The 115,034-nt window shown below is 63.5% G+C and carries 97 protein-coding genes and 1 other annotated feature (1 of these 98 only partly in view); of the genes, 52 read left to right on the plus strand and 45 right to left on the minus strand.

All coding sequences use genetic code 11. The features are described 5' to 3' along the window. Positions 1 to 159: 159 nt before the first annotated feature. Genes ACEUCR_RS00460 through ACEUCR_RS00470 form a run of 3 tightly spaced genes read right to left on the minus strand, consistent with a single transcriptional unit; the run spans position 160 to position 3,072 of the window. Positions 160 to 795, minus strand: coding sequence for a sugar transferase (locus ACEUCR_RS00460; RefSeq protein ID WP_408787448.1), 636 nt, complete (start codon positions 793 to 795; stop codon positions 160 to 162). Continuing rightward, the gene (locus tag ACEUCR_RS00465; protein ID WP_408787449.1) at positions 792 to 1,985 is read right to left on the minus strand and encodes a glycosyltransferase family 2 protein; all 1,194 of its coding nucleotides are present in this window, start codon (positions 1,983 to 1,985) and stop codon (positions 792 to 794) included. Before ACEUCR_RS00465 ends, ACEUCR_RS00460 begins: the two co-directional genes overlap by 4 nt. 31 nt (positions 1,986 to 2,016) lie before the next feature. After that, positions 2,017 to 3,072 carry a glycosyltransferase gene (locus ACEUCR_RS00470; protein ID WP_408787450.1) on the minus strand — a complete coding sequence of 352 codons (1,056 nt, stop codon included), beginning with the start codon at positions 3,070 to 3,072 and terminating at the stop codon, positions 2,017 to 2,019. Positions 3,073 to 3,313: 241 nt separating this feature from the next. Between ACEUCR_RS00470 and ACEUCR_RS00475 the strand changes: the two genes are divergently transcribed. The 3 genes from ACEUCR_RS00475 (at position 3,314) to ACEUCR_RS00485 (ending at position 6,647) form a co-directional block, all read left to right on the plus strand. Continuing rightward, positions 3,314 to 4,729 carry a GumC family protein gene (locus ACEUCR_RS00475; RefSeq protein WP_408787451.1) on the plus strand — a complete coding sequence of 472 codons (1,416 nt, stop codon included), beginning with the start codon at positions 3,314 to 3,316 and terminating at the stop codon, positions 4,727 to 4,729. A gap of 364 nt (positions 4,730 to 5,093) precedes the next feature. Further along, entirely contained in the window at positions 5,094 to 6,035 is a 942-nt protein-coding gene (locus ACEUCR_RS00480; protein ID WP_408787452.1) for a hypothetical protein, read from the plus strand. A 324-nt stretch (positions 6,036 to 6,359) separates the two neighbouring features. Then, positions 6,360 to 6,647 (plus strand): DUF6966 domain-containing protein, encoded by a 288-nt coding sequence (locus ACEUCR_RS00485; RefSeq protein ID WP_335868785.1) that lies wholly within the window; start codon positions 6,360 to 6,362, stop codon positions 6,645 to 6,647. A gap of 144 nt (positions 6,648 to 6,791) precedes the next feature. On the opposite strand, the gene ACEUCR_RS00490 is transcribed toward ACEUCR_RS00485, so the two are convergent. Continuing rightward, entirely contained in the window at positions 6,792 to 7,610 is an 819-nt protein-coding gene (locus ACEUCR_RS00490; RefSeq protein WP_408787453.1) for a DUF1194 domain-containing protein, read from the minus strand. A 147-nt stretch (positions 7,611 to 7,757) separates the two neighbouring features. Here ACEUCR_RS00490 and ACEUCR_RS00495 point away from each other — a divergent pair, with 147 nt between their 5' ends. Beyond that, on the plus strand, positions 7,758 to 8,540 hold the full coding sequence (locus tag ACEUCR_RS00495; RefSeq protein WP_408787454.1) for a hypothetical protein: 783 nt from the start codon (positions 7,758 to 7,760) through the stop codon (positions 8,538 to 8,540). A gap of 87 nt (positions 8,541 to 8,627) precedes the next feature. Beyond that, positions 8,628 to 8,933 carry a hypothetical protein gene (locus ACEUCR_RS00500; RefSeq protein ID WP_408787455.1) on the plus strand — a complete coding sequence of 102 codons (306 nt, stop codon included), beginning with the start codon at positions 8,628 to 8,630 and terminating at the stop codon, positions 8,931 to 8,933. A gap of 150 nt (positions 8,934 to 9,083) precedes the next feature. On the opposite strand, the gene ACEUCR_RS00505 is transcribed toward ACEUCR_RS00500, so the two are convergent. The 4 genes from ACEUCR_RS00505 to ACEUCR_RS00520 are packed head-to-tail and all read right to left on the minus strand — an operon-like array spanning position 9,084 to position 14,024. Next, positions 9,084 to 9,530 (minus strand): hypothetical protein, encoded by a 447-nt coding sequence (locus tag ACEUCR_RS00505; protein ID WP_408787456.1) that lies wholly within the window; start codon positions 9,528 to 9,530, stop codon positions 9,084 to 9,086. A gap of 11 nt (positions 9,531 to 9,541) precedes the next feature. Next, complete coding sequence (locus ACEUCR_RS00510) at positions 9,542 to 12,076, minus strand: hypothetical protein (RefSeq protein WP_408787458.1); 2,535 nt, start codon at positions 12,074 to 12,076, stop codon at positions 9,542 to 9,544. Further along, positions 12,073 to 13,272: a glycosyltransferase gene (locus ACEUCR_RS00515; RefSeq protein ID WP_408787460.1), complete on the minus strand. Its 1,200-nt coding sequence runs from the start codon at positions 13,270 to 13,272 to the stop codon at positions 12,073 to 12,075. Before ACEUCR_RS00515 ends, ACEUCR_RS00510 begins: the two co-directional genes overlap by 4 nt. Then, positions 13,269 to 14,024 carry an acyltransferase gene (locus tag ACEUCR_RS00520; protein ID WP_408787462.1) on the minus strand — a complete coding sequence of 252 codons (756 nt, stop codon included), beginning with the start codon at positions 14,022 to 14,024 and terminating at the stop codon, positions 13,269 to 13,271. Before ACEUCR_RS00520 ends, ACEUCR_RS00515 begins: the two co-directional genes overlap by 4 nt. 299 nt (positions 14,025 to 14,323) lie before the next feature. On the opposite strand from ACEUCR_RS00520, the gene ACEUCR_RS00525 reads away from it, so the two are divergent. From ACEUCR_RS00525 to ACEUCR_RS00595, 15 genes are all read left to right on the plus strand, one after another. Then, positions 14,324 to 15,643: a lipopolysaccharide biosynthesis protein gene (locus ACEUCR_RS00525; protein WP_408787464.1), complete on the plus strand. Its 1,320-nt coding sequence runs from the start codon at positions 14,324 to 14,326 to the stop codon at positions 15,641 to 15,643. Continuing rightward, on the plus strand, positions 15,631 to 17,037 hold the full coding sequence (locus ACEUCR_RS00530; protein WP_408787466.1) for an O-antigen ligase family protein: 1,407 nt from the start codon (positions 15,631 to 15,633) through the stop codon (positions 17,035 to 17,037). The genes ACEUCR_RS00525 and ACEUCR_RS00530 overlap by 13 nt, the downstream gene beginning before the upstream one ends. Then, complete coding sequence (locus tag ACEUCR_RS00535) at positions 17,034 to 18,305, plus strand: glycosyltransferase family 4 protein (protein ID WP_408787468.1); 1,272 nt, start codon at positions 17,034 to 17,036, stop codon at positions 18,303 to 18,305. Before ACEUCR_RS00530 ends, ACEUCR_RS00535 begins: the two co-directional genes overlap by 4 nt. 12 nt (positions 18,306 to 18,317) lie before the next feature. Beyond that, entirely contained in the window at positions 18,318 to 19,454 is a 1,137-nt protein-coding gene (locus tag ACEUCR_RS00540; RefSeq protein WP_408787470.1) for a glycosyltransferase family 4 protein, read from the plus strand. Positions 19,455 to 20,138: 684 nt separating this feature from the next. After that, entirely contained in the window at positions 20,139 to 20,633 is a 495-nt protein-coding gene (locus ACEUCR_RS00545; RefSeq protein WP_408787472.1) for a molybdopterin-binding oxidoreductase, read from the plus strand. Position 20,634: 1 nt separating this feature from the next. Next, positions 20,635 to 22,533 carry a putative bifunctional diguanylate cyclase/phosphodiesterase gene (locus tag ACEUCR_RS00550; protein WP_408787474.1) on the plus strand — a complete coding sequence of 633 codons (1,899 nt, stop codon included), beginning with the start codon at positions 20,635 to 20,637 and terminating at the stop codon, positions 22,531 to 22,533. Between the two features lie 57 nt (positions 22,534 to 22,590). After that, entirely contained in the window at positions 22,591 to 23,193 is a 603-nt protein-coding gene (recR, locus tag ACEUCR_RS00555) for a recombination mediator RecR (RefSeq protein ID WP_041996972.1), read from the plus strand. A gap of 241 nt (positions 23,194 to 23,434) precedes the next feature. Beyond that, positions 23,435 to 25,348, plus strand: coding sequence for a molecular chaperone HtpG (htpG, locus tag ACEUCR_RS00560; protein ID WP_392440876.1), 1,914 nt, complete (start codon positions 23,435 to 23,437; stop codon positions 25,346 to 25,348). 224 nt (positions 25,349 to 25,572) lie between these two features. Further along, positions 25,573 to 26,217 (plus strand): adenylate kinase, encoded by a 645-nt coding sequence (gene adk, locus ACEUCR_RS00565; RefSeq protein ID WP_041996978.1) that lies wholly within the window; start codon positions 25,573 to 25,575, stop codon positions 26,215 to 26,217. 73 nt (positions 26,218 to 26,290) lie between these two features. Beyond that, positions 26,291 to 27,265: a ferrochelatase gene (gene hemH, locus ACEUCR_RS00570; protein WP_111872621.1), complete on the plus strand. Its 975-nt coding sequence runs from the start codon at positions 26,291 to 26,293 to the stop codon at positions 27,263 to 27,265. A gap of 53 nt (positions 27,266 to 27,318) precedes the next feature. Continuing rightward, on the plus strand, positions 27,319 to 27,714 hold the full coding sequence (locus ACEUCR_RS00575; RefSeq protein WP_392440879.1) for an MAPEG family protein: 396 nt from the start codon (positions 27,319 to 27,321) through the stop codon (positions 27,712 to 27,714). A gap of 197 nt (positions 27,715 to 27,911) precedes the next feature. Continuing rightward, positions 27,912 to 29,216: an inosine/guanosine kinase gene (locus ACEUCR_RS00580; protein ID WP_408787476.1), complete on the plus strand. Its 1,305-nt coding sequence runs from the start codon at positions 27,912 to 27,914 to the stop codon at positions 29,214 to 29,216. A 153-nt stretch (positions 29,217 to 29,369) separates the two neighbouring features. Then, a complete protein-coding gene (locus ACEUCR_RS00585) occupies positions 29,370 to 31,001 on the plus strand; it encodes a methyl-accepting chemotaxis protein (RefSeq protein ID WP_408787478.1) in 1,632 nt (543 codons plus the stop codon). A gap of 155 nt (positions 31,002 to 31,156) precedes the next feature. Next, positions 31,157 to 31,519, plus strand: coding sequence for a DUF2750 domain-containing protein (locus ACEUCR_RS00590; RefSeq protein WP_041996990.1), 363 nt, complete (start codon positions 31,157 to 31,159; stop codon positions 31,517 to 31,519). A gap of 117 nt (positions 31,520 to 31,636) precedes the next feature. After that, positions 31,637 to 32,131 (plus strand): hypothetical protein, encoded by a 495-nt coding sequence (locus ACEUCR_RS00595; RefSeq protein WP_408787480.1) that lies wholly within the window; start codon positions 31,637 to 31,639, stop codon positions 32,129 to 32,131. On the opposite strand, the gene ACEUCR_RS00600 is transcribed toward ACEUCR_RS00595, so the two are convergent. Continuing rightward, positions 32,125 to 33,705 (minus strand): EAL domain-containing protein, encoded by a 1,581-nt coding sequence (locus ACEUCR_RS00600; RefSeq protein ID WP_408787482.1) that lies wholly within the window; start codon positions 33,703 to 33,705, stop codon positions 32,125 to 32,127. The genes ACEUCR_RS00595 and ACEUCR_RS00600 overlap by 7 nt on opposite strands. A 186-nt stretch (positions 33,706 to 33,891) precedes the next feature. Between ACEUCR_RS00600 and glgC the strand changes: the two genes are divergently transcribed. Further along, positions 33,892 to 35,175, plus strand: coding sequence for a glucose-1-phosphate adenylyltransferase (gene glgC / locus ACEUCR_RS00605; RefSeq protein ID WP_041996999.1), 1,284 nt, complete (start codon positions 33,892 to 33,894; stop codon positions 35,173 to 35,175). An 84-nt stretch (positions 35,176 to 35,259) separates the two neighbouring features. Here glgC and ACEUCR_RS00610 read toward each other — a convergent pair whose 3' ends face one another. Further along, positions 35,260 to 37,257 carry a hypothetical protein gene (locus ACEUCR_RS00610; RefSeq protein ID WP_408787484.1) on the minus strand — a complete coding sequence of 666 codons (1,998 nt, stop codon included), beginning with the start codon at positions 37,255 to 37,257 and terminating at the stop codon, positions 35,260 to 35,262. Positions 37,258 to 37,387: 130 nt separating this feature from the next. After that, on the minus strand, positions 37,388 to 37,972 hold the full coding sequence (locus ACEUCR_RS00615) for a lipoprotein (RefSeq protein ID WP_244463714.1): 585 nt from the start codon (positions 37,970 to 37,972) through the stop codon (positions 37,388 to 37,390). 182 nt (positions 37,973 to 38,154) lie between these two features. On the opposite strand from ACEUCR_RS00615, the gene lpxM reads away from it, so the two are divergent. The 3 genes from lpxM to ACEUCR_RS00630 all read left to right on the plus strand — a co-directional run bounded on the left by lpxM (position 38,155) and on the right by ACEUCR_RS00630 (position 41,320). Next, on the plus strand, positions 38,155 to 39,144 hold the full coding sequence (lpxM, locus tag ACEUCR_RS00620) for a lauroyl-Kdo(2)-lipid IV(A) myristoyltransferase (RefSeq protein ID WP_041997216.1): 990 nt from the start codon (positions 38,155 to 38,157) through the stop codon (positions 39,142 to 39,144). Positions 39,145 to 39,312: 168 nt separating this feature from the next. Next, a complete protein-coding gene (locus tag ACEUCR_RS00625; protein WP_041997004.1) occupies positions 39,313 to 40,299 on the plus strand; it encodes an LpxL/LpxP family acyltransferase in 987 nt (328 codons plus the stop codon). Between the two features lie 160 nt (positions 40,300 to 40,459). Then, entirely contained in the window at positions 40,460 to 41,320 is an 861-nt protein-coding gene (locus tag ACEUCR_RS00630) for a PA4780 family RIO1-like protein kinase (protein ID WP_041997007.1), read from the plus strand. Between the two features lie 87 nt (positions 41,321 to 41,407). On the opposite strand, the gene ACEUCR_RS00635 is transcribed toward ACEUCR_RS00630, so the two are convergent. Next, positions 41,408 to 42,286 (minus strand): pirin family protein, encoded by an 879-nt coding sequence (locus tag ACEUCR_RS00635; RefSeq protein WP_041997010.1) that lies wholly within the window; start codon positions 42,284 to 42,286, stop codon positions 41,408 to 41,410. 31 nt (positions 42,287 to 42,317) lie between these two features. Continuing rightward, complete coding sequence (locus ACEUCR_RS00640; protein WP_408787486.1) at positions 42,318 to 42,899, minus strand: hypothetical protein; 582 nt, start codon at positions 42,897 to 42,899, stop codon at positions 42,318 to 42,320. 147 nt (positions 42,900 to 43,046) lie between these two features. On the opposite strand from ACEUCR_RS00640, the gene ACEUCR_RS00645 reads away from it, so the two are divergent. The 3 genes from ACEUCR_RS00645 to alkB all read left to right on the plus strand — a co-directional run bounded on the left by ACEUCR_RS00645 (position 43,047) and on the right by alkB (position 46,806). Continuing rightward, entirely contained in the window at positions 43,047 to 45,437 is a 2,391-nt protein-coding gene (locus ACEUCR_RS00645; protein ID WP_408787488.1) for a DNA polymerase II, read from the plus strand. 119 nt (positions 45,438 to 45,556) lie between these two features. Continuing rightward, on the plus strand, positions 45,557 to 46,108 hold the full coding sequence (locus tag ACEUCR_RS00650; protein ID WP_392440903.1) for a DUF3617 domain-containing protein: 552 nt from the start codon (positions 45,557 to 45,559) through the stop codon (positions 46,106 to 46,108). Between the two features lie 23 nt (positions 46,109 to 46,131). After that, positions 46,132 to 46,806 carry a DNA oxidative demethylase AlkB gene (gene alkB, locus ACEUCR_RS00655; RefSeq protein WP_392440906.1) on the plus strand — a complete coding sequence of 225 codons (675 nt, stop codon included), beginning with the start codon at positions 46,132 to 46,134 and terminating at the stop codon, positions 46,804 to 46,806. A gap of 72 nt (positions 46,807 to 46,878) precedes the next feature. On the opposite strand, the gene pfkA is transcribed toward alkB, so the two are convergent. The 3 genes from pfkA to elyC form a co-directional block, all read right to left on the minus strand. After that, complete coding sequence (pfkA, locus tag ACEUCR_RS00660) at positions 46,879 to 47,850, minus strand: 6-phosphofructokinase (RefSeq protein WP_041997020.1); 972 nt, start codon at positions 47,848 to 47,850, stop codon at positions 46,879 to 46,881. Positions 47,851 to 47,972: 122 nt separating this feature from the next. Beyond that, positions 47,973 to 48,728 carry a triose-phosphate isomerase gene (gene tpiA / locus ACEUCR_RS00665; RefSeq protein WP_041997024.1) on the minus strand — a complete coding sequence of 252 codons (756 nt, stop codon included), beginning with the start codon at positions 48,726 to 48,728 and terminating at the stop codon, positions 47,973 to 47,975. A gap of 135 nt (positions 48,729 to 48,863) precedes the next feature. Beyond that, positions 48,864 to 49,649 carry an envelope biogenesis factor ElyC gene (gene elyC, locus ACEUCR_RS00670; protein ID WP_408787490.1) on the minus strand — a complete coding sequence of 262 codons (786 nt, stop codon included), beginning with the start codon at positions 49,647 to 49,649 and terminating at the stop codon, positions 48,864 to 48,866. Between the two features lie 128 nt (positions 49,650 to 49,777). Between elyC and cmoM the strand changes: the two genes are divergently transcribed. The 10 genes from cmoM (at position 49,778) to ACEUCR_RS00720 (ending at position 60,476) form a co-directional block, all read left to right on the plus strand. Then, the gene (cmoM, locus tag ACEUCR_RS00675; protein ID WP_039040723.1) at positions 49,778 to 50,554 is read left to right on the plus strand and encodes a tRNA uridine 5-oxyacetic acid(34) methyltransferase CmoM; all 777 of its coding nucleotides are present in this window, start codon (positions 49,778 to 49,780) and stop codon (positions 50,552 to 50,554) included. 114 nt (positions 50,555 to 50,668) lie between these two features. Next, positions 50,669 to 51,988: a chromosome partition protein MukF gene (gene mukF / locus ACEUCR_RS00680; protein WP_408787492.1), complete on the plus strand. Its 1,320-nt coding sequence runs from the start codon at positions 50,669 to 50,671 to the stop codon at positions 51,986 to 51,988. After that, entirely contained in the window at positions 51,969 to 52,706 is a 738-nt protein-coding gene (gene mukE, locus ACEUCR_RS00685) for a chromosome partition protein MukE (RefSeq protein ID WP_029314572.1), read from the plus strand. Before mukF ends, mukE begins: the two co-directional genes overlap by 20 nt. Positions 52,707 to 52,751: 45 nt before the next feature. Then, positions 52,752 to 57,179 (plus strand): chromosome partition protein MukB, encoded by a 4,428-nt coding sequence (gene mukB / locus ACEUCR_RS00690; RefSeq protein WP_408787494.1) that lies wholly within the window; start codon positions 52,752 to 52,754, stop codon positions 57,177 to 57,179. Between the two features lie 143 nt (positions 57,180 to 57,322). Beyond that, the gene (locus ACEUCR_RS00695) at positions 57,323 to 57,709 is read left to right on the plus strand and encodes a septal ring lytic transglycosylase RlpA family protein (RefSeq protein WP_408787496.1); all 387 of its coding nucleotides are present in this window, start codon (positions 57,323 to 57,325) and stop codon (positions 57,707 to 57,709) included. A gap of 123 nt (positions 57,710 to 57,832) precedes the next feature. Further along, positions 57,833 to 58,306, plus strand: coding sequence for a cupin domain-containing protein (locus ACEUCR_RS00700; protein ID WP_408759220.1), 474 nt, complete (start codon positions 57,833 to 57,835; stop codon positions 58,304 to 58,306). A gap of 35 nt (positions 58,307 to 58,341) precedes the next feature. After that, on the plus strand, positions 58,342 to 58,824 hold the full coding sequence (locus tag ACEUCR_RS00705) for a GNAT family N-acetyltransferase (protein WP_408787498.1): 483 nt from the start codon (positions 58,342 to 58,344) through the stop codon (positions 58,822 to 58,824). A 111-nt stretch (positions 58,825 to 58,935) separates the two neighbouring features. Continuing rightward, positions 58,936 to 59,301 (plus strand): SH3 domain-containing protein, encoded by a 366-nt coding sequence (locus ACEUCR_RS00710; protein ID WP_111872639.1) that lies wholly within the window; start codon positions 58,936 to 58,938, stop codon positions 59,299 to 59,301. Between the two features lie 199 nt (positions 59,302 to 59,500). Further along, positions 59,501 to 59,830 (plus strand): putative quinol monooxygenase, encoded by a 330-nt coding sequence (locus tag ACEUCR_RS00715; protein WP_408787500.1) that lies wholly within the window; start codon positions 59,501 to 59,503, stop codon positions 59,828 to 59,830. 145 nt (positions 59,831 to 59,975) lie between these two features. Further along, positions 59,976 to 60,476, plus strand: coding sequence for a SixA phosphatase family protein (locus tag ACEUCR_RS00720; RefSeq protein ID WP_408787502.1), 501 nt, complete (start codon positions 59,976 to 59,978; stop codon positions 60,474 to 60,476). 107 nt (positions 60,477 to 60,583) lie between these two features. Here the strand turns inward: ACEUCR_RS00720 and ACEUCR_RS00725 are convergent, their stop codons facing one another. Together ACEUCR_RS00725 and ACEUCR_RS00730 are read right to left on the minus strand one after the other, a co-directional pair. Further along, the gene (locus tag ACEUCR_RS00725; protein ID WP_408787504.1) at positions 60,584 to 61,174 is read right to left on the minus strand and encodes a hypothetical protein; all 591 of its coding nucleotides are present in this window, start codon (positions 61,172 to 61,174) and stop codon (positions 60,584 to 60,586) included. Between the two features lie 109 nt (positions 61,175 to 61,283). Further along, entirely contained in the window at positions 61,284 to 61,487 is a 204-nt protein-coding gene (locus ACEUCR_RS00730) for a hypothetical protein (RefSeq protein WP_111872642.1), read from the minus strand. Between the two features lie 183 nt (positions 61,488 to 61,670). Here ACEUCR_RS00730 and ACEUCR_RS00735 point away from each other — a divergent pair, with 183 nt between their 5' ends. After that, positions 61,671 to 62,537, plus strand: coding sequence for a PhzF family phenazine biosynthesis protein (locus tag ACEUCR_RS00735; protein ID WP_408787505.1), 867 nt, complete (start codon positions 61,671 to 61,673; stop codon positions 62,535 to 62,537). A gap of 121 nt (positions 62,538 to 62,658) precedes the next feature. Here the strand turns inward: ACEUCR_RS00735 and ACEUCR_RS00740 are convergent, their stop codons facing one another. From ACEUCR_RS00740 to ACEUCR_RS00750, 3 genes are all read right to left on the minus strand, one after another. Beyond that, entirely contained in the window at positions 62,659 to 63,294 is a 636-nt protein-coding gene (locus ACEUCR_RS00740; RefSeq protein WP_408787507.1) for a LysE family translocator, read from the minus strand. Positions 63,295 to 63,678: 384 nt separating this feature from the next. Continuing rightward, on the minus strand, positions 63,679 to 63,861 hold the full coding sequence (locus tag ACEUCR_RS00745; RefSeq protein WP_041997058.1) for a hypothetical protein: 183 nt from the start codon (positions 63,859 to 63,861) through the stop codon (positions 63,679 to 63,681). Between the two features lie 255 nt (positions 63,862 to 64,116). Next, positions 64,117 to 64,695 (minus strand): PhnA domain-containing protein, encoded by a 579-nt coding sequence (locus tag ACEUCR_RS00750; RefSeq protein ID WP_041997060.1) that lies wholly within the window; start codon positions 64,693 to 64,695, stop codon positions 64,117 to 64,119. A 754-nt stretch (positions 64,696 to 65,449) separates the two neighbouring features. On the opposite strand from ACEUCR_RS00750, the gene ACEUCR_RS00755 reads away from it, so the two are divergent. Continuing rightward, positions 65,450 to 68,668 (plus strand): ExeM/NucH family extracellular endonuclease, encoded by a 3,219-nt coding sequence (locus ACEUCR_RS00755; RefSeq protein WP_408787509.1) that lies wholly within the window; start codon positions 65,450 to 65,452, stop codon positions 68,666 to 68,668. 81 nt (positions 68,669 to 68,749) lie between these two features. On the opposite strand, the gene ACEUCR_RS00760 is transcribed toward ACEUCR_RS00755, so the two are convergent. The 7 genes from ACEUCR_RS00760 to ACEUCR_RS00790 all read right to left on the minus strand — a co-directional run bounded on the left by ACEUCR_RS00760 (position 68,750) and on the right by ACEUCR_RS00790 (position 80,598). Then, positions 68,750 to 70,450: a methyl-accepting chemotaxis protein gene (locus ACEUCR_RS00760; RefSeq protein ID WP_408787511.1), complete on the minus strand. Its 1,701-nt coding sequence runs from the start codon at positions 70,448 to 70,450 to the stop codon at positions 68,750 to 68,752. Between the two features lie 85 nt (positions 70,451 to 70,535). After that, positions 70,536 to 71,534 (minus strand): lipid A deacylase LpxR family protein, encoded by a 999-nt coding sequence (locus tag ACEUCR_RS00765; protein ID WP_408787513.1) that lies wholly within the window; start codon positions 71,532 to 71,534, stop codon positions 70,536 to 70,538. Continuing rightward, positions 71,534 to 74,638, minus strand: a complete 3,105-nt coding sequence (locus ACEUCR_RS00770) for an efflux RND transporter permease subunit (RefSeq protein ID WP_408787515.1) — start codon at positions 74,636 to 74,638, stop codon at positions 71,534 to 71,536. Before ACEUCR_RS00770 ends, ACEUCR_RS00765 begins: the two co-directional genes overlap by 1 nt. Continuing rightward, positions 74,635 to 75,744: an efflux RND transporter periplasmic adaptor subunit gene (locus ACEUCR_RS00775; RefSeq protein ID WP_408746704.1), complete on the minus strand. Its 1,110-nt coding sequence runs from the start codon at positions 75,742 to 75,744 to the stop codon at positions 74,635 to 74,637. The genes ACEUCR_RS00770 and ACEUCR_RS00775 overlap by 4 nt, the downstream gene beginning before the upstream one ends. 405 nt (positions 75,745 to 76,149) lie before the next feature. Next, a complete protein-coding gene (locus tag ACEUCR_RS00780) occupies positions 76,150 to 76,722 on the minus strand; it encodes a nitroreductase family protein (RefSeq protein WP_408787517.1) in 573 nt (190 codons plus the stop codon). Between the two features lie 145 nt (positions 76,723 to 76,867). Beyond that, the gene (locus ACEUCR_RS00785) at positions 76,868 to 79,795 is read right to left on the minus strand and encodes an AAA family ATPase (RefSeq protein ID WP_408787519.1); all 2,928 of its coding nucleotides are present in this window, start codon (positions 79,793 to 79,795) and stop codon (positions 76,868 to 76,870) included. 263 nt (positions 79,796 to 80,058) lie between these two features. Then, a complete protein-coding gene (locus ACEUCR_RS00790; RefSeq protein WP_408787521.1) occupies positions 80,059 to 80,598 on the minus strand; it encodes a glycine zipper 2TM domain-containing protein in 540 nt (179 codons plus the stop codon). Between the two features lie 324 nt (positions 80,599 to 80,922). On the opposite strand from ACEUCR_RS00790, the gene ACEUCR_RS00795 reads away from it, so the two are divergent. Continuing rightward, positions 80,923 to 82,545 carry an acyl-CoA synthetase gene (locus ACEUCR_RS00795; protein WP_408787523.1) on the plus strand — a complete coding sequence of 541 codons (1,623 nt, stop codon included), beginning with the start codon at positions 80,923 to 80,925 and terminating at the stop codon, positions 82,543 to 82,545. Between the two features lie 131 nt (positions 82,546 to 82,676). Here ACEUCR_RS00795 and ACEUCR_RS00800 read toward each other — a convergent pair whose 3' ends face one another. Beyond that, positions 82,677 to 82,976 (minus strand): hypothetical protein, encoded by a 300-nt coding sequence (locus ACEUCR_RS00800; RefSeq protein WP_111872655.1) that lies wholly within the window; start codon positions 82,974 to 82,976, stop codon positions 82,677 to 82,679. Positions 82,977 to 83,134: 158 nt separating this feature from the next. Continuing rightward, positions 83,135 to 83,410, minus strand: coding sequence for a hypothetical protein (locus tag ACEUCR_RS00805; protein WP_392440945.1), 276 nt, complete (start codon positions 83,408 to 83,410; stop codon positions 83,135 to 83,137). A 185-nt stretch (positions 83,411 to 83,595) separates the two neighbouring features. On the opposite strand from ACEUCR_RS00805, the gene ACEUCR_RS00810 reads away from it, so the two are divergent. Together ACEUCR_RS00810 and ACEUCR_RS00815 are read left to right on the plus strand one after the other, a co-directional pair. Beyond that, positions 83,596 to 84,270, plus strand: coding sequence for a helix-turn-helix transcriptional regulator (locus ACEUCR_RS00810; protein WP_408788995.1), 675 nt, complete (start codon positions 83,596 to 83,598; stop codon positions 84,268 to 84,270). 66 nt (positions 84,271 to 84,336) lie between these two features. Then, complete coding sequence (locus tag ACEUCR_RS00815; protein ID WP_111872658.1) at positions 84,337 to 84,657, plus strand: hypothetical protein; 321 nt, start codon at positions 84,337 to 84,339, stop codon at positions 84,655 to 84,657. Between the two features lie 73 nt (positions 84,658 to 84,730). Here the strand turns inward: ACEUCR_RS00815 and hisIE are convergent, their stop codons facing one another. The 11 genes from hisIE to hisG all read right to left on the minus strand — a co-directional run bounded on the left by hisIE (position 84,731) and on the right by hisG (position 99,550). Then, on the minus strand, positions 84,731 to 85,366 hold the full coding sequence (gene hisIE / locus ACEUCR_RS00820) for a bifunctional phosphoribosyl-AMP cyclohydrolase/phosphoribosyl-ATP diphosphatase HisIE (RefSeq protein ID WP_408787525.1): 636 nt from the start codon (positions 85,364 to 85,366) through the stop codon (positions 84,731 to 84,733). Further along, entirely contained in the window at positions 85,359 to 86,132 is a 774-nt protein-coding gene (gene hisF / locus ACEUCR_RS00825; RefSeq protein WP_408787527.1) for an imidazole glycerol phosphate synthase subunit HisF, read from the minus strand. Before hisF ends, hisIE begins: the two co-directional genes overlap by 8 nt. 176 nt (positions 86,133 to 86,308) lie before the next feature. Next, complete coding sequence (locus tag ACEUCR_RS00830) at positions 86,309 to 90,265, minus strand: PAS domain S-box protein (protein ID WP_408787529.1); 3,957 nt, start codon at positions 90,263 to 90,265, stop codon at positions 86,309 to 86,311. Further along, complete coding sequence (locus ACEUCR_RS00835) at positions 90,265 to 92,433, minus strand: PAS domain-containing protein (protein ID WP_408787530.1); 2,169 nt, start codon at positions 92,431 to 92,433, stop codon at positions 90,265 to 90,267. Before ACEUCR_RS00835 ends, ACEUCR_RS00830 begins: the two co-directional genes overlap by 1 nt. Continuing rightward, positions 92,426 to 93,535, minus strand: a complete 1,110-nt coding sequence (locus tag ACEUCR_RS00840) for a response regulator (protein WP_408787532.1) — start codon at positions 93,533 to 93,535, stop codon at positions 92,426 to 92,428. Before ACEUCR_RS00840 ends, ACEUCR_RS00835 begins: the two co-directional genes overlap by 8 nt. Before the next feature lie 140 nt (positions 93,536 to 93,675). Beyond that, on the minus strand, positions 93,676 to 94,422 hold the full coding sequence (gene hisA / locus ACEUCR_RS00845; protein WP_408787534.1) for a 1-(5-phosphoribosyl)-5-[(5-phosphoribosylamino)methylideneamino]imidazole-4-carboxamide isomerase: 747 nt from the start codon (positions 94,420 to 94,422) through the stop codon (positions 93,676 to 93,678). Positions 94,423 to 94,427: 5 nt separating this feature from the next. Further along, positions 94,428 to 95,042, minus strand: coding sequence for an imidazole glycerol phosphate synthase subunit HisH (hisH, locus tag ACEUCR_RS00850; RefSeq protein WP_041997106.1), 615 nt, complete (start codon positions 95,040 to 95,042; stop codon positions 94,428 to 94,430). 85 nt (positions 95,043 to 95,127) lie between these two features. Continuing rightward, positions 95,128 to 96,237: a bifunctional histidinol-phosphatase/imidazoleglycerol-phosphate dehydratase HisB gene (hisB, locus tag ACEUCR_RS00855; protein WP_041997109.1), complete on the minus strand. Its 1,110-nt coding sequence runs from the start codon at positions 96,235 to 96,237 to the stop codon at positions 95,128 to 95,130. An 11-nt stretch (positions 96,238 to 96,248) separates the two neighbouring features. Continuing rightward, complete coding sequence (gene hisC / locus ACEUCR_RS00860; protein ID WP_408787536.1) at positions 96,249 to 97,319, minus strand: histidinol-phosphate transaminase; 1,071 nt, start codon at positions 97,317 to 97,319, stop codon at positions 96,249 to 96,251. Then, the gene (hisD, locus tag ACEUCR_RS00865) at positions 97,316 to 98,641 is read right to left on the minus strand and encodes a histidinol dehydrogenase (RefSeq protein ID WP_408787538.1); all 1,326 of its coding nucleotides are present in this window, start codon (positions 98,639 to 98,641) and stop codon (positions 97,316 to 97,318) included. Before hisD ends, hisC begins: the two co-directional genes overlap by 4 nt. A gap of 12 nt (positions 98,642 to 98,653) precedes the next feature. After that, positions 98,654 to 99,550, minus strand: coding sequence for an ATP phosphoribosyltransferase (hisG, locus tag ACEUCR_RS00870; RefSeq protein ID WP_041997120.1), 897 nt, complete (start codon positions 99,548 to 99,550; stop codon positions 98,654 to 98,656). Between the two features lie 25 nt (positions 99,551 to 99,575). Beyond that, positions 99,576 to 99,704, minus strand: a sequence feature (His leader region). Positions 99,705 to 99,892: 188 nt separating this feature from the next. On the opposite strand from hisG, the gene ACEUCR_RS00875 reads away from it, so the two are divergent. The 7 genes from ACEUCR_RS00875 to rnd all read left to right on the plus strand — a co-directional run bounded on the left by ACEUCR_RS00875 (position 99,893) and on the right by rnd (position 107,447). Continuing rightward, positions 99,893 to 100,138 carry a hypothetical protein gene (locus ACEUCR_RS00875; RefSeq protein ID WP_111872669.1) on the plus strand — a complete coding sequence of 82 codons (246 nt, stop codon included), beginning with the start codon at positions 99,893 to 99,895 and terminating at the stop codon, positions 100,136 to 100,138. Positions 100,139 to 100,205: 67 nt separating this feature from the next. Beyond that, positions 100,206 to 102,158, plus strand: a complete 1,953-nt coding sequence (locus ACEUCR_RS00880; protein ID WP_408787540.1) for an ATP-dependent DNA helicase — start codon at positions 100,206 to 100,208, stop codon at positions 102,156 to 102,158. A gap of 23 nt (positions 102,159 to 102,181) precedes the next feature. Further along, positions 102,182 to 102,883, plus strand: coding sequence for a tRNA (adenosine(37)-N6)-threonylcarbamoyltransferase complex dimerization subunit type 1 TsaB (gene tsaB, locus ACEUCR_RS00885; RefSeq protein ID WP_408787542.1), 702 nt, complete (start codon positions 102,182 to 102,184; stop codon positions 102,881 to 102,883). A 29-nt stretch (positions 102,884 to 102,912) separates the two neighbouring features. Continuing rightward, the gene (locus ACEUCR_RS00890; RefSeq protein ID WP_392440969.1) at positions 102,913 to 103,443 is read left to right on the plus strand and encodes a Slp family lipoprotein; all 531 of its coding nucleotides are present in this window, start codon (positions 102,913 to 102,915) and stop codon (positions 103,441 to 103,443) included. Between the two features lie 15 nt (positions 103,444 to 103,458). Continuing rightward, positions 103,459 to 104,310 carry an alpha/beta fold hydrolase gene (locus tag ACEUCR_RS00895; protein ID WP_408788997.1) on the plus strand — a complete coding sequence of 284 codons (852 nt, stop codon included), beginning with the start codon at positions 103,459 to 103,461 and terminating at the stop codon, positions 104,308 to 104,310. A gap of 178 nt (positions 104,311 to 104,488) precedes the next feature. Continuing rightward, positions 104,489 to 106,249: a long-chain-fatty-acid--CoA ligase FadD gene (gene fadD, locus ACEUCR_RS00900; protein WP_244911242.1), complete on the plus strand. Its 1,761-nt coding sequence runs from the start codon at positions 104,489 to 104,491 to the stop codon at positions 106,247 to 106,249. A gap of 85 nt (positions 106,250 to 106,334) precedes the next feature. Further along, positions 106,335 to 107,447 (plus strand): ribonuclease D, encoded by a 1,113-nt coding sequence (rnd, locus tag ACEUCR_RS00905; protein ID WP_162625744.1) that lies wholly within the window; start codon positions 106,335 to 106,337, stop codon positions 107,445 to 107,447. Positions 107,448 to 107,586: 139 nt separating this feature from the next. On the opposite strand, the gene ACEUCR_RS00910 is transcribed toward rnd, so the two are convergent. The 4 genes from ACEUCR_RS00910 to dusC all read right to left on the minus strand — a co-directional run bounded on the left by ACEUCR_RS00910 (position 107,587) and on the right by dusC (position 110,921). Continuing rightward, positions 107,587 to 107,955 carry an RNA polymerase-binding protein DksA gene (locus ACEUCR_RS00910; protein ID WP_041997137.1) on the minus strand — a complete coding sequence of 123 codons (369 nt, stop codon included), beginning with the start codon at positions 107,953 to 107,955 and terminating at the stop codon, positions 107,587 to 107,589. A gap of 81 nt (positions 107,956 to 108,036) precedes the next feature. Beyond that, the gene (locus tag ACEUCR_RS00915) at positions 108,037 to 109,002 is read right to left on the minus strand and encodes a DMT family transporter (RefSeq protein WP_408787545.1); all 966 of its coding nucleotides are present in this window, start codon (positions 109,000 to 109,002) and stop codon (positions 108,037 to 108,039) included. A 74-nt stretch (positions 109,003 to 109,076) separates the two neighbouring features. Beyond that, entirely contained in the window at positions 109,077 to 109,904 is an 828-nt protein-coding gene (locus tag ACEUCR_RS00920; protein ID WP_408787547.1) for an AraC family transcriptional regulator, read from the minus strand. 72 nt (positions 109,905 to 109,976) lie between these two features. Beyond that, a complete protein-coding gene (dusC, locus tag ACEUCR_RS00925; protein WP_041997145.1) occupies positions 109,977 to 110,921 on the minus strand; it encodes a tRNA dihydrouridine(16) synthase DusC in 945 nt (314 codons plus the stop codon). A gap of 177 nt (positions 110,922 to 111,098) precedes the next feature. Between dusC and ACEUCR_RS00930 the strand changes: the two genes are divergently transcribed. The 3 genes from ACEUCR_RS00930 to dnaX form a co-directional block, all read left to right on the plus strand. Next, entirely contained in the window at positions 111,099 to 111,476 is a 378-nt protein-coding gene (locus ACEUCR_RS00930; protein ID WP_041997148.1) for a YbaN family protein, read from the plus strand. 126 nt (positions 111,477 to 111,602) lie between these two features. Then, positions 111,603 to 112,148, plus strand: a complete 546-nt coding sequence (gene apt, locus ACEUCR_RS00935; protein WP_041997151.1) for an adenine phosphoribosyltransferase — start codon at positions 111,603 to 111,605, stop codon at positions 112,146 to 112,148. Between the two features lie 287 nt (positions 112,149 to 112,435). Then, positions 112,436 to 115,034, plus strand: partial view of a DNA polymerase III subunit gamma/tau gene (gene dnaX / locus ACEUCR_RS00940; protein WP_408787549.1) — the 5' portion only. It continues 71 nt past the right edge of the window; 2,599 of the gene's 2,670 nt are visible here — the first part of the coding sequence; it begins with the start codon at positions 112,436 to 112,438; its stop codon lies beyond the right edge, outside the window.

The raw sequence follows: 115,034 nt of genomic DNA on the forward strand, positions 1-115,034 counted from the left end.
TGGTCAAGCGGACATCACGGCCTGCGGATGGAGTGTCCCCACGATGGTGAGCACGCCGTCGCTTTCTCTGTGATCAACGCGGTTGCGCCGTAAAAAAGGCCATTGCAGTGGCAATGGCCTGATGGGGGCTGAGATGTGGCTGAGGCTGGCGCAGCGTGATTAGCGCCCCTTCTTGCCAACCATGATGGCGATCGTCTTGCCGATGATATGCACATCCTGCACCAGCCAGCGCCAGGGGTGGAGCAGGGCGACCGAGTAGGCCAGATCGAACGCCAGCTTGCTGCGCACATCATCGAGTGACTCGTCGTAACCCTGATTGACCTGCGCCAGACCCGTAATGCCGGGGGCCACTTCATAGGTGCGTTCGATAAAGAAGGGCACCGCATCTTCCAGCCGGTTGGCGATCCCGGGTCGCTCCGGACGGGGGCCGATCAGCGACATCTCGCCCTTGAGCACATTGATAAACTGCGGCAGCTCATCGAGCCTTGTTTTGCGCAGGAAGTCGCCGCTGCGGGTGATCCGGCTGTCTCCCTTGCCACACCAGACGGGCCCGGTGGCCGCCTCTGCATCGGCGCGCATGGTGCGAAACTTGATCATGAAAAACAGCTCGGTGTGGCTGGCGTGGCTGCGCCCGATCCGGAGCTGACGAAAGAACACAGGCCCCGGGCTATCGAGGCGGATGGCCAGCATGATCAGCGGCCACAGCGGCAGCGTCAGCAGCAGGCCAAGGGTGGCACCGAGCAGATCCATGCAACGTTTGACCACCAGGGTCAATTTTGGAATGGGGTGTCTCATGCTGCTTTCTCCTGTGACAGGAAGCGTATGGGGGCGCGCAGGCAGTAGCGCAGGGTGCCCATGCCGTTGTACCAGTGTCCGAGTACCAGATAGTGGATCTTGCGAAACAGGTTGGGCCAGGGGTGCAAAGGGGTCAGCTGGATCAAGATGACCAGCAGATACCCCAGCAGTTGCAGCACCAGCAGTACCTGAAACAGCAGGGATTGGGTGGCCAGCGGGATGGCACAGAGCCACAGCAGCATCAGGCAGAGCGGCATCAACACCCGCAGCCCCTTGCCACTGGCAAAGTTGAAGGCAACCCAGCCGAATTTGGGGTGCAGCAGGGGCAGCAACCGCAGCAGCTGCTGGGTGTTGCCAGCGCCGATCCGCTTGCGCCTTGTCGCCTCCAGCGCGGCATCCGAAATCTCCAGCTCCAGTGCGGCGCAGCGATTGTCATACACCGCCTTGTACCCTTTGGCGATGGCCTGCATCGGCAGGATAAAGTCGTCGTTGATGGTATCGGCGGCCAGCGGAGTGAGGCACTCCCGGCGCATCATGTAAAACGCCCCGTGAGCCCCCAGCATGCCGCCAAGGGCCGACTCGCAGAGCTTGATCTGGCTTTGATATTGCCAATAACTCTCTTCGCCCTGGGAGCCAGGTTGCCAGAACCGGTAAGCCTCACCCACCACGCCCACCTTGGGATCGGCAAAATGAGCGACCGCCAGCAGCAAGCTGTCGATGGGCAACAAGGCAGAAACATCGGTGAGGGCCACCAGATCGCTGTGCACCCGGGTCATGGCCTCGTTGAGCACGGCGACCTTGCCGCGATTGTGGGGGTGATCAAACAGCCTGATCTGCAACTGCTGCAGGGCGGGATCACCGAGCTGGCTCAGTGCAATGGGGTAGCTGTTGTCGCTGCAGCCGTCGAAGTGCACGTGCACCCACAGCTTGTCTGCGGGGTAATCGAGGCTGGCCAGGTTCTGAAGCTTGGCCGCGATGGTCGCCGCCTCGTTATAGACAGGCATCAGCAGGGTGATGGTCGGCAGCGCCTCATCACCTGCTTCTGCTTTGAATCCCCGATCCATGGGGCTGGGCGAGTTGCCCACCTTGCGCGCCTGCCGGCCACCGAATTTGAGCAGCAGGGGATAGCCGACATGGTGGTAGACCACCAGTACAGCGCACAGCCAGAACACGATCATGATCCACTCCATGGGATGCTCCTCTGGTCATCGGGTCGTTATATCAACGGCTGTAAAGCTGCTGATAGGCCTGAGCCATCCGGCTCAAGCTGCTTTGCTGGCACACAAACTCTCGGGTGACGGCACGCAGGCTATGGCAGTGCAGCAACCCTTGTGCCAGAAGCTGGGCAAGGCGGCCGGGATCCCGCTCCGACAGGATATGGCCGCTGGCCTGACAGACGATCTCTCTGGCCGCCCCCACATCGCTCATCACCACCGGCACACCGCAGGCCTGTGCTTCCAGCACGCAGAGCGGCATCCCCTCCGCCAGCGAGGGGAGGCAGAAGAGATCCAGCCCCTGATAGAAGCGCGGCATGTTTTCGACCAGCCCCAGAAAATGGACCCGATGGGCGATCCCCAGTTGCTGACACTGTTGTTGCAACGCATTTTGCAAACTGCCGACCCCTGCCAACGCAAGATGCACCTCCTCCGGCAGGGCGCGGACTGCCTCCAGCAGCAAGGTATGCCCCTTGACCGACTCAAGGCGGGCGGCGCAGCCAATCAACTTGACCCCTTGCGGCAGCCCCATCTCCTGACGGGCGAGGGCGGCGGCGCCCGGGGCAAAGCGCAGCTCATCGATGCCGTTGGGGATCACGGTTGGCGACAGCTGGCCCAGCTTGGCCAGCAGCTGGTTGGCTACCGGCGTGGCATCGGCTACCAGAATGGGTTTGAAGGCGCGCAGCCCCCACAGGGCCAGCGTGCGCTGATGGGGATCATCGAGATACCAGGCATCGTGCTCTGTGTGTACCAGGGTGGGCACCCGGGCCAGCCGACTGGCGAGGCCGCCATAGAGCATGGGCCCCAGATGGTGGGTATGTACCGCAGCGGGCTTGAGTTGGCGCAGCAGCCGGGTGAGCCGCCAGAGGGTCGTCAGCGACCAGCCCGCGGGCTTTTCAAGGCAGTGAATGTGGCCAGCGAAGGGATGCAGGGCGGGCCATGCCCTTAGCACATCCGCTTTGCGCCCTTCGAGTGAGATGATATGCACCGGCTGATCGGCGGGGCTCGCCTGAGTGAGGTTGAGCACCATGGTCTCCAGCCCGCCGGGCTGCAGGTGCTGCACGACTTGAACAACTGGTTGAACGACGGGCTGGGCGCTGGCGTTCCTGCGGGGATGGGGTCTGTGCGACGGGGTTGATGACAACATGGTTCGCGCTCCGGCAAGGGAAGGGGTGACACCCTGGATAACGGGAGAATGCGAATCTTGTACCACTCTTGCGATCGGCCCACAGAGACATTCAGCTCCTCTGGTGGCACTGCCTTTGCATCGTACAAGGGGAGGGCCTTTCTCAGGGAGTGATGCCATGCCTGTCCAGTTCTATTACAACCTCTACATCATTCTCTTCGCCGCCTGGCGCCGTCGCTATCTGCTGGTGATCCCGCTGCTGGTGATGCCGCTGGTGGGCATCACAGTCGGCCTGCTCACTCCCAAGGAGTATGAGAGCCGCACCACCTTTATGGTGCCGCAAGATGCCAACCAGACCCCGACCCTCAAGGATCTGATCACTCAGGAGAGCCTGAAAGATCGCTTTGCGGTGCTCGAAGCCCTGCTGCGCAGCCGCTATGTGCTGGATGGAGTGGCGAGGGATCGTGGTCTGGTCAATGACGAGACTCCTCCGGCGAAGCGCGATGCCATCATGGACTGGCTCTCAGGTGCCGTCTCCCTGCGGCTGATCGGCGATGAGGTGATCGAGATAAAGGTCAAGGCGGATTCGGCGGCCAACAGCGCCGGTTTGCTCGAAGCCATTTCGCGGCGCTTCTTCTTCAACCTGCTCAGCAAGGGGCGCCAGTCGGCGGAATCGTCCGAACGTTTCCTGCAAACCCAGCTCGATAGCCGCCGCAGCGAACTGCAAGGGGCCGAGCAGTTGCTCGCCGATTTTAAACGGGCGCATGCCAGTGCCTTGCCCCAGCAGCAGAGTACCAACGTCGCCCGTCTCTATGGCTTGAAGGAGCGTTATGCCGAGAGCCTGATCGCCTTGCAGCAGGCCAAGGCTCGGCTCGATCAGCTATCACAGGGTCAGGAGAGCCAGCTGGCCCGCCAACTGGATGAGAAGCTGCAACTGATGCGCACCGAGCTGGTGTTGCTGCGGGCCCGCTACAGCGACGAGCACAGCAAGGTGCAGAGTCTGCGCTATCAGATTGACCAGTTGCAGCAGGAGTTTGAGCAGCTCAAATCCCAGCCGGATATGGCCCGCGGGCCCGAGTGGCAGTTGGCCCAGACGCAGCTGACGGAGGCGGAGCAAAACGCCGCCGGCCTGAAGAGCCAGCTGGATGGGCTGGACAAGGTGGTCGACTCTCAGGGCGATACCGAGCGCCAGCTCGCCGAGCTGGAGCGGGATCTGGCGGTCAAACGCACCCTCTATCAGGACTTGCTGCTGCGTTATGAGAAGGCCAAGGTGACCGGCGATCTGGGTAACTTTGAGCAGGGGGAGCGGATCAAGGTGATCGACAAACCCTTTGCCCCCAGCAAGCCGAGCAACTACCCGCTCTGGCTGTTTCTGCTGGCGGGCATTGTTGGCGGACTGGGGCTCGGCTGCGGTCTGGCGCTGGTGGCCGAACTGGCGGATGCCAGCTTGCGCCGCTCCGATCAGCTGGCCGCCCTGGTCAAGGCACCGGTGCTAAGCCGCATTCCCTACTGCGAGCCGGTGCCGGACTATCCATCCCACAGTGATCAGGCGCTGGATGGGCAGGTGCTGCCCCTGTCACCGGAACCGGGGTGATTGCCGTAAAAACGGGCTGCTAGCCGGAATCTGGATATTTATGAAAAGGCCTTTTGATAAGGCCTTTTTTATATTGTGCAGATGAGGGAGTTAAAATCGTAGTAAGCCAATAAAAGAGGAAATAGGCTTCATTTTCTGTTTGCGTTTCTTGACGGTAGTTTTACTCAGTGGTACAAGTGGAGCCAACAATAAGTTATTGATAATAAACTTATAAATCAGAAGCTGGTTGGTAGTTGCGCTATTTTAAAGTGATTTTATTGCTTGTAATGATGAGTGGTAGGGCTGAGTGAGATGGAAGGCGCTACTAACACATTACTAGTACTGTCCATCTAATTATTGTTATGCAATATTAAGAGTAGAGCTCATGCAAGATAGAATGGAAGAATCTAGAAGACGCGAAGAAGTAAAAAATGAAAATGAGTATTTAAACGCTCGTGAACGTGAGCTCTCAAAATATAGAGAAATAATACAACAACAAGAACGCGAGCTTGATGCTTATCGGTCAAAATTAAAAGAAGAACAAATTGCAAATGAAAGAGAGCTTAGGCGAGAGATAGAGGAAAGAGAACAGTTTTTTGTTGATCGCGAGAAAAAACTACTGGAGCGCCAGAAGGAATTTGAAAAATATTTCCACTTACGAGAATCTGAAGCAATAGAACTCAGAAATAAACTAGAAAATGAATTTGCTCAACGTGAATCCGAATTGAAACGTGCCGAAATAGAGCTTAAACAGGAAAAAGAACGCTTAACGGAAGAAAGTAGGAAGAAGCTTGAGCAAACATCTAGAGACTATGTTTCAGATGCACTCGAAGCATTGAGTAATAAAGAAACTAAGTTTCATACCATATCAAAAATATGGAGCGGCATTGGAGCTGGCGCTTTATTAGTTGGCTTTGCTTTATTTGTTTTAATTACTTTTAGAACGAATCTTGCTGATCTAAAAGATATGTCTTGGCCGTTCCTTGTATTTACCTTTTTTAAAGGTCTTGTTGCGGTTGGTCTGTTGCTGGCTGTTGCTAAATATTCCTATATGTTCAGCAGTTCATATATGCAGGAGTCTCTCAAAAATGCCGATAGACGTCATGCAATCAACTTTGGTAAATTTTATCTTGAATCTTATGGTTCTACGGCGGATTGGTCTGAGGTTAAAGAGGCATTTGAGCATTGGAATATCACTGGAACAAACGCCTTTAGTAAGCATGAAGCCAACACGCTGGATGCTAGTGTTTTGGAAAAAGCATTGGAAATATTTGAGAGGGCTGGAAAGTCTACCGTGGACATACTAAGTAAGACAAAAAATGCATAACAAAGCGTTGTATCGGACAAGCCGTGAACGCGGCGTATAAGTTTCTTAATCTCGTAGGTTCGATTAGCCGGCAGGCGTAATCGGACGCTCGCGGTGACACTCCACATCAATATGGCAATAACGTAACGACCGTTGCCAGTTCGAGAGTGAGTTTGGGGCCGGAGAAGTGGCAAGATGGAAGGGTTTTGGCGAGTTAAATAAACATATTACAGAAAGGCCGCGAACGTCCGATTACGCTTCGCTAATCGAACCTACTGCCCAGCGATGGGTTAATTCAAGCATTAGGTGTTTATGCATCCTGATATAGTAAAACTGTTGAAATGCATGAATGAAGCTATCGAGTTGCTTCAATCTGTAAAAGAAAAACATTGGAGCGCATGGCTTGCTAATGATGCTGCACTCATAGAGAAACGGGATTTTCTAGGTATTGAGCATTTACTTTCAGCCTTCGGTGGTATGGGAAGCATAAATGATCTCGTTATTCATCCTATTAACGGACATGAGGTGCAAGACTTTGCCGTAGATAAAGCGAACAGAATGTTACAAGAAATACTTGGTGAAATCTGGTCGCTTGCTAAGGAGCTGTACAATGATGAGATACAGGCAAAATAATACCTAATTCCAATTCAGCATGGCCGGTATATTCGCTTGTATTCGGCATTGCTGCCTGATGGTTAAATCGAGCATTCAGGTCATCGCCGCCACAAAAAAATCAGGGAGCCATAGCTCCCTAATCGCAACACACGGGGTGATTAACTAGCCGATAGCTGGCGATTGTTGCCAGTTGGCTTGCTGCGGACGGCTTTGAGTTCGGCGTTGATAGCGCCAGGCCAGCAGTAGCGGCATACCGAGCAGCAGCTGGGCGGCCAGTGCCCCTTCCGGAATAATGCCCCCTTCAATTTCGGCCGCCAGTTTGAGCTCCAGCGCACTGCCGAAGTCGGCGAAGGTGGTGGCGTTGATGACGAACGCATCCTCGCCGCCGGCGATGTTGTTGAGATACCAATCCTGCAGCACCCCATCGGCATAGTCCTGACCTATGGTGATGCCGTTGATGGTATCGATGCCGGAGGCGAGCAGTTGATCCCGTACGGTGGCGGTATCCAGCCCTGCGTTCTGGATCCCGTCACCCGACACATCCATCACCTGGCGGGCGGCGGTGAAGTCGTTGGTATCAAACTGCAAGCCACCAAAGGCCATGGCCGAACCGGGGGCCGTCATCCCCGCATAGGGGCGTACCAGGGCATCCAGGGTGGCGGCGAAGTTGTTGATGGAGGTCATGTCATAGAGGTGAAACCAGTCGGTCATGACCGATTGCTGGGTTGCTCCGCTCCACATCACCATCTGTACGGCGATGGACCCCAGCTTGCCGTCGCTGGTATCGAGGATGGCACTTTGTACATCCTGGCTGTAAAAGACGTCCACATAGCCCTGTAACTGCAAATTGAATTCCGATGAACTGACGCTGCCCGATACATCCATCAGCAGTTGCAGTTCGGTATCGACTTCGGTCAAGGCGTATGCGGGGGAGGTTACCAACAACATCCCCAGTAGCCCTGCCAACGGTTTGAGTTTCATTGCTCACTCCTTCTCCCTGGCTGTAGTGCCAGCAGGAGGAATGAATAAAGCGTGCCAGCTTTGCGACATGGTTTGTGCTAGTCGAGGCAGGAGAGGCATGGAACTTGCGACAGCGGTCAAAAGCGCTGATAACCGACAGGAGTTGCGATGGAGATCCGTCCTTGGCAGTGGGCACCCAACTGGCTGTTGCTTGGCTTGGCCAATCAATGGGGGATGATGTGGCTCAATATGGGTCACTTCAACCTGCTGGTGGTGTTGTTGATTGCTATCTGGTGGCAAATTGCATTGCGGGTTGCGCCAAGCTGGCGCCCGCATCCGCTGGCGCTCGCCCTGTTTATCCTGCTGATCCTGATCCCCAGCGCCAGTTGCAAGGCGCTGGCCACTCTGCTGCTGCTGGCCTCGCTGTGGCGGCGCCGTCATAGTGGCGATCACCAGAGTAGCGACGAGCGGGCGGTGCTGCAGATTGTGCTCGCCTTTACCGTGGCGGTGTTGTGGGGGCAGCAGGTATTTGCATTGCTCTCCGGCCCTGTGCTGGCGCTCGATGCCTGGGGGGTGGGCCAGTGGTTGCAACTGCTGGGCTGGGAGACTCGCCTTGATGGCAATCGCATCGAGCGGTTGGGTGGGCATGCCCTCATCGTGCTAAAGGGGTGCTCCTCGTTTTCTCAACTCTATCTGGTGGTGCTTTCCTGGCTGGTCTCCTGCTGCTGGCTGGCGCCGGAGCGCTCCCTCTACCGGCAGTGGCCCATGTTGCTGCTGGTCTGTCTGCTCTATATCGGGGCCAATCAGCTACGGCTGGTGCTGATGAGTCTGGATCTGCACTGGTACGGCTGGCTGCACACCGGCTCGCTGGCCCAGCTCTACCAGTGGGCAATCATGTTGCTGGTGATGACCATCCTGTTTATCCGGGGGCGCCGTGATGCAACTCTCTAGGAGATATCTGCTGCTGGTGGCGTTATCAGAGCCGGGTGGTCAATATGATGCTGCTGATGATGACCATCCTGTTTCTAAGGGGGCGCCGTGATGCATCTATCTAGGGGATATCTGCTGCTGTTGCTGGTGGCGCTGCTCAGTGCAGCCGCTATGGGCTGGCGTTATCAGAACCGGGCGGTCAATGAAGGGGCCAAGCCCATGCTGATGGAGCTGGCCCAATTGGGATGGCGCTTGCGACTGGCCACGCCGGTATTGGGTGGCACCTATGTCAGCTATCAGCTGGCCCATCCCCGCTGTGACGGAACGCTGCAGGCCATGCTGGTAGCGCCGGATAGTGAGGCGATGTCAGTGACGCTGGCGGGTGCGAGGATGAGTCAGGATGTGATGTTTTAGGCGAGCTGCATCAGAGCCCGCCGCTGCTTTCTTACCGTCTCACCCAGGGTTGGCGCAAATTGTGGGGGCTGGCCCCTTACCCCCTCTATCGGGTGGCCTTGCCGACCACCTGCCTCGGCCTTATTGCGCCGCCGTTGGCGTGACCGACCCCTATTCACCGTTTGGCAGAATGCGGATCAGCAAGGTATTGGGGGCCAGCATGGGGTCATAGCGGGGCTCCAGCTCAATGGCGCGAGACCCCAGCAAGCGGGTGAGGGCCGTCAGCCGTACGCTCGCCATCCGCGCACTCTCCAGCATGTCTGTTTGCAGCCCGGGGCCGCTTATCAGCGCAATCCGGGCCGGATCCTTGCGTCCCAAAAACTGATGCAGCTGCTGCTCCTGATCGGCCGCAAGTTGCGTCTCCTCTTGCTGGTACTGCAGTTGCAGCTGGGGCTGTTCCGCCAGCTGCTGATCCCGCAACTGGTTGAGGATCGGCAGGGTATCATTGACCGGCTCCTGACGGGCGCAAGCGGTGAGGATCAGCAGCGGCAGCATAAAGGGCAACAGGCGGCGCAGGGCGCTGTCTTTGGCTGTGGAGCGGGGAGTCTGGTTGGCCATATGCAGTCACTTCAGGAGGAGGAGTTGGCACCAGTTTGCAATGTTTTCAATCGCTTGGCCAGTTGTTCAATCTCGCGGCGCCACTGGATCCAGGCGGCAGAGGGCAGTTGCTCTGCCACCTGCCAGCGGGTCGGCAGCTGCTCTCGCAGGCGCTCCAGCAGCAGGGCGGCATCCACCTGATAGCGGGCCTCCTGCTCCAGCCAGGCGAGCCAGCGCAGATCCTCGATGGCTTGCTGCAGCAGCAGCAGATCGTGGGAGAGGCGGTGCGCCTCGCAAGCTTGCGGGCCTAGCAGCATAAAGTCGCTCTCCCGTCCGTCGGTAGGGTCGTAGGGCAGGGCGGTGGGCATGCGGCCATGCCACTGCAAATAGCCCTCAGCGCCGCTTTGCCACAGATAAAAACCGGCGGCTCTCGGGGTGCCCAGATTGTAAAACCAGGGGCTGACCTTGTGCTGGCGCACCCGCGCCACATCGGCCTTGTCGGCGCCAAAGCCTGCGTTGATCAGGGCAATCTCCACCTCTGCCAACAGGCCAACCTGACCCGGATGGTTGAAGTGGCCCGCGCGGATCACCGCCGGATCCCGCCGTTTCATCTCCCGCGCCAGGGTGGTGATGGCGGGCAGGGTGGCGAGATCCGGCTCATCAAACAGGCTCCATGCCAGCGGGGGCAAGCCGCTGGCAGTCAACGCCTGTTGCCGCGCCTGCCATTGATCCAGCTGGCTGGCAGGGTCGCCCCCCCAGCGTTTGAGCGGGGTATAGGCCAGCAGGGGGGGCACAAAGCCGAGCCCCACCGCCTCTCCCATGCTCTCTCGCATCCCCGCCTCATCTTGTGGCAGGGCGGGCGAGAGGCCGCTGATCCCGAGCTTGGCAAGCCGCAGCAGATCGCAGCGACTGGCCTCGGCGATCTGCTGCTTTAGCGCCTCGGGGTTGGGGCTCAACCAATTCAGATAGGGGGGCGCTTCGACATAGATGCCGACCGGCTTGCTGGCCGCGGGCAGGGTCAGCGGCAGCACCTCGATAGTCAGTGGCAACTGCACCAGTTGCTGCTGGCTCAGCAGCTGAATATTGCCCAGATAGCGACCGGCAGGCGCATCGCGTGGGACTGTGATCTGCAGCACCAGACGCCGAGGTTCGTCTGCCAGCAGGGTGAGCCCGGCGATCCCCTCGACCAGCTCCTGATCCGAGGGGGCCAGCAGGGTGCCGCTCGCCTGCGGGCGAACCAGATGCCACTTGCCGTAATAGGGGGTCAGCGCCAGCGGCGATCCTGCCTGCTCGGGGGGCTGGATCACCAGCAAGGGGGCCGGATCGTCGGTGGCGGCGTGGATGGCAAACTCCAGCAGTAGCTGGCTGCCACGGGCAGCCAGCACGGGTTGGGAGGTCTGCTGCTGCGCATCGGCCGTAGATGCAGGGGCGATCTGCAGGGTGGGGGCGGCATCCGCAATCGGTGTGAGGCTGAGCTGCTGCGAAGCTGGGGCTGGGGAATAGGGGGCCAGAGTCCACTTTTCCAAAAACAGCTGGCGCTGCTTGGTCAGTACGATTGCGGTAGCGTCGGCCAATACGGCGAGATCTTTTCCACTATTCGGGAGAGCCTGTTTGCTGGTGGGGGCCGGATAGGGGGCAAGCAGCAGCCCTGCCAGGTATTTGGCATCCGGTGAGTGACCTACCAGTGTGATAGTGAGCGGGCCGCCGGGGTGGTTCAGGGTGACATGAACGGGGCCGCCCTGTCGTGCCCCGAACAGCTGCCAGGGATCCGGATTTGGCAGTGCCTCGCGAGATTGTCCCGCCAGATAGCGCTGCGTTAACCACTCCTGCGGTTGCCACTGCTCGGCCCAGATGGGCTCGCCATTGACCAGCACGCTGCGCTCGAAGGGGTGGGGCAGATACTCCCATTCACCGGGGTCATCCAGCCAGAGGGTGAGCTGGTAGCGCCCCTTGGCTAGGTCCAGCCGCACCCCGTCCAGATTGCGCAGCCCATCGCGCACAAGGGCATCGCCGGAGGGGCGCAAGATGGGGGTGGGGTGGCCAATCAGCCGGGGATCCCCCGGGCTCATGGGCTCAAAGCCGGTAAAGCGGGGCGCGGCGGCCGCCCCCAGATCCAGCGCAATGGTGCCCTCAGGCAGAGTCAGACCGGGCTCCCAGTACCAACGGTGAATGGTCATTGAGGGGGCGTTATCGGCCATAAAAAGATAGAGCTTGGTGAGCTTGTCCAGCGCCAGCGCTCTGGGTTGGCTGGTGCGCCACTCACTCAAGGCAAAGCGCTGGGTGAAGGGGCCGGGGGCGACAATCCGCTCCAGATTGACCCGGCTGCGGTAGTTGACCGAGGCCTTATCGTCGATACGCAGGATCAGGGTTTGCGGGCGGGCGCTGGGGTTATGGCCCTCGATCACCAGTTCATCATCGCTGCCTATTGGCCAGTTGTGGGTGCTCAGATCGAGCCGCTGGGGTGTCTGCTTGCCTGCAAGGGGCAGCGGGAGTGGCCCCTCCAGCCGGGTGGCGGCCATTGCTGCATGGCAGCAGAGCAGGATAACCAACCAGAGCCCTCTGCTCATCCGGGCAGCCCCTTCAACCAGTTGCTCAGCTCGGCAGCTCTGTGATCCCAGCTCTGAAGGGCCACCTGCTGCTGGCGAGTGTGGCGCCCTTCGTTGCGGGTGAGCTCCTCCCAGCCACACTCTTGAAACCAACCCGGATTGAGTTGATCAAAGGCGGCCCGATTGATGGCTTCGGCCAGGCTCTCCCCACTGCGGGGGAGCTGGATCTGATCCCGATAGCCATCGAGCGCCGGAAAATCGGTGCTGACGATGGGTCGTCCTGCGGCCAGATACTCGCGCAATTTCAATGGATTGCAGGCGCGGATCTGGGCGTTGTCGACAAAGGGCAGCAGACTCACCTGCCAGTGCTGGGCATAGGCCGCCAGGGTGTGGTGGGGACGGGGCCCCAGCAGATGGATATTGGGGATCCCCTTGAGGGGGGAGATATCGGTCTGGACCGGGCCAATCAGCACCAGATCCCAGTGGGGCAGGGCGGCCGCCGTCTCTGCCAGCAGGGGGATATCAATCCAGTCGCTCAGGCTGCCGTAAAATCCGGCGATAGGGCGGCCGGAGGGGAGATCCGCCGGCCGCTCTCTGGGGGACATAAACAGCTCGAGATCCACGCCGTGGCTGAGAAGCCGGGTTTTATGGGGGGGAAAGCGGCTGGCCAGCGCGGGGCTGGCGGCCAGAATGAGATCGGCTTTTTCCACCAGTCGGGCTTCACAGTGAGCGATGGCCTGATGATCCACCCCTGCCAGCGCCGAGAAGTCATCGCCGCAGTAGTAGATGACCGCCCGTTCTTCGAGCTTGCCAATCAGATCGACGGCGCTGGGCAGGGAGATCCAGAGCAAGGGGCGATCCAGCTCGGGCAGCTGACGCCGGATCTGCGCCGCCAGCCAGTGGCCATTGATCTTGCCTGCCAGCCGACTGCCCGGCAGCGGCAAGGCGAGCGGCGGCAGTACCCGGGGGCTGCTGGCTTCGGATGGCGCAACCGACAGGCCGCCAGAATGGCGCGCGCCGCGCAGCACCGCCCCCAGTTTGCGGACGATGCGGGTGAGATCATGAAGGGTAAAGCGGGGGCAGCGCATGCCGATGGAGTTGACCCAGAGCACTTGATAATCGGGCAACAGACGCTTGATCAGGTGCTGGGTGCTGGAGGGGTGCTGGCCCCAATCCTCTCCCAATACCACCAGTTGCGGCAGTGAGTGTGGTTTCATGCAAAGGTCTCCGAAGCGTGTGCGGGGTCGCTGTGATCCTGTGGTTGCAAGGGGCGCAGTACGGTGGCAGGTACACCCGCTGCCAGCACGCCGGCGGGCAGATCCCGGGTGACGACACTGCCTGCGGCGACAATGGTGCCCGCGCCTATGGTGACGCCGGCCATCACCATCACCCCGGTGCCAAGCCAGACATCCTGCTCCAGCACAATGGCCCCCACCTGCTCATCGAGATCCGGCAGGCCCCGGGCGCGATCGCGGGCATTGACGGGATGCCCCGGGTAGCCCGCCAGAAAGGCGCGCCCTGCAATCCTGACGTTATCCCCCAGCACTATCTTGCTGCCCACCGCCAGGGTGCTCTGCCAACCAATGCCGACATTACGGCCGATCACCAGCCGTGGCGCTTGGCTCGATGCCCGGCCGCTAATGGTCATGGCGGCGCTGAGCCGGCAGTCGGCGCCAATCTCGATGGTGACCGGGCCGCTGATATAGGGGATGCCGCCATAGAGGTAGAGGCGCGGGGCGGGCGCCGTCAGGCGAGATTGAAACAAGGGGGTCCACCAGAGGGTGCGGGTCAGGGTCGCCAGAGCGTTGCTGCCCAGCAGATAGAGTCGATAAAGCAGCCGATGCAGGGGAGGGATCACGGGGAATGACCAGTGGCGGGCACTTTTGGCCAGTTGCCATACCCAGCGGGCCAGTGGCGTCTCCCCCTGTTTGGCCCAGCTTTTCATCCGGTGAAGGTTGATGGTGTTCATGGCGACCTCTCCCTCTGGTGCAGTCCGTTGCTCGCTAAGCAGAAAGCAGGGATCGGGCCAACAGGACGACCCCAGCGGGATCAGGCCAAATGGGGCTAAGAGGAGGGCCAGATTGCGCCGGTCGGTGCAATTTGCAGCCAGCGTTGTGCAAAACGCAAATGCCAGTCTCATTCTGGGCTTGTTCAGGCCGGTTAAGCCGCACAGAGGGGCTATCGCTTCAGGGCGGGAGTGAGTGGCGTGGGCTTTGCATTAGTGGTAGCTGACCCGAAGCGGGATGCTTCGGGAGGCTGGGAGGCCCTATGAAACTTGGTGTGAACCAGATTGCCATGCTCTATTACGCCGTCGGCTTGCTCCTGATGAAGGGGATCTCCCTGCTGATGCTGCCGGTGTTGACCCATCAGCTGCTGCCTCGCGAATACGGCCAGCTGGAGGTTCTACTGACCCTCATCAATCTGGGGTCCCTGATCCTTGGCTTCGGGCTGGTGGATGCACTCTACCGCTTTGCCGGATTGGCGAAAGATGAGCAGGAGCGCCAGCAGGTGGTGGCCCGCATGTTTGGTCTGGTCTGGTTGATTGCCCTGGCCAGTCTGGTGCTGCTCTGGCTGCTGGCGCCTGTGGTGCAAGCCTGGCTACCGGTGGAAACTCGCCTTGCGGATGTGCGTTGGGTGCTCTGCGCCCTGCCGTTTGAAGGGGTGATCGGCGTGCCGCTGGCATGGCTGCGGATGCGCAATCAGGCGCGGCTATTTTTCGTGGCGACCGCAGGCAAGGCGGTGATCCAGTCGGTGCTGACCGGCTGGTGGCTCTGGCTCGGCTGGGGCGTGAGCGGGGTGCTGGCCTCCGGCACCCTGACCTGCATCGTTCTGGCGCTGCTGCTGAGCCTCTGGCAGTGGCGAGATAGCGGGATCCGCTTTGACTGGCAGCACTATCGGCCGCTGCTGCGCTATGGATTGCCCCTGGTGGTGAGTGGGCTAGCGGGCTTTGCCCTGAGTGGACTGGATCGCTGGTTGCTGGCCGATGTGGTGGGGGAGGCGCTGCTCGCTTACTACGCTGTTGCGGGCAAGTTGGCGCTGGCTGTGGGGTTGCTGCTGCAACCCTTTGCCCTCTGGTGGTATCCCCGCCGTTTCATGCTGTTGCGCGAGCCGGATGGACTGCGACTCAATGCCCACTACAGCGTCATGGGGTCGGTGCTGGGGTTTGTTACCGCGGGGATTGTCGGACTCACCGCCCCCTTGCTCATTCGCTGGCTGACCCCGGAGAGCTATCACGGGGCTATCGCCTATATTCCGCTGCTGGTGCTGGGCATGGCGGTGCGCAATGTTTCGGACTTACTCAATGTCGGCTGCTTTAGCGGCGAGAAGAGCAATGCCCAGATGGTGATCAATCTGGGCTGCAGCGTTCTTGGGGTCGCAGGCTTTCTGCTTGCCATCCCGCCCTTCGGGGTTGCCGGGGTGATCTGGACTCTGCTTTTGGTCTATCTGGTACGGGCGCTGGCCTTTTATCTGGTGAGCCAGCGGTTGCTGCCGCTGCCGTATCGCCTCTCGACTCTGTGGGCCAGTGCGCTCGGATCACTGGCGATGGTCTGGCTGGGTCAATGGTGGGCAGGATCATGGCTCGTCTAACCCCGGCCCTCTGGGCAAGCGTCATTTGTCTGGTGCTGGCCCTGCTCTGGTGGCGGCTGCCCCATCCCTTGCTGCTGCCGGTGCTCGGCCTTGCCATTCCCGCCATCTGGTTTGCCCTGCGCTGGCCCTTCTTGATGGTGCTGGGGTTTGTCACCTTCTCCTTCTTTCGGTTGCATGAGGTGTTCCCCCAGCTCTATCCCCTCAAGATCCCGCTGCTCTTCTCGCTGGCCGCCATCGGCGCGCTGGTCTGGCACATTTTGCTGACTGGCCGGATCAAGCCTTACTGGAGCCAGCCCCTGAGCTGGCTGACGGCCTTCTTTGTAATGGTCTCTATCGGTGTGCTGTTTGCCAGCAACCGGGGCGAGGCGATCGCCACCTGGACCGGCAGCTACAGCAAGATCTATCTGATGACCTTGGCCACCGCCTGGCTGGTGCGCACCCCGGGGGATTTTGCGCTGGCGGTGCGGACCTTTGTGGTGGCGGGCTGTCTGGTGGCGCTGGTGGCCCTCTACAACAAGGCGAGCGGGATCGGGCTGGTGGAGGGGACCCGGGTGACTATAGGGCGCGAGCTGGGCTCTGTGCTGGGGGATCCCAACGATCTGGCGCTGGTGCTGCTCTTTCCTGCCGGTTTTTCGCTGAGCTTGCTGCTCAATCAGGGCAATGGGGTGGGGGGGCGTTTACTGGGGGGGCTCGGCTTTGCGTTGACTGCCGCCGCCATTATCGCCACCCAGAGCCGCGGTGGCTTGCTTGGCGTCTGTGCGGTCAGCGGCCTGTTTGCCTGGCAGCGGGTGAAGTCCAAAGCCTTGCTGATGATGGTGGGCGGGTTGGCGCTCAGTGTGCTGTTTGTTGTGGCCGGGATCAGCGATCGGGCATCTGGCGGCGCCGCCGAGAGCGGGGTCGATGCCTCGGCCATGGGGCGGATCTACGCCTGGCAAGCGGCCTGGGGCATGGCGCTGGGTCATCCGCTGGTGGGGGTGGGCTTGTCCAATTTCTATTACAACTACTTCTTCTACAGCCCTCATTGGGATGGACTGAATCATGCGGTGCACTCCACCTGGTTCGGGGTGTTGGCTGAAACCGGCTTTGTCGGGTTGGCGTTGTTTATCGGCATGGTGACGGTGGCCCTGCGCAGTTGCTGGCGTTGCCAGCTCGCTGGCATGCCTCCTGCAGTGATCACGGCGATGCAGGGGGTGATGGCCAGCATGGTGGGGTTTGTGATTTCGGGATCCTTCCTGACCCAGGGCTTTACCTGGCCCATCTATCTGGAGTTGGCGCTGGCCGTCGCCGCCATCAAGTACGTGCAGCAGGCGGCCACAGAGGTGAAGGCCACCGCTGAGGATCATCAGGAGGCAACCCGGTTGCCGGCAGTGCCACCAAAGGGAGCAAGAGGATGAACGCAACCCCTGTTTTGCTGGTTCACTACGGAGAGGACTGGATCCGCGGCAGCGAACGCTGCCTGCTGGATCTGCTGACCCACCTCGATCGCAGCCGGTTTACGCCGTTGCTTTGGTGCAATAGCCCGGCTCTGGCGGCAGAGGCGGCCACCCTCGGGGTAGAAACCATGGTTGAGCCGTTCAGCCTGCTGCTGGGATGGCAGGCGCCCCGTTTTGATCTTGCTGCCCATCGGCGCCTCTCCCGGCGAGCCAGAGAGCTCATCATCGAGCGGCAGATTGGGCTGGTGCATGCCAACAGCGCGGCCCCTTGTCAGTGGCTGGCGGGTGTCTGTCGGGCGTTGCAGGTACCGCTGGTGTGCCACCTCCATGCCCGTTACCAGCCCAGAGACAGATTCAGCCTGCGGGTCCATCAGGCAAGCGTGCTGATCGGGGTGAGCGAGCCGGTGTTGACCGGTTGGCGCCAGGATGGTTGCGCGGCCGAGCGGTTGATCCGGGTACCCAACGGGGTGGATGCCGCTCGTCTGAATGCGGGGGCTCACTGGCCGGTCGTCGGCATGCTGGGCTTGCCCCCGGGGGATATGATCATCGCAACCGTGGGCTCATTGATCAAACGCAAGGGGATTGATCTGCTGATCCGTTCGCTGGCTGCCCTGATGGCATCGGGGGAGGAGGTCCAGTTGCTGATCATTGGCAGCGGCCCGGAGCGGGAAGCATTGGTGGCGTTGGCTGTCGAGCTCGGGGTGGCCGAGCGTGTCCACTTTTTGGGCGAGCGGCCGGACAGCGCGGCTATCTTGCGGGGCGGGGTGGATCTGCTGGTCTCCGGAGCCCGTGAGGAGGTGTTTGGTCTGACGTTGGCGGAGGCGGGCATGTTGGGGATGCCGGTCAGTGCCTATCGGGTGGGCGGCATCCCCGAAGTGGTGGAAGAGGGGGTGACCGGCTTGCTGGCAACCCCTGGGGATTGGGCCGAGATGGCTGATCACTGGCGGCAATTGGGCAATCCGCAACGCCGATGTGAAATGGGGCGGGCCGCTCAGCTGCGTGCCGCGCAACTGTTCACGGTGGTGCGTTATGTCGACGGAATCACGGTGGTGTGGGACGTCGCGCTGGCTGGTCGTTGGCACGCCACGGCCCCCGCACCCTTCCGACCATTCATTCATTGGGCGGGGCAACGACTCCTTGCCAGAGGTCGCAATATGCTGGCGAGTGGGATGGCAAGAGTGGCGCAAAAAGTGCAACTGGGGTTTGGCCGCAGCAAGGTGCCAGAGTAAGGGAGCCGCAAGATGAGCATGCAAACTGAGCCGGTGTTTGGAAAGATCATCGTCGTGGATCCCATCCCGTTTCGCGGGGGCTCCAAGGTTGCGACCGAAGTGCTGCTCGATGAGTTGGCCAAGCGGATGCCCGAGCTCACATGCCATGTGTTGACTCAGGATCCCGACTCCTGGCCCCGTTGCCAGCATCATCCTCTTTGGCTGCCCCAAATATTGAAGGGGCGGGAGTCCGGCATCGGCTATCTGCTCAAACAGGGGTGGCAGACCCTGCTGATCCTATGGCTGGTGTTGCGTCTGGGGCAGGTGAAGTGCCTGGTGGCGGCGTCCGGGCCGGGGGTGGATCTCTGCTGTTACTGGGCGGCCCGCTGGTTACGGTGCCGGGTGGTTCAGCTGATCCATGGCCCTGTGGGGTGCTCGGGGCTCTCTGCCAGAGCCCTGCAACGGGCGAGTTTTGTCTTTTATCTCGAATCGACCCGCAGCTCCCTGGCGGCGTTGCTGGCCCGGCTTGGCGAGACCGAGTTCCCGTCACACTGGCAGCCATTTACCAACGGTTTGAGCGAGATTGATTGGCCCAAAGCGACCCTAGGGGGGCCCCGCATTTTGTGGGCGGCCTCGTTGCTGCGCTGGAAAGGGCTGGAGACCATGCTTGCCGCCCATCAACTGATCCCTGACGCTCGCCCCGAGCTGATGGTGTGCTATCTGCAGCCCAAGGGCACGCTGCAACCCTGCAGCCAGCCTCAGCCACAGCTGCCAGATACACACTGGTATGCCAATCCCGCCAATCTTGACGAGATCCGGTCTCAATGCGGCATTCTTGTCTCCACCAGCCATCAGGAGCCGTTCGGTCTCTCCATTCTGGAGGCCATGGCAGCAGGATTATGCGTGGTGATCCCGGCCGATGGGGCCTGGTGGGACCGACACCTCACCGATGACGTGAATTGCCGCAAATATCAGCCAAACGATCCCGCCGATCTGGCGCGGTTGCTGGCAAGCCTCAATGCCATGCCCGACATGGTCAAGCGACTTGGCTATCATGCCCGCCTGCATGCCATGGCCCATTACAACGCGGCGGATACCTACCAAAGCACACTGGATCAGTGGGAAGGTATGTTGCGATGGGATGCGTTGAGCCTTGCCGTGCATGGTTAGCGCGCAGTGGTTCCCCGTGGGGAGCATGGGGCGTATGAGGGACTTATGGGCAGACTGGTTGCGGGAGGCTGGGTGACTCCGCCACTCTGATGCAGTTACGGCCGGATGACTTTGCTGTGTAGTACGCGGAATCAGCACGTTTGAATGTTATTTCAACGTATTGAAATGTAAATGTAAATTGAACTTCTTCAGTTTATGTTCACGAACTTCTGCATGTTGTGTTTCACATATGAAACAGCTGGACTGGTCTTACTTGTTTTTTGCGGCCAAAGCGGATGAAGTCCTGACCCTTCAGTTACTCACACGAGCAGCGTTGCTATCTGTAGCAATGCCTTAAAATTTTACCATGTCCCAATTGTGTACCACCCTCATCGAGATTGGAGATATTACTCCATAAAAATCATTGACTTAAGAAATATTTATTGCAAAACGTGGAAATAGAAGGTGGCTTGTGTCATGGCTCTCTGTCGACGCAGGGGAAAACGGGGCCGCGAGGGCCTGGGCCGCCAATGCTGGCACAGATGGGGAACCCACTGCAACGTTGCTGGCGTCTGACGGGCGTGTCTGTCGCTTTATTGGTCGGCCAGGCCCTTGGTTCGAGCCCATGGTTGCCATTCGACTATGGTCTACTATGAGACTGCATATCAAGTTGATAGCGTCTAATCAGGCTCGAGGGGAAACCATATGACCAATGGCATCATGACATGGGCGGCCTGTGGCCTGTTGCTGATGGCGAGTCAGGCCCAGGCCCGTGAGCAGGCGGACGAGGTGCTCCTTACCGTCAGCGGCGCCGGGTGCTGTGGCGGGGCCGGGGTGGCCCATTACACGGCTGCCGCTCTGGCGGCCCTGCCCCAGAGCGAACTGGTGACTACAACCCCCTGGACGCAAGGCAAGCACAGCTATCGTGGTGTGCTGTTCAAGACCCTGATCGACAGCCTGGGGCTGCGGTCCGGTCAGTTCAAGGTGAGCGCCATCAATGATTACTGGACACTGCTGCCTGACGCCGATCTGGATGCCTATCCCGTGCTGCTGGCGACCGAGCAGGATGGCAAGGCCCTGACTCTGCGCAACAAGGGGCCCGTCTGGGTAGTCTATCCGTTGTCGGATCATCCCGAGCTGGATCGGGAGCAATACCACAGTCAGATGGTGTGGCAGGTGAATCGCATCGAGGCGCAATGAGATGGTGCGCGGCAAGTTTGTCTCCCTGACCTGTATTCTGGTGACCTTCGTGGGGGTCACCTTCTGGTCGGCCTGGAGCAATGATCGCGCCTTCACCGAACTGGTTCGCTACACCCAGCTCTCGGCCTGGTCCCTGGCCCAGCTCGAACTCGAGCTGCAAGGGTTTCAGGAGGGCTTGACCCTCTATCGGAGCGGCCATCTCGACGGGCGTGAGTTGAACAAGCGTTACGATCTGGCCTGGAACCGGCTCGATATCTTCCTCAACGGAGAGGAAGCGAGTGCCATCCGTGCCCGCTTCGGGGCGGCGGACAAGGTAGGCCACATTTTTTCCCTCATCAAGCAACATGAGCCGGACGTCGTCTCACCGCAGCGGGACTCTCCCGCCCTGGGTCAGCTGGCGGCGGGACTGGGCGAGGCCATGCCGGCCATTCGCAGTCTCATGGTCGAGAATTTCACCGGCCAGAGCGCCATTCGTCAGCGGGCCTCGCTGCTGCAATCCAGACAAGACAATCTCTGGCTGCTCAGCGCCCTGCTGCTGGTGGGTCTGGTGATGCTCTACATGCTCTCCCGGGAGACCCGACGCCATCAGTTTCTCGCCTGGAACGATCCCCTGACCCTGCTGCCCAATCGCGCCGCCTTCATCCGGCAACTGGAGCAGGAGGCGCGCCGCCACGGCAATCAGGGGCGTCCGCTCACCCTTTGCCTTATCGAGCTGAATCATTTCAAGGAGGTCAATGACAGCCTGGGTTATGCCAGCGGCGATGCCCTGCTGGTGAAGGTAGCCCGGGCCATGGCCTCTTTCATTGCCGGGCGTGCCTACCTGGCGCGCATCGGCGGCGATGAGTTTGCCCTCTACTGCTTCGAACCGCTGGCGCCAGAGTGGCCGGACAGCCTGCTGGCGCACCTGCAGCAACTGGTGTTCGAGGCGGATCCGGCCCACAGGGTCAAGGTGAGCATGGGGCTGAGCCAGAGTCGGGTCAGTCAGCATCAGGTCGAGGAGATCATGCTGTTTGCCGACATCGCCCTTGACAACGCCCGCCAGCAGGGGGGGCGCAGCCAGTTGTTCAATCAGGCCATGCTGAGCCGCTACGAGCGCAGTCGCCAGCTCGCCGCCGAGCTGCGTGATCAGCTCAACGGGGCGGGGGCGGATCAGCTCAGCCTCCATTATCAGCCCATCATCAAGCGGGAGCGCCATGTGCTGGGGGCGGAGGCGCTGCTGCGCTGGCAGCATCCCGAGTATGGGTTCATCAATCCTGCGGACATAGTGAGCCTGGCCGATGACAATGGCCTGGGTGAGCGGCTGGGGGAGTGGATCTTTGATCGGGTCAACCGGGATCTGATGCCCATGGCCCCCGAGCGGCTGACGCAACTGGAGGTGTCCATCAACCTCTCTGGCTCCATGTTCAACGAGGCGCTGCCCTCCCGGGTGGCGCGCATGCTGCTGGCGAGCCCCCTGTGCGCGGATCAGCTGATCCTGGAGTTGACCGAGACCATTGCCCTGGATGATCTCAAGCTGAGCCAGCATATCCTGAGCGCCTTGCAGCAGTTGAACGTGCGCATCGCCCTCGATGACTTCGGCACGGGATGGAGTTCGTTCTCCTATCTCAAGGAGCTCCATTTCAACAAGATCAAGATAGACAAATCCTTCATCCAGCAGATAGACAGCCATCCTCGCCAGCAGCTGTTTGTCAGCAGCATCACGGATCTGGCGCACAAGCTGGGGGTTCCCGTGGTGGCCGAGGGGGTGGAGACGGCGGCCGAGCTGGCCGAGGTGTACGAACTTGGTGCGGACGAGATCCAGGGTTACTTCTATGCCAGGCCCATGGCGGCGGCCGATTTTCGTGCCTTCTGCCAGCGTTATCTGGCCCATCAACCCCAGGCCATGGCACAGATGGGCTGACGCTCGCCCCCGCCTCGGGTATAGTCCTGCGCCAGGATATGCCTTGAGGAGTGCGAGATGAAATTCAGTCCCCTGCTGGACGACATGATGAAGGCCCTGCAGGTGTTGCCGGGTGTCGGTCCCAAGTCGGCCCAGCGCATGGCGTTTACCCTGCTCGAGCGCGAGCGCAGCGGCGGTCTCAAGCTGGCCCAGCTGCTCTCCCGCGCCCTGACCGAGATAGGGCACTGCAGCCAGTGCCGCACTTTTACCGAGCAGGAACGCTGCGAGATCTGCCAGAGCCCGAAGCGGGCGGAGAGCGGCATGCTGTGCGTGGTGGAGAGCCCGGCTGACGTGGCCGCCATCGAGCACACGGGCCAGTTCTCCGGCCGCTACTTCGTGCTGATGGGTCACCTATCGCCCCTTGACGGCATAGGTCCCGAGGAGCTGGGGCTGGAGATCCTGGCGCGGCGCCTGCAAGAGGAGCAGATCCAGGAGCTGATCCTGGCCACCAACCCCACCATAGAAGGGGATGCCACCGCCTGGTACATCGCCGACATGGCGCGTAGTGCCGGGGTCAAGGTGAGCCGCATCGCCCATGGGGTGCCGGTGGGGGGCGAGCTGGAGCTGGTGGACGGTACCACCCTCTCTCACTCGCTGATGGGACGTCAGCCCCTGAATTGAGTCAGCGTCAGCCCCTGAATTGAGTCCGCGCCAGCCCCTGAATTGGGCCCGTGTCAGACTTGTTGTTTCCCAAACCCGCTGCGGCGGGTTTTTGTTTGACGGCGGCGGGGCGCTCAGGGCCATCCTGGCGTAAAAATCGCCATTCGCATCGACACAGGCATTTGCCCCCTTGAAATGGGGAAGCCCGGCCCCATCTTGTATCAGGAATATGTTCAACCCGAATCGCCTGAGGATAGTGTCGATGACCCAAAGCGTTCATGCCGAAACCCACGGGTTTCAGACTGAAGTCAAACAACTGCTGAGCCTGATGGCCCACAGCCTCTACTCCAACAAAGAAGTGTTCCTGCGCGAGCTTATCTCCAACGCCTCCGATGCGGCGGACAAGCTGCGCTTCAAGGCGCTTTCCGATGCCTCTTTGTTCGAAAACGACGGCCAGTTGCGCGTTCGCCTGGTGGTTGATAAAGAGAATCGGACCCTGACCATCTCGGATAACGGGATCGGTATGACCCGGGATCAGGTGATCGAGCACCTGGGTACCATAGCGAAATCCGGCACCGCCGAGTTCTTCAAGAACCTCTCCGGTGATCAGGGCCGTGACTCCCAGCTGATCGGCCAGTTCGGGGTGGGCTTCTACTCCGCCTTCATCGTCGCCGACAAGGTGACCGTGGTCTCCCGCGCCGCCGGTACCGAGCCGGACCAGGGCGTGCAGTGGGAATCACAAGGGGAAGGCTCCTTCACCGTGACCGACGTGACCAAAGCCGGTCGCGGCACCGACGTCATCCTGCACCTGCGCGCCGAAGAGGAGGAGTTCCTCGATGACTGGCGCCTGCGCTCCGTGGTCAGCAAATATTCCGACCACATCAGCGTGCCGGTGGAGATGTTCAAGGAGGGCACCCCGGATCGGGAAGAAGATGGTGAAACCATCGTCGGCACCCCGGGCGAGTGGGAGCAGGTCAACCGCGCCACCGCGCTCTGGACCCGCAACCCGAAGGACATCAAGGACGAGGAGTATCAGGAGTTCTACAAGCACGTCGCCCATGACTTCGAAGATCCGCTCTTGTGGGGCCACAACCGGGTGGAAGGGGCGCAGGAGTACACCAGCCTGCTCTACGTGCCGGCCCGTGCCCCGTTCGACCTCTACAACCGCGAGCAGAAGCACGGCCTCAAGCTCTACGTGCAGCGCGTCTTCATCATGGATGACGCCGAGCAGTTCATGCCGACCTACCTGCGCTTCGTCAAAGGGGTGCTGGACTCCAACGATCTGCCGCTCAACGTCAGCCGTGAAATCCTGCAAGACAACAAGGTGACCGTCTCCCTGCGCAAGGCCTGCTCCAAGCGCGTGCTCTCCATGCTGGCCAAGCTGGCCAAGGATGATGGCGAGAAGTACGCCAAGTTCTGGAGCGAGTTCGGCAACGTGCTCAAAGAGGGCCCGGCCGAGGATTACGCCAACCGCGAGGAGATCGCCAAGCTCCTGCGCTTTGCCAGCACTGCCGGCGAGGGCGAAGCCCAGACTGTGTCGCTGGAGGATTACGTTGGCCGCATGAAGGAAGGCCAGCAGAAGATCTACTACATCACCGCCGACTCCTACGCCGCCGCCAAGAACAGCCCGCATCTGGAGATCTTCCGCAAGAAGGGGGTCGAAGTGCTGCTGATGTGGGAGCGGGTCGACGAGTGGCTGATGAGCCACCTCACCGAGTTCGACGGCAAGCAGCTGGTCTCCGTCACCCGTGGCGAGCTGGATCTCGGCGATCTGGAAGACGACGCCTCCAAGCAGGCCCAGGAGGAGGCTGAAAAAGCCAACGCCGGTCTGGTGGAGCGGGTCAAGCAGAGCCTCGGGGAAGCGGTGAAAGAGGTGCGCGTCACCCACCGTCTGACCGATTCACCGTCCTGCATCGTCACCGACGATCACGGCATGAGCACCCAGATGATCAAGCTGATGCGCGCCGCCGGCCAGCCGGTGCCGGAGCAGAAGTACATTCTGGAGCTCAACCCCGACCACGCCCTGGTGAAGAAACTCGACACCATCGAAGACGAGGCGCTGTTCGGCGAGTGGGTCACCCTCTTGCACGAACAGGCCCAGCTGGCAGAGCAGGGCGGCCTCAATGATCCGGCGAGCTTCGTCTCCCGTATCAACCGTCTGTTACTCCAGGCATGATTTGTTGGCCCACTGCATGCAGTGGGCTTTTTTTTCGCCAAGGCAGGAGGGGCGCTGCATTTTCACGCAGTTTCGGTTTCCATCTGTCACTCAGCATTGCCGGAATGACGCCGGGAAACTGGTGGTAAAAGCGGCACTCGTTTGCGGTTTGCTTGTTAAAAAGCGTGAAACCGTGTAGTTTTTTGCCTTCTCAAGAATTGAATAACCAATCAATAGGAGCGTGTATGCGCATTGTTCTGTTGGGGGCTCCGGGCGCCGGTAAAGGCACCCAGGCTCAGTTCATCATGGAAAAACACGGTATTCCCCAGATCTCCACCGGCGACATGCTGCGGGCGGCGATCAAGGCGGGCACCGAGCTGGGCCTCAAGGCCAAGGCCGTGATGGACGCAGGTCAGCTGGTCTCTGACGACATCATCATCGGTCTGGTCAAGGAGCGTATCGCCCAGGCCGATTGCGCCAACGGCTTCCTGCTGGACGGCTTCCCCCGCACCATTCCCCAGGCGCAGGCCATGAAGGATGCCGGTGTGGTGGTGGACTTCGTACTGGAATTCGACGTGCCGGACGAGGAGATCGTCAAGCGCATGAGCGGCCGCCGCGTTCACGCCGGCTCCGGCCGTACCTACCACGTGGTGTTCAACCCGCCGAAAGTGGAAGGCAAGGATGACGTGACCGGCGAAGAGCTGGTGATCCGTGCCGACGACGAAGAGACCACGGTGCGCAAGCGTCTGGATGTGTACCACCAGCAGACCGCGCCCCTCATCGGTTTCTATGGCAAGGAAGCGGAAGCGGGCAACACCCGTTACGTCAAGATCGACGGCACCCAGCCGGTCGACCAGGTGAGCCAGCAGCTGGCTGCCATTCTGGGCTGATCCCGACTTCGGGAACATAGCGCTATGAGCAGGGCCCATTGTGGGCCCTCTTTTCATGTGACAGGAAGTAAACGTGACCACCAAAACCGGGATCCTGCTTGTCAATCTTGGCACCCCTGCCGCGCCCACTCCCGCCGCCGTCAGGGCCTTCCTCGGAGAGTTTCTGCGCGATCCTCGCGTCGTCGAGTTGCCGCGCCTGTTGTGGCTGCCGCTGCTCAAAGGCGTCATCCTGCCGTTTCGTGCCCCCAGGGTGGCCAAGCTGTATCGTCAGATCTGGACCGAGCAGGGCTCGCCGCTGCTGGCCATCAGCCGCGGGCAGCGCATGGCGCTGGAGCAGGAGCTCAAGCGCGAAGGCGTCGATGTGCCGGTGGAGCTGGCCATGACCTACGGCTCGCCCTCCCTCGAAGAGGGGTGGCAGGCACTCAAGGCGCAAGGGGTCAATCGGGTGATATTGCTGCCGCTCTATCCCCAGTATGCCGCCAGCACCACGGCCGCCGTGTTTGACGGCTGGGCCCGGGCGATGCGCGCGGAGCGCCACCTGCCGGTGATGCGGCTCATTCGTGACTACCATGCCCATCCCGAATACATTCAGGCGCTGGCCATGAGCGTGCGTCGTCACTGGGAACAACATGGCCAAGGGGAGCTGCTGCTGATGTCGTTTCACGGCATTCCCCAGCGCTGCGAGGACGAGGGGGACCCTTACGGTCATCAGTGTCGACGCACCGCCAGCCTGCTGGCGGAGGCGCTCGGCCTCTCCGCATCCCAGTGGCGTGCCAGCTTCCAGTCCCGTTTTGGCAAGCAGGAGTGGCTCAAACCCTACACAGATGCCACCATCGCCGAGCTGGCCGAGCAGGGCGTCAAGCGACTCGATGTCATCTGCCCCGCCTTTTCGGCGGACTGCCTCGAGACCCTGGAGGAGATCCAGGTCGAGAACCGGGAGGTGTTCATGGCCGCCGGTGGCGAGCAGTTTGAATATGTTCCGGCCCTCAACTGCGACCAGGCCCATATCCGCATGATGGTCTCGCTCATCTGCCGCGAGCTGGCCTGACGGCGAGGGCGGCTATCGACCCGCCCCTGTGCATGACACGACATGGAGATCCTATGATATTGCCCGTCACCCTGACATACGCCGGCCTGCTCGGTCTGCTGTTTCTGCTGCTCTCCATCTGGGTCGTCAAGCGCCGTGCCCAGTTCAAGGTGGCAATAGGAGAGGGGGATGCGCCCCCGCTGCGGGCCGCCATCCGGGCCCATGGCAACTTTGCCGAGTATGTGCCCCTGACCCTGCTGCTGCTCGCCCTGTGCGAGCTGGCGGGCACGGCGCCGCTCTGGTTGCACCTGGCTGGGGGCATGCTCTTGCTGGGACGCATGCTTCACGCCATCGGCATCCAGATCCCCAAGGCCCCCAACATGCCCAGGCTGTTTGGTACCCTGCTGTTCTGGCTCTCCCTGACCTTGCTCAGCGTGCTGGCTCTGGTGACCGGGCTCTCGGCGCCCTGAGTGGCTCGCCGCCGGCTGCGGCCGATTGTTAACAACCACCCGCGAAAACGGGTGGTTTTTTTACCCCGCCAAGACAAACGTTTTCGGGCTGCAGCCCTTGTCTATACTGACTTCATATTTTAAAGGCGCGCCTTTTCGGCGCTCGGGATTGTGTTAAAATCCCGCCCCTCTTTCATCCCTGAGTCAAGGCTAGAGCCATGAAATTTCCCGGTCAGCGCAAGTCCAAACACTATTTTCCGGTCGACAGGCGCGATCCCCTCATCACCCAGAATCCGCAACTGACCGAGCTGGGCCAGGCCTATGTGGTGGGTATTGATCAGACCCTGGTGGACATAGAGGCTCATGTGGATGAGGCGTTTCTGAACCGGTACGGCCTGAGCAAGGGCCACTCTGTGGTGATCAGCGACGACGTGGCCGAGCGGGTCTATGAAGAGCTCAAGGCCAACAACATGGTGGTCAGCGAGTTTGCCGGCGGCACCGTCGGTAACACCATGCACAACTACTCGGTGCTGGCGGACTCCCACTCCATCCTGCTGGGGGTCATGAGCCAGGAAATCCGCATCGGCAGCTATGCCTACCGCTATCTGTGCAACACCTCGTCCCGGGTCAACCTCGACTACCTGCAACCGGTCAATGGCCCGGTCGGGCGTTGTTTCACCTTCATCAGCGAGTGTGGCGAGCGCAGCTTCGGCATCAACGCTGGCAAGATGGATCACCTGGACGTGGCCCACATCCCGGAAGAGGTGATCAAGGGCGCCTCCGCCCTGGTGATCACCGCCTATCTGGTGCGCGGCGCCGACGGCACCCCCATGAAAGAGGCCGCCATGGCGGCGGTGCGCTATGCCCGCGAGGCCAATGTCCCCGTGGTGCTGACCCTGGGTACCCGTTTCGTCATCGACGAGAACCCCCAGTGGTGGCGCGATTTCATCAGCGAGAACGTGACTGTGCTGGCCATGAACGAGGACGAAGGAGAGGCGCTGACCGGGTTTGCCGATCCCCTGATGGCCGCCGACAAGGCGCTGGACTGGGCCGACATGGTGCTCTGCACCGCCGGCCCCATCGGTCTGTACATGGCGAGCTACACGGACGAGGAGAGCAAGCGCGAGACCACCCATACCCTGCTGCCCGGCCAGATCCCCGAGTTCAACATGTACGAGTTCAGCCGCCCCATGGCGCGGGCCAGCTGCCGCACGCCGATGCGGATCTACTCCCATATCTCCCCCTACATGGGCGGCCCGGAGAAGATCAAGAACACCAATGGTGCCGGGGATGGCGCCCTCTCGGCCCTGCTGCACGACATGGTGGCCAACGCCTACCACAGGATGAATGTGCCCAACTCCGCCAAGCACACCTCGGATTTCCTGACCTACTCCTCCCTGGCCCAGGTGTGCAAATACGCCAACCGGGTCAGTTACGAGGTGCTGGCCCAGAGCAGCCCGCGTCTGTCTCGCGGCCTGCCGGAGAAAGAGGACAGCCTGGAAGAGGTGTACTGGGAACGTTGATCCCCACCGAGCAAAACTTGAGGCGCCTGCGGGCGCCTTTTTGCATTCTCTGGGCTGGATCATGTTTTTGGTGCTCCATTCGGGTCATCAATGGACAGGGGAGAGGGCCTCGTCATACCTTGAACGGCATGATAGGAAGCCAAGGATGACGGGATGTTGAGACGATGGACCATAGGCCAGCGCCTGCTGCTGGTGACCCTGAGCGTGTTGTTGATACTGGCGCTGCTGCTGGCGAGCAGCCTGCACCTCTATCGGACAGGCTTGATGGCGGAGAAGAGTCGCCAAACCAAGTTCCAGGTGGAAACAGCTTATTCACTGGTGGCCAGCCTCGAGGCCCAGGTGCGTGCCGGCCAGCTGGAGGCGCCAGAGGCCAAGGCCCAGGCCCTGGCCGCGGTCAAGGCCCTGCGCTACGGCGACAACGACTACTTCTGGATCAACGACAGCCATCCCACCATGGTGATGCACCCCATGAAGCCCGAGCTGGACGGCAAGGATCTCTCCGGGGTGGGGGACAAGCAGGGGCTCAAGCTGTTCGTTGCCTTCGTCGAGATGATCAAGGGACAGCCGGGGGGCGGCGAGGTGGCCTATTACTGGCCCAAACCCGGGGTGGATGATCCCGTGCGCAAGGTCTCCTACGTCAAGCATTTCGCTCCCTGGGACTGGATCATCGGCACGGGTGTCTATGTGGATGACGTGGAGGCCCAGTATCAGGGGGTGCTCAAGACCCAGCTCGGTATCGGTCTGGTGCTGGCCCTGCTGCTCGTTGCCCTGGTCACCCTGATAGTGCGCAGCATAGTGGCGCCCCTCGGCCAATCGGTGGCCGCCCTTGGCAACATAGCGCGGGGGGAGGGGGACCTGAGATTCCGCCTGCCCGCCGAGGGCCGTGACGAGCTGGCCCAGCTCTCGACCAATTTCAACGATTTTGCCAACCAGATGGCTCAACTGGTGGGACGCACCCAGCAGATAGCCAGCCAGAACCGTCAGGCCGCCGGCCAGCTGGGTCAGGTGGTGGAGCGCACCTGCGAGATTGTGACCCATCAGGAGCAGGACACCATGCGGGTGGCCAGCGCCATGGAGCAGATGACGGTGAGCAGCCGGGAGGTGGGGGAGCATGCGGCGCAGGCCGCCCTGGCCGCCGACGAGGCCAAGCGCCTGGTCGATGATGGCTGCCAGGTGGTGGATCAGACCATCCATACCATCGCCCAGCTGGCCGATGAGATGCAGGGCACGGTGCGGGCCGTGACGCACCTGACCCAGGAGACCCAGCAGATTGGCTCGGTGCTGGAGGTGATCCGCGGCATCGCCGAGCAGACCAACCTGCTGGCCCTCAATGCCGCCATCGAGGCGGCCCGAGCCGGGGAGCAGGGGCGGGGCTTTGCCGTGGTGGCCGACGAGGTGAGAACGCTGGCCAATCGCACCCACAGCTCCACCGACGAGATCCGGCAGATGATACAGCGCCTGCAGGAGGGGGCGAGTGCGGTGACGGGGGGGATCAACCAGTTGCAACAGCTGTCGCGCACCACGGCCGACAAGGCAGGGGATGCGGGCAGCGCCATCGAGGCCATCAACCAGGTGGTGGATACCATCACCCAGATGAATGCCCAGATAGCCAATGCGGCCCATGAGCAGAGCAAGGCGGCCGACGAGATCAATCACAGACTGGTCTCCATCTCCCAGCAGGCGGGAGAGGCTCAGGGCCAGAACCGGCAGACGGAGCAGGCGGCCCAGAGTCTGGCTCACTCGAGCGATGAGCTGAGTACCCTGGTGGCCCAATACCGTACCTGACAGGCGGGAAGGCGCTCGACTTTTCACCCCGTTGGCCGGGAAGGGCGCCTATCTCCCCTTTATTGGGGATTTGACTTGAGTCCGCTGCGCTTTTGCGACACCATTTGCCCCAACCTGGCCGGCAGTGGCCCCGGCAGTCCGAAAGAGAGAACACCATGAGCAAGCTAACTGACAACCTTGACGCCAATTTCCAACTGTTTATCGAAGAGGTCCGTGAGTCGGGTCAGCTGTGGGGCCTGCGTTATGGCGAGGATTGGGTGGTGTGCCGCTCCGCCGAATTCGAAGACGCGGACGTGATGCCACTCTGGTCCAGCGAGGGGGATGCCCGCCTGCACTGCGTGGACGAGTGGGCGGACTATGAGCCCGAGCTCATCGATCTGGAAGAGTTCCTCGACATCTGGATAGGGGATCTGGACGAAGACGACGTGCTGGTCGGCCCGAACTGGAACGGCGATCTGGAGGGGCAGGAGCTCGAGCCCATCGAACTGGCCAAGGCCCTGGTCGAACTGGACGCCTGATCCCAGTCCCGCTTTTCCTGACAAACCTGCGCCCTGGCGCAGGTTTTTTCATGGGCGTTTGTCTTTGCAGCGCCGCCGGCTATGGTCCATCATGAACCTTTTGCCGAGGGAGGAGCCATGTTCGTATTCGAGGTGACGGGAGAGTCGGGAGCAAGGGCCGAGATCCGGGTGCAGGCGCTGGACTGGAGCCAGAGCGGCGTCGTCAGTTTCTCCTGCAACGACGATCCCCTGGCGGTGCTGCTGCTGACCGAGTGTCGCTGCGATGCGGTGGGCTTCTTCAACCTGCTGGCCGGCTGCAAGCCTCTCTATGTCGAGCAGTGGCTGACCTATTTGCAGGAGAGTGGCCGCATCGCCCGGGTGGCGTGTCGTCAGCGCAGCCCCGCCGAGGCGGACTACCTCGCCGATGCCGGGTTGGAGAGCGAGGAGCTCAACGCCCTGCTCGGCCAGATCTACCGGGTGGCGGGCTTCAACCGCCTGCAGATCAACCGCTACCTCAAGCACCGTCACAATCAGACCCTGCTGGCGACCCGGTATGATCAGAAGGAGCTGGAGCGCTATCGCCAGCTCAACGATGTCATCCTCACCCTGCTGCGCTTCAAACGGTCTCAGTGAACCGGCATGGTCGGGGTCGCGCTCGGGTGGGCGATGAGGTGGCCCTGGAGCCCATCCACGTACAGGCTCTCTAGCAGCGCCTTCTGACTCGACTGCTCGACCCCCTCTGCGATCACCTGGCTGCCCATGCGGTGCGCCATCTCCACTATCATCCGCACGAACTGCTGATTGGTGCCATCTTGCTCCAGATCGAGCAAGAGCGCGGGATCCAGCTTGAGATAATCCGGCTTTATCTCCTGAAACAGGGAGAAGGAGCGGATCCCCTGGCCGAAGTTGCAGATGGCCGAGCGACTGCCGCAGCGGCGCAGCAGCTCGAACAGGCGCCGGGCCCCGGCCCGCTGCCGGGACAGACTCTCCTCGTCGAGCTCGAAGACCAGGTGGGCGGCCGTGTCGGGGTCGGTGACCAGCTGATATTCCAGCCAGATGAGAAACGCGCTGTTGTGGAGCAGGTGAGGGGACAGGGCTATGCCCCATCGGCTCTGCTCTGCCCCCAGGGTCTTGTGCTCGCGGATCAGGTGGCGGATCACCAACTGGGTCAGGCGCATCAGCAGATCCAGGCGCTGGGCCATGGCGAACAGGCTGTCTGCGGCCAGCATGGATTCATCCTCGCCATAGAAGCCGGGGTACACGCTGTAGTAGGCGAGCAGATTGCCATGGAGGCGCGCGATGGGCTGATAGGAGAGGGTGATGCGCTCCTGCTCGAGTATCCGCTCTATGACCTGGCGCCACTGCTGTTCCCCCACCCCATGCTCGTGTTCATCCTCCAGCTGGATGGACCAACCGTTGAGTTCGCCGGTCTGGGCCCTGGCCAGGGCCAGATCGGCCCGGGAGAGGATGGCCTCGATGGGCTGCTGGCTGCAGACGGTGGTGATCCCGCTGCAGGCCACGCTCGCCAGGGGTTGGCTCTGTTGATGGAGATCGAAGGTGAGCTTGAGATCCCGGCCTATCAGAGGCAGGGGCAGGTTGTGAATGTCATGGATAAGTACGGCGAAGTCGCTTCCCGAGATGCGATAGAGGTGGTGGGCGGGCCAGCGCAGGGCCGCGCGCTGGATCAGGGTGGTCACCTCCTTGAGATAGTGATCGCCGGAGAGAAAGCCCCGTTGCCGATTGACGCTCTCCAGGGCAGTGGCCCGGATCAGCACCAGGATGGCGGTGCGGGTGCCGCTCTCTTCTTGCAGCAGATGGGTGATATCGCGGCGAAAGCATTGGCGATTGGCGAGCTGGGTCAGGGGATCTTGCTGGCTGCTGCGGGTGAGCTCGTCCAGCCTGTGATGGAGCTGAGCCAGCTCCTGATGCTGGCGCTCAAGCAGCTGTTGCAAGGCCTGCTGTTCCGGCGAGGGGGCAAGCTGGGCCACCGAGCCCTGCTCGAGCGCCTCGATGAGGGCGGCGCGTCGGGTTTCCTCTGCCTTGTGCCAGCGATAGCGGCCATAAACCAGGGCAAGCATGGTACATATGAGTACGCTGATGGTGCCGGGCCAGGGTAGACTGGCGGGGAGCAGGCTCCACTGGGCCAGCAGTACCAGCCCCGTCATCAGGGAAAAGGGGATCGCTGTCTTGGTGGGTTTTGTCTGCATCCTGATATTCCGGGCCCGCGCGCGTGAGTGTCAAAACATGCAGTCAGTATGGATGCTGGTACCAGGTTTGGTCATAAGGCTTGCCATATGGGAAAGGGATCCTGTAAATGTGAGTGAAAACACTTTCATGGACTCGGAAAAAAGGGAGTATGGAATGGAAACGCAGACAGAGACGTCGAGGTACATATGTCGTTAGAGCCCATGAATACTGCCAAGGCACGGCAGCTGTTGAACCAGAGTATGGCTTTGGTATTGGCTGGGGGGCGTGGAAGCCGTCTCAAGCAGTTGACCGATAATCGCGCCAAGCCGGCGGTGCACTTCGGTGGCCGGTTTCGGATCATCGATTTCGTCTTGTCCAACTGCATCAACTCGGGGATAAAACGGGTCGGGGTGGTCACCCAGTACAAGTCCCACAGCCTGCTGCGCCACCTGCAATCCGGTTGGTCATTCCTGCGCTACCAGATGAACGAGTTCATCGACCTGTTGCCCGCCCAGCAGCGGGTGGACGAGGTGCACTGGTATCGCGGCACCGCCGATGCCATCTATCAGAACGTCGACATCATTCGTGACTACGGCCCCAAATACATAGTGGTGCTGGCGGGAGATCACATCTACAAGATGGATTATGCCGCCATGCTGCTCGACCATGTGCGCCTGGAGGCCAAGGTGACCGTGGCCTGTATCGAGGTGCCCCGCTGCGAGGCGTCCGCCTTCGGCGTCATGGACATAGACGAGCAGCGCAAGATCCGCGATTTCGTGGAAAAACCCGCCAACCCCCCTGCGATGCCGGGGTGCGAGGATACCTCCCTCGCCTCCATGGGGATCTACATCTTCGATGCGGAGTACCTCTATCAGCTGCTGGAGGAGGACATCCACAACCAGAGCTCCAAACACGATTTCGGCATGGACGTGATCCCGCGCATCGTCGAGGAGGGCATGGCCTACGCCCATCCGTTCAGCATGTCCTGCGTCGGTGCCCGTGAGGGTCAGCAGCCTTACTGGCGCGATGTGGGGACCCTGGATTCGTTCTGGGAGGCCAACATGGATCTCGCCTCCGTGGTGCCGGATCTCGACATCTATGACGAGAACTGGCCCATCTGGACCAGCCAGATCATGACGCCGCCCGCCAAGTTCGTGCAAGACAGGAACGGCCAGCATGGCATGACCATCAACTCGGTGTTTGCCGGCGGCTCCATCGTCAGCGGCTCCTTCGTGCTCAACTCTGTGCTGTTCACCAATGTGCGGGTGCACTCCTTCTGCACCCTGGATCAGTCGGTGATCTTCCCCGGGGTGGAAGTGGGCAGTGGCTGCCGTCTGCGCCGGGTGGTGGTGGACAAGGGCTGCAAACTGCCCGATGGCATGGTGATAGGGGAGAACGCGGATGAGGATGCCCGTCGCTTCTACCGTTCCGAGAACGGCATAGTGCTGGTGACCAAGCCCATGTTGCAGGCGCTGCAGGCGAAGGAGTAAGGGGTCAGAACCTGTGACCGAGAAGGGGAAATAGCAAAGGGAGCGCATGGCGCTCCCTTTGTCATGGCGGCGTGAGCCGGGGGATTATTCGCTGATCAGCGCCTTGGCGGCCATCACCATGGCGGTGCCATGCTGGCCACCGGCGGCGGTCACCTGCGGCACGCCATCTTCATCTGTGTCGCTGCCGGCGCCCTCGATGATGCTCTCGCCGGAGTCGCCTACCCACTCGGCCATCTGCATGCCGCCGTTGACGGTGCTACGGAACCAGCTGACGTACTGGCCGGTCAACTTGGCCAGCTCCAGCTCGGGTGCCTTCTCGGCGCCCTCGTTACGCAGGTTCAGCATGGCGGCCCGCAGACCACCCGAGATGGCAGCCTGGGTCCAGGGGGTGTATTCACCCTGCTTGCCCGCCAGCCAGGTGCCGGCCTTGGCATTGAAGTAGGCCTTGTCGGTATTGATGAACAGCTCGCGGGCGGCGGTGCGGTACTTGGCATCCTGGGTCGCCAGGAAGGCGGCGCTCAGACCCCGCACGGCGGCGAACTGGGCATCCACGGATTGACCCGCATCAGGCTGGCCGCCGAGGATCAGGCCGTCATGGACCAGGCCGTTCTTGCCCATCAGCTGGGTTAGGATGAAGTCGGCCTGCTTGCGGATCAGCGCCAGCGCTTCCTTGCCCTGGGGGGTATCCAGGTTCAGCTCGCCATTGTCACCGGCGGCGTAACCCACCGGCAGGGCATCCTGGGCACGCTGGAAGATCTGCAGGGCGACCAGGGCGTAGGCGGCGTCGAAGGTGGTGACGTGCTGGCTCTGTTTGCCTGCTTGCCAGCTGTCCACCAGGGTACCGGCCTTGGACTCGAAGTGCAGGGCGGCCAGGTTCTTGAAGGTGAGGTTGGAGAGATTCAGGGCCAGGGAGAAGGCATCGTTGCCCGCCACCGCCTTGCCCAGATCGTTGGCCTTGTTGGCGGCCGGTGCGGCGGCGAACGGGGCGCCGTCAAACACGGCGTGGAAGGCCGGGTTCTGGTTGCTGTTGGCGCTGCGCTGATCGCTGTAGGCGTAGAATTCGGACAGGGGCCACAGCATCATCCAGGCATCGCGCAGCTGGGCGGAACCATCCACCACCTCCAGCTTGCCGATGGCGCCAGCGTCGTTCTTGCTGGTCTCGGTCACCTTCACCTGATGGGGGAAGTAGACAACCCCCTTGGCGGGATCGTACTGGGGGCTTATCTTGGCGCCCAGCTGCTTGCCGTCATAGCCGAGCTGGCCCTGCAGGATGGCCAGCTTGTCGATGGACTGTTCGGTCAGCATCATGCCGTTGAAGCCATCGGCGGCGGAGACCCCCAGCTTGTGCTTGCCATCCTGATCCATGGTGGCGGACGCGGCTTCCACTTCTTCATCGGTCTCGGCCACGTGCATGCCGCCGAGGAAGTCCTGGGACCACATCACTTCCTTGAGCAGTATGCCGCCGACAGCCGCGGGCACCAGCAGGTTGTCGCTGCCGCTCCAGCGCAGGGTGGCGTAGTCGCGGAAGTAGGCAGGCACCTGGGTCTTGACGCTCTTCTCGTTGCCTTTGGCGGTCTTGATGGTGATCTGGTCACCGTTGACCGGGCTGGCGTTGACGGCTTGGGCGAACTGCGGCTTGGCAGAAGCGTAGGGCAGGGAGAGGGGATACATGCCTTGCGGCACTTCATCGGCCGGGAACCCGACGGCCTCGGCCATGGCCAGCACCCGCTTGCCAAGGTCGGCCAGGGTGCCGCCACGGGCCAGGTTCTGGGGCCCGTTCACCAGGTGGGGACCCATGCCGGACTGGTAGTTGAGGGCGTACATGGCCTCTTCGGAATACTCATAGGATTCGATGCCGGCGGCGAAGTCGAACGGGGTCGGCTCATCGGCGCGGTTGGGATCCAGCACATCCAGATCCAGCCCCAGGGCTTCGGCCAGCGGCTCGCCCGAGAGTTCGAACTCTGTGTAGGCCAGCATGCTGGCGGCGGTATTGAAGCTCGCGTCTTCGACCTTGACGGCGGCGTGGGCGGCAGAGCCCAGCAGTGCCAGGGTGATCCCCTGTACCAGTGCGGTTTTTTTCATGTGTCCCTTCTTCTTATGGTGGCTTGTTGCGGTGACGCTTCTCATGAATCTAAATGAGAATGGTGTGCATTATGCGTCAAGCCATGCACCATGAGAAGAAAAAAGCCGCTCGGGGGAGCGGCCTAATTAATCACAGCAACTTGAAGGGGATGACCAGGCGTCCCGGCTCGACCCTGAGGGCTTCCACCTTCTCCTTGATGCGGGCCTCGTTCTGGCGATTGCCATCGAGCCGATAGATGGGGGTCTGATTGAGGAAGAGGCCGAGGGATTGATTGAAGGTGGGCAGCAGGGGGGAGAGGGCCGTCCCTATGTCGGCGGGCTCTGTCTTGACCGAGAGCAGCTCGAGGTCGCGCAAATAGATGGCTCCCTGCTCTGCCACATAGTCGGGGCGGGCGCTCAGGGAGAAGCGCACCTTCATTTGCTGGCTGCCGAGGGGGCTTGCCACCTGCAGATCGCCGGCGGCATCGAGCTCAATCCGGTCGCTGCGGCTGCGGCCGATGCGACTTTGCATCTCGTCCAGGCGGATCCTGCTCGACATGATGCCGGGGATGCCTATCTGCTTTTCGAAGGCCACCTGCTGTTTCAGGTAATCGTTGATCTCCTGCTCGCTGACGTTGTACTGGGTCAGGGAGCAGGCCGCGAGCAGCAGGGTCAGGGGAAGCAGCAACAGGGTGCGTAACGGGCGACGGGGCATGGCGTGTCCAGAGGTGATCATGGGATGGCGCCATCTTACGGGGAAACCCGGGCCGCGCCAACCCGGGTCGAATGGCGAGAAGTGTGCCCAAATGCGGCTAATGGGTGAGATTTGTCGCAACTTCGAGGGGATATTGATGAATTAACTGGTATAACCTGTCAGTCCCTCTACAATGAGCTTCCTTTCACTGTTTGATCCAATTCATGCCCGTGTCCGACCCTGTTTTCGATAGCGCCTTTCAATCCCGTCTGCTGCGTCCCCGCTACTGGCCGAGCTGGCTGGCCCTCGGCCTGCTCTGTGTGCTCGCCTTCGTGCCGCCCCGTCTGCGCGACAAGCTGGCCGACTGGCTGGCACCCCTGGTGCTGCGTTTTTCCAAGAAGCAGATCTATATCGCCAATACCAACCTGGACATCTGCTTTCCCGAGCGCAGCGAAGCCGAGCGCCAGGCCATCTTGCTCAAGTCGATACGCATCGGCCTCAAAAGCCTGCTCGGTTTTGGCGAGTTCACGGTGCGCAGCCCGGCTTACCTGATGAAGCGCATCCAGGTGAGCGGCTGGCATCATATCGAGGCGGAGCAGGCGGCGGGACGCCCCGTCATCCTGGTGGTGCCCCACAGCTGGCCGGTGGACGCCGCCGGTTACTTCTTCGCCCAGCGGGGCATCGCCATGTGCACCATGATGAAGAGCGCCCGCAACCCGGTGTTTGACTGGCATATCAACCGTGAGCGGGCCAGGAGCGGCTGCCAGGTGTATGAGCGCAAGGCGGGCATCAAGCCGGTGATCAAGGCGGTCAAGGGGGGGCGCAGCTTCTTCTACCTGCCGGATCAGGACCATGGCCGCGAGGCCAGCATCTTCGTGCCCTTCTTCGGACGGGCCAAGGCGACCCTGCCGGCCCTGCCGCGGCTGGTGAAGCTGACCGGGGCCAGGGCCGTGCCCCTGCTCGCCTGCTATGACGAGGCGCAGCACTGTTATCGCCTCGAGATAGAGGCTCCCTTCGCCGACTATCCGAGCGACGATCTGGTGGCCGATACCGGGCGCATGAACCAGATGGTGGAGCAGCAGCTCAGGCAGCATCCGGGCCAGTACATGTGGTTTCTCAAGATTTTCGAAACCCTGGAGCACCCGGTGGACAAGCATGGTCTCTACGAGGCGGGGATCAAACGAATCCGTCGCGGCCTGTCGCCCCATCCCTGATGCTTGCCCGTCATGAAAAGCAGCCCCAATAGGGGCTGTTTTTCATGGCAAGTGGTGACCCTTTGCCAGCCGGGGCAGCTCAGGTTCAGTTTCGACCCGGTTGCGGGCTAGAAAAATGTAGCGGGATAACTACAATAACCTCCTTGTTTAGACGACAAGAGCCGCAACATGGCCCCTCACGATCCTGTGTTCGACACCTCATTTCGCCCCGCACTGCTGCATCCCAGGCTATGGGGCAGCTGGCTGGCCCTGGCCCTGCTCAGCCTGCTCGCCTTTGTGCCGGCCCGGCTGCGGGACGCCATGGCCAACGGCCTGGCGCCGCTCATCCTCTCCTTTTCCAAGAAACAGGCCTATATCGCCAACACCAATCTCGACATCTGCTTTCCCGACCTGGACGAGGCGGGACGCCAGGCGCTGCTGCTCAAGTCGATCCGGGTCGGTCTCAAGACCTTCATGGCCTTCGGCGAGCTGACCTGGCGCAGCGATGCCTATCTGGCCGGGCGGATCCGGGTCGACGGCTGGGAACACATAGAGGCGGAGCGGGCCCAGGGGCGCCCCGTGATCCTGGTGGTACCGCACACCTGGGCGGTGGATGTGATAGGGCGCCTGTTCGCCCTGCGGGGCCTGCCCATGTGCACCATGATGAAGAGCCCGAAAGACGCGCTGTTTGACTGGTATATCAACCGTGAGCGGGCCAAGGGGGGGCGGGTCTACGAGCGCAGCGTCGGCATCAAGCCCGCCATCAAGGCGATCCGCGCTGGCGACAGCTTCTTCTATCTGCCGGATCAGGACCATGGTCGCGAGGCCAGCATCTTCGTGCCCTTCTTCGGTCATCCCAAGGCGACCCTGCCGGCACTGCCCAAGCTGGTGAAGCTGACCGGCGCCAAGGCGGTACCCATCTTCGGCAGCTATGACGAGGACGAGGGCTGTTACCGCCTCGAGATAGCCCCCCCCTTCGACCCTTACCCCACCGACAATCTGGAGCAGGATGTGGTGCGAATGAACACCATGGTCGAGCAGCAGCTCGGCCGCCGTCCGGAGCAATACATGTGGTTTCTCAAGATCTTCGAGACCCAGGCCGAGTCGGACAGCCGTCAGGGGCTCTATGAAGAGGGGATCCGCCGCATCCGCCGGGGACTGCCCCCCGAGTCCTGATCCCAGGTCGTGACGAAGGAGCCTGATTGCGCCCGGTTTCTCGCCGCGTCGCGCCCGGGTTGGCGACGGCGTGAGCAGCCGGGGGGCCGGACTCCCCAAAACGGACAGGAATGCGCGGCACCACTGGCGCCGCGCGCGCAAATAGGGTAAAAGTTCGGCCATGAAAATACCAAATCGAATCCAGCCCCTGGTGGACGACGGCCTCGTCGACGAGGTCATCAGCCGGCTGATGAGCGGCAAAGAGGCCGACGTCTATGTGGTGCGCTGTGGCGAGGAGATCCGCTGCGCCAAAGTCTACAAGGAGGCGGCCAAACGCAGCTTCAAGCAGGCCGTGGTCTATCAGGAGGGGCGCAAGGTGCGCAACAGCCGCAGCCAGCGTGCCATGGAGAAGGGCTCGCGCTACGGCCGCCGCCAGCATGAGGAGGTGTGGCAGAACACAGAGGTCGATGCCCTGTTCAAGCTGGCCGCCGCCGGCGTACGGGTGCCCACCCCCTATGTCTGCCTCGATGGCGTGTTGCTGATGGAGCTCATCACCGACGGGGAGGGCAATGTGGCCCCCCGCCTCAACGACGTGGCCCTGAGCCCGGAGCAGGCGCGGGCGGATCACGACAAGGTGATAGGCTACGTGGTGCGCATGCTGTGTGCCGGCCTCATCCACGGGGATCTCTCCGAGTTCAACGTACTGGTGGACGATCAGGGTCCCGTCATCATCGACCTGCCCCAGGTGGTGGACGCCGCCGCCAACAACCAGGCCAGGGCCATGCTGGTGCGCGATGTGGAGAACATGCGCAACTACTACGGCATGTATGCCCCCGATCTGCTGGCGACCCGCTACGCCCAGGAGATGTGGGCCCTGTACGAGGAGGGGGAGCTGACCCCGGAGACCCGCCTCAGCGGCCAGTTCACCGAGAGCACGGCCGCCATCGATCTTGACGGCGTGCTGCAGGAGATAGAGAGCGCCGAGGAAGAGGTGATGGCGCGCCGGGCCAGAGCCCGCGCCGAGCAGGAGGATCAGTACTGATCCCCGTGACATGCCATGAGACAGGGCGCCTTCGGGCGCCCTGTCTGTTTTTGCTCTGTGGGCATGAGTTCGCCCCAGGCCCGGGTCTCAGAGCCCGGCCATAGGCGGGGCCGGGAGCCTGGGGCCATGATAGCCGACCACATCGCCAAAGCGTGGCGCCCCCGACTGCCAATCCTGGGCGGCGCGGCGGATGGCCTCCTGGTCGAAGCTCACGAAGTTCCACCAGATCTGCAGGGGCCTTGGCAGGGGCTCGCCACCGATGATCAGCAGACGGGCCCCCGCTGGCAGGGTGAGGGTCAGCTCCCGGCTGCCGGGCGCCAGGTAGGCGAGCTGTTCGGGAGCCAGGGGCTGGCCGGCCAGGGTCACCTCGCCGGCCAGGGCAAACAGGCCGTGCTCGAACTCGGGGGCCAGGGGCAGGGTCAGGGTGCCGTCACGCTCGGCCAGCAGATCCAGCCCCAGTATGGGGGCGAAGCTGAGGGTCGGCGCCTGCCTGTCCTGATGCTGGCCGATCAGCAGGGTGAAGGTGATCCCCTGTTGCTGCCAGCGGGGCAGGTCCGGATAGTGATCGAAGCGGGCCCGGGTCCCTTGCTGGTGCTCCGGCAGGGCTATCCAGAGCTGGGCCGCATGAACGCTCGGGTGGCCCGCCACCGACTCCTCGGTGTGGACGATGCCGTGCCCTGCGGTCATCAGGTTGACCTGGCCCGGGCGGATCCGCTGTTCGCTGCCCAGGCTGTCGCGGTGCAATATTTCCCCCTCCAGCATCCAGGTAAAGGTCTGCAGCCCTATGTGGGGGTGGGGACCCACGTCCAGCCCGGGATCCCCCGGGGCGAAGCGGGCCGGGCCTATGTGGTCGAGGAAACACCAGGGCCCTATGGTGCGCCGCTCCTTGACCGGCAGGGCGCGGGCGACCGGGATGCCGCCCACGTCCGTGGTACGCGAGTCGATGAGTTGCAGCTTGTCTGTCATGGCTCTCTCCTTGACCCCTGGGGTCACCGGGTTAACGGCGCCGGATCACCGGCATGTTCATCATGTGGGCAGGACGATTGACCGGCATGGTCACCGGACGGGGGGCGGGTCGGCTGGCGGGGAGCGTGACGGCGCGCCCTGCGCCCTGACCGTCCAGTTGGATGCGCCGCGCCGCCTCGTTGGCCTCTGACAGGGAGAAGGGCGGGCTCGTCGCCGGGCTCAGCTGGCGCAGCACCTGCTGGCGATCACGCAGCACCGCTTTTTGCTCCGGACTCAGGGCATTCCAGCGGGCGGAGAAGTCGCCGCGCAGGGCCTCTATGTCAGGCTGATCCGTCCCCTGGTGCCAGTCCTCGAACCTGTTCTTGATGTCAGCGCGCTTGCCCTCATCGAGATCCTGCCACCAGTGGCGGATCAGCTCGTCGAACTCGCCATCGTTGTTGCAGCACCAGGGGTAGTAGCGATCCCAGTAGTAGAAGTAGTCGTCATACCACCAAGGGTAGGGGGCGGCGCCATAGCCGCTGCCATAACCCATGCCGGCGGACACGGTGGAGGAGGGGGTGCTGCAGCCGCCAAGGCCGAGGGCGGTCAGGGCGAGGATCAGGGGCAGGCGCATGAAGACTCCTTGTCAGGGTGAGGGCGACACCGTCATCACTATAAGGCAAATCGCCGCCGAGGCTAGCCCGGCGCGCCTCAGGATTGCCCATAACCACTGTATGAACGTACAATAGACCATCCTCAGCCGCAGCCAGACCCCAGTGCCATGACCCCGACCCCAGCGCCCACCGACGGTTTTATCCTGACCCGCCACAGCCGGGATGTGCGCGGCCGCAACGGGGAGCGCACCACCGAGATCCTGTTGTGGCTCTGGAGCACGCAGGGACCGGTGCGGCTGGTGGTGAGGGGACAGGAGCCTCTCTTCTTCCTGCCCCTGGCCCACATGGAAGAGGCGGCCGCCCTGTTCAAGGGAGCCGGGGTGCGCGGCCGTTTTCGCCGCCTGCCCCTGCACACCTTCGACGACAGGGCCGTGGTAGCCTGCTACTTCACCACCTTGAGCGCCTATCACAGGGCGATAGAGCTGCTGCTGATCCGCGGTCTGGAACACTTCGAGGCGGATATCCGCCTGCCCGAGCGCTTCCTGATGGAGCGCTTCATCACCGCCGGGCTGCGCTTTGACGGCCAGGCCGTCAAACGGGGCGACCACTGGCAGGTGAACGAGGCGCGCTGCGCCCCCCAGGCGGTGACGCCGACCCTCTCCTGGGTCTCCCTGGACGTGGAGTGCGCCATGGACGGCGCCCTCTTCAGTGTGGGCCTCTTCAGCGAGCAGGATGCACGGGTCATCATGATAGGGGAGGCGCCCCCGGGCGCCGAGGGGTGGGAGACCCGGGTGCAGTGGGTGGCGGACGAACCCGCCCTGCTGGCGGCCTTCGAGGCCTGGTTCCAGCGCCACGATCCGGATCTGGTGCTGGGCTGGAACGTGGTCAATTTCGACTTTCGCCTGCTGCTGCGCCGGGCCGAGCTGTACAAGCGGCGGCTGCGCCTCGGCCGTGGCCGGGAGCTGGCGTTCTGGCGCGCCTCCCGCAGCGATCCCCAGAGTGGCAGCGTCATCCTGCCGGGGCGCATGGTGCTCGACGGCATAGATACCCTCAAGAGCGCCACCTGGCAGTTTGCCAGCTACAGCCTGGATGCGGTGGCGAGCGAACTGCTTGGCCGTGGCAAGGACATAGAGGACGTGGCGAACCGGGGGGAGAAGATCACAGAGCTGTTTCACTCCGACAAGGAGGCCCTGGCCCGCTACAACCTGGAAGATTGCAAGCTGGTGTGGGAGATAGTCGAACACTGCGCCCTGATCCCTTTCGCCATCGAGCGGGCCAACCTCACCGGCCTGGAGCTGGACAGGGTCGGCGGCTCGGTGGCGGCCTTCACCAACCTCTATCTGCCAAGGCTGCATCGGGGCGGCTATGTGGCCCCCAACCTGCCTGCCGATGGCGGCCTGGCGAGCCCGGGGGGGTATGTGATGGACTCCAGGCCCGGTCTCTATCGCCAGGTGCTGGTGCTGGACTTCAAGAGCCTCTACCCCAGCATCATCCGCACCTTCTGTATCGATCCCATGGGGCTGGTGGAGGGGTTGAAGGCCCCCGATGAGGCCATTCCCGGCTTTCGCGGCGCCCTCTTCTCCCGGGACAAGCACTTCCTGCCGGGGCTCATCGCTACCCTGTGGGCGGCGCGGGACAAGGCGAAGGCGGCCCGCAACCAGGCGCTCTCCCAGGCCATCAAGATCATCATGAACTCCTTCTACGGGGTGCTGGGCTCGGGGGGCTGCCGCTTCTACGATCCCAGGCTCGCCTCTTCCATCACCCTGCGCGGTCACAGCATCATGCAGCAGACCCGGGAGTGGATAGAAGCGCGGGGCTATCAGGTCATCTACGGCGACACGGACTCCACCTTCGTCCACCTGCCAGACGAGATGAGCCCGGCCCGGGCGGACGAGGTAGGCCAATCCCTGGCCCGGGAGATCAACGAGAGCTGGACCAGGCTTATCGAGGCCGAATTCGGCCTGCCGAGTCATCTGGAGATAGAGTACGAGACCCACTATCGCCGCTTCCTGATGCCTACCATCAGGGGGCTGGAGAAAGGCAGCAAGAAGCGTTACGCCGGTCTGGTGGGGCAGGGGGAGTCGGAGCACCTGGTGTTCAAGGGGCTGGAGACGGTGCGCACCGACTGGACCATGCTGGCCAAGCAGTTCCAGACCCGGCTCTACGAGCTGGTGTTCCACGATGAAGACCCCTGCGACTATGTGCGCACCATGGTGGACGAGACCCGCGCCGGGCGGCACGACGAGCTGCTGGTCTATCGCAAGCGGCTGCGCCAGAAGCTGGAGGAGTACCAGAAGAATGTGCCGCCCCATGTGCGGGCCGCGCGCCTGGCGGACGAGGAGAACCTGCGCCGCGGGCTGCCCCAGCGCTACCAGCACAGGGGCACCATCAGCTACCTGATGACCCTGGCGGGGCCCGAACCGGTCGAATACCGACGCAGCGCCATCGATTACGAACACTACATCGACAAGCAGCTCAAGCCCATCGCCGACGCCATACTGCCCTTCATCGGCGAGTCCTTCGAGCGGATCTGCGGCCGCCAGCTGGATCTCTTCTAAGGCCCTTGTGCCATCCTTGATCTGCCCGTTCCCGCCACCGGCCCTGCCCGGGTGAGGCGTCGTGGCAAAGGAGGCTGGCGGGAATGGCAGATGGCACATCAACCCATGCAGGAGGCCCCATGGCCCTATCTCTTCGTCTGGCGACCCTGGCGGTCGCCATCATGCTCGGCGGTGCGGCCTGGGCTTATCCCCTCAAACCCGGCCTGTGGGAAATGCAGACCAAGATGGAGGCGGGTGACGGCGCGCTGGCGCAGGCCATGGCCGCCATGGAGAAACAGCTGGCGGCCCTGCCCGAGGGGCAGCGCAAGATGATGGAGGAGATGCTGGCCAAGCAGGGGGTTGGCATCACGGGCCTGGGGGCGGACGGGGTGCGGATGCGCCACTGTCTCAGCCCGCAGATGGTGGCCGAAGAGAAGCTGCCCTTCGAGCGCCAGGGGGAGGGGTGCGAGCGAACCCTGGTCTCGCGCAGCGACAGCGAGATCCGCTTTACCCTCAGCTGCCGCGAGCCACCCGCCAGGGGGGAGGGGGAGGTGCACTTCGTCAACCCCGGCGCCTACACCAGCCGCTTTACCCTGGAGATGGAATACGAGGGCAGGCAGGAGCGGATCCAGGGCAGCAGCGAGAGCCGGTGGCTGGGGGATGAGTGTGGCGACATCAAGCCGCTGGAGTAGACCATGAGACGAGGGGAGGAGCCATGGCGAGGTTGACGGCGCTGGACAACGCCATGGGGGATCTCTTCTCCCGGGAAGAGGCGCCCGACCGCTGGCTCGCCCCCGGCGCCCTGCATCTGCCCGGCGGGGCGACGCGCCTCGGCCCGGGCTCGCGCTGGCTGCATGCCTGGATCGACGCCGTGAGCGCCCGGGCGCCTTTTCGCCATATGCAGACCCCGGGAGGCCAGACCATGTCGGTGGCCATGACCAACGCAGGCCCCTTGGGCTGGGTATCTGACAGGCAGGGCTATCGCTACAGCCCCCTGGACCCCCTCAGTCACGTCCCCTGGCCCCCACTGCCGCCTGAGCTGCTTGAGCTGGCTCGCCGCGGGGCCGAGGCGGCCGGATTTGCCGGTTTCGTGCCCGATGCCTGCCTCATCAATCGCTATGAGCCGGGAGCCCGCATGTCCCTGCATCAGGACAGGGATGAGGCGGACCTGAACCACCCTATCGTCTCCCTCTCCCTGGGGCTGGGGGCCGAGTTTCTGCTGGGGGGCCTCGGTCGGCGGGATCCTGTGCAGCGATTGATCCTGCACGGCGGCGATCTGCTGGTGCTGGGGGGTGAGGCGCGGCTGCGCTTTCACGGGGTGGCGCCCCTCAAGGCGGGGGCGGAGGGGGAGGTGCGCTTCAACCTCACCCTGAGGCGGGCGGCGCCCTGAGCGGCAGGCAAGGGGCAAGCCGCGGCCAATAAAAAACCCTCCGTAGGGAGGGTTTTTTCATGGCAAGGGGGATCAGAACAGGGTAGAGGAGAGGTCGTACAGCTCCTGGTTGAAGGGGCGCTGCAGGTTCTCGATGCAGTCGATGATGTCGTGGTGCACCATCTGGTTGTTCTGGATGCCGACGCAGCGGCCACCGTGGCCGGCCAGCAGCTGCTCGACCGCGTAGGCGCCCATGCGGCTGGACATGATGCGATCGCGCGCACTGGGGGAGCCGCCGCGCTGGATGTGGCCCAGTATGGTGGCGCGGGTGTCGCGGCCGGTGCGCTCCTCTATGTCCCTGGCCAGGGCGTTGACGTCGGTGACGTGCTCGCAGATGGCGACGATGGCGTGGCGCTTGCCCTTGGCCTCACCCTCTTCGATCTGGCGGATCAGGGCTTCCTTGTCGAAGGCCACTTCCGGCACGATCACGTACTCGGCACCGCCGGCGACCGCGGCAGACATGGCCAGATCGCCGCAGTGGCGGCCCATGACCTCGACCACGGATATGCGGTGGTGGGAGCTGCAGGTGTCGCGCAGACGGTCGATGGCATCCACCACCACGTTCAGGGCGGTATCAAAGCCGATGGTAAAATCGGTACCTGCGATGTCGTTGTCTATGGTGCCCGGCAGGCCGATGCAGGGGAAACCCTCTTCGGTCAGCTTCTTGGCGCCCATGTAGGAGCCGTCACCGCCGATCACCACCAGGGCGTCGATGCCGTGCTTTTTCAGGTTCTCGATCGCCTCGGCGCGTACCTTGGGATCCTTGAAGGCGGGGAAGCGGGCAGAGCCGAGGAAGGTACCGCCGCGGTTCACCACGTCGGAGACGCTGTGACGCTCGAGCTTGGCGATCTTGTCCTGGTGCAGACCCAGGTAGCCATCCTTGATGCCATAGACTTCCAGGCCGTGATGCAGGCCGGCGCGCACCACGGCGCGAATGGCAGCGTTCATTCCCGGTGCATCGCCACCACTGGTCAACACACCAATACGTTTGATTTTTTTGGTCATGAGTGCCTCTGGATCTCAAGTTGTCGAATAGATAAGCCAGTTCTTACTATATCGGCTTTCGTATCGGCTGACGCCATACGAAAGCCGGTAACGGAGGGGGCGTGGGGCCCCCTCCTGGCTCATTACTGGGCGGCGCCAGCGATGATCTGGGAGAAGTCGTCCACTTTCAGGGACGCACCACCCACCAGGCCACCGTCGATGTCCGGCTGGCCGAACAGGTCGGCAGCGGTCGCGCCGGTGACGGAACCACCGTACAGGATCTGTACCTTGGCGGCCACGGCGGCGTCGAAACCGGCCAGGTACTGACGGATGTGAGCGTGCACGGATTGCGCGATTTCCGGGGTGGCGGTCTTGCCGGTGCCGATGGCCCATACCGGCTCGTACGCCACGACGGCGTTGGCGAAGGAGGCGATGCCGCAACGGTCGATCACGGCTTTGAGCTGGGTCTCGACCACCTGGTTGGTGGTGCCGGCTTCGAACTGGGCCAGGGTTTCACCGATGCACAGTACCGGGATCAGGCCGCCCTTCTGGATGGCTTCGTACTTGGCAGCCACCACGTCGTCGGTCTCTGCGTGCAGGGTGCGACGCTCGCTGTGGCCGACCAGGGAGTAGGTGCAGCCGAAGGCTTTGAGCATGGAGGGGGCGTTCTCGCCAGTGAAGGCGCCGGACTCGTGAACGTCGGCGTTCTGGGCACCGTAGGCGATCTTGCTGCCGGCGGTCAGCTGTTCAACCAGACCCAAAAAGATAACCGGCGGGCAGACGGCCACTTGCACGGAAGGATGCGCGGCAGCAGCCGGGGTCAGTCCTTTGATCAGGGCTTCGACAGAAGCCTTGGTGCCGTTCAGTTTCCAGTTACCCATTACCAGGTGCTGTCTCATCTTCTATATCTCCTAGGCGTTTGATTGCGCGTCATTATATGAATTGAACCGAGCCCAAGATAGCCGACCCGGCGGCAAATGACGTAATTTTTTTTCCCTTTCCTGATCCAAATCAGGAATGCAAGGCGCGATTGCTCACTCGGTGACCTGCCCCCGCAAACGGGCCCACCCTGCCCCAATCCACTCGTGAATGGCGGCCTCGGAATACATCAGATAGCGTCCCCTGGGGAGGTAGCTGTAGAGGGGCTGAGGGGCCTGGCTCTGCTTGGCGGTGTAGTCGGTGGGGGCCGGCACGGCATCGAGTCCCTGACCGCGATAGAGGGCCATGGCCCGGGGCAGGTGGGTGGCCGAACTCACCAGCGCCACCCGCTTGCCCAGGAGGTGACGAGCGATGCTAACTGCCTCGTCATGGGTGTCTTTGTTGTTTTCAAACAACGTCATTCGGGATCTCGCTATCCCGAGGCTCGCCGCCATGCGGGCGTTGACCTCGGCGTTTGACAGGGGATCCCCGGCCACGGCACCGGAGAAGATCAGCTCGGCCTGTGGATAGGCCAGGGCCAGCCGCACTCCCTCCAGGGTTCTGGCGAGGGCTATGTTGTTCTGCCAGGCGCGCTCTGGGATGGCCGGATCGCTGACATGGCCGTTGCCCAGCACCACGATGGCCTGGATGTCCGGATGCTGGTTCACCTCGAAGGGGGGATAGGTCTGCTCCAGGCTGCGGGCCAGCTGGTAGCTCACCGGCCGCGTCCCCATCAGGGCGATGATCACTAGGGAGAGGGTCGCCAGCAGCCTGCCGCTTTTTTGAAAGCGGGTGAACCAGAGCAGCACGAGCGCCAGCACCAACAAGGAGAGGGAGAAGGGGAGCGGCATCAGCAGCTGGCCCAGCCATTTCTTGATGACAAAGAAGTTGAGCTCGAACACGACAGACACGTCCTTGAGTTTTCAGCAAATTCGGGATGTGACAGAATACCCCTCTTTTTTCCTGTGGCCCAATCCTGTGTGGTTCCTCCTGCGGCCCTCATGGCGGGGCGGCCAAAGATGAGTGTGTCTTGAAGCAAGATCAGAGTTTTGACGGGCGCGCGGACAAGTTCGCCCGCAACATTTACGACTCCACCAAGGGGCGCATTCGCACCACCATTGTCTGGAGTGACATCGAAGCCTGCCTGGCGCGTCTGGGCAACCGGCCCCTTCGCATCCTGGATGCCGGCGGCGGCTTTGGCTATTTCGCTCAGAAGCTGGCGGCCATGGGTCACCAGGTGGAGCTGTGCGATCTGTCGGCAGAGATGCTGGATCTCGCCCGGGAGCAGATCGCCCAGAAGGGGCTGGAAGACAGAATTCGTCTCATCCATTGCCCCATTCAGGATCTCAAGCACCAGGTGACCGGCACCTTCGATCTGGTGCTCTGCCACGCGGTGCTGGAGTGGCTCGCCGAGCCGCGCCAGACCTTGCTGGGTCTGTTCCCTTTCGTCAAGGCAGGGGGCATACTGTCGCTGCTTTTTTACAATCGTCACGGTCTGCTGTTCCAGAGCCTGGTGGTGGGCAATTTCGACTATGTGCGCCTGGGCCTTCGCAAGAAACGCCAGACCGCCCTGACCCCCACCAATCCCCAGTTGCCGGAGCAGGTCTATGACTGGATAGGCCGGGGGGGATTGCGGATCATCGGCAAGACGGGGGTGCGCGTCATCCACGACTACATGCGCCACAAGCAGGATCAGGTCGAGAAATTCGAGGACCTGCTGGCCATGGAGCAGCAATATTGCCGCCAGGAGCCCTTTGTTTCCCTGGGGCGCTACATCCACGTGATGGCCCAGAAACCGGCCGGTTGAGGCACACCGGCGTGAATACGATGCGGGATCCAGTCGCCGGGGCGCCACCGACCCCGGCCTATATCACCACGGCGGGCGAAGACCTGCCGACTATAACAACGAGATGATAACGTCATGATGAGTACATCCCGTACCCTGCCAGAGACGGTGGGATGGGTCAGACAGGAGGGGTTGGCGCTGAACCTTCCCACCGACAGGCTGGCCTTTCTGATTGCGATCAAGACCCTGTCCGAGGACGAGTCTGATCTCTCGGAGGCCGCGCTGCACGACGCCTTTGGCTATGTGAGCAGTGCCTTCGGCCAGATGGACGAGACCCTCACAGGTCGCGCCAACAACGCCATCAACGATCTCATTCGCCAGCAGCTGCTGTCGCGTTTCACCACCGACATGGTGGCGGGGGAGAGCCTCTACCGCCTGTCGCGCCTTGGCATGAGCATCGTCGATTTCTTCATGGATCAGCGCCAGGTGGACTCCATCAAGCTCTCCATCCTGCTCGAGCACCTGGCGGCCGAGCTCGACACCGCCCGCAAGGCGGCGCTCGAGACCAACACCCGGGAGCAGTGGGATGCCGAGGTGCTGCCGCGCCTCTCGTTCTCCCTGGAAGAGACGCTCGGGCGCATCGATCTCACCCAGCGCGCCATGGACGAGCAGCAGAATCAGGTCAAGAGCGAGATCGCGGCCCTGCTGACCCAGAACTGGGTCGATGCCATCCACAGCTGTGAGAAGCTGCTGCACGAGACCGGCCAGACCCTGCGCGAGTTGCAGGACACCCTGGACGCCGCCGGCCACCGCCTGCAGGCGGGGCTGCTCAACATTCAGGAAGCGGCCCAGGGGCGCGAGGATCTGTTCCATGTGGAGGAGCTGACCCACGCCCTGCAGGGGCGTCTGGACGTCATCACCGCCTGGGGCCAGCAGTGCATCGAGCTCTGGTCCCGTTATGACAGGCACGTCCACAAGTTCATCCGCAACGCCATCGACATGGACAAGAACCGTGCCTTCAGTCAGCGGCTGCGGGAATCCATCCGCAACTTCGATCAGCACAGCTGGCTGCTTAGGGTGGCCGAGGAGCCCCGTTTGCTGGAGCTGCGGGATGAAACCATCGCCATCCACGACGAGGAGGTGACCGGCGAGGTGCCCCTCGAGATGGAGTACGTGGAGATGGTGGACATCAACCAGGAGCTGGCGGAGCGCATCGAGCGCTACCTGGCCCGCTACCCGGAGCAGGGAGATCGGCTGGATCTTGCCGACGTGCTGCGGGAATACCTGCTGGACTACCCGGCCCATGCCCACTTCGACGTGGCGCGCCTCCTGATCGATCAGGCCGTGCGTCTCGGCCATGCCAGCGGTGAGCGCGAGCACCACCGCCAACCCGCATGGAAACCCATCAACCAAGCTGGATCCAAGGTTCAGGCCTATGTCATCGATCAATACTGAATTCCCCTTGCCCCTGCGCCTCGCAGAGGCGATTGCCAACCCCTTGTTTCCGCGCATCGACACCGCCCTGCGCTCCGGTCGCCACATCAGTGCCGACGAATTCGAGCAGCACTCGGCCCTGGTGGAGTACCACCAGGAGCTGGAGATCTTCTACGGTCGCTATCAGGTGGAACTCATCAAGGCGCCGGAAGGCTTCTTCTACCTGCGTCCGCGCCCGAGCGCCGACATCGGCACCACAGTGCTCTCCGAGCTCGATATGCTGGTGGGCAAGGTGCTCTGTTACCTGTTCCTGAGCCCGGATCGCCTCGCCTCTGAAGGGGTGTTCGCCATGGGCGAGCTGCAAGAAGAGGTGCTGAGTCTGGCGGACGAGAAGCAGTTGCTGCGCATGGTCAACAGCCGCTCCGGCGGCACGGATCTGGACAAGAAGAAGCTGCTTGAGAAGATCCGCACCTCCATGCGTCGCCTCAAGCGCCTCGGGATGATCACCCCCCTTGGCAACAGCGACAAATTCCGGGTCAACGAATCCGTGTTCCGCTTCGCCGCCGATGTGCGCTCCGACGAGGATCCCCGCGCGGTGCAACTGCGGATGATCCAGGAAGGGGAGGCCATCTTCCACGACGACGAGATGCCGAGCAGCGATTCCCTGTTCGAGGATATCGAAGAGGATCTGGACGAAGAGCAGCTGGAGCTGGAGGTGGAAGATGATCTGCAACGTTAATGTGCCGGCACTGATGGTGTCTGCCGGTTTGATGGAGAGTGTGGCGTGAGAGGCAAATTCAAATCCCTGACCATGGTCAACTGGAACGGCTTCTTCGCCCGGACCTTCGATCTCGACCAGCTGGTCACCACATTGTCCGGCGGCAACGGCGCGGGCAAGTCCACCACCATGGCGGCCTTCATCGCGGCCCTCATTCCCGACCAGTCACTGCTGCATTTTCGTAACACCACGGAGGCGGGCTCCTCCAGCGCGTCCCGCGACAAGGGGCTCTACGGCAAGCTGCAACGGGGCCACTGCTATTCGCTGCTGGAAGTGATGAACAGCCGCGAGCAGCGGATCTGGGTCGGCGTCCACCTCGAACAGGTGGCCAACCGTGACAACAAGGTCAACATCACCCCGTTCGCCCTGGTGGATGTGCCCGAGCACCTGGCGCCCACGGATCTGCTGCTGGAGAAGCTCGACGACGGCAAGGGCCGGGTACGTGCCTTCGCCGATCTGAAAGGGGCGGCCGCCGAGCTTGGCGCCATCAAGGTCGCCAAGTTCAATACGGTGACCGATTATCACAATTTCATGTTCGAGTTCGGCATCACCCCGAAGAAACTGCGGGATCAAAAGGATCGCGGCAAGTTCTATCGCCTGATCGAGGCCTCCCTCTACGGTGGTATTTCGTCTTCCATCAGCCGATCCTTGCGTGAATACCTGCTGCCGGAGAACTCCGGGGTGCGCAAGGCGTTTCAGGACATGGAGGCGGCCATCTACGAGAACCGCCGCACCCTGGAAGCCATCAAGGAGACCCAGGGTCAGCGGGATCTGTTCAAGAACCTGATCACCGAGACCACCCACTATGTGGCGGCCGAGTATGTGCGGGGCGCCGCCGAGAAGAGCCGCCTCTCCGAGCTGGCCCTCAAGGCACGCTCTGAGCTTGCCGGCAAACGCCGTCTGCTGGCGGAAGAGAAGCAGCGCGCCATCTATCTGGCGGACGAGGTGGATCAGCTCACCAACCGCGAGAAGCTGCTGACCGACGAGCTGGAGTCCGCCGCCGAGCACCTGGCCAAGGTGATGGCGGCCGTGGCCCTGCAAAAGAAGATTGCCCTCTATCGCGCCGATCTGGCGGAGCTCAACGACAAGCTGGAGCAGCAGCAGGCGGTGGTGGAAGAGATCCACGGCCAGCTGCTGGAAGTGGAAGAGCGCAAGGAGCTGGCCCAGGCAGAGGTGGACAGCCTCAAGACCCAGCTGGCCGACTACCAGCAGGCGCTCGATATCCAGCAGACCCGCGCCATCCAGTACCGCCAGGCGGTGCAGGCCCTCGATGCTGCCCGCGAGCAGTGCGAACTGCCGGGATTGAGTGCCGAACAGGCGAGCGACACCCTGCACCAGTTCCGCGGCGCCGAGCAGAGCCTCACCAGCCGGGTGCTGGGGGCCGAGCAGCAGCTGGCGCTGGCCAAGGCGGCGGTGGCCGAGCACGAAGCGGCGCTGGCGCTGCTCCTTGGCATCGCCCCCGAGACAGCGCGCGAGGCCGCCTGGCCCACGGCGCAGGGGCTGCTCAAGCGCCACATCGAAGACAAGGCCCGCATTGCCCAGGGGCAGGGTCTGCGCGCCGCCCTGGCTCGCCTCGAGAAAGAGAGCGACAGCCAGAAGGTGCTCTTCAAGTTGCGTGACGAGCTGGCCCAGGCGTCTGGTCAGCACATTGCCAGCCAGGACGAGCTCGAGATCTTCCTTGAAGCCCAGCGCACCCGCCAGGAGGAGCTCGCCGAACAGCAGGCGGAGGCCAATCAGCGCCGCGCCAGCCTCGAGCATCAGGGTGCCCAGCTCGGCCGCGATATTGCGGAACTGACCAAGCTGGCCCCGCGCTGGCTCAAATCCTTTGAAAAGCTCGAGCAGCTGCGCGAGCAGAGCGGTCTGCCCCTTGCCACCGCCGAAGAACTTTCTTCCGGCATGCAGAGCGTGCTCGACAAGGAGCGGGAGTTCGAGCAGGAGAGCAACCGCATTCAGGGCCAGAAACAGGCGCTGGAGCTGCAAATTCGCAACCTCCAGCTGGGAGCCGGGGAGGCGGATCCCCGTCTGGCCCGCGTCGCCGAGCAGGTGGGGGGCGTACTGCTCTCCGACGTCTATGACGACATCTCCATCGACGATGCCCCTTACTACTCCGCGCTCTACGGCCCGGCTCGCAGCGCCCTGGTGGTGCTCGACCTGGAAGGCGCCATCGAGCGACTGAAAAAGCTGGAAGATTGCCCGGAGGATATCTACCTCATCCAGGGCAACCCTGACTCCTTTGACGAGGATCTGGTGGAAGCGGACGAGCTGGGGGATGCCGTGCTGGTGCGCACCAGCAAGCGTCAGGTGCGCTTCTCCCGCTACCCTGAGCTGCCGCTCTTTGGCCGCGCCGCCCGGGAGAAACGGATCGAGCAGCTCGAACTTGAGCGTGAAGAGCTGATTGAGGGTTATGCCAAGGCCGCCTTCGAGCAGCAGAAATATCACCGCCTCTACGGCCACTTCCGTGACTTTATCGGCCAGCATCTGGATATCGCCTTCCGCCCGGACCCCGAAGCCGAAGTGCAGGCCAAACAGCACGAGCAGCGTAAGCTGCAAGAAACCATGGCCGAGTGCGACAAGCAGCTGAGTGATGCCAAAGCCGCCGCCGCCCAGCTGACTCGCCATATCCAGCTGGTGCAGGGGATGCTGCCCTTTGCCCACCTGTTTGCCGAGACAGAGCTGGCGGCCCGCCTCGAGGCGGCTCACGCCGATGTGGAAGCACTGAAACAGGCCGAAGCCTTTATCGCCAGGCATGGCAAGGCGCTGGAAAAACTCGAGACCCAGGTGCAGGTGCTGCGTCAGGATCCCCAGGATCTTGCCGCCCTGCAGGCGGCCTTTGACGAGGTAAGCGACCTGCTGGCCGAGCAGAAGCGCCGCTGCTACGCCCTCGATCAACTGGTGGCCCGGCTGCCGCACTTTGCCTATCAGGATGCGCAAGACCTGCTCGGCAAGGCGTCCGAGATGAGCGAGCGACTCAAAGAGAAGCTCAAGGCGGCAGAGCTTGCCGCCCGCACCGCCGGTGAGCAGCACAAGCAGATCACCCAGCGCCACACCGAGGCGCTGCAACTGCGCACGGCGCTCGATTCCAGCGCTTCGGCCAAGGGGCAGACCCTGGCGGAGTTCGAGCAGGAGCTGGCGGCCATGGGCCTGACCCTCTCTGACGATATGGAAGAGAAGGCCCGTGCCCACAAGAAAGAGATTGAAGAGCTGCTCATCCGCACCCGGACCCGCCGCACCAGCGCCGAGGCCCAGTTGCAGGTGTGCAAGCGCGAAATCGAGTCCCTTGGCGGTCGTCTCAAGCTCGAAGGCAAGGATTACTACAGCGCCCGCAAATCCCTGGTGGGTCACAAGGCGAGCTGGTCGCGGGTGGTGCGTCTGGCACGGGAGACCGACGTCGAGAAGCGTCTGAACAAGCGCGAGCTGGCTTATCTTGACAGCGACGAGCTGCGCTCCATGTCGGACAAGGCCCTCGGCGCCCTGCGGGTGGCGGTGGCCCACGACGAGGCCCTGCGCGATGCGCTGCGTCTGTCGGAAGGCAACCGCAGCACCGAGCAGAAGGTCGCCTTCTACGTGCAGGTCTACCGTTACCTCAAAGATCGCATCCGCAACGACATCATCCGCTCGGACGATCCGGTGGAAGCCATCGAGGAGATGGAGATCGAGCTGGCGCGCCTCGCCGACGAGCTCAAGCAGCGGGAAACCCATCTGTCCCTCTCCTCCCACGAGGTGGCGGCCAAGATCACCAACATCATCCGCCGGGAGCAGAACCGCATCCGGGTATTGAACCAGGGCCTGCAGAACATCGCCTTCGGTCTGGTGCGCGGGGTGCGTCTCAACGTCAATATCCGCGAGGCCCACACTCGCCTCCTGACCGCGCTCGCCGATCAGAGCGCCATGCACAACGATCTCTTCGCCGACAAGGAGCTCAGCTTCTCCGAGGCGATGGCCAAGCTGTTCCAGCGCCTCAATCCGCAGGTGGAGCAGGGGGAGCGCAACTATCAGGTGATGGGGGACGTGCTGCTGGATTATCGCAACTACCTGGAGCTGGAGATCGAGGTGCAGCGCGGGGCCGACGGCTGGCTGCGTGCCGAGAGCGGGGCGCTTTCCACCGGCGAGGCGATCGGCACCGGTCAGGCCATCCTCTTGATGGTGCTCATCAGCTGGGAGGAGGAGTCCCGCCGTCTGCGCGGCAAGGACATAGCCCCCTGCCGTCTCTTGTTCCTGGACGAAGCGGCGCGCCTGGATGGCAAGTCCATCGCCACCCTGTTCGAGCTGTGCGAGCGCCAGGACATGCAGCTGCTTATCGCGGCGCCGGAGAACATCAGCCCCGAGAAGGGCACCACCTACAAGCTCATCCGCAAGGTGCAGGGCAAGCACGAGCACGTGCATGTGGTGGGGCTGCGGGGCTTCGGTTTCGCCGATGACAAGCTGATCGCCTGATCCCTGACACAGACTGACGGGTGAACACACAAACGGGAGGCCTGGGCCTCCCGTTTTCCATGGAAAATATGAGAGAGTAGGCCCCTGTTAACGGGATCCCGACTGGCGATGCTGGTCGCCCTGTCCCATCGAGGAAGCAACGCATGACGACGCTACAAAAAGGGCTGCTGGCCTCCCTGTGCCTGCTGCTGGCCGCCTGCAGCAGCCAGCCTGATGCAGGCAGTGCGGGCAACTGGCGGGGTTATACCCAGACGGGGCTGGCCTCCTACTATGCCGATCGCTACCACAACAAGAAAACCGCCAGCGGCGAGCCCTACCAGAAGGGCGCCAACACAGCCGCCCACATGACGCTGCCCTTCGGCGCCATGGTGAGGGTGACCAACCTTGCCAACGGCAAGAGCGTGGTGGTGCGGGTCAACGACAGGGGCAACTTCCCGAGGGGACGAGTGATCGATCTCTCGAGGGCCGCTTTCAGCACCATAGGCAACACCCGATCCGGGCTTCTCAAGGTCAGGGTCGAGGTGCTCTAGTCAGCGGCGTTTGCTGCAACTGGGCATGGCAGGGCCTGTGAGTCACAGTCCACCCCCTGCCCATGTTTCGCCGCTGAGATGAGGGCTATATAGAGAGATATCATCCACAAGGAGGGTCAAGACATGACAGGCAAGACGCCCATTCAGGCCACACAGATCCCGGAGCACAAGGCGAAATCCCTCTATCCGGAGCCCTTTGCCTCCCTGGTCAAGCACCGCACCCGGCGCAGGCTGGGGGACCATTTCGGTCTCGCCAATTTCGGGGTGAATCTGACGACCCTGGCGCCGGGGGCCATTTCGGCGCTCAAGCACCATCACGGTCTGCAGGACGAGTTCATCTATGTGCTCTCGGGCAACCCCACCCTGCGCCACGGGGAGGAGGAGCATCTGATGTCGCCGGGGGAGTGCATCGGCTTCAAGGGCGGCAGCGGTCTGGCCCACCAGTTGCTCAACCACGGTGAGGTGGACGCCGTCTATCTCGAGGTGGGGGACAGGCTGGCGGGGGACACAGTCCAATACCCTGACGACGATCTGGCCCTGGTGCAGGGCGCCGATGGCGCCTGGGTGGCCAGACACAAGGATGGGACCCCCTATTAGGGGCCCCTCACTCTTTGGGAAAGCATGATAAGTCTATGAAATTCATCCCCTTTGATGACGTCAGTGCAGAGGATTTTCTGCCGCTGCTCAATGACGAGACGCTGAGAAAACACCTGATTGACCACCCCATCTTCGATGCCGCCGGGGTGCGGGCCTGGATGGAAGAGAAGCGGCGGATAGACGCGTTGCCCGGCTGTCGCGTGCGCGCCGTTCTCATCGATGGCGCCCTGGTGGGGTGGTGCGGCCTCCAGCCCGATGAGGAGGGGGTCGAGATTGCTATCGTGATCGCCAGGGCGGGTTGGGGCAGGGGGCTTGCCATCTTCAACGAGATGATGGGCTGGGCGCGCACCATGGGCCATCAGGAGGTGGTCTTTCATCTGCTGGGCACCCGCCCCTTATACCAATCCCTCGCCAGGCGTGCCACCAGGGTGAAGAAGGCGACCCTGTCGGGGCACGCCTTCACCACCTATTACTTCAGCGTCGAGAGCCGGCTTGTCGGCCGTGATCGCTGGCCGTGATCATCTGTGCCCCTGTCATGGCGACGTCGCACGCCTGCTCAATATGCCCCCGTGAGGGTCAACCATGGGCGCAGCTGCCCTTTCATCACACCATTCTGTCCAAGGAGCAATATGAACAGTGAGAGCAAGGCCTTTCTGGTGATCAGTGCCCACCGCAGCGAATACCCGAATCCCATCACCTTTCGCAAGGGAACACCACTCGTGGTGGGCGAACGCTATGAAGGGGAAGAGGAGTGGCACGACTGGTTCTTCTGCCATTGCGACGGACAGCAAGGGGGCTGGGTGCCGGCCCAGATCATAGGGTCGGCGGGCGATGGCACGGCTCGCGCCTTGGAGGATTACACGGCCAGGGAGTTGAGCGTGCAAGCGGGTGATCGGCTCAGTGGTCACAGGATGATCAACGGCTGGATCTGGTGCGTGAGGGAGCAAGAGGGCGCCTCCGGCTGGGTGCCACTGGCCAATCTCAGGGAGGCCTAGGCGCCCTCATGGGTGGTTGCCGTCCTGTTCTGTTGTTCAAGGGTATTGTTCAGCAGGCTGGATAGTCTGTGCAGATTGTCTGTCTATTCGTATCAATCCCCCGTGATTACACTGGCTCTCATGTTGAAACATGCGCTCCCCGCACGGTGACAAGCCGCTGTGAGGGGTGTTTCGCATAGCCCCTCGATAACGGAGTGTGATGAAGATGACAACAGACAAACTGGTATCCATCGCCGTGCTGACGGCAAAGCCTGGGATGGGCGAGCGCCTTCGCGATGCCCTGCTGACCTTGATTGGCCCCACCCGCCAGGAGCCCGGCAACCTTGATTATGTGTTGTTCGAGCTCAAAGACGAACCCGGCACCTTCTACATGCGCGAAGCCTTCGTCAGTCAGGCCGCCCTGGATGCCCACTGCGCGAGCGACTATTTCCAGGCCTTCGCCCGCCAGGCGGACGAGCTGCTGGCCGAGCCCCTTAGGCTCATTTTCATGGCGGAAGTGAGCCCGCCATTGGCCATGGGGCAGGGCTGAGCACCTCTCCTGCCTTCTCCCTAGACTTGTAAGCGGCTTCGCTATGATTGAGATGGCGCAGTGACAGGGACTGGGGGCTGGGCAGGCACATGGTCATTGGCCAAAGCGGGTACTGGGCCCATTGTCAGTCGCAACGGGAGACGTCATGAGAAGAACCCTGATCCTGATGCGCCATGGCAAGTCGAGCTGGGAGGATGCGTCTTTGTCTGACCGTGCTCGTCCGCTGGCGGCGCGTGGGCTGCGCGATGCGCCCCTGATGGGGGCTCGTCTGGCGAGGGAGGGGGTAAGGCCCGACCTTATCCTGTCGAGCCCCGCCTGCCGGGCCCTGTCGACGGCGAACATCATCGCCGAGGCGCTCGGCTACCGGCCAGAGGAGATAGTCACGGACGAGCGGCTCTATGGCAGCGATGTCGGGACCCTGCTTGAGGTGATGGCTGAGCTGGGTGACCCGTTCAGGTGCGTCATGCTCTTTGGTCACGATCCCGGGTTCACCGACCTTGCCCACCGCTTTTCCGGCCGGATCACCCGGATGCCGACCTGCGCCGTCGCCCGCTTCACCTTCGACGCTCCCTCCTGGCCGGTCGCCGCATCGCAAAGGCCGGTGACGGCCGTGCTGGACTATCCGAAAAAAGGGGTAAGTAAATAGCAAGAGGAAGTGCAGGGTTGCCGCTCACCGGGACCGGGGAAAACCATGGACCAGAGATCAAACAAGAAGGGGAGCCCAGGCTCCCCTTCATATTTCCGTGATGTCGCTTATTTGGCGGCGATCGGTCCCTTGGTGCCCGCGTCGTTGTCGACCCAGCCATCCTCCCCCTTGAGGCGACGATCTCCCTGGATGGTATAGGTGACCATGCCTTCCTTGAACACCAGGGCGCCGTCGGATTTCCTGGCACTGACCTGCTTGTCGTTGACCCACACCTGATCCTGGTCATCGATGCGGATGTTCGCGACCGTGGCGCCCGTCTCGGGGAAGGTGGCGACCCAGTTGCCGGCGTAGGGGCTGGTGCTGGCTGCCGCGGGGGCGGCGCCAAATCCAGCGGCCGCGTTCTCGGCCTGGGTCTTGTTGATGTCACAGCCGCTGAGCTCGCTCACCTGGGTACAGCCTGAGCGCTCCAGCTTCTGTGCGTAGCTCATGTTCAGACCGCTGTCGGCGGCCGGGGCGGCAGCACCGAATCCCGCCTTGGCGTTTTCCGCCTTGGTCTTGTGAATATCGCAGCCCTGGGCTTCGGTCACCTGGGTGCAGCCGGAGCGCTCCAGCTGCTCGGCGTATTTGGCGTTGATGGCGTGAACCTGGGCGCTGCCCAACAGGGTGAGGGTCAGGGCGATCGCGGTCTGTCTGAACATGATCAATACCTCTGGCAATGGGTCATTCGGCTGGTGGCAAAGGGCATGCGATGGCTGGTCGCGGCCACCTCTCACGATAGCAGGCGCGCACGAGATGTGGCGTTTGTGATCAGCTCTGGGGGATGCGGACCCCCTTGTCCAGATAGAGGCTGCTGTAGTGGGCGCGGTGGGTGACGAACATCACCTGATGGCGACTGCCATCGGAGAGGATGATGTAATCCCCGGCCTGGGCCGGACTTTGCAGGCTGATCTCCTGCTCGGGAGCGGTCAGCTTGTCGACCTCCTCCCGAAAGCTCAGGGTGTAAGAATACATAGGGTTCTCCACAGCAGGACCGTATACAGACACGCACCACAAGGCTAGTTGTCATCTCCCGTATCCGCGGCGCCCAAGCGGCACCTGTGCGCCATTTAATTTAACGGGTAAGCTGGGTCCATTCGGCCGATGGGCGCAGGCCCAGTCTCGGCACGCTCACTTTAGCCTGCAAGGAGTTGTCACATGGAACTTGTCCCCGAATTGGTACGCATCGCCGCCTTTGCCGATGGACGGCAAGGGGGCAACCCCGCCGGTGTCTGGATAGGGCCCGCCTTGCCAGAGGCGGCCGAGATGCAGCGGATCGCCGCAGAGGTCGGATTCTCGGAAACCGCGTTTGCCGCACCGTTGCACGGCGAGGGACAAGGCGCAGAGGTGCGCCAATGGCGGGTGCGCTACTTCTCCCCCGAGGCGGAGGTGCCGTTTTGCGGCCATGCCACCATCGCCCTCGGGGTGGCGCTGGCGCGGCGCTTCGGGGCAGGGGACCATGACTTGCGCCTCAGCCAGACCGAGATCCGGGTCTCGGGCTGGCAGGATGAGACGGGGCAGTGGCAGGCGGCGCTGCAATCACCGCAGACCCGCAGCAAACCGGCCCCCGCCAGCCTGGTTGCCGAGGCACTGGCGCTGTTTGGCTATGATGCGACTAGTCTGGATCCCCGCCTCCCCCCAGCACTCATCCACGGCGGAGCCGATCATCTGGTGCTGGCCCTGCACAGCCGGGCCGCGCTGTCGGCCATGGACTACGTGCTGGCCGAGGGTCGCACCCTGATGCGCCGCGAGGGCCTGGTCACCATCTTGCTGGTGCATGCCGCGGGAGAGCGGCTGTTCCATACCCGCAATGCCTTCGCCTATGGCGGCGTCTATGAAGACCCGGCCACAGGCGCCGCGACCGCGGCCTTCGCCGGCTATCTGCGCGACCTTCACTGGCCCCATGGCGGCGCCATCGACATAGTGCAGGGGGAAGAGATGGGCATGCCGTCGCGGCTGCATGCCGAGATCCCGGCCGAGCCCGGCAGCTCAATCCGGGTGTCTGGCGCAGCGCGGCTGATGTGATGGCGGGATGCGAGAGTGACAACCTGTCCGGCCGCCGTCTTGGCTGGGGAGTGAAGGGAAAGAGCCCCTTGGAGGGCAAGATGGGCCCCTGATCATCCGCTGATCAGGGGCCTATGGGCGCTCAGGGTCGGCCGCTGAGCAAGATGGCGCCGCCCAGAGAGATGAAGATCCCCCCTGTGATGCGGCTGAACAGACGCTGGCCGCGCGCCGGCTTGAAGTAGCTGCCAGCGCGTCTGGCCATGGCCACATAACAGAGGTGTACCAGACTGACGATGACGCAGATGGTCAGGTACATGGTGAAGAACTGGATGGGCAGGGGGCTCTGGTGATCGAGAAACTGGGGCAGCAGCGCGCAGAGGAAGATGATGGTCTTGGGGTTGCTGGCAGACACCAGGCAGGCCTCCCGCAGCAGGGAGCCCGTACTCCGTGAGGGAGGGATGACGCCAACCCGCTGCGCTTCCTGACTCCCCGCGCCGGACGCCCGCAGCGCCTTGTAGCCGAGATAGATCAAGTAGCCACCCCCCGCCAGCTTGAGGACGAGGAAGAGGGGCGGCAAGGTCTGCAGCAGGGCCCCCACCCCCATGGCGACCAGACAGATGAAAATGGCCTGACAGAACAGATTTGCACCTATGGTGAGCAGGGCCGGACGCCAGCCGAGCTGCAGGCCGTTCTTTACCACCAGCAACACATTGGGCCCCGGGGTCAGGGTTGCCAGCAGATAGGCCAGCAGGAACAACATCCATGTATCCAGACTCATGACATCTCCTTGGTAAAGAGCACATCATGCTCCGCTCCCGGGGCTGCGTCCAGTGACGACTGCCACCAGGATGTGGCTGTTTTTCAGGTGCTTAACTTAAATGGTCGTCATAACGGGGAGGGGCGTTCGGGGGGAGTTTGCTGCCCGGCCAACATAAAAACCGCCTTCATGGTGAAGGCGGTTTGAACCAAGCGGACAAGCCGTTATTTCAGGGCTTTCTTCAACTTCTTGATCTTGCCCTCGTGCTTGGCGATTTTTGCCTGACGGGATTCAATCTTCTTCTTGATCGCTTTCTTGGAAACCTTGGCCATGGATTGCTCTTCCTGTTTGAGGGGGCTTGGCCCCTGGATTGTCTCTCCATCGACGACTGACTGATGGCAAGGGTTACTTATCGTCCTGCTGTGAGCGAAGGTACTGGCGAATGAAGCGGCGGATCTCTCGGGATGCCGTGCTGTCTTGCTGCTCACACAGGTCGATAAACTGGTCCCGCTCCTCGCTCGAGAGGCGGATGATCAACTGGGCGTCCTTCTTGGGCTTGCTGGCCCGTTTGCGTGGCACCTGCTCCATCGGGCTTCTCGCGTATCGCCAACGTATATACACTGTAGTGCAATTTGTTCGAAACGCAAGCAATGGTGATGGTCGGCTCCCCAAAGGGTGATCCCGGGCAGGTAATGGGCTGACGCCATGGCGGTGGACAAGAGGGTGGGGGAGCGGGAGGGTCGAGGGCGCAGCCGAGGCGGTCATGGCGGCGGCAGCCTTATTCAGGACGGGGGCGCCCCATGAAAAAAGCGCCCCGTGGGGCGCTTGATATGGCGAAGCCTGTCAGGCTTTTTTCAGGTAGGCGGCGACCAGCACGATTTGCACGCCGTTGACCTTGCCCTCGATATGGAGCGGATTGTTGGTCAGGCGAATGCCCTTGACCAGGGTACCGCGCTTGGCGGTGAAGCCACCCCCCTTGACCTCGAGATCCTTGATCAGGGTGACGGAATCCCCCTCCGCCAGCACGGCGCCGTTGGAGTCGACGGTGGGCACGCTGTCGTCATCCTCGCTGGCGCTGCCTGCTTCGGCCCACGCCTTGGTCTCCTCTTCCATGTACATCATGTCGAGCAAGTCCTGGGCCCAGACCTCTCCCTGACCGACCAGGGATTTGAGCTGGCGCCAGGCCAGTACCTGCACCGCAGGCACCTGGCTCCACATGCTGTCACCCAGGCAGCGCCAGTGATTGACGACCGTGGTCTGCGGTTGTTCCAGCTGGCCGCGGCAGGTGTCACACAGGGCGGCGCTGTGGTCATCATCCTGGGATGCGGAGTGGGGAACCGGGTAGGCAGTCAGGGGTTGCTGGGCGCCGCACAGTTCACATTTGGCGTCTGCACGCGCCAGCAAGATGGCATTGATGGTCATAGCAAGGGTCCGGATTGTAGCAGGCCAGCGGGCCTGACGGAGGATTCGAGGGGGCGGCGATGGGCCGCCCGCCATAACAGGGGCGGGAATATAGCACAAAGTCCCTGCTTTTGTCAGGGAGAAACGAGGGGATGAGCGGCCCCCCTGTATGGGGGGAATAAATGAAGAAAATAAATGCAGAGGCGCTGCGAGTCGGCCGCTGCTGAGTGTCACTTCGCGCTCTTGCTTATTTTCTGCCCGGCTTCTTGGGCGAGCAAAAAATAACGCAGCGGGCCCGGCCCTGCCGCGACGATATATATCCGGCCGCCCTGTCCTGGTCCGGGTCTCATCAGCTTTGCGTCAGCTTCTGACCCTATTTCCGGGACTGGCTCTGGACCCAGAATATGGCGAGGCAAGCGGCGAACACCCGAGGTAGGCACGCCACAGTCGATGGCAACACATTGTTAATATGGGATATTTCATCATTGCTCAAACATAGGGGCCGCGTCGCTTGCCTGGGCATGCGGGCACAATGCAGCGAGGCGCCGCTTATTTCCCGTCCAGTTTTTACCCCCTTGGAATATTAGCTGTCACCGGCGCGCAACAAATGTCTGTAAATGTTAACCAGCTCGCGGCGCGAATGGAGCCAAACTGGCACATTAGCGCGGTATTTGGCTCGGCCAATTACCTCATGAAACCCAGCGCGTCATGAGAAAAGGTGCTGCCCGCCTGGCGGGTCATAAATAACATTGTTAATAACAAGGAATACTGGCTTATGTCTGGACGACATTCACTGATAGCGGCGGCCGTTGGCCTGGCCCTGTCAGGGCAAACCCATGCCCAATTGCTCATCACCGAGTATCTGGAAGGATCCGGCAACAACAAGGCGGTGGAGCTGAGCAACCTGGGCACCACGGCGGTGAACCTCGCCGACTACCGACTCGCCCTCTATGCCAATGGCCGCACCCTGGACCAGGGCCCCACCAACAGCCTGGTCCTGCAAGGCCAGCTCGCCCCCGGTGCCAGCCTGGTGCTGGCCCATCCCAGTGCCAGCGCCGACATCCTCGCCAAGGCCAATCAGACCAGTGGCAACCTCACCTTCAACGGTGACGACGGCCTGGTGCTCTACCGTGGCGATGAGGTGGCAGACAGCCTGGGCCAGGTCGGTGTGGATCCCGGCGCGGCCTGGGTGTCCGGCAACGTCTCGACTCTGGACATGACCCTGCGGCGCAAGGCCACGGTCAACCAGGGCCGTGTGGAGGCCGACTCCCCCTTCGATCCGGCCCTGACGTTCAGTGCCTTTGGCAAGGACGATGCCAGCGGCCTTGGCTGCAGCGGCGAGGCCTCCTGCGATGGCACCCCCCCCAGCACCTTCCTCTGCCCGGTCGATGGTCTGACCCCGATCCCGGCCATTCAGGGGGATGGCGACAGCAGCCCGCTGGTGCCGGCCGGCAAGTTTGAATCCGAGCAGACCTATGCCACCCGCGGCCTGGTGACCCAGGTGGTCTCCGGCCTCTACAAGGGCTTCTTCATTCAGGATCTGCACGGTGATGGCGACGAGGCTACTTCGGATGGCCTCTTCGTTCACAGCACCCAGAGCCATCCGGCCATCGTGCCAGGAGTCGAGGTGTGCGTGCAGGGCAAGGTGGCCGAGTACTATCGCCAGACCCAGATAAGCGCCAGCGATCTGGTGGTGACCGATGCCAGTGTGCGGCCGGTGGCGGCGGTGGATCTGCGGCCCCGGGGCGACGAGTCCCTGCAGACGCTGCTGGAGCGTCACGAGGGGATGCGGGTGCGCCTGGTGCCGGAGTCCAGCCTGGTGGTGACCCGCAACTTCAGCTTCGATTACGACGGCAAGCGCAACAACCTGGTGCTGGCCTATGGCGCGCCCCTCATCAAGTCGACCCAGAAGTTCCCGGCCATGAGCGAGGAGGCGAGCGACTGGGCCCTGCGCAACCAGCAGAACCAGCTGGTGGTGGAGACCGACGCCAAGGCGCCGGACGGCGTGCTGCCCTGGTATCCCGGCTTCAACGCCGAGGACGGTTATCTTCGCATCGGCGACAAGCTCAACGGGCTGGAGGGTGCGCTCGGCTACTCCTACAACCAGTTCCGGCTGGTGGCGGACAACCGCATCGACGCAAGCGACATCGATCATGGCGGCTGGGACAGAGTGCAGGCGCCCGAGCTCGCCGAGGCGGGGGATCTGCGGGTCGCCAGCTTCAACGTGCTCAACTTCTTCACCACTGTCGTGGGTGGGGATGCCAACCCCACCGGCAGCAACAGAGGTGCCCTGACGGTGGCGGAGTTCGAGCTGCAGCGCACCAAGATAGTCAGCGCCATCACCCGCCTCAATGCCGACGTGGTAGGGCTGATGGAGATAGAGAACAACGGCTACGGCGACAATTCCGCCATCGCCAACCTGGTGGCGGCCTTGAACGCCGCCCTGCCGGACGAGGCGGATCACTATCGCTGGATTGCCTCGCCCGATGGCCAGCCCATCGGCACCGACGCCATCACGGTGGGGCTCATCTACCGGCCCGCCCGGGTCGCCCTTGAGGGGGGGGCCGAGCTGGTGCCGCTCCCCTTGCAAATCGCCCAGACGCAAGATGGGGCGGGCAAGCCGGTGAGCATTCGTCAGGGGATGCGCGAATCCCTGCTGCAACGCTTCCGCTCGCCCGAAGGGGATGCGCCCCTGACCCTGGTGGTCAACCACTTCAAGTCCAAGGGCTCCGCTTGCTTCGAGGATTACCCCGACTACGCCAGCGCCGATCCCCTGGATGGTCAAGGCCACTGCAACGCCCTGCGGGTCTCCGCCGCCAGGGTGCTGGGGGAGCGCCTAGCCGGCGAGCAGGGGGATGTGCTCATCATCGGCGATCTGAACGCCTACGGCATGGAAGACCCCATCCGGGTGCTGACCGACTATGATCCGGCCGCCCAGGCCCGCCAGATCATGAGCGCCTCCTTCACCACATTGGCGGGGCAGCCCTATGAGGAGAGCGGCAGCGCCCTTGGCAAGGGGTATGGCCTGGTGAACCTCAATACCCGCTTCCACGGCACCGACACCTACTCCTACAGCTACGAGGGGGAACTTGGCAACCTGGATCACGCCCTGGCAAGCCCCGACCTCGCGGCCAAGGTGATCGGCATCGAGGATTGGCACATCAACTCCGCAGAGAGCAACTTCTTCGAGTACGGCAAGAAGTACAGCGGCCAGCTGGCCAAATCCGAAGGGCCCTTCAGCGCCTCGGATCACGATCCCGTGCTGATTGCCATCGACTACCCCGCGCCCCCCGCCGGGGTGTTGAGCCTGGAGAGTGCCGCCGCCAGCGTGGAGGAGGGCAAGACCCTGACCTTGAGCGTGGCGCGCCGTGACGGCAGCCATGGGGAGGCCAGTGTCGGCTATGGCATCGTTTACGGCAGCGCCGATGCCAGTGACGTGGCACCCCTCACCGGCACCCTGCATTGGGGGGCGGGTGAGAGCGACAGTCAGACCATCAGCATCCCGGTGCAGAGCGACACCCTGCACGAGGGGGACGAGACCTTCACCCTGGCGCTGTTTGACCCAAGCGGCGCGACCCTGGGCGAGCAGAGCCAGACCCTGGTGACCATCAAGGACAAGCTGGCGCCGTCCACCATCTCGTTGGCGCGCGCCAGCCTGACGGTGAACGAGGGCCAGTGGTTTGCGAAGATCCCCCTGGTGCGCAGCGGCGATCTGGGCCAGCCCGCCCGCGCCCAGCTCGCCTTCAAGGGGCACAGTGCCTACTGGGGGCTGGATTTCCTGCCCTGGCTCAACCCCTCGGTGAGCTGGGCCGCCGGGGAGGGGGGCACCAAATCGGTCAAGGTGCTGATCATCGATGACTGGTTCGTCGAGGGCACGGAACGCTTCACCGCCACCCTGCGCCAGGTGCGCGGGGCGGTGGCGGGAGAGACGCGCCAGACCCGGGTCGACATAGAGGACAACGACAAACCCTGGTGGCCCTTCGGGCGCCACTAACCTTGGGAAGGGAAGGAAAACGGGAGCCATGACGGCTCCCGTTTTTATGAGGGGCACTGCCCGCCCACCGGCGCAAGGGCGCTAACCCAGGCGATAGCTGCCGACCAGCTCGCTCATCTGTTCGGCGCTGCCTCGCATCTGCCGGCTGGTGTCCCCCAGCGTCCTGGCGACCTGCTCGGTCTCCTGCACCAGGTCTCGGATCACTTGCAGCGACTGCAGGGTATCTCCGGTCACCGCAGTCTGCTCTTCGGTGGCGGCGGCGATCATCTGGCAATGGCTCGACAAGTGCCCTGTGCTGCCGGCGATGGCCTCGAAACATGCGGTGGCCTCCGTCGAATCCTCTCTGGCCCGGGACGCGGCCTGAATGCTCTCCTGCATCAAGTCGACGCTCTGGCGCGTGCTTCCCTGCAAGGCGACTATCATGCCGGCAATCTCGAAGGTTGCCTCCTTGGTACGTTTGGCAAGGGTGCGCACCTCGTCGGCGACCACGGAGAAGCCGCGCCCCTGCTCGCCGGCCCGGGCGGCCTCGATGGCGGCATTCAGGGCGAGCAGGTTGGTCTGCTCCGAGATGCTGTTGATGGTGTCTATGATGGTGCCGATGAGACTGACCTTGTCCGCCACCTCGCCGACGGCGGCTGCGCTCTGGTGCAGGTTGTCGAACAGGTGGTTGATGGCGCTGATGGACTCCTGGATCTTGCCGGCGCCGCCGCTGGCCCATTGATCCATCTGATGGGCGCTGTCGGCGGACGCCTGGGCACTCTGGGTCACCTCGCGAATGCTGGCGATCATCTGCTCCATGGCCGATGCCAGGTTGTCCAGACGCAGCCGCTGCTCGCAGATGGCGTCGTTGACCTCGTCCATGCCCCGGTTGATCTGACCTGACGCCAGGGTGACCTCTCCCGCTTGGGCCCGCTGGTGATGGAGCAGATCGGACAGCTGTTGGCGGGTGTCGTCCATGGCGTTGATGATGAGGGCAATCTCATCGTTTCCTTTCGACTGGACCCGGTTGGTCAGGATCTTGCCGGCCATCTCCTGCAGCCCCTTGAGCACCAGGGTCACGTGGGATGAAAACGTTCGTGAGAAGAAGGTGACCAGGCCGAGCAGGATAGCCAGGGTCGCCAGCAGTATGACGCTGCTGTGGCGCAGGTAGTTGTAAAACACCGTATCGGCGCTGTCCAGGTAGACCCCCGCTACCAGCAGATACTCCCCCAGAGGGTACACATAGGCCGTCTTGAGGATGGGGGTCTGGCTCGCGGGCTTGACGTAGGGGTAGGTGATGAGGCTGGCCTTGCCCGAGCCGGCAATGCGGATCAGCGCCTGGTTGACGCTCTCGTGTCCCTCCTCCAGGGGCACGTCATCGAGCCGCTTGCCGATGCGGGCGGGATCCGGTGGATAGACCAGCAGAGTGGCGTTTCTGTCAGTGATGAAGAAGTAGCCGGCATCCTGTTCCCCCCAGCGCAGCGTGGCAAGGGAGCGGGCCGCCTGTGCAATGAAGGTCTTGGGGTCATGTTGATGAAGGGCCTCAAGCCGGCGGGCCTCCCCCTGCACCTGGTTGATCAGGCCCCCTTCGATGGCGGTGCGTATCTCGTCATAGACCAGCCTGGCGGTCAGGGTGTTACCAACCAGGGTCAGCAGGGTGATGCACAGCAGCAAGATGCGCATTTTCCCATTGAAACTCAGCCGACCCGTCCAGACATGCAGGGGGCTGCCTGCTATCGTCCTCTCTTGGTCAACTGCGGTCAGCATGCTGGCACTGACCTCTATCCTGTTGTCTGTTCTCATGCAAATCATCCCTTGATGCCAGCGGCTGCCGTGACTGGCAGACCGCTGCGCCATGATGGGGCAGGCTGGCCCGTGGTGAGAGGGTCTACAGCACCCATGACAGACTCAGGGTGCCGAAGTCGGTCTGCTCTCGCTGGGTGTCGAAGGTCTCGGTGAAAAAGGTGCGAGCGAACCCCAGGGTCAACTTGCCCCGCCGCAGGCAGAAGCCGAAGGAACCCATGGCGATGACGGGCTCGGAATCGACGGCGTGGCTGGTGCGAAACAGGGTGCCGTCGAGGGGCAGGTAGTGAACGACTCCGTAGGCGCCGCCACCGCCAAAGAGCGAGACCGACCAGCGATCGCGGGGGGCTATCCCGACCGTGGAGGCGGCATTGAGCCCGGAGCGCAGGGCGGTAACCCCCAGGGCATCCACCAGATCCCAGCCTATTTCGCCATAGAGGCCGACCCCGGCCCCGGTGAAATAGTTGCCGACTCCGGCGGTGGCCAGAGGCACCAGGCGCCACTCCAGATCGGCGACTGTGTGCCCGGCCGCCGCGAGGTGGGCCAGCGTGTAGTTGAGGTTGACGATGGGTTCGTTAGGCAACTGGGTATCCCAGCCTCGGGGCTTGTCGGCCCCGATCAGCCGATGGAACTCCCGCTGGGTGTCGTCGGCCTGGGAGGCGGGGCCCACCACCCCCAGCCTGAGCTGCCAGGCGTGGCTCCAGTCCCACCTGCGGGCATAGAGGGTGCTGTCGACCACCAGCACCCCTGAGTAGGGCTGATCGTCGACATCGGGATGGGGTTCCCCTATGTCGTCCGGGGTGTTGATCTCCTGGGCCAGGGCCCAGGAGGTGTAAGTGGTGTAGTCCTCATCGGCCACGAACGGCAGGAATGACCAGAAGCGGGTCCATCGACCGAGGGGGCCGTCGTCCTCCCGAGCGATGGCATCAGAGACCCAGGCGATCCCTACGCCATTGGTGTAGTTGTTGTCGGAGCCGGTAAAGACGTCGTTTTCCACCGTGAGGGTCAGGCTGCCGTCTGTGGCCTGACTGGCGCCGCTCAGCAGCAGACCGGTCAACACCAGGGCAGTGCGTCGCTTGTTCATTACGCTCGCTCCTCTGCGATCCCGGTCTGGGCCTCGGGGGCCCGGGCGCTGTCGTGCCCGATCGGGGCGATCCTGAACCAGGCCGCATAGAGGGAGGGCACGAAGAAGATGGTCAGCAGGGTAGCGATGGTCAACCCCCCCATGATGGCGATGGCCATGGGACCCCAGAAGACGCTGCGGGTCAGGGGGATCATGGCCAGCACGGTGGCCGCCGCCGTCAACATCACCGGGCGGGCCCGCATCACGGCCGCCTCGACCACGGCGCTCCAGGGATCCCGGCCACTGGCGGTCTCTATCTGGATCTGGTCGATCAGGATCACCGAGTTGCGCATGATCATGCCGCACAGGGCGATGATGCCGAGGATGGCGACGAACCCCAGGGGGGCCTGGAACACCAGCAGGGCGGCCACGACCCCTATCATCCCAAGGGGCGCGGTCAGCAGCACCATGGCCATCAGGGAGAAGCTCTGCAGTTGCAGCATCAGGATCAGCAAGATGGTGATCAGCATCACGGGGGCCACGGCGATCAGCGCCTCGTTGGCCTTGTTGCTCTCCTCGACCGCGCCGCCGACGTCAATCCGGTAACCGGCGGGCAGGGTCGCCTCTATCTCCTTGAGCAAGGGGGTGATGGCCTGGGTCACGGAGACCGCCTGGGCACCGTCCACCACGTCGGCGCGCACCGTGATCGCCATGTCGCGGTTGCGTCGCCACAGCACGGGCTCTTCCAGCTCATGGTGCACGGCAGCAATCTGCGACAGGGGCACCACTGTCCCCTGGCTCGTGTAGAGGTTGATGTCCTTGAGGGTCTCCACATCCAGTCGCTCCGAGGGAATGGCACGGGCGACCACGTCGACCCGCTCCTCACCGTCATGCAACTGGGTCAGTGTCGTCCCCTGCATCAGGGACTGGGTCGCCATCGCCACCTCGGCGGGGGAGAGCCCCAGGGCGCGCACCTTCTCCTGATCGAGTTCGACCCCGAGGGCGCGCACCGGATCGTTCCAGTCGAGCTGGACGTCGCGCACCTGGGGATTGCTCGCCACCACCTGTTCCACCTGGCGGGCAATGGTGCGCACCACCTGGGTGTCGGCGCCGACGATGCGGTACTGGATCGGGAAGCCCACCGGCGGGCCGAGCTCGAGGCGGGTGACGCGCACCCAGGCCTGGGGGAATTGCTCGCCGGCCATGGCCATCAGGCGCGAACGCACGCGCTCGCGGGCCTCCAGATCCCGTGTCATCACCACGAACTGGGCATAGCCAGGGTTGGGCAGCTCGGGATCCAGGGAGAGGTAGAAGCGCGGCGCGCCGGCCCCCGTGTAGGCGGTGTAGAAGCGCACGTCCTCGTCCTTGGCCAGCACCTGTTCCAGGCGTTTTACCTGCTCTGTGGTCGCGGCGAACGAGGCCCCCTCCTTGACGCGCAGCTCGACGATGAGCTCGGGGCGCGTGCTGTTGGGGAAGAACTGTTGCGGCACCAGCTTGACCGCCGACACGGCCAGCACCAGGGCTCCGAAGGTGATGCCGATGACCAGCCAGCGGCGCGCGATGGCCGCCTCTATCCAGCCGCGCAGCTTGCGATAACCCTTGGTGTCATAGGGATTGGCCCCTTCGTGGTGATGCCCCAGATTGTCCGGTAGCATCTTGACGGCGAGGTAGGGGGTGAACAGGCCCGAGCAGAGCCAGGAGAAGACCACCGCCGCGCCGACGATCCAGAAGATGCCGCCGGCGTACTCCCCCGTGGTGGACTGGGAAAAGCCCACCGGCATGAAGGCGGCGGCAGTGATCAGGGCGCCGGACAGGCGGGGCATGGCGGTCGCCTGATAGGAGTAGGAGGCGGCCTTGACCTTGTCCCAGCCCGCTTCCATCTTCACCACCATCATCTCGAGAGCGATGATGGCGTCATCCACCAGCAGACCCAGGGCGATGATGAGGGACCCCAGGGAGATCCGTTCCAGATTCCAGCCGGTCCCCAGCATGAAGATGGCGACCATGCACAGCACCAGGGGTACCGACAGGGCGACCACTATGCCGGTGCGCCAGCCCAGGCTCAGCAGGCTGACGATGACGACGATCACCAGGGCCTCCACCAGGGAACGTTCGAAGTCCCAGACCGCCTCCTTGACCGTGGTAGGCTGATCGGCAACCTGCTCGAGCTCGACGCCATAAGGCAATTCGTTCTGGATTTGGGCTATGGCGGTCTCGAGTGCCTCGCCCAACTGGACTATGTTGCCGTCATTGGTCATGGAGAGACCCAGCATCAGCACCTGCTGGCCGTTGTGGCGGATGCTGTAGGTCTGGGGATCCTCATAACCCCGGCGCACAGTGGTGAAGTCGCCGAGCTTGATGAGGCGCCCGCCCGCGGCAATGGGCAGGTTGCGAATGTCTTCCAGACCGCGGAACTGACCGCTGATACGCACATAGATACGGTCGGAGGCGGTATCGAGGGATCCCGCCGGCAGCACGGCATTCTGGCTCTTGAGGGCCGCCATGATCTGCAAGGGCTGGATGCCCAGCGCCGCCAGGCGTTCGTGGGAGAACTCGATGTAGACTTTCTCCGCCTGCTTGCCGAGCAGATCCACCTTCTTGACCATGGGCACCTTGAGCAGGCGGCGCTTGATGATCTCCCCCTGATCGGCGAGATCGGCAAGGCTGACCCCGTCCCCCTTGATGGCGTACATCAAGCCGTAGACGTCACCAAACTCGTCGTTGAAGATGGGCCCCACGACCCCTTCTGGCAGCTCGAGCTCGAGATCGCTGAACTTCTTGCGCGCCTGGTACCAGGCCTCCTGCTGATCCGCCTTGGAGGTACCCCCCTTGACGGTGATCAGCATGCCGCCGAACCCCTGGCGGGCGAAGGTCTTGACCTTCTCGAAGTGATCGAGCTGCTCGAACTTCTTCTCCATGCGGTTGAGCACTTCATCCTGGAGCTGCTGCGCCGTGGCGCCGGGCCAGACCACCATGGCGGTCATGGAGGGCACCGAGAAGTTGGGGTCCTCCAGCTGGCCCAGCTTGCCAAAGCCCAGGGTACCCGCCAACGTGATGAGCAGGATCAGGAACAGCACCACGGCGCGGTGGCTCAGCGCCCATTGGGTGAGATTGAAACCGTTCATCGGGTCACTTCCTCACTGGCAGAGGGGGAGGCGGCGGGCAGGGCGACCTTCAGCCCAGGTGCCATCTTCTGCACCCCGGCGGTGACGACGAGGGCCCCCTCGGCGGGACCGGAGACGAGCACCTGGTCGCTGCGATAGCCCTGGATGCTCACCTTGACCAGCTTGACGGTGCCTGTCTTCCCCTTGCCATCTTGCTGCACCGTCCATACCGCCGGCGCCCCCTGCTCCTGGGTGAGGGCCGTGGCGGGGAGGGCTGCGACCCGGGTGCCCTCATCGGTGTGCTCGGCGAGCAGGGTGGCGGTCGCCCCCAGCGGCAGAGCCCTGGGCTCGACCGGCTTGAGACGGGCGCGGTAGGTGCGGGTCTGGGCCGAGGCCTGGGCCGACAGCTCGCGCAGTTCGACCGCAAAATAGCGCTCCGGCGCCGTGGCGAGCGACGCCTTGTAGCGCGCCGCCTTGAACTCGGCCAACCGGTTCTCGGGAATGTCCGCCACGATTTCCGGTTTGCCTTCGTTGGCGAGGGTGATGACGGGCTGACCCGCCGCCACCACCTGGCCCGACTCCATGCGCAGCGCCGTCACCACGCCGCTGATGGGGGCCCGCAGCTGGGTGTAATTGACCTGGTTGCGAGCCAGCTCGAACTGACGGGCCTCGGCCTGCGCCGCCGCCTTGGCGGTGAGCAGGGTGCTGTGGGCCTGCTCCTCGTGGGAGGCGCTGACGGAGCCGTTCTTCTTGAGCGCCTTGAGACGAAGCCAGTCGGCTTCGGCCTGCCAGGCGGCCGCCTTGGCCGCCGTCAGACGCTGGCGGGCGGCCTCTTCGGCGAGCAGGTAGTCCGCATCATCCAGGATGGCGAGCACATCGCCCTCTTTCACCACCTGACCGACATCGACCTTGCGCTCCAGCACCTTGCCGCCAATGCGAAAGGCCTGCTCGACCTCGTAGCGGGAGGCGACCGAGGCGAAATAGCGCTGGCTGTTGCGCAGGCTGTCGTAGTGCAGCGCCATGGTGTTCACCGGCCTCAATACACTCGTGGAGGGGGCCGGCTCTGAGCATGCGCAGAGCAGGGTGATGAGCGTGGCGGCGCTGGCCGCGGTGACGAAGCGTTTCACGACAATTCCTCGTTGGTTGGCAGAGATGGGGTATTTCGCCGGGAGGCGGGTGATCGCTGGCTCGCACGCCGCCAGGCCGGAGCAAGGATGCGGCGCACCGCCTTCTCGTTGGGCATGACGCCGGGAGAGGAGGGGGCTGGAGACAGGGTCACACTCGCGTCGTCCATGGTGCGAATCAGGAGGCTCAGCCTAGCAAGGTGCGCCCGACCTGGGGTCGGGAAACGGTCAGACTTTGGTCGGAAATGGGGAGTGAGGGCCCTGGGGGGAGACGCAAGAGAAGAGGAGAGGGTGCGGCGCAGGGCGGGAGCGAGTATCAGGATGTGGCTCCTCGGCGGGTGGGAGCGGGTGAAGTGTACGAGAAGTGGGAGGAGAGGAGGCTGGCAAAGGGCTCCTGGTCGGTGCGGGTCAGCGCCGACTCATGACGAGGTGCTGAGGCAGCCGGGCGTGGGCGAGTGGGTCGGGGTCGTCCCCCGCAGGGGGATAGCCGAGGGCCAGGACCACCCGGCTGGTCAATCCCTGCTCTCCCAGGCCGAGCCAGTCATCGAGCAAGCCGCCATCAAAGGCCTCCACCGTATGGGTCTTCAGCTCGAACACGGCCGCGCCGAGCAAGAGGGAGCCCAGGGCGATGTAGACATGGTGCGACCCTGCGCAGGCATGGGATGCTGCGCCCCGGCAAGGCATGGCCAGCCCTGGCGATCCCGTCTCGTCGGCCAACTCCCGGGTACAGATCACCATGAGGTGGGAAGCCTGGTGCAGTATGGGGAGGCTGGCGGGGAGGTGGGAGGCGATGGCCTGCCGGATCCCGGCCCGGGTCTGGCGGGAAGCTGCCACGACGAGATGCCAGGGGAGCTGACGCTGGGCCCGGAGGCAACGGCAGGGCAGGGCGCAGAGATCCTCTATGACGGATTCGGGGATCCGCCGCCTTGGGTCGAAGAGGGGATCTTCGGATCCTCCCTGAAGGTGATGGTGATGCTTCATGGCGTCGTATGTCCCATGGTGTGAAAGGCGGGTCCTGATACCCGAAGGGATGATGGTGTCATCTGACCCGGATCTCCCCATCATAAGGAGCCTGGAGGGGATCCGGGTCAGGGAGAGGTCGCGATTTGGTCGAGACCGGCGCGGATCAGGGGGCCGACGGCCCGGTGGCGAGAAGGCGGTGTGCCTGGGCGAGGAGAGGGGTGTCCTTGGCTTCGGCGAGCTGGGTGGTCAGGGCGGCGAGGGCGTCCCACTCGGCCCGGGTCGGGGTCTGGTATGCGCACAGGGTGATCAGCGCCAGCAAGGCCAGCCAGGGGGTGCCCTGGGCCTGGGCTTCCTCGAACGCCTCACGGGCCGAGGTGGCGGCGGCCAGGGGGTCGCCGGCGGCCTGTGCGATGGTACTCTGGATCAGCAGCAGTTGCGGCAGCACGATGCGTTCACCATGGCGCTGCACCAGGGCGAGGGCCTGATCCAGCGCGTCTTGTGCCTGGTGCCACTCTCGTTGCCGCACCAGGGCCTCGGCGAGGTAACCCAGGGTCTCGCTGCCCCCCGAGATCATTCCCAGCGCCCTGTTGTCCAGGTAGGCCTGCCGGATCTGGTGCGCCCCTTCATGGGGCCTGCCCCACTGGGTGTCAGCCCATCCCTGGAACCAGCGCCAGGGCGCCTGACCCTGGGCGAGGGCAAACTCATCGACCAGGGTGCGCATCTCGCCGGCCAGGGCCGCCACCCGCGCCACCTCGCCGCACCGGATCCCGCACAGGGCATCGCACCAGAGGACGATCATCTGCGCCATCGGCTGGGCGAGCTGGCGGGCGCGGGCATAGGCCTGTTGCAGGCGCGCCCTGGCCTGGGCAAACAGGCCGAGCTGGGCGAGGGAGAGGCTCAGCAAGGCCAGTACCGTCGCCTGAGGATCGGCGATGAAACCGATGAAACTGTGTTCGGCCCCGGTCTGTGTCCGCTCTAGCAGGGGCAGGGCCTGCTCCAGGGTCTCCCTGGCCGCACCATGGTGACCCTGCATCATGAGCGCCTGGCCCTGCACGGTACAGGCGGCCAGGATCAGCAGGGGGTCCGCCTGGGTGGCGGCGAGGGCCCGCGCCCGGGCGGCGACGGCCAGGGCCTCCGGGTATTCGGCCCGCAGAGCATGGAGGAAACCCAGACCATGGAGCGCCAGGCCGGTCATGGGGTGAGCGGACATCTCGGCCAGCCGGTCGGCGGCTCTTTGGTAGGCATGGCGGGCCTCCTCCCCGGCCCCCAGGGTGTGGAAGGCGGCCGCGCCGCGCAGGGTGGCGAGGCTGATCTCCAGACCGTGGCGCGCCGCGCTCTCGGGGATCTGCTCGATGAGGATCAAGCCCCGGGCGGTCAGGCTCATGCACTCGGCGGGGCAAAGATGAAGCAGGGCAGCCTCGGCGGCCTCGGCATAATAGCCCAGGGCCTTCATGGGGGCGTGGCCGCGGTCGAAATGCATGGCCAGCTCGGCGGCGGTCACCTCCTGCCCCTCGGCCCGCAGCGCCTCCAGAGTGCTCCCTGTCTTGCCGTGCAACGCCCCGCGCAAAGGGGCGGAGAGGCCATCATAGAGACGCTGGCGAAACAGCTGATGGCGAAACTGGACGCAGCGGTGGGGATCCTCGGCCGATGTCTCAGGGGCTGGCGCCATCAACCAGAGCCGCTCCCGGATCAGCGCCTCGCACTGCTGCGCCATCTCCATCAGGCTGTCCCCCAGCACCCGCGCCAGGGTGTCGACCTGAACCCTCATGCCCAGTACGGCGGCGGCGGCGAGCAGCCGGCGGCGCGGCTCGGTGAGCCTGGCCACATGGTGATCGATCAGGGCGGCGAGGCTCTCGGGCAGCGCCCGGCGAACCAGGCGTGCGGGCTCGGTGTCGTCGCCATGGGCCGTCAGGCTCATCACCTCGCTGGCGAGGGCGGCAACGAACAGCGGGACGCCACCGGTACGCTCATGGAGGGCGAGGGCAAGGCCGGGAACCGTGTTCATGGTAGGCATCCGTTCCCTCACATAACTCGACACTTCCTGCTCGCTGAAGGGGGCCAGCCCTATCTCCTCACCCAGGCCCTGCCCGCGCAGCGCCTGTCTGAGGGCATGGAGCGGATGGTCGGGAACAAGGGGCTCATCCGGCCGGACACTGCCCAGCCACATCAGGCGGCTAGGACTGGGGCGGCGGGCGAGGTAGTCGATGAGCTGCAGGGTCGAGGGATCGCCCCAGTGCAGATCCTCGGTGATCAGCAGCAGTGGTCGCCGTGCTGTGTAGCAGTCCAGAAACTCGCTCATCTCCCGCAGCATGCGCTGGGGATGGGCGCCGACCAGTTCATGGAGCAGGGTCTCGCGCTGCGCCGGCGAGCAGAGCCAGGGCAGTTGCAGCAGCCAGGTCGGGGCGACCCTGCGCAGCAGCGAAACCGCCTCCTCATCGCGACGGCACAGCTCGGCGATGGCCTCCAGCACCGGCAGATAGGGCTCACCCGCCCCATGCAGTTGCACGCATTGCCCCCGTATCCAGAGGGTATCGGGGAGCCCAGCACAAAAACGCGCGATCAGGGTCGACTTGCCGATCCCGGGTTCACCCGCGACCCAGACGATGGCGCGCAGGCCTTGGCCCGCCCGCTGCCAGGCGTCTTGCAAGCGCGCCAGCGCCTGCTCTCGCCCGACGAAGATCCCCGAAGAGGACGTTCGTTGCGGCATCGGCAGCGAAGTGGTGGCAGGGGGGAGGGGGGAAAGACCCGTCTCCTGAGGGTGCAGCGGGCAGATGAAGCGATAACCGCGGCGGGAGACTGTCTCTATGAAGCCGGGCTGGCGGGGATCGTCTCCCAGCAGGGTGCGGATATCGCTGATGGCGCCCTTGAGGACGGAGGCGCTGACGAAACGATGACCCCAGACCCGATCGAGCAGCTCATCCTTGGTCAGCAGCACGCCAGGCTCGCGGATCAGGGTACACAGCAGGCAAAACGGGATGGGGGAGAGGGGAACGGCGTGGCCATGGTGCAGCAGCCGTGCATTGCGTTCATTCAGTTCGAAGTCGCCAAAGCGGACATGCAATGGAGGCGATGTACTTGATATCTTTGACATATTCAAACCGTTATGGCCCAGGCTGGCAATCGGCAACATCTTAGTCAGCCCACTGTGGTGGTCAAGAAAAAACAGCGGCGGGGTGAGTATAGGGGGAAAAGGGCGGTTCAACAGGATAAAAGAGGAACTTATGAAGCCTATTTGATTGAATTAACTGGGGTTTTCCACATGGAACCTTTCATGGGCGGCCCGGATTTCCCTGGTATGAAAAAGGCCCACCGCTGCGGTGGGCCTTATCCTTCTAGGGGGCTTCGAGCGGAGCATCAACCCGGCGCGTTGTTCACGACCAGCTTGCCATCTTCGACCGGGATGGTCTTGCCGGGTTGTTTCTCCATGCGGATCACCCCCTCCTGACCGGCGAGGCGGTAGCTGACGTCATAGCCGATGGTGCGGGTGCTGCTCTCCTGCACCGTCTTGCAGCGCTGCTCCGTGGTGGTGTAGGTGTCACCGGCCTGCATGTTGCCCTGCACCTGGTTGCCGGCATAACCCCCCGCCATGGCACCGGCGGCGGTCGCCACCTTCTTGCCGCTGCCACCGCCGAACTGGTGACCCACTACGCCCCCCAGGGCCGCGCCAACCACGGTACCCAGGATCTTGTGCTGGTCCTGTACCGGCTTGCGGTGGGTGACGGTGACGTTGCGACACTCCTGGCGGGGGATCTTGATGGTTTCAGTTACCGGTGTACTGGCCAGCACCTCGGCGAACTGGGGTTTGGACTCAAACAGTGAGCCACTGGCCACCGCCGAGAGGGTCACTGCCGAGGCGATACCGATGCCGAGACCGGCTAACAGGGACTTGTTCATCTCTCTCTCCTTCAACTGTTGCTGCCCAGGGTGGGGCTTGCCGCTATCTTGGCAGCTTGCGAGGGAGTCTCAAGGCGAGGGGGTCTGGGTTACGACAGGGGGTGACTGCGCCAAAAATGGCCGCCGAAAAAAGCTGTCTGTGATTGGCGACAAACTAGGAGGGGCATAACGGCAAGGCCACAGACCCGTAAGACGTTTCGCTAATACCTGGCCCTGTCTCCCCTTGGTACCCTCATCGGGTATACGGATCCGCCGTCGGCAAGGTGCCCGGGCGCAGTGATCCGCGAAACGCCCCCGTTTTGTGTCCCTGTGAGGAAGGATCCGATGACAGAGCAGAACATGTACGACTCAGGTCTTGGCAAGACCCCCGCCAATTTCGAGGCGCTGACCCCCTTGCGCTTCCTGGCCAGGGCGGCCAGTGTCTACCCCGATTATCCGGCGCTGATCCACGGCCCCCTGCGCCAGAGCTGGGCCCAGACCGAGCGCCGCTGTCGCCAGCTCGCCTCGGCCCTGCGCCGCCGCGGCATCGGCGAGGGGGACACCGTCTCCATCGTCGCCCCCAATGTGCCGGCCATGTTCGAGGCCCACTTCGGGGTGCCCATGAGCGGCGCCGTGCTCAACACCCTCAACACCCGGCTCGATGCCGAGTCCATGGCCTTCATCTTCCAGCATGCCCAGAGCAAGGTGGTGCTGGTGGACCGGGAGTTCGGCGCCCTGGTGCGCAAGGCGCTCTCTCTCATTGACAGCCAGCCCCTGGTGATCGCCATCGACGATCCCCTCTATGGGGAGGGGGAGCTCATCAGCGAGCTGAGTTACGAGGCCTTCATCGCCACGGGGGATGGGGACGAGCCCGGTTGGCTGCCGGCGGACGAGTGGCAGGCGATTTCCCTGAACTACACCTCCGGCACCACGGGGAACCCCAAGGGGGTGGTCTACCACCATCGCGGCGCCCACCTCAATGCGGTCAACAACGCCCTCTCCTGGGAGCTGCCCAAGCACCCCGTCTACCTGTGGACCCTGCCGATGTTTCACTGCAACGGCTGGTGTTTCCCCTGGACCCTGGCGGCGACCGCCGGGGTGAGTGTCTGCCTGCGCCACGTGCAGGCGGGCGCCATCTATGAGGCACTGCACGCGCACAAGGTGAGCCATTTTTGCGCCGCCCCCATCGTGCTCAACATGCTCAACAACGCCGATCCGGCCCTGAAACTGGGGCTTGACCATCCCATCAAGGCGATGACGGCGGGGGCGGCGCCACCCGCCACCGTGATCGCCGGCATGGAGGCGATGGGGATCACCGTGACCCATGTCTATGGCCTGACCGAGACCTATGGCCCCTGCGTGGTGTGCGAGCCCCAGCGAAGCTGGCAGGGGCAGGATGCCACGGCGCTCTCGCGGCTCAAGGCGCGCCAGGGGGTGGCCTCCCCCCTGCAAGGGGAGATGGGGGTCATCAACCCGGTCAGCGGCGAGCCGGTCCCCATGGATGGCAAGACCCTGGGGGAGATAGTGCTGCGGGGCAACATCGTCATGAAGGGCTACCTCAAAAACCCGACGGCGAGCGAGGAGGCGATGGCGGAAGGTTGGTTTCGAAGCGGGGATCTGGCGGTCTGGCACCCGGATGGCTATGTGGAGATCAAGGACAGATCCAAGGACATCATCATCTCCGGCGGGGAGAACATCTCCAGCCTGGAGGTGGAGGACGTGCTCTATCGTCACCCGGACGTGGAGGAGGCGGCGGTGATCGCCATGGCGGACGAAAAATGGGGGGAGGTGCCCTGCGCCTTCGTCAAGCTCAAGGAGGGACGGGAGCTTAGTCAGGTGGAACTGATCGCGTTTTGCCGCGAGCAGATGGCCCACTTCAAGGCCCCCAAGCGCATCATCTTTACCTCCTTGCCCAAGACCTCCACCGGCAAGGTGCAAAAGTTCATGTTGCGCCAGCAGCTGGCGTGAGTCTGACGGGCCTGGGGATCCATAATCGGGCCCGCGGGCCCGTTCTTCATCAGTCAGACAAGACCCGCCGTGTCGCATGCCTGGCACTGGCCTGCGGCCCTCTGCTTGACGGGCGCGTCTTCTGGCGTTTGTCAGCGAGGCGGGTTGGCGCCCCTGATGCGCTTGTGCAGCGCCTCCCACAGGCCGGCGATGAAATAGTAAAGGCCACCGGCTTCGGTCGCCTTGGTGTACTCGGAGAGCGGCTCAATCATGCCGCTCTTGAACTTGTCGAGCGCCTCTGTCTCGTTGGCTGCGTCGATATAGTCCCCCACCACCTCGAAGCCCTGGGCGAGCAGCTGCTCTTTTTCCGACAGGAATGAGGGGGAAGACATCGGCAGGAAGGTGACACTGGCGGGATCCTGTCCCTGACGGAAGAACTGGTATTTGCTCATACGACCTCTGGCTCTGGTTGGCTCGGTGACATTGTCCGCGCCGCTCTGGGCCCTGGATAGACCCCATGTGCGGCGTCAAATGGGGTCGATTGTTCAGCCTGGCTTCAGGCAAGCGGGCGTTGGCTTCCCCTGAGCGGGCAGATCCAGTTGCGAGGCGGCTACCGCTTGCCAAACAGCCGGGGGGCATGAAGCAGCAGATACGCCAGGGTGCCGCGGGCGGCGGGGGCTCCGTAGGGGAGGCTGGGGTTGATCAGGTAGTCTTGATAGGTGTGGGCCGCCGTCCGGGCATCGGGAGCCAGTATGGGCTCCCCCATCACCTCCAGGCCCTGGGCCAGCAGGGTCTGCTTTTCTGTGAAAAAATCGGCGCCAGCCATGTCGAGCAAGGTGAAGACGTCGGGCGCCGCTAGGGTGGCAAAAACCTGATACTTGTTCATCGAACCTCGGGTTCTGTGGCAGGGGACGGTCGCCATTGTCGCCCCAGGCTCACGGGAGCGCGACTCCCTGTTCAGGGGGCAGAAGATGATGTCATCTATGCCATCGACCCCTGTCCCGCTTACCATGGGCCATGTTCAGGCATCCTGGGAGGGGGAGAGTGCGAAAATCGGATCGACTGTTTCAATTGACCAACCTGCTGCGAGCCCACCAGCCCCTGACCGCCCGCGAGCTGGCGACGCGTCTGTGTGTCTCCGAGCGCACCATCTACCGCTACATGGACGATCTCTCCCTGGCGGGCATCCCGGTTTACGGTGAGGCCGGACTGGGCTATCGGCTGAGCCAGGGGTTCGAGCTGGCGCCCCTGCAACTGAACGCTGCCGAGCTGGAGGCCCTCATCACAGGGGTGAACCTGGTGGCCGTGCTGACCGGCAAGGGGATGGCGGATCCGGCCCGCGCCCTGCTCGCCAAGATAGAGGCGGCCCTGCCGGTTCGCGGCGGGGACGAGCCGCCCCCCGTGGTGCGGGTGCCCGACTATCCCAGGGCCCATCCAGCCTACGCCCGCTGGGACAGGTTGCACGAGGCCATCAGGGCAGGGTGCTGGCTCGAGATGGGCTATCAGGATGGCGCGGGCAGACAGACCCGGCGCCGCCTCTATCCTCTGGGGCTTTTTTACTGGGGAGGGCGCTGGACCCTGGGGGCCTGGTGCGCGCTGCGCCTGGCCTATCGGGATTTCAGGGTGGATCGCATCGACAGCCTGGCGCCATGCCCCGAGGAAGAGGCGCCGCCCGGTGTGACCCTGGCGCACTATCTTGCGCAGCGACGGGCCGAGGCGGAGCCGGAAAAAGGGGCCGGGCACTGACACAAGGCTGTCAGTAGCCCTTCGTTATGCTGGGTTCTCCAGACCATCCACAACGGAGAGCACGAGATGATCATCAATGGGGACATGCAAGGGGCAGGGGGCGTCGAGTTTGCCACCTTCAGGCTCAGGGAAGGAGTGACGGAGGCGAGTCTGCTCGCCCTGTCACGGCGGGTCGAGTCCGAGTTTCTTGTCCAGCAATCCGGGCTCATCATGCACTGCCTGCTGCGCGGCGCCGACGGCCTCTATGCCGACCTGGTGATGGCCTCCAGCCAGTCGCTGGTCGAAGCCTATTGCCAGCAGTGGCTGCACAACGAGGTGGCAGGGGAGTACCTGACCCTGCTTGACCGCAACTCGGTGAACATGAGCTTCTGGACCCGCATCGGCTGACAGAGGCGCGGGACCGGATGCCATGAAACAAAACGGGCCCTCTGGGCCCGTTTTGTTGACGTGAGTTCAACAATTACTTGGTGTGGCGCTCATAAAGCCGCTGCACCACATCCTTCAAACCCAGGCCTTCGTTTTGCAGCAAGACGGTCAGGTGGTAGAGGAGATCGGCGGATTCGTTGATGAGCTCCTCCCTGTCTTTCGCCATGGCGGCCAGGGCCACTTCCACCCCCTCCTCACCCACCTTCTGTGCGATGCGCTTGGTGCCCTTGCCATAGAGGCTGGCGGTGTAGCTGGTGGTGGGATCCGCGCCCTTGCGTGATGCCAGGATCTGCTCGAGCTCGGCGAGAAAACCGAGCGGCGGCAGGGGGTGACCGTCGAAGCAGGAGGGGTTGCCCAGGTGGCAGGTGGGGCCGACCGGGTCGGCGGCGATCAGCAGGGAGTCCTGATCGCAGTCGGTGGTGATGGCGACGAGCCTCAGCACATGACCCGAGCTCTCCCCCTTGGTCCACAGGCGCTGCTTGCTGCGGCTGAAGAAGGTGACCTGGCCGCTGGTTTGGGTCTTTTCCAGGGCCTCGCGGGTCATGAAGCCCTGCATCAGCACCTCGCCGCTTAGGGAATGCTGGACGATGGCGGGGATCATGCCGTCACACTTGGCCCAGTCCAGGCGCTCGGCCAGGGGCAAGGCATTGTCTACTGCTTGATTATTCACGGATGGCGACTCCTTCGTTTTTCAGCCAGCGTTTCAATTCGGGAATGGGGATAAGGCCCTTGTGGAACACGGACGCCGCCAGGGCGCCGTCCACGTCGGCCAGGGTAAAGGCATCGCGAAAGTGTGCCATGGCCCCGGCGCCGCCGGAGGCAATCAGCGGCACCTTGCAGACGGCCCGCACCAGCCTGAGCTGCTCGAGATCGTAGCCCTGGCGCATGCCGTCCTGGTTCATCACGTTGAGCACGATTTCCCCCGCGCCGCGCCGCTGGGCTTCCTGCACCCAGTCGAGAGTGGTCCAGGGGGTGGTGCGGGTGCGGCTCTCGTCGCCGGTAAACTGCTTGACCTGATACTCGCCGCTCGCCCCATCGAAGTAGGAGTCGATGCCCACCACCACGCACTGCACGCCGAAGCGCTCGGCCAGGCGGGTGATCAGGGTGGGATCGGCCAGGGCCGGGGAGTTGATGGAGACCTTGTCGGCCCCGAATTCCAGGATCTGGCGGGCATCCTCGACGCTTTTGATGCCGCCGGCGACGCAGAAGGGGATATCGATCACCTCCGCCACCCGGGTGACCCAGCTCTTGTCCACCACCCGCTCGTCGCTCGAGGCGGTGATGTCATAGAACACCAGCTCGTCGGCGCCCTCGGCGGCGTAGCGGCGGGCGAGATCGACGATGCCGCCCATCACCTCGTGGTTGCGAAACTGCACGCCCTTGACCACGACGCCATCTTTGACGTCGAGACAGGGGATAATACGCTTTGACAACATGCTCATTGCTCCATGTAAAGCACGGTTAAAGAAACATCGTTCTGCCGGTGACGCGGGATCAGGCGGCGAACGAAAACGCGGTCGGCATGCTTTCACTGCGGGATCCAGAGCGGGAAACGGCGCGCTCATCGGACGGCCGTCTCCCGGGGGAACCAACACTATATGCATGACTTTATTCAGTGATTCAACCCTTTGTCTCCCTTGGCCCGGCCCTGATGGCGCGAACCTGCATCGGGGAGGTGTACCATGGCGTCCTTTTGGGGCTCATCTGTTTCCACCCATTGGCGAAGGGTGGCCAGGGCGCCATCGAAATCGAACGCCTGCAACTGTCTGGCCAGGGTCTCGCTGCGTGACCCCAGGGTGAGGCGAAGGGGCGCTGCATATTGCTCGAACAGCGGGATCACGGCGGTATCGCTCTGCACCAGCAGGGCTTCCATCTGCCGGAGCAACTGCCGTTGACGGTGGGGCTCCAATAAGGGAGAAACCGGGGTGGACACCGCCTCGCCCTGGCGTCGATGCAGGGCGCTCAGCGCGTCTGTGATGGCCGTCATCAAGGGGGCGTCTGGGTGACCGGCGGCGATCCCTTGCTCCAGCTGCTGGCACTGCTGCGCGAGTGCCCCCATGCCAAGGGTGCTGGCCACGCCGCGCAGGGTGTGAACCAGCCGGGCGGCGCTCGCCCTGTCACCCGTTTGCAGGTGGCGGCGAAGCAGGGTCATGTCCTGGCCGTGCTCGCTGGCGAAGACGCGCAGCAAGGCAAGGTATTTGTCCTGATTGCCTTGCAGCGCCGCCAACCCCTGCTGCAGATCCAGCCCGGGGAGGCCCAGCAGGTTAGCGAGGGGACTGGCAGACATGTCGCCGATGCAGCCTTGAGCGTCGGGTTGTGTGACCTCGTCGTGGGGCAGCCAGCGTTGCAGCGCCTCAAACAGCTTGGTGGGAGTGACGGGTTTGGCGATGAAATCATTCATGCCGGCGGCCTCGCAGGCACGCCTGTCCTCGTCGAAGGCGCTGGCGGTGAGCGCCAGGATGGGAACCTGTTCCCGGCCTGGCAGCGCCCGGATGGCGCGGGTGGCGCTGTAGCCATCCATCACCGGCATCTGTATGTCCATCAGAATGAGGTCGAAGGGGTGCTGGCGGACGCTGTCGAGCGCCTCTTGGCCATTGACGGCGGTCTCGATGACGAGGCCGCTGTTGCACAAGAGCTCCAGCACCACTTCCCGGTTGATGGCGTTGTCTTCCACCAGCAGGACCCGGGCTGGGTGGGGGAAGAGGGTCTGCGCCAGGCGATGCTCCGGCGGAGCCGGTTGCCTGGCTTCTCCCTGACCCGGTGCGAGCGCGGCGGTGAACCAGAAGCGGCTCCCCTGGCCCGGGGTGCTGCTGACGCCGACCTCTCCCCCCATCAGGGCGGCAAGTCGGCTGGTGATCGCCAGACCCAGGCCGGTGCCGCCATATTTGCGGGTGGTGGAGACGTCGGCCTGCTCGAAGGCCTGGAACAGCTTGTCGCACTGCGCCGGGCTGATGCCGATACCGGTATCTTCCACCTCGAAGCGCAGCAGGTATCCCTCGGTTAGGGGACGAGCCACCCGTACCCGCAGGGTGATCGCGCCCTGCTCGGTGAACTTGATGGCATTGACCGCGTAGTTGAGCAGGGCCTGGCGCAGCCGGGTGATGTCGCCATTGAGCCAGGTGGGGGTATCGCCGATGTCGACCTGGATGGCGAGGCCCTTGGCGCGGGCCTGTTCGCTCATCAGGGCGCTGACATTGTCCAGCATGGCGGTGAGGGAGAAGTCGCCCTGCTCCAGCGCCATCTTGCCCGCATCGATCTTGGAGAGATCCAGAATGTCATTGATGATGGTGAGCAGGTGCTGAGCGGCGTGGTCTATCTTCTCCAGCCGCTCGCGCTGGGGGTTGTCCTGGGTATCGCGCTTGAGCAGATAGGTGAGCCCCAGGATGGCATTCATGGGGGTACGGATCTCGTGGCTCATGTTGGCCAGAAAGGCGCTCTTGGCGCGGTTGGCGCTCTCGGCCCGCTGGTGGGCCTGGGCCAGCTGCAGGGTACGTTCGTTGACCATCTCCTCCAGGTGGTAACGGTACTGATCCAGCTCTTCCCCGAGTCGCTTCTTCTCTGTGATGTCGGCCTGCACCGCCACATAGTGGGTGACCTCGCCGTTCTCCTGGCGAATGGGGGAGATGGCCGCCAGCACCTGATAGTGGGAACCATCCTTGCGCCGGTTGGTGAACTCCCCGTGCCAGCGCTGTCCGCGATCGATGGCATCCCACAGGGCGATGTAGGTGGCCCTGGGAGTGAGGCCGGAGCGCAGCAGGGACGGGGTCTGACCTAGGATCTCCTGCGCTTGATAGCCGCTGGCGGCGAGGAAGGCGGCGTTGACATATTCGATGCGCGCCCGGGTATCCGTGATGAAGACGCCGTCCGGGCTCTGCTCCAGGGCCAGGGAGAGCTGGCGCAGCTGCTGTTCTGCCTGCTTGCGCGCTGTGATGTCCAGATGGATGCCGAGCAGGCGCAGCGGCTGCTGCCGGGTGTCCCGATAGACGCTGCCCTTGCTGACCAGCCAGCGCACGGCGCCGTCTGGCAGCAGGATGCGAAACTCGATCTCGAAGGGTTTGTCGCTGGCCGACAGATCGGCCAGCACGAAGTCGATGCGTGGCCTGTCGTCCGGGTGCAGGCACGACTGCCAGGCCTCTATCGTTCCTATCTGCTCGGCGCTGCGGCCATAGAGGCGAGCGCATTCCGGCGAGAGGAAGAGGCTACCACTGACCATGTCCCACTCCCAGATCCCGACGTGGGCGCCCTCCTGGGCCATCAGCAGTCGCTGCTCGCTCTCGCGCAGGGCGCTGCTGATGGTTTCGGCGCGCACCCTGGCACTGATGGCATCGTCCATCAGGTTCAGGGCCGCGAGGCGGGCGCGGCGTTGGGTATCGAGGGCCGCCTGTTGATTGTGCAGCAGTTGCTGCTCGGTCTGCTTGCGCTCCGTGATGTCCTGGACAGTGCCATAGAGCTCGACGATGGCACCGTCGTCGCCCCGCAGGGCGGCCCCGCGGGCAATGATCCAGACCGGCTCCCCTTGCTCGTTGATGACGCCGGCATCGCACTCATAGGGCAGCCCATCGTGCAGGCAGCGCTCGACGGATTGGGCAATGGTGCGCCATCCCTCCTGGGTGAAGTATTTTCTCACCTCGGGATAGACGGCGGGGGGCAGGGCGGGATCCCGGCCATAGATACGGTAGATCTCAGGTGACCAGAAGTGGTGGTCATCCGTGATGCGCCAGCGCCAGTTGCCTATCTTGGCCAGCCGCTGGGATTCCCGCAGGATCCCCTCGTTGCGGCGCAGGGCCGCTTCGGTCTCCTTGCGCTGCTGGTTGTCCTCGATGATGGAGATGAAGTAGTCGGGCTCCCCCTCGAGATCCCGCACCAGTGCCACCGTCAGGGTGATCCAGAGTACCTCGCCCCCCTTGCGCAGGTAGCGCTTCTCCAGGGTGTAGTGGGGCAGCTCCCCAGCCAGCATCCGGGCCACATAGTGTTGGTCGATGAAGAGATCGTCCGGGTGGGTGATCTGCTGGAAGCTCATGCCCATCAGCTCGTCCGCGCGGTAGCCCAGCATGTCGCACAAACGCCGATTGACCCGCAGCCAGGCTCCATCCGGGGATACCAGGGCGATGCCGACTGCCGCCTGCTCGAAGGTGGCCTGGAAACGGCTCTCGCTCTGCTGCAGACGGGATTCGGTGCTCATCAGCTCCTGCCCGCGCCGGGTTTCCCTGGCCCGGGAGTGGTGCATGGCCGCGCTGAGGAGGCTGATGAGCAGGCCGTTGGCAATCAGGATCCCCCACTGCACCAGATCCTGGCCAAGCGATACGGTCAGCTCATGGACGGGGGGCAGCATGAAATAGCTGGTAGCCAGGGCGCTGACCAGAGTACAGAGCAGGCCGGGCAGGAGACCTCCCAGCAGGGCGCAGATGATGATGGGCAACATGAAGAGCACCAGCAGCGGCCGTTCGCCGAAGGCAATGGGCAGCTGGACCCGGATCTGCAACATCAACACCGGCAGCAGCAGCGCCAGCAGGCAGACGCCCCAGCGCAGGGTGGAGGGACGGACGTGCCACAGTGGGGACCCGCTCATCAGGAAATCTCCTCTGGCAGTGCCGGGGCCTGGGGATAGGGCGGCGGCAGCCCGAGCTGGCGGGACAACCCATTGATCTGGTGCTTGAGGGTCAGCATGGCGAGCTCCCTGTCTACCATCACCTTGTTGAAGCGCTCCAGCTCCTCGTTTTGCTGGCGCAGCGCCATGGCCTGGCGGGTCAGGGCCTGTTCGACCTGCTCCCGTTCGGTGACGTCAAGCAAGAGGCCGAGCACGGCGGGTTGGCCACGGTAATCGACTCGCCGCCCGTACAGCTCCACTTCCAGGCTCTGGTTGTCGTGATGCAGGGCGCTGAAGCGGACATGGATGTCGCCACCCTCCAGCTCGCAGCGCACAATCAGCTCGGCCACCCGCTCGCTGTCCTTCTGGCTTGCCAGGGCGTGCAAGGGGCCAACCTTCAGCAGGGCGCCGGGCGAGCCGTAGCCAAACAGGTGGGCAAAGCAGGGGTTGATATAGCAGAGCTGGCCCTGCTGGATGATGTAGATGCCAGCGAGGGATTGCTCCACCAGGGCGCGAAACAGCCCCTCCCGCTCCCGCAGATCTGCCTCGGCCCGTTTGAAGTCCGTGATGTCGCGGGAGATGCCGAAGGTGCCGATCACGTCGCCGTCTTCGTCTTGCAGCGGCCCCTTGGTGGCGAGGAACACCCGATCGCCGCAGGGCAGGGTCAGGTACTCCTCCTCGGTCTGCACCTTGTTGCTGGCGATCACCTGACGGCCCGCTTCCATCAGCATGCGTGCCTGCTCCGGGGGGAAGATGGCCATGTCATCCTGGCCCAGCATCTCGGCGGCCGGTTTGCCGACGAACTGGCTGGCGGCCCGGTTGAAGAGAATGTATCTGCCCTCCTTGTCCTTGGCGAAGATGGCATCCTCCGAACTGTCGGCGATGGCGGAGAGCAGTTGCAACGCCTGTAACCGCTCGGTCTGGGAGTGGCGAACCTGCTCGGCCATCAACAACCGGGTGTGCTGACGCAGCAAGATGATGCCGGCGTTGGTGACAAAAAGCACCAGCAGGGCGATGAGGCCGATCCAGATGCTCTCCCTGAAGCTGGCCTGATTGAGCTCGGCCTTGTCTATCTTGGCCAGCAGGAACCAGTCCGTGCCCGCGACCGGATAGACGACGCCAAAGGCGGCTATGTCGCGATAGTCCTGGCCAGTGAGCACCTTGGCCCTTCTCGTGGCGCCCGACTTGCCCTCCTGGCGCAGATACTGGGCCGCCAGCAAGGTGCTGTGAGTCAGCGGCAGGTGCAGGGTGAGGGCCGAGCCGGGACGATAGCGCGGGTCGCTCAGGTACTGCACCTCCTCTGCGCGCTGGCGAAACAGGGTGGCCTCGCCACTGCTGTCCGGGATGGGCCAGGGTGTCAGGATCTGGTTGATCCAGTGGCTGCCACTTATCTGCAACACCATGACAGGGGGCTGATCCTGGCCGTTTGCCAGGGGAGCCAGGAAGTCGAGCCTGGGTTGGCCCAGTTCATCCAGATAAGGGCCGACCCTGAGCACCTTGCCCGTTTCCACCCGGGTCAGCGCGCCGCGCAATGTGGCATTCATGGCGCCAGCTCCTGGGGTCTGCCACAGGGGGTGACCGACCGGATCCAAGAGGGCTGCGCCATCAAACCCTCGCACCGAGATGAACTCGGCCAGTTGCGAAAGCCGCCGGGTCTGTTCCTCGGATGGCCTGGCCTGAGGCCCGGGGGGAGAGAAGGCCCCGTCGCGGGAGTTGCCGACGATCTGGCGCAGATCCTGCTCCCGGTTGCCCAGCCACTCTGCGATGCGCCTGCTCTTGAGATCGGCGATGGTCTCGAGCCGGGCCACCTCCTTGTCCCGGGTCAGGCCGATGTTCTGGGCCATAGCCATGGCCGTCAGGGCCAAAATGAGGCCATTTAGCAGCAGGATGGGCAGCCACTGACGCCCGGAGAGCCGGGGGCTGGCCGACGTCTGATTGATGCGCCGGCGCAGCATGGCATAGAGCATGAGTGCTGTGATGAGGATAAACAGCCAGCCCTTGATGGTGCTGGCCAGGGCGAACTGAGCAGGGGTGCTGAACAGCCACTCCACCGCCTTGTCGGAGAGCAGGATCCACAGGCTGGCCACGGCGCCATAGGTGAGCACGACGTTGAGCACATGGGCCCGGGTCAGGGGAGGCTGCTCAGCCATGGCTGGCCTCGGCGCCATCCCGGTAACGCTCGGCGATGAGGACGAACTGCTCGAAATGCTCATCGAAGGCCGCCACCACGTCGGGGTCAAAATGCTGGCCGCTACCGGAGAGGATCAGGGCGCGGGCCTCCTGATAGGGCATGGCGGGTTTGTAGATCCGGGCGCTGATGAGGGCGTCAAACACATCCGCCAGCGCCATCAACCTGGCCGAGAGAGGAATGGCATCGCCCCGCAGCCCATCCGGGTAGCCACTGCCGTCCCACTTCTCGTGGTGCCAGTGGGCTATCTCCTTGGCCAGGGTGAGGAAGGCCAGGGGCTGCTCTATGTCCTGCTCGGCCTCCTCGATGGCGTCGCTGCCCAGCTTGGCGTGGGTGCGCATGATCTGCCACTCCTCTGGGGTCAGCTTGCCGGGCTTGAGCAGGATATGATCGGGAATGCCCACCTTGCCGATGTCGTGCAGGGGGGCGGAGCGGCTCAGCAGATCGATGTAACCCGGGGTCAGGGTCTGGGCAAAGCGGGGGTGATCGGCGAGAGCGCTCGCCAGCAGCCGGACATAGGCCTGGGTGCGCAATATGTGATTGCCTGTCTCGGGGTCGCGGATCTCTGCCAGATGGGCCAGCGCCCGGATGGAGACCTGCTGGATCAGATCGTTTTCCGCCATCCGGCGCGCCACCTCGGCCTCCAGGGCCGCATTCTGACTGTGCAAGCCATCCCGGGCCAGTTTGGCTTCCAGCTGGGTGCGCACCCGGGCCTGGACGATGGCGGGCTTGATGGGCTTGGTGATGTAGTCGGCCGCCCCCTGGGAGAGGCCGTACTCCTCGCTCTGGGGATCGGCGAGGGCGGTGAGCAGCACCACAGGGATGCGGTGGGTGTCGGGGTTGGTGCGAAGCTGTTTGAGCACCTCATAGCCGTCCATGCCGGGCATCATCACATCCAGCAGGATGAGATCCGGTCTCGCATCGCCGCCGGCAATGCGCAGGCATTTTTCCCCGCTCTGGGCGGCGAGTACCCGATAGCTGGGTGAGAGCAGCTCGGTCAGCACCATCAGGTTCTCGGGGGCGTCATCGACAATCAGAATGGTGGCGCAATGAGATGTGAACATAAGCCTTCCGTGACATTACCTCGATGAGTCCGAGTATAGAGTCAATCGCTTCCAGATTATAAGGGGGTGCCCTGGCGCTCGGGAAAGGAGGGGCCGGATGGCCCCTCAGACACCCCTGAGTTCAGCGGATGGTCACGCCATCAGTCGGCGCCATTGTCGCCCCAGCAGGCGATGGCGTCGGCGACCGAGAACTTGCCTTCCAGCAGGGCGCGGCCGAGGATGATCCCCTTGACCCCGGATCCCTTGAGCGCCTCTATGTCCTCAATGCCGCCGATACCGCCGGAGGCCTGAAAACCCACGCTCGGGTAGCGGGCGCAGAGATCCCGGTAGAGCGCGACATTGCTGCCAGCGAGCGTCCCGTCCCGGCTGATGTCGGTGCAGAGCACGTGTTTGAGTCCGACGGGGAGGAAGCGTTCGATCAGCGCCTCAAGGCTCACGCCGCTGTTCTCCTGCCAGCCCGCCACCGCGATGTGGCGATTGCCCTGTGCATCGATGTTGACATCCAGCGCCAGCACGATGCGCTCGGGGCCGTATTTCTCCATCCAGCCGGCCACCAGTTCCGGGGACTTGACGGCGGTGGAGCCGATCACCACCCGGCTGGCACCGGCGGCCAGCAGATCTGCCACGTCCTGCTCGGTGCGCACGCCGCCGCCCACCTGTACCGGCGCCTCCGTGGCCGACAGCAGCTGGGCAATGAGGGTCAGCTGGCGGGCTTGTGTCTCTTTGGCGCCGTCCAGATCCACCAGGTGCAGCTGCGCCGCGCCCTGGCTGACATAGTCGTCGAAGCGGGCCTGCGGGTTGTCGCTGTAGGCGGTCTTCTGACCGTAGTCGCCCTGATAGAGTCGGACTACCTGACCATTGATGAGGTCGATTGCGGGAATGATCATCCTTGTTACAGCTCCAGAAAGTTTTGCAGTAAACGGGCACCGGCCGCGCCGGATCGCTCCGGGTGGAATTGGGCGCCAAAGAAATTGTCCCGACCGACGATGGCGGTAAAGGGCTGGCCATAGTCGCAGCTGGCGATCGTCGCCTCGGTCACCTCCAGGGCGTAGGAGTGGACGAAGTAGAAGTAGCTGCCACTGGGGATGCCTTTGAGCAGGGGGTGGGTCTCGTCGTGTTCGATCTGGTTCCAGCCCATGTGGGGCAGACGCAGGTCGCCCACCTCCATCAGGCGGATCCTGCCTGGCACTATGCCGAGGCAGTCGATGAGCCGGCCATCGGCGCTCATGGTCTCTTCCGAGGCCTCTGCCAGCATCTGCATGCCGAGGCAAAAGCCGAGCAATGGCTGCTTGGCGGCGCGTATCAGGGGGACCAGCTCCCGCTCATTGAGATTCTTCATGGCGGCGACGGCGGTGCCGACGCCGGGCAGGATCAGCTTGTCCGCCTGCTCGATATCGGCGGCCTTGCGGGATACCTGCGGCGCGACGCCGAGGCGCTCGAACGCCATGCGCACCGAGGCCAGGTTCGCGCAGCCGGTATCGATGATGACAAGTTTTTGATTGTTCATCGTCTGCCCTTACTCATATCGATTGGCGAGATTCGCACCATCAATGCGGTGTCGATGATGACCAGCTTCTGCTTGCTCACATCCATCACAGAACCCCCTTGCTGGAGGGAAGCTCGCTCCCTTCCACCCGGATGGCCTGGCGCAGGGCGCGGCCAAAGCCCTTGAACAGGGCCTCCACCTGGTGGTGGGTGTTGCCGCTGCCCACCTTCATCTGCAGGGTGATGGCCATGGCGTCCGACAGGGATCGGAAGAAGTGGGGCACCATCTCGGTGGCCATCTCCCCCACGTTGTCGCGGCCAAAGCCGCTCGGGCAGTCGAACACGAAGTAGGGGCGACCGCTCAAATCGAGCGCTGTGCTCACCTCCTGTTCGGTCAACGGGCGTGCATCGATCACCGCCTGCACCTCGTCCATCGCCAGCACGAAGCCGAAGCGGCCGATGCCGCGCTTGTTGCCAAGGGCCTGACGCAGGGCCTGACCGAGAGCCAGCCCGACGTCTTCCACCGTGTGGTGATCGTCGATGTGCAGATCGCCGCTGACCTTCAGCTTGAGGCTAAAGCCCGCGTGGGTCGCTATCTGATCCAGCATGTGATCGAAGAAGCCGATGCCGGTGGCAATCTGGTTGCCGCCGCTCTTGTCGAGATCCACCGTCACCTGGATGCGGGTCTCCTTGGTGTCGCGCTCCACCGAGGCGGTGCGTCCCCTGGCGAGCAGCTGATCACGGATGGCGAGCCAACCGTGATCTTTTTGGTCATAGCGGATGCCGCGAATGCCCATGTTCTCGGCAAGCTGGATGTCGGTCTGTCTGTCGCCAATGACAAAAGAGTTGGCAAAGTCGATGCGACCGGAAGCCAGGTACTCCTTCACCAGGCCAAGGTGGGGCTTGCGGCAGCTGCAGCCGTCGGTGGGAAAGTGGGGGCAGATCAGCACCTGCTCCCAGGTGACGCCCTGGGATTCGAAGAGGTGCATCATCAGATCCTGGGGTGGCTGGAAGTTTTCCAGGGGCAGGCTGGCGGTACCCAGGCCATCCTGGTTGGTCACCATCACCAGCACGTAACCGGCGGCCTGGAGCTCGCGCAGCACCGGGATCACCATGGGCTCGAAACGCAGCTTGGCGAGGCTGTCCACCTGCTTGTCGGTGACCGGCTCTTCAATCAGGGTGCCGTCACGGTCGATAAACAAAAACGGGGTCTTCATCTGTTACATCCTTATACGCTGGCTTGGGGCTGATCACGGAGCACGGCCAGCACGGCATCCATCTCGTTCTGATAGCCGACGGTGACGCGAATGCAGTGCTCAAGGCCCGGCTTGCTGGAAAAATCCCGCAAGATGATGCCGGCGGCCTTCATGGCGGCAAAGACGGCGGCGCCATCGGTGAAGCGCACCAGCACGAAGTTGCCCTTGTCCTCGAACACCTCCTGCACGCACGGGAGAGTAGCCAGTTCTGCCTTGAAGCGCGCCTTCTGCCGGTTGAGCTCCAGCACCCGCTCCTCCATCAGCTCAAGCCCCATGGGGGAGAGGGCCTGGGCCGCTATCTGGGCGATGGGCTCGGGAATGGGGTAGGGGGCGATCACCTTGGCCAGCATGGCGATGACCTCGGCATTCGCCAGGGTGAAACCGCAGCGGATCCCCGCCAGGGCAAAGGCCTTGGAGAGGGTGCGGGTCACCACCAAATTGGGGTATTGGGCGATCAGATCCACCACGCTCGCCTCGGGGCAGAACTCTATGTAGGCCTCGTCCACCACTATGATGGCGCGATCCCGGGCCGCCTCCAGCAGGGCTGTCAGCCCCTCGTGTCCCACCAGATCCCCGGTGGGGTTGTTGGGGGAGCAGAGAAACACCAGCTTCACGTCTGACAGGCGATCTGTGATGGCGGGCCAGTCCGGCTGGCGGCTGGCGGTGAGCGGTTGTTCCACTATGCCCACGCCACAGGTCTCGGCGCTGATGGCGTACATGCCGTAGGTGGGCGGGCAGATGAGGATCTGATCCTGGCCCGCCTCGCAGAAGGTGCGGATCAAGAGCTCGATGGCCTCGTCGGCGCCGCGGCTCACCAGCACCTGGCTCGGGTTGACCCCGGCGTAGGCGGCGTAGCCATCGATCACCTCGGCCGGCTGGCACTCGGGATAGCGATTGAGTTTGCTCCCCTCGACGGTGAAGGGGTAGGCCAGCGGCGCCTCGTTGGCGTTGAGCCAGACGTGACCCTGGCCGCCGATGCGACGAGCGGATTGATAGGGGGTGAGGGCCCGCACCACGCGGCGAGCCAGCTTGGCAATGCTCATGACAAATCCTTCTGCTGTGCTGTTTGTTGGGGCTCGGCGGCCAGGGCGTTCAACCTGAGGGTGACGGCATGCTTGTGGGCATCGAGCCCTTCCGCCTGGGCGATGCGCTGGACGATGGGGCCAAGGCCACGAATGCCGTCTGCACTGAGCTCCTGCACCGTGTAGCGGCGCTGGTAATCGGCGAGCCCCAGGCTCGAGCAGGTGCGGGCATAGCCGTAGGTGGGCAAGGTGTGGTTGGTGCCGCTGGCGTAATCGCCGACCGACTCGGGTGTCCATGCCCCCAGGAAGATGGAGCCGGCATTCTCGAGCTTGTCCAGCAGCTGCCGCGGCGCCCGGGTCTGCACTATGAGGTGCTCCGGCGCATAGGCGTTGGAGATGGCGCAGGCCTCCTCCAGATTGTCACACAGTATGGTCAGACTGGCGGCCAGGGCCTGGGTTGCGATATCGCGGCGGCTGAGCAGGGCCAGCTGGCTGGCCAGCTCCCCCTTGACCGCCTCGGCCAGGGCGCCGCTGGTGGTGACCAGCACCACCTGGCTGTCTGGGCCGTGCTCGGCCTGGGAGAGCAGATCCGAGGCGACGAAGGCGGGGTTCGCGCTCTCGTCGGCAATCACCAGCACCTCGGAGGGGCCGGCCGGCATGTCGATGGCGGCGCCGCGCCAGTCCCGGGAGACCTGACCCTTGGCCTCGGTCACATAGCTGTTGCCCGGGCCGAAGATCTTGTCCACCTTGGGGATCGTCTGGGTGCCATAGGCCATGGCGGCGATGGCCTGGGCGCCGCCGATGGCGAACACCTTCTCGACGCCGCAGGCGCGGGCGGCGAACAGGATCTCGTCGCTGGCCGGCGACGGGGTGCAGAGCACCACCTCGCGGCAGCCGGCCAGGCCTGCCGGAATGGCCAGCATCATCACGGTGGAGGGGAGGGGCGCGCTGCCCCCCGGCACATAGAGGCCGACCCGGTTGATGGGCTGGGTGCGCAGCTCGCACACCACGCCGGGCTGGGTCTCGATGCGCAGTGGCGCCTGAGCCTGGGCGGCGTGGAAGGTGCGGATATTGGCAATCGCCGCCTCGATGGCGCCCTTGATGTCGTCATCCAGACGGGCGCAGGCGGCTTCGATTTCGTCCTCGCCGACGCGAAGCTGCTCGCGGGGAGCACGCTCGAAGCGCTGACTCAATTCCCGCAAGGCCTCGTCGCCCCGGCTGCGCACCGCCTTGATGATCTCCTGCACCACGCTGCCGACATCGGCCTCGTTGTCCAGGGCGGGCCGGGTCAGGGCTTCGGCCTGCCGGGCGGGGGAGAGCTGATTCCAGATCAGGGTCTGCATGATATCCCTTCCTTATTCCATCATCTTTTCGATGGGCAGCACCAGGATGGAGCTGGCGCCGAGGGCCTTGAGCTGCTCCATGGTCTCCCAGAACAGGGTTTCACTGGAAACCACGTGCAGGGCGACCTGATTGGTGTCACCGGCCAGTTGCATGATGGTGGGGCGCTCGGCGCCGGGCAGCAGGTCCGTGATGGCATTGAGCTTCTCTTTCGGAGCGTGCAGCATGATGTACTTGCTCTCGCGGGCCTGCTGCATCCCCTGGATGCGGGGCAGCAGCTTGTCGATCAGCTTCTGCTTGGCGTCGCTCAGGGGGTTGGGGGCCTGCACCAGCACCGCCTTGGAGCGGTAGATCACCTCCACCTCTTTCAGGCCGTTGGCCTCAAGGGTGGCGCCGGTGGAGACCAGATCGCAGATGGCATCGGCCAGGCCCGCACGGGGGGCCACTTCCACGGAGCCCCCCAGCATCACGCTCTTGAAGCCAAGTCCCTGCTCGTCGAAGAAGCGCTTGAGCAGCCCGGGGTAGGAGGTGGCGATGCGCTTGCCGGCCAGGCTCTGCGGGCCGGTGTACACCACGTCTTCCGGCACCGCCAGGGAGAGGCGGCAACCGCCGAAATCGAGCTGTTTCAAGGTTTTGACTTCGAAGGGTAAGCCCTGGGGCTGGCGAATGAGCTGCACCTCTTCCAGCACGTTCTCGCCTATGATGCCAAGGTCGACCACCCCTTCCATCACCAGTCCCGGGATGTCGTCATCCCGTACTCGCAGGATATCGATGGGCATGTTCTCGACGTGGGCGATGAGGCGCTGTTCGCGCAGGTTGATCTTGAGGCCGCAGCTCTTGAACAGGGCTTGGGAGTCCTGGCTCAGACGACCGGACTTTTGCATGGCGATACGCAGGCGTTGTGTTTCCATTTGCTCGATTTCCTTCTAGTCAAAAACGAAAAAACCCTCGGAAGTGTGTGCTTCCGAGGGTTCATGAATCTTGCGGTCCTTTTGGAAGTCACCAGTTAAGTGTCTTCCAGCAGTCAACCTCCTGAAAGACTATTCGGGATGATGATGGTGGTGATGAGTCTTCAGGGTGGTGAACTTCATGTAATCAATCCTTTACAAATAAGATGTCGTAGTTGACGCCTGATTTAAACTACCTGCCTTGACAGAAAATGCAACCGAAAAATGTGATCCGGGCGATTAAAGTGGAGAAAACGGTTTTCTGGTCGATAACTAGACAGTGAGATGCCAAAAGGAGGCGACATCATGCCCAGTCAGGACCTGCTATTTCCCATCCTGCCCCGTGCACCGGCGACGCCGAGTCCGGACGACATCAAGCGGGAGGTGACCCAGATCAGCCAGAAACATCAACTGCGCAAGATTGGCACCGACACTGGCGGTGCTGGCCAGCAACACCAGCAGGGGCACCCTTCGGCCAAGGATGATCAGCCAAGGGCGCAGGAAGATGATCACAAGCCGGACCCGGACCATCAGATCGATCTCTTCGTCTGAGCACATTATCAGTCCCGCTTTCGCCGCACTTTTGGCATAATGGCGGCTTTTACGCGGGACGCTCCTTTTGACCATCCAGACCCTGTTCAAGCCAGATGGCCCTCTGGCCAGCCACATCGAGGGCTTCAAGGCCCGCGCGCCCCAGCTGGCGATGGCCGAGGCGGTCGCGGATACCATAGCGGGGCATGGTCGCCTGCTGGTGGAGGCGGGGACGGGCACCGGCAAGACCTACGCCTATCTGGTGCCGGCGCTGGAGTCCGGCAAGCGGGTGGTGATAAGCACTGGCTCCAAGAACCTGCAGGAGCAGCTCTTCTACCGGGATCTTCCCACCATCACGGCGGCACTTTCTTACACGCCGCCGGTGGCCCTGCTCAAGGGGCGCAGCAACTATCTGTGCATCGAGCGGATGAACCGCCTCTTGAGCGAATCCCACCTGCAAAAGCCCGAGATCCTCAGCGATCTGGTCAAGGTGAAATCCTGGTCCACCGCGACCCAGACCGGGGATGTGGGGGACATCCCGGGGCTGCAGGAGAACGCCGAGATCATCCCCCAGATCACCAGCACCAATGAGAACTGTCTGGGGCGCGACTGCCCCTACTATGACGACTGCCACCTGGTGGTGGCCCGGCGCCGCGCCATGGAGGCCCAGGTGGTGGTGATCAATCATCACCTCTTCTTCGCCGATATGGCGGTGAAAGACACGGGGTTTGGCGAGTTGGTGCCAGAGGCCCAGGTCTATGTGTTCGATGAGGCCCACCAGTTGGGGGAGATAGCCAGCCACTATTTCGGCAAGTCGGTGGGCAGCCGCGCCTTGCAGGATCTGGCTCGGGACATCCAGCTCGCCTATCGGGCAGAGGCCCATGACATGGGACAGCTTGGCAAGGCGGCGGACAGGCTTGCCATTGCCAGCCAGGATCTGCGCCTGGCTTTTGGTGTGGATGGCGGGCGGGGCAACACCCGCGACATGTTGCGCCAGCCACTCTGGGGCCAGGCGCTGGCCCGCCTCAATGATGCCATCGGGCTTTGCTATGAGGTGCTGAAACTGGCTCTGGGCCGGGGCGAGCAGCTGGATCACTGCTTCGAGCGGTTGTGCGAACTGCGTACCCGGCTTGGTGAGGTGCTGGCCATCAACCAGACCGGTTTCTCCTACTGGTACGAGTGCAGCCGGCTCCACTTTTCCCTCAATCTCACCCCGCTGTCGGTGGCCGATCGGTTCGGCGCCGAGGTGCAGCGCCCCGACGTGGCCTGGATCTTCACGTCCGCGACTCTGACGGTGGACATGGGCTTTGATCACGTCAAGAGCGAGCTGGGACTGGCGGGGAGCCGCGAGCTTATCCTCGACAGTCCGTTCGACTATGGCGAACAGGCGCGCCTGTGCGTGCCGCGCCAGCTGCCCGAGCCCAATGCCTTCGGCCGGGGCGAGCAGTTGGCCCTTCGCCTGATCCCCCTCATCAACAAGACGCCGGGGGGCTGTTTTTTCCTCTGCACCAGCCACCAGGTGATGCGTCAGGTGGCCGAGGTGCTGCGCCGGGAAATTGGCCGTACCGTCTTGCTGCAGGGGGAGGACAACAAGCAGCGCCTGCTCTCGACCTTCGTGGAAAACGGCCGTGCCGTGCTGGTGGCCACCAGCAGCTTCTGGGAGGGGATAGACGTGCGAGGGGCGGCATTGTCCTGTGTTATCATCGACAAGCTGCCGTTTGCGAGCCCCGACGACCCGCTACTGAAGGCGCGGGTCGATGACTGCAAGTTGAAGGGGGGGGATCCCTTCGCCGAGATCCAGCTGCCCAAGGCGGTGATTGCTCTCAAACAGGGGGTGGGGCGGCTGATACGTGATCGCCGTGATCATGGCGTCCTGGTCATCTGTGATCCGCGCATGGTCAACAAGCCCTATGGCGCCACCTTTATCAAGAGTCTGCCTGCCATCCCCCGCACCCGGGACTTGACGGGGCTGGGGGATTTCTTTAGCGGACTGGCCGATGCGGCGAGTCCCGATCCGGCCAAGTCCGATCTGTTTCAATGATGCCTTTTAGAGAAGAGTCGAGAATGAATGAGTTGAAGATCCTGGCCCTGGATACCGCCACCGAAGCCTGCTCCGCCGCCCTGCTGGTGGGGGAGCGCGTTTATGCTCGCTGGGAAGAGGCGCCGCGGGATCACACCAAGAAGATACTGCCCATGGTGCAGGCCGTGCTCGATGAGGCTGGCATTGCCCTGAGCGATCTCGATGCCATCGCCTTTGGCCGGGGGCCTGGCTCCTTTACCGGGGTGCGGATCGGGGTCGGCGTGGCCCAGGGACTGGCCTTTGGCGCCGGTGTACCCCTGCTTGGCATCTCCACCCTGGCGGCCATGGCCCAGGGGGCCCATCGCCAGGAGGGAGCAACGCGGGTGATCAGTGCCATCGATGCCCGCATGGGGGAGATCTATGTGGGCCGCTATCTGCTGCAAGACGGCATCATGGTGCTGGATGGCGAGGAGCAGGTCACGGCCCCCGAGGCGGTGGCGCAGCAGCCGACGCTTTCCGGCCTCTGGTTTAGCGCGGGTACAGGTTTTGAGACCTATGCTGATGGCCTGAGCGCCCTGGCCGATGAGCAGAAACCCTGTCCGGCGGCGCGCCTGCCCGCCGCCCTGGACATGCTGCCCCTGGCGAGGGCCGCCTGGCTGGCCGGGGCTGCGGTGACCCCGGAGCAGGCCACCCCCGTATACCTCAGAGACAAGGTAACCTGGAAGAAGCTGCCCGGCCGGGAGTGAGCCTTGTGCACCCGGTGAAGGAGACAAACATGAATGAGAGCCGTCTGTTGAGATACCTGCTGCTGGGCCTGGGCGCCCTGGTGCTGGCCGGGTGCAGCACCACCCCCAAGGAGCTGGCCTATGAGCCGGAAACCGCCCTGGTGGCCTATCAACCCGCCCTGGCGGGGCAGGAGGGAAAACCGGCCCGCTGGAGTGGCGTCATCGCCGCCGTGCATAACGAACAGGATCGCAGCCTGGTCGAGGTGGTCTATCTGCCCCTCAAGAGCAATGGCGTGCCCGTGCAGACCGAGCAGAGCCCTGGCCGCTTCCTGGCGGTGATGGAGGGGTTTGTCGACCCCACCCTCTACGCCAAGGGACGCAGCCTGACGGTGCTTGGCACCCTGGACAAGCCGGTGCAGAGCCAGATTGGCGATCACAAGTATCAGTTTTCCGTGATCAGGGTGACCGGCAGCAAGCTGTGGCCACCGGTCAAGGAGGTGGAGGTGCGTTACATGGACCCCTATTTCCATGACCCTTTCTATGATCCCTTCTGGCCGCGGCGGCCGATACGGCGCTGGTGATCCTTGGCCATGACGATGGACGCCGGGATGAGAGAGGGGCAGTTGCAGCTGGCCAATGGGCGCCGTGTTGCCCTGCTGGAGTCGGGGCGTACGGGCCAGCCCCTGATGCTGGCGCTCCATGGCTGGCTCGACAATGGCGCCAGTTTCCTGCCGCTGGCCGCCTGCCTCGAAGGGATCCATCTCATCTGTGTTGACCTGCCGGGGCACGGCCTGTCCGATCACAAATCTTCTCCTTATGTGTTCACCGACTGGCTCGACGATCTGCATCAGATCATGGCGGCGGGAGGCTGGTCTGATGTCACCCTGCTCGGTCACTCCCTCGGGGCCTTGATTGCCAGCGCCTATGCCGGCGTCTTTCCCGAGCAGGTGGCGCGGCTCATCCTGCTGGAGGGGCTGGGGCCCCTCAGTCAACCCGATGAGGAGGTGCCCGCCCAGCTGCGGCGGGCCATTCTCAATCGCAGCCGTACCCGCGAGCGCGCCTCCAGTGGTTTTGCCTCCCTCGACGAGGCGGTGGCGGCCCGCTGCAAGGTGGCCGATATCTCTCCCGAGGCGGCCAGGCTCATCTGCGAACGCCAGCTGATCCTGCGGGATGGTCGGCTCCATTGGCGCAGCGATGCCAGATTGCGGGATCTCTCGCCGCTGCGCATGAGCGAGGGGCAGGCAAGGGCCCTGATGGCGGCGATCCGCTGTCCCGTGCTGTTCGTGCAGGGGGAGCAGGGCTTTGCCAGCCTGACGGCGCAATGGCTGGCCCGGCGGGACTGTTTTACGCAGATCCATCGGGAGTCAGTGGCGGGCAATCACCATTTTCATATGGATAATCCGCTGCAAACCGCCATTGTTATCGAAAAATTCTGTCACATTCGTTAGAATCCCCCGTTTTCAATCTTTCAGGTTTGCCTCCTTCCTCACATTTCACGCTTGTTAATTGGCTGTTAATTGCTATTGCCATATGTAAAGATACCCGGCATTAGAGCGGTAACTCAAAACAAGTGATTGAAATTGGGACAGGGACGGAGGCAACACAGTGAGCGCACAGGTGCGAGTTATGCATGAGCATGAAGGCAAGCATGAGAATACCAGGTTGCAGCAGGCCGACGCCGCTGGGGAGCAGGCGGTGCCGGTCGACAAGATCTGGCTGACACGCTATCCAGAGGGGGTGCCCGCCGAGATCAATCCCGATATCTACGGCTCCCTGGTCGAGATGTTCGAAGCCTCGGTGAGCGAATTTGCCGACCAGCCCGCCTTCGTCAACATGGGCCAGACCATCACCTATCGCAGGCTCGAGGAGCAGTCCCGGGCGTTTGCGGCCTACCTGCAAGACGAGCTCAAGCTGGAGAAGGGGGACAGGGTGGCGGTCATGATGCCGAACCTGTTGCAATACCCCATCGCCGTGTTCGGCATACTGCGCGCCGGTATGATAGTGGTCAACGTCAACCCCCTCTATACCCCCCGCGAGCTGGAGCATCAGCTCAACGACTCGGGGGCCAAGGCCATCGTCATCGTCTCCAACTTTGCCCATACCCTGGAGAAGGTGGTCTACGGCACCCCGGTCAAGCACGTGATCCTGACCCGGATGGGGGACAACCTGGGGCTGGCCAAGGGGACGCTGGTCAACTTCGTGGTCAAGTACGTCAAGAAGCTGGTACCCAAATACAATCTGCCCCACGCCAGCACCATGCGCCAGGCCCTGGCCAAGGGGCGCTATCTGCAGTACATCAAACCCGAGATCCACAACGAGGATGTCGCCTTCCTGCAATACACGGGAGGCACCACTGGCCTGTCCAAGGGGGCCATGCTGACCCACCGCAACATGATTGCCAACGTCGAGCAGTGCCTGGGGGTCTATGGTCCCGTGCTGGAGCGGGGCAAGGAGTTCGTGGTCACGGCCCTGCCGCTCTATCACGTCTTTGCCCTCACGGTGAACTGCCTGCTGTTCATGCGCCTGGGGGGATACAACCTGCTCATCAGCAACCCCCGCGACATCCCGGGCTTTGTCAAAGAGATCAAGCGCTACCCCTTTACCTGCATCACAGGGGTCAACACCCTGTTCAATGCCCTGGTCAACAACGACGAGTTCCAGAGCATGGATTTTGCCAAGCTCAAGCTCACCATCGGCGGCGGCATGGCGGTGCAGCGGGCGGTGGCCGAGCAGTGGAAGACGCTGACCGATACCCCCTTGCTGGAGGGTTATGGCCTGACCGAGTGCTCCCCCCTGGTGAGCGTCTGCCCCTATGATCTGACCGATTACAATGGCTCCATCGGCCTGCCGGTCTGCTCCACCGATATCCGCCTGGTGGATGAGGCCGGTAACCCCATCCTCGCCACCGGTACCCCGGGGGAGATGCAGGTGCGCGGCCCCCAGGTGATGACGGGCTACTGGCAACGGCCCGAGGCCACCGCCGAGGTGATGCAGGATGGCTGGCTCTGCACCGGGGATATCGCCGTGTGCGACCAGCAGGGCTTCTTCAAGATCGTCGATCGCAAGAAGGACATGATCCTGGTGTCGGGCTTCAACGTCTATCCCAACGAGATTGAGGACGTGGTGGCCCTGCATCCCAAGGTGCTGGAAGTGGCCGCGGTCGGTGTGCCCCACAAGGTGTCCGGGGAGCTGGTCAAGGTGTTCGTGGTCAGGAAGGATCCCAAATTGACCCAGGAGGAAGTTATTGCCCATTGCCGTCAACATCTTACTGCCTATAAGGTGCCTAAGCTGGTAGAATTTCGCGACGAACTTCCCAAGACCAATGTGGGCAAGATCCTGCGCCGCGTGCTGCGCGACGAGGAGATAGCCAGGCAGGCCGGGCAATAAGCCGGGCCATCAAGCCGATATGGGGTAAACCGTGGTTCAGGCCACGGTTTTTTCTTTTGGGCCCACCGACAAGATGCAGGCAAAGATGCAATTTCAACTCATTTCAGAGCAAGCCGAGCTGGCGGCCTACCTCGCCGACCTGGCCCGGGTGCCGCTCGCCATCGATACCGAATTCGTGCGCACCCGCACCTATTATCCCCAGCTTGGTCTGTTCCAGATCTATGATGGCGAACGCCTCGCCCTGCTCGATCCCCTGACCCTGGATCTGACCCCCTTGTGGCAGCGCCTCGGCCAGGCCGACCAGATCTCCATCCTTCACGCCGCCGGGGAGGATCTCGAACTCATCCAGCACCAGGCGGGCCATCTGCCCAGCCGGGTGCACGACACCCAGCTCGCCACCGCCTTCCTGGGCTACGGGGTGTCTGTGGGGTTTGGCGCCCTGGTCAAGGAGTTCCTCGGCGTGGAGCTGGAAAAGGATCAGGCCCGCACCGACTGGCTGGCGCGCCCGCTCACCCCCCGTCAGCTGGAATACGCGGCGGCGGATGTCTTCTACCTGATGCCCCTCTACGAGAAGGTGATGACCAGACTCAGGGAGAGCGGCAAGTTTGCCTGGTTCGAGCAGGAGTGCCAGAACCACTGCGCCCGCAAGACCCAGGCCAGCGATCCGTATCAGGCCTATCTCGACATCGTCAACGCCTGGCAACTGGGGCGCCGCGAGCTCGCCATCCTGCGCGAGCTGGCGGCCTGGCGTCAGAAAGAGGCGGTACGCCGGGATCTGGCCCTCAACTTCGTGGTCAAGGAGCTGCACCTGTTCAAGGTGGCCGAGCGCCGACCCGCTTCGCTTCGGGATCTCAACGAGCTGGGGCTCTCTCCCATCGAGATCAAGATCCACGGCAAGCGGATGCTGGACATAGTCGCCGCTGCCCAGCAGAGCGCTCCGGACAGCTGGCCCGAGCCCATCCGCCGTCTGGTGGATTACCCCCAGTACAAGGGGGAGCTCAAGCGCATCAAGGCCCTGGTGGAGGAGAAGGCCAAGGCCAGCAACATCCCCCCTGAGCTGGTGGCCAGCAAGAAAATCATCCACCAGTACTTCACCTGGAGCTGGCGCATGAGCGAGGAAGAGCGTGCCCGGGCCGACAAGCCCATGCTGCTGCAAGGCTGGCGCCATGAGCTGGTGGGTCACCTGCTGGCCCAGTGAGGCCGTCTGCCCCCGGTTGAGCGATAGACAACAACGGGCCCCCGCCATGGCGGGGGCCCGTTTCATTGACGCTGGTGGGGTGTTCGGCCTGGCTCTGCGGCTGGCTCGACGGGCGGGGTTGGGTCCCGCGAGGGGCCCGTTACAGCTCGTGGCCGTGGAAGCCCTTGCGATAACGCTGCTCGCAGCGCGGGCAGCGCTGCCGGGTCGGATCCTGATCCAGCTGGGTCAGGGTCAGCGGCTCCTCGCAGTCCGAGCACAGACCAAACAGCCCCAGCTCAATCTGACAGAGGGTGGCGTCGATGCGCTTGAGCGCCGCCACATTCTGCTCTACCTGCGGCAGATCCAACCGACTGGTGAGATCCACCAACTGATCCCGTTCGCAGTGGCTGGCCTGTTCGGCCCAGTCACCCTGACGGCTCGCCTTGAGCTGAGCGATCAGCTCCTCTCGAATTCTGGCCCAGTCGGTCAGCAGGCGATCTCGCCATCCTGCCAACTGCGCTTGCGTCATTTCACACACAGATGCCCCCAACAGACGATTACAGAGTCAGGGCAGTATAGGGAGTCGATGGGAGAGTCAAGATGACATGCGTCAAGTTAACCGTGCTTTGGCGCGCTTTTCTGGCTGGGGCCTCGGCTTGCCGGCGAGCACATAGAGCACCCCCGCCACCAGGCAGACGACGCCGGCCAGGGTAATCATGGGGGGCATGGCCCCGCGCAGCATGAAGGCGTAGAGCAGCCCCGCCAGAGTCTCGAACACGATGAGCGGACCTACCAGCACGGTCGGCAGACGCTGGCTCGCCTCGTTCCAGCACAGGGTGCCGAGCCAGGAGCAGAAGAGCCCCACCGCCCCCATCAGCAGCACGAAGCGCAGGGGAGTCGGGCCGAAGGGCAGGGGGAAGTCCGGTGCGCTCAGGGCGAGATGACCGAGACTGCCGAGATAGGCAACGAGCGCCACCGGCAACGTCACCAGTCCCTGGGCGGTGGCCCAGAGCGCCGGGCTGCGGCCCGGGTGTTCGCGCAGCCAGCGGGCATTGCGCAGGGGATACCAGGTCCAGCACAGCACGGCGGCCACCGCCAGGGCGAGCCCGAGCAGCTGATCGGTGCGTGCCTCTGCCTGCCAGGTCAGCTCGGTGCGGTTGACCAGGTAGAGGCCGGCCCCCATCAGCAGCAGGGCCGGGTAGAGGCGGGCGCGGGAGAGGCGGCCGTCCCGTGCGCCATAGAGGCGGTTGGCGGCCAGGGCCGTCACCACCGGCAGGGTGCCGATCAACATGGCCGCCAGGGGCGAGCCGATGCGCAAGATGGCCCCCGACAGGCAGAAGTAGTAGACGAGGTTCCCCACCAGGGTGAGGGCGAGGGCCTCGCGCCAGTCGCTGGCAGAGAGGGCCGCCAGGCGCTTGCGGGCCCGCCAGGCCAGCGGCAGCACGATGAGGCCGAAGGCGAGATAGCGGCCGCTGGCGAGCAGGGCGGGGGGATAGCCGTCCACCAGCAGGGGGGCGACGAAGATGAGCCCCCACATCAGGCCGGCCAGCAGGGCAAACAGGACTCCGAGCAACATTTTCAATATCCGTTGGAGAAGAAGAAGGCCAGCCTAGCAGGGGGGAGTGGCGGCGTATTGAACCAGATTGCGCTTTAGCGGCCGGCCTGCACCTGTTTCTGGTAGCGCACCGGGGTGGTGCCATAGCGGCGCAGGAAGGCGCGATTGAGGTGCGACTGGTCGGCCAGGCCACAGGCGGCGGCCACCTCGGCGGCGGGCAGGCCGGCGGCCAGCCACCCCTTGGCGCGCTGCAGGCGGATGGCCATCAGCATCTGCTGGGGGGTGACGTGAAAGCGGGCCTTGAAGCTGCGCTGGAAGTGGTAGGGGCTGAGGTTCACCGCCCCCGCCAGCTCTGCCAGAGTGATGGGGCGGGCAAAACAGGCCTGCATATAGTCGATGGCGCGCCCCAGAGGGTGGGCTGCTTCGCGCGGGGCCGCCAGGGCCCGGGCGTGGGGGCGCAGGGCCTCGCATACGGTGAGCAGCAGGCCGTCGGCGGCGAGCGCGCTGTCACAGTACCAGAGGGCATCCAGGGTCGCTTGCAGGAGGGGAGCGGCGTGCGGGTCGCTGCGCACCGCCTCGGCAAAATGCCAGCCGCGCTCGCCGCTGATGGCCTCGAGCCGAGAGGCGGGCAGGTAGAGCATGCGATAGCGCCACCCTTGTTCGCAGGCGGCCTCGCCGGTGTGCAGCTCGTCGGGGTTCATCAGTACCAGGCTGCCTGGGCCCGCCAGGTGCTGGCTGCCGCGATAGCGAAAGCGCTCGGCACCGCACTCGATGACACCGAGGCCAAACCCCTCGTGGCTGTGGGGATCGAAGGCGTGGTGCTGGATGTGGGCGCGGTAGAGCTCGGTCGCAGGCTGGCCCGGCAGGGGGCGAAAATCGGCCCTGTCGTGCTGATGGGTAAAGGTGACCGGTACTCCCTGCATCCTGACCTCCTGTCATTGAGCCCTCATCATAAGGCGCCGCGGGGCGGCGGCCAAGACGAGGGCCGGGCGCGCTCAGGGGTGGCGTTCGCTCTCGACCAGCAGGCGAGCGCGGATCTCGTCGGCGTGCTTGAGCAGGCGCACCTCGGTGAACAGGGCATCGGCCTGGGGATACTCGCGCTTGAGATAGGAGAACCACTGCTTGATCCGGCTCGGGTAATAGTCCGCCTTCTCCCCGGCGAGATCCTGCTCTGTGTAGCTCACCATGAGGCGCAGGGCCTCGGACCAGCTCATGTGGGGGCAGTTCGTCTTCATCACCCGGGCCAGGTTGGGCAGGGAGACGGCGCCCCGTCCCACCATCAGGCTGTCGCAGCCCGAGACCCGGGCGCAGGTGAGGGCGTCCTCATGGTTCCAGATCTCGCCGTTGGCGGTGACCGGGATGGGCAGGGCGCGGCGGATGGCATCCACATATTCCCAGTGGGCGGGGGGGCGATAGCCCTCGCGCTTGGTCCGGGCGTGCACCGCCAGCTCCACCGCGCCCCCGTCACTGGCTGCGTGGGCATTTTCCAGAAACAGCGACTTGTCATCGTAGCCCAGGCGGATCTTGGCGCTCACCGGCAGATGGGCCGGCACGGCCTCCCGCACCGCCTTGACGATGCGATAGACGGCCTCCGGCTCCTTGAGCAGCACGGCGCCCCCCTTGCTCTTGTTGACCGTGGGGGCGGGGCAGCCGAAGTTGAGATCCACCCCGGGGGAGCCGAGCGCGATGGCGCGCACCGCATTCTCTGCCAGCCACTCGGGATGCTGACCCAGCAGTTGCACCCGCACCGGGGTGCCGGCGCGGGTCTTGCCCCCTTGCCTGAGTTCGGGGGCGATGCGGTAGAAGACCTTGGTGGGCAGCAGCTGATCGACCACCCGCACGAATTCGCTGACGCACAGGTCATAGTCGTTGACGGAGGTGAGCACCTCCCGCATCAGGTGATCGAGCACCCCCTGCATGGGGGCCAAAATTACGCGCATAACTGCTTCCGAAGACAAGGGGAGAAAAAAGAGCGCAGATTGTAGTGGCAATGGCTGGCGTTGTCAGCCGTCTGCCCACTCGATGAGCCTAATCGACTGCCGCCGCATGGGCCGGGCTGTCAGCTTCCGGGCCAACTCTGTTAGGCTAAAGGCAGAGATGCATTCAGAGGAGTACCCATGAAACGCTGGTGTCTGATGGCCCTGGGCTGGCTCGCCTTCGCCACCGGGATAGTCGGGATAGTCCTGCCCCTGCTGCCGACCACCCCCTTCATGTTGCTGGCGGCGGCCCTCTTTGCCCGCTCGTCCCCCCGTTTTCACCGCTGGCTGCTGGCGCACCCCTGGTTCGGGCCCCCCATCCATGACTGGCAGTTGTATCGCGGCATTCGGCGCCATGCCAGGCGCCGCGCCATCCTTTTCATCCTGGTGAGCTTCGCCTTCTCCCTGGCTCTGGTGCCCGTCGACTGGGTGCGCTGGCTGCTGATTGTCATCATGGTGATCCTGCTCACCTGGCTAATACGTTTGCCTGTGCTGGAGCCGGTTGCAATGAAGAAGTGAAGTCCCTAAGCTATTGCGGCAATAATGCTATGGAGTTGGCCTGTCGTTTTTGCACGATGGGCCTTTTTGTTTTCCCGGCGCCTGGCCCATCGGCCTGTGCCGGGTCAAAAAATAAGCGGTCATCACATGAATCCGGACATTCTGAAATTTATCGAAGCCAGCATCAAGACCATCCCCGACTATCCCAAGCCCGGGATCCTGTTTCGTGACATCACCAGCCTGATCGAGAACGCCGAGGCCTTCAAGGCCACCATCGATCTGCTGGCCGATCATTACCGTGATCAGGGGATCACCAAGATCGTCGGCACCGAGGCCCGCGGCTTCATCTTCGGCGCCCCTGTGGCCTTCGCCATGGGGCTGGGTTTCGTGCCGGTGCGCAAGCCAGGCAAGCTGCCCCGCGCCGTCATCGAGGAGTCCTACGCGCTCGAATACGGCACCGACACCCTGCAACTGCACACCGATGCCATAGTCCCCGGTGACAAGGTACTGGTGGTGGACGATCTGCTGGCCACCGGCGGCACCGTCGATGCCACCGTCAAGCTCATCCGCCGCGCCGGGGGTGAGGTGGCCGATGCGGCCTTCATCATCTCCCTGCCGTCCCTCGGTGGCGATGCTCGCCTGACGGAAGCCGGCATCAAGGTGGTCTCCCTGGTCGAACTGGCCGGCGCCTAAGGGGCGGGAGTGAACGGGCGGCAGACGCCACTTGCCAGGGGCGCCAGCCGCCTGCCTGATACAGGGAGCCACGACGGGTCGGGCTCCCTGTTGTTTTATGGGGCTCCCATCTTCCGGCTGGCGCGGCGATCCGGGGCGGGAGGATGGCCTTGCTCATCTATCTGGTTGAAATAGCGGCACTTATCCCGGGCTTTGCCGCAACTTGACGCCATGGTCGTTACAGGGCTCTCGCCATTTGTGTTAGCATTCGGCCTCAATGCCCTGTCATCCCCGCACTCAAAGGTTCTATGAGCTATCAGGTTCTGGCGCGTAAATGGCGCCCCCATACATTCGAGCAAGTGGTGGGCCAGCAACATGTGCTGACCGCCCTGACCAATGCCCTGGATCAGGGGCGGCTGCACCATGCCTATCTGCTCAGCGGCACCCGTGGCGTGGGCAAGACCACCATAGCCCGCATCCTGGCCAAGAGCCTCAACTGCGAGCAGGGGATCAGCAGCACCCCCTGCGGTGTGTGCGACACCTGCCGCGAGATAGATCAGGGCAACTTCGTCGATCTGCTGGAGATAGACGCAGCGTCGCGCACCAAGGTGGAAGACACCCGGGAACTGCTCGACAACGTGCAATATCGCCCGGCCCGCGGCCGCTTCAAGGTCTACCTCATCGATGAGGTGCACATGTTGTCGCGCCACAGCTTCAACGCCCTGCTCAAAACCCTGGAAGAGCCGCCCCCCTATGTGAAGTTTCTGCTGGCCACTACGGATCCCCAGAAGCTGCCCATCACCATCCTCTCCCGTTGTCTGCAGTTCCACTTGAAGAGCCTGGATCAGGGGCTGATCGCCAAGCAGCTGGCCTGGGTGCTGGAGCAGGAGGGGCAGCCCTTCGAGCCGCGCGCCTTGCAGGCCCTGGCCAAGGCGGCCGATGGCAGCATGCGCGATGCCCTGAGCCTCACCGATCAGGCCCTGGCCCACGGCAATGGCCGGGTGGGGGAGGCGAGCGTGCTGGCCATGCTCGGTACCCTGGATCATCACCACCTGCACCAGTTGCTGGAGGCGGTGCTACGCCAGGATGCCCAGGTCACCATGGCCAAGATAGGGGAGATAGCGACCCTGGGGCCGGATTTTGATCAGCTCCATGCCGAGCTGGAAGCTTTGCTCCATCGCATCGCCCTGGCACAACTGCTGCCGGCCAGCGTGCAGGAGCAGGGGATGGAGGCGGACGCCCTGATGCAGCTTTCCAAGGCCATGAGCCCGGAGGAGGTGCAGCTCTGCTATCAAATCGTGCTGGGGGGGCGCAAGGACTTGCCCTGGGCCCCGGACGGTCGCACCGCCCTGGAGATGACCTGTCTGCGCATGCTCGCCTTCTCGCCCCGGCGCGACCCGATACACCCGGCAAGCCTGGGTGCCCTGCCGACACAGGCGGGGCAGGGGGCCGCTCCCCTGGGGTTGGGAAAGCCGCAACCGGCTGAACCTGCCCCGGCGCTCGCCCGTGACAGCGGCGCCGCCCCGGCGCCTGCGCCTCTTCCGCCAGCCGAGGAGGTCAAGGCCCGGCCGGCGCAGGCGGATGCCTCTGGCGCAGCAGTGGGTGACGCAGCCCCCCTGGCACGGCCAGGGGAGAGCGAGCTGGCGAGCCCGCCCAGCCAGGTTGAGGAGATGACAAGCGAGGCGCTCTCCCCGCTCTTTGCCGAGCAGGAGGCGCTGTTGCAGGCGGCGAGCGAGATGGGCTATCGAGACGCGCCTTCTGCCCAGATGGGGCGTGTGCCTGCGGGTCCGCAGGCAGAGTCGCCAGCGCATCCGTCCGGGAGCGGGCAGCCGCCTGCCCCCTATCCCGATCAGGGTGAGGCTGGGGGGCTGACGCCTTCAATGCCCCGGCAGGGGGAAGGGCCGGCCCCTCAGGGGATGCCCGCCGCAGCCGACACGGCAGCAGGGGAGGAGCGCGCCGGGGGCGGCATCATGAGCCTGCTTGGCACCCGCAACATGCTGCGCAGCCGGCTGCGGGCCTCGGAAGGGGCGGCCAGACCCGCAACCAGATCGGCGGCGATGGCCGAAGGGACTGCCCAGGGGAATCTTGGGGCCTCGGCCAAGCCTGATGTCGCCGAGGTGCCCGCGGCCATCCCGAGCCCGGCGGCGCCGGCCTCCTCAGCCGCGGGGGAGACCCCCTGGCAGGGAGATTGGTCCTATGATGTCCCAAGCGAGCGGGACGAGGGGGAGGGGGACCTTCAGGCCTATCAGGAGTACCTGGCCCAGGGTGAGCCGAGCGCGCCAGCGTCCGCGTTGGCGACGCCGAGTGGGCCGCGCAGTGCCAGCCAGGGCGGGCGCGAGGCGGACTCTCCCCCCTGGGATCCCGACGGTCCCTCGACCGGGGCGCAGCACCCCGTCGACCATGGCGCCCCTGCGGCTCCTGGGCCTGCTCCCACCCCCGTCTCGCCCCCGGCGCAGGGGAATGCTGCCCCGGCCAGGACAGAGACGGCGGTTCCGACCCTCGAGACCATCGACTGGAACGCCATCGAGAGCGAGCAGGAAGAGGAGGTGGGGGACGAGCCGAGCCGACTCATCCCCGCCAGTCTGCTCGCCAGTTGCGGCGATCCCTGGAGCGAGCTCATCGCCCGCACCCGGGTGGGGGGCCGACTGCGTCAACTCGCCATCAATGCGGTGATGAGCCAGCAGGAGGAGCGGGTCTTGCTGACCCTCAAACCCGAGCAGCGTCATCTGGTGAGCGATCGCGCCCTGGCCGAGCTCGCGACCATCATAGGCCCAGAGCTTGGTCGCGAGGTGCGCATCGAGGTGACCCTGGGCACTGTGCCCGAGCAGGAGACGCCGCTGGAGATAGAGCATCGCCTCTACCTCGGGGTGCTCGAGCAGGCGGGGCGGGATCTGGAGCAGGATCCCA

This window comes from Aeromonas bivalvium, assembly GCF_046078285.1.
Taxonomy (GTDB): Bacteria; Pseudomonadota; Gammaproteobacteria; order Enterobacterales; family Aeromonadaceae; genus Aeromonas; species Aeromonas bivalvium.

Coding starts and splice junctions, on each gene's coding strand:
- ACEUCR_RS00465 (WP_408787449.1), bottom strand. CDS start 1,985: ATGGAGTGGATCATGATCGTGTTCTGGCTGTGCGCTGTACTGGTGGTC.
- ACEUCR_RS00615 (WP_244463714.1), bottom strand. CDS start 37,972: ATGATCACCTCTGGACACGCCATGCCCCGTCGCCCGTTACGCACCCTG.
- ACEUCR_RS00480 (WP_408787452.1), top strand. CDS start 5,094: ATGCAAGATAGAATGGAAGAATCTAGAAGACGCGAAGAAGTAAAAAAT.
- ACEUCR_RS00515 (WP_408787460.1), bottom strand. CDS start 13,272: ATGAAACCACACTCACTGCCGCAACTGGTGGTATTGGGAGAGGATTGG.
- ACEUCR_RS00525 (WP_408787464.1), top strand. CDS start 14,324: ATGAAACTTGGTGTGAACCAGATTGCCATGCTCTATTACGCCGTCGGC.
- ACEUCR_RS00625 (WP_041997004.1), top strand. CDS start 39,313: ATGGCCCCTCACGATCCTGTGTTCGACACCTCATTTCGCCCCGCACTG.
- ACEUCR_RS00645 (WP_408787488.1), top strand. CDS start 43,047: ATGACCCCGACCCCAGCGCCCACCGACGGTTTTATCCTGACCCGCCAC.
- ACEUCR_RS00815 (WP_111872658.1), top strand. CDS start 84,337: ATGATCATCAATGGGGACATGCAAGGGGCAGGGGGCGTCGAGTTTGCC.
- alkB (WP_392440906.1), top strand. CDS start 46,132: ATGGCGAGGTTGACGGCGCTGGACAACGCCATGGGGGATCTCTTCTCC.
- ACEUCR_RS00505 (WP_408787456.1), bottom strand. CDS start 9,530: ATGGCCAACCAGACTCCCCGCTCCACAGCCAAAGACAGCGCCCTGCGC.
- ACEUCR_RS00485 (WP_335868785.1), top strand. CDS start 6,360: ATGAATGAAGCTATCGAGTTGCTTCAATCTGTAAAAGAAAAACATTGG.
- ACEUCR_RS00920 (WP_408787547.1), bottom strand. CDS start 109,904: ATGCAGGGAGTACCGGTCACCTTTACCCATCAGCACGACAGGGCCGAT.
- ACEUCR_RS00915 (WP_408787545.1), bottom strand. CDS start 109,002: ATGTTGCTCGGAGTCCTGTTTGCCCTGCTGGCCGGCCTGATGTGGGGG.
- mukE (WP_029314572.1), top strand. CDS start 51,969: ATGTCATCGATCAATACTGAATTCCCCTTGCCCCTGCGCCTCGCAGAG.
- ACEUCR_RS00575 (WP_392440879.1), top strand. CDS start 27,319: ATGATATTGCCCGTCACCCTGACATACGCCGGCCTGCTCGGTCTGCTG.
- ACEUCR_RS00765 (WP_408787513.1), bottom strand. CDS start 71,534: ATGAACAAGCGACGCACTGCCCTGGTGTTGACCGGTCTGCTGCTGAGC.
- ACEUCR_RS00770 (WP_408787515.1), bottom strand. CDS start 74,638: ATGAACGGTTTCAATCTCACCCAATGGGCGCTGAGCCACCGCGCCGTG.
- hisF (WP_408787527.1), bottom strand. CDS start 86,132: ATGTTGTCAAAGCGTATTATCCCCTGTCTCGACGTCAAAGATGGCGTC.
- recR (WP_041996972.1), top strand. CDS start 22,591: ATGAAATTCAGTCCCCTGCTGGACGACATGATGAAGGCCCTGCAGGTG.
- ACEUCR_RS00735 (WP_408787505.1), top strand. CDS start 61,671: ATGGAACTTGTCCCCGAATTGGTACGCATCGCCGCCTTTGCCGATGGA.
- ACEUCR_RS00545 (WP_408787472.1), top strand. CDS start 20,139: ATGACCAATGGCATCATGACATGGGCGGCCTGTGGCCTGTTGCTGATG.
- ACEUCR_RS00890 (WP_392440969.1), top strand. CDS start 102,913: ATGAATGAGAGCCGTCTGTTGAGATACCTGCTGCTGGGCCTGGGCGCC.
- ACEUCR_RS00520 (WP_408787462.1), bottom strand. CDS start 14,024: ATGAACACCATCAACCTTCACCGGATGAAAAGCTGGGCCAAACAGGGG.
- ACEUCR_RS00930 (WP_041997148.1), top strand. CDS start 111,099: ATGAAACGCTGGTGTCTGATGGCCCTGGGCTGGCTCGCCTTCGCCACC.
- ACEUCR_RS00535 (WP_408787468.1), top strand. CDS start 17,034: ATGAACGCAACCCCTGTTTTGCTGGTTCACTACGGAGAGGACTGGATC.
- dusC (WP_041997145.1), bottom strand. CDS start 110,921: ATGCGCGTAATTTTGGCCCCCATGCAGGGGGTGCTCGATCACCTGATG.
- fadD (WP_244911242.1), top strand. CDS start 104,489: ATGCATGAGCATGAAGGCAAGCATGAGAATACCAGGTTGCAGCAGGCC.
- ACEUCR_RS00540 (WP_408787470.1), top strand. CDS start 18,318: ATGAGCATGCAAACTGAGCCGGTGTTTGGAAAGATCATCGTCGTGGAT.
- hisD (WP_408787538.1), bottom strand. CDS start 98,641: ATGCAGACCCTGATCTGGAATCAGCTCTCCCCCGCCCGGCAGGCCGAA.
- ACEUCR_RS00495 (WP_408787454.1), top strand. CDS start 7,758: ATGGAGATCCGTCCTTGGCAGTGGGCACCCAACTGGCTGTTGCTTGGC.
- ACEUCR_RS00835 (WP_408787530.1), bottom strand. CDS start 92,433: ATGGCTGAGCAGCCTCCCCTGACCCGGGCCCATGTGCTCAACGTCGTG.
- ACEUCR_RS00910 (WP_041997137.1), bottom strand. CDS start 107,955: ATGACGCAAGCGCAGTTGGCAGGATGGCGAGATCGCCTGCTGACCGAC.
- hisC (WP_408787536.1), bottom strand. CDS start 97,319: ATGAGCATTGCCAAGCTGGCTCGCCGCGTGGTGCGGGCCCTCACCCCC.
- ACEUCR_RS00710 (WP_111872639.1), top strand. CDS start 58,936: ATGAACAGTGAGAGCAAGGCCTTTCTGGTGATCAGTGCCCACCGCAGC.
- glgC (WP_041996999.1), top strand. CDS start 33,892: ATGTCGTTAGAGCCCATGAATACTGCCAAGGCACGGCAGCTGTTGAAC.
- ACEUCR_RS00715 (WP_408787500.1), top strand. CDS start 59,501: ATGAAGATGACAACAGACAAACTGGTATCCATCGCCGTGCTGACGGCA.
- mukF (WP_408787492.1), top strand. CDS start 50,669: ATGATGAGTACATCCCGTACCCTGCCAGAGACGGTGGGATGGGTCAGA.
- ACEUCR_RS00475 (WP_408787451.1), top strand. CDS start 3,314: ATGCCTGTCCAGTTCTATTACAACCTCTACATCATTCTCTTCGCCGCC.
- ACEUCR_RS00585 (WP_408787478.1), top strand. CDS start 29,370: ATGTTGAGACGATGGACCATAGGCCAGCGCCTGCTGCTGGTGACCCTG.
- ACEUCR_RS00600 (WP_408787482.1), bottom strand. CDS start 33,705: ATGCAGACAAAACCCACCAAGACAGCGATCCCCTTTTCCCTGATGACG.
- ACEUCR_RS00580 (WP_408787476.1), top strand. CDS start 27,912: ATGAAATTTCCCGGTCAGCGCAAGTCCAAACACTATTTTCCGGTCGAC.
- ACEUCR_RS00700 (WP_408759220.1), top strand. CDS start 57,833: ATGACAGGCAAGACGCCCATTCAGGCCACACAGATCCCGGAGCACAAG.
- ACEUCR_RS00750 (WP_041997060.1), bottom strand. CDS start 64,695: ATGACCATCAATGCCATCTTGCTGGCGCGTGCAGACGCCAAATGTGAA.
- ACEUCR_RS00650 (WP_392440903.1), top strand. CDS start 45,557: ATGGCCCTATCTCTTCGTCTGGCGACCCTGGCGGTCGCCATCATGCTC.
- ACEUCR_RS00785 (WP_408787519.1), bottom strand. CDS start 79,795: ATGTCAAAGATATCAAGTACATCGCCTCCATTGCATGTCCGCTTTGGC.
- hisH (WP_041997106.1), bottom strand. CDS start 95,042: ATGAACAATCAAAAACTTGTCATCATCGATACCGGCTGCGCGAACCTG.
- hisG (WP_041997120.1), bottom strand. CDS start 99,550: ATGGAAACACAACGCCTGCGTATCGCCATGCAAAAGTCCGGTCGTCTG.
- pfkA (WP_041997020.1), bottom strand. CDS start 47,850: ATGACCAAAAAAATCAAACGTATTGGTGTGTTGACCAGTGGTGGCGAT.
- ACEUCR_RS00490 (WP_408787453.1), bottom strand. CDS start 7,610: ATGAAACTCAAACCGTTGGCAGGGCTACTGGGGATGTTGTTGGTAACC.
- ACEUCR_RS00595 (WP_408787480.1), top strand. CDS start 31,637: ATGTTCGTATTCGAGGTGACGGGAGAGTCGGGAGCAAGGGCCGAGATC.
- ACEUCR_RS00745 (WP_041997058.1), bottom strand. CDS start 63,861: ATGGAGCAGGTGCCACGCAAACGGGCCAGCAAGCCCAAGAAGGACGCC.
- hisA (WP_408787534.1), bottom strand. CDS start 94,422: ATGATCATTCCCGCAATCGACCTCATCAATGGTCAGGTAGTCCGACTC.
- ACEUCR_RS00790 (WP_408787521.1), bottom strand. CDS start 80,598: ATGAACAAGTCCCTGTTAGCCGGTCTCGGCATCGGTATCGCCTCGGCA.
- htpG (WP_392440876.1), top strand. CDS start 23,435: ATGACCCAAAGCGTTCATGCCGAAACCCACGGGTTTCAGACTGAAGTC.
- ACEUCR_RS00610 (WP_408787484.1), bottom strand. CDS start 37,257: ATGAAAAAAACCGCACTGGTACAGGGGATCACCCTGGCACTGCTGGGC.
- lpxM (WP_041997216.1), top strand. CDS start 38,155: ATGCCCGTGTCCGACCCTGTTTTCGATAGCGCCTTTCAATCCCGTCTG.
- ACEUCR_RS00510 (WP_408787458.1), bottom strand. CDS start 12,076: ATGAGCAGAGGGCTCTGGTTGGTTATCCTGCTCTGCTGCCATGCAGCA.
- ACEUCR_RS00875 (WP_111872669.1), top strand. CDS start 99,893: ATGCCCAGTCAGGACCTGCTATTTCCCATCCTGCCCCGTGCACCGGCG.
- hisB (WP_041997109.1), bottom strand. CDS start 96,237: ATGAAGACCCCGTTTTTGTTTATCGACCGTGACGGCACCCTGATTGAA.
- ACEUCR_RS00725 (WP_408787504.1), bottom strand. CDS start 61,174: ATGTTCAGACAGACCGCGATCGCCCTGACCCTCACCCTGTTGGGCAGC.
- ACEUCR_RS00840 (WP_408787532.1), bottom strand. CDS start 93,535: ATGTTCACATCTCATTGCGCCACCATTCTGATTGTCGATGACGCCCCC.
- ACEUCR_RS00705 (WP_408787498.1), top strand. CDS start 58,342: ATGAAATTCATCCCCTTTGATGACGTCAGTGCAGAGGATTTTCTGCCG.
- ACEUCR_RS00530 (WP_408787466.1), top strand. CDS start 15,631: ATGGCTCGTCTAACCCCGGCCCTCTGGGCAAGCGTCATTTGTCTGGTG.
- tsaB (WP_408787542.1), top strand. CDS start 102,182: ATGAATGAGTTGAAGATCCTGGCCCTGGATACCGCCACCGAAGCCTGC.
- ACEUCR_RS00800 (WP_111872655.1), bottom strand. CDS start 82,976: ATGAGCAAATACCAGTTCTTCCGTCAGGGACAGGATCCCGCCAGTGTC.
- ACEUCR_RS00755 (WP_408787509.1), top strand. CDS start 65,450: ATGTCTGGACGACATTCACTGATAGCGGCGGCCGTTGGCCTGGCCCTG.
- ACEUCR_RS00830 (WP_408787529.1), bottom strand. CDS start 90,265: ATGAGCGGGTCCCCACTGTGGCACGTCCGTCCCTCCACCCTGCGCTGG.
- ACEUCR_RS00730 (WP_111872642.1), bottom strand. CDS start 61,487: ATGTATTCTTACACCCTGAGCTTTCGGGAGGAGGTCGACAAGCTGACC.
- ACEUCR_RS00740 (WP_408787507.1), bottom strand. CDS start 63,294: ATGAGTCTGGATACATGGATGTTGTTCCTGCTGGCCTATCTGCTGGCA.
- rnd (WP_162625744.1), top strand. CDS start 106,335: ATGCAATTTCAACTCATTTCAGAGCAAGCCGAGCTGGCGGCCTACCTC.
- ACEUCR_RS00695 (WP_408787496.1), top strand. CDS start 57,323: ATGACGACGCTACAAAAAGGGCTGCTGGCCTCCCTGTGCCTGCTGCTG.
- ACEUCR_RS00640 (WP_408787486.1), bottom strand. CDS start 42,899: ATGCGCCTGCCCCTGATCCTCGCCCTGACCGCCCTCGGCCTTGGCGGC.
- ACEUCR_RS00780 (WP_408787517.1), bottom strand. CDS start 76,722: ATGAAGCATCACCATCACCTTCAGGGAGGATCCGAAGATCCCCTCTTC.
- ACEUCR_RS00630 (WP_041997007.1), top strand. CDS start 40,460: ATGAAAATACCAAATCGAATCCAGCCCCTGGTGGACGACGGCCTCGTC.
- ACEUCR_RS00550 (WP_408787474.1), top strand. CDS start 20,635: ATGGTGCGCGGCAAGTTTGTCTCCCTGACCTGTATTCTGGTGACCTTC.
- ACEUCR_RS00895 (WP_408788997.1), top strand. CDS start 103,459: ATGGACGCCGGGATGAGAGAGGGGCAGTTGCAGCTGGCCAATGGGCGC.
- ACEUCR_RS00805 (WP_392440945.1), bottom strand. CDS start 83,410: ATGAACAAGTATCAGGTTTTTGCCACCCTAGCGGCGCCCGACGTCTTC.
- tpiA (WP_041997024.1), bottom strand. CDS start 48,728: ATGAGACAGCACCTGGTAATGGGTAACTGGAAACTGAACGGCACCAAG.
- ACEUCR_RS00795 (WP_408787523.1), top strand. CDS start 80,923: ATGACAGAGCAGAACATGTACGACTCAGGTCTTGGCAAGACCCCCGCC.
- adk (WP_041996978.1), top strand. CDS start 25,573: ATGCGCATTGTTCTGTTGGGGGCTCCGGGCGCCGGTAAAGGCACCCAG.
- ACEUCR_RS00720 (WP_408787502.1), top strand. CDS start 59,976: ATGAGAAGAACCCTGATCCTGATGCGCCATGGCAAGTCGAGCTGGGAG.
- ACEUCR_RS00635 (WP_041997010.1), bottom strand. CDS start 42,286: ATGACAGACAAGCTGCAACTCATCGACTCGCGTACCACGGACGTGGGC.
- apt (WP_041997151.1), top strand. CDS start 111,603: ATGAATCCGGACATTCTGAAATTTATCGAAGCCAGCATCAAGACCATC.
- ACEUCR_RS00760 (WP_408787511.1), bottom strand. CDS start 70,450: ATGAGAACAGACAACAGGATAGAGGTCAGTGCCAGCATGCTGACCGCA.
- ACEUCR_RS00590 (WP_041996990.1), top strand. CDS start 31,157: ATGAGCAAGCTAACTGACAACCTTGACGCCAATTTCCAACTGTTTATC.
- ACEUCR_RS00460 (WP_408787448.1), bottom strand. CDS start 795: ATGAGACACCCCATTCCAAAATTGACCCTGGTGGTCAAACGTTGCATG.